Origin of the sequence: Paenarthrobacter sp. A20, from assembly GCF_024168825.1 — a bacterium.
GTDB lineage: Bacteria > Actinomycetota > Actinomycetes > Actinomycetales > Micrococcaceae > Arthrobacter.
The window spans coordinates 55580-170922 of sequence record NZ_JALJWH010000002.1; the positions used below are offsets into that span (position 1 = coordinate 55580).

A 115343-nucleotide genomic window follows, 5' to 3' on the forward strand; every position below is an offset into this window, starting at 1 on the left:
CGTCCCAGCCGCCGCGATCGTTGTTGGGGACTACGTACCGGTCGTTGTCGTTGCCTCTGGCCATATCGATTCGCTCCTTGCCGACGTGAACTGATTTTGAGCCCAGCCTAACGGCCAATGGTTGCACTGCCCCTTTATATGTGCCCGCTGAGTGGCAATCGTGACGGGAAAATTGAAAGATTTTTTTGGCGGTCGGGGTCCGTCACTCCGCGGGTTCAATCAGCTCGGGTCCGTTGTTCCGGACGCTGTTGGCGCGGGTGCTGACAATCCGCGGGGTCAGGGTCGGTTCCGGCAAGGAATCCAGCAGGTGTTGGACGTCGGCTTTGTCGGTCAGGTCCGGGTCGAGCCATTCCGCGAAGCGCTCCTGCGGAATGATGACCGGAGAGCGATCGTGCACGTGTCCCAACGCGTCCTGGGTGGTTGTGGTCAGGACTGTGCAGGTCAGCAGCCACCGTTCAGGATCGTCCTCGGGCAGCTCAGGATCGGGCCAGAACTCATACAGCCCGGCGAAGCCCAACAATGGTTCCTTCTCGGAGAACAGATAGTTCGGGATCTTCTTCCCGTCCTCGGTCTTCTGCCATTCGTAGTAGCCCTCGGCCGGAACGATAGCCCTGCGCTTGACCGCAGCAGAACGGAACGACGGCTTCTCCAGGATGCTCTCGCTGCGAGCATTTATCAGCTTGGAGCCAATCTTGGTGTCCTTTGCCCAGGACGGAACCAGACCCCACTTTGCTATCAGGAGGCGCCGGTCAAGGGTTCCCTCGTCCAGGCGCTCGGCCACGATCGGCACGTTCTGCGTCGGGGCGACGTTCCAGCTCGGCCCAGGAGGGCTGCCTTCAACTTCCTTGGCCTCGAAATGGCTCAGAAGATCGCTTGTTGCCTTGGACATCACGTATCTGCCGCACATGAGCCCATTCTCCACTTGATTGCCCATGTCGCCTCGTGCCGGGTCGCCTCAAGATCCTCAGGAGTCCTGGGAGCGGCATCGCCAGGGCTCGCAACCTACTGACGATGCCGAGCTCACTTGGCTAGGGAACTGCCAGCGCACGCTCGACATCTCCCATGCAATCCCACACTTCTTCCATGGCTGCATGCAGTTTCGCACCCATCACGTCCAATTCCTCTGGACTGTGGACTACGGCGTCCAGCAGGCCCTTAGCATTCAGCCGGCGGCTGTAGAACGCTGTTGTGCCTGGGGTCAGCGATCCTCCCACTGGCGCATGAAGGATCCTATTCCGCTGATCCAACGCCTGTTTTGCAGTCGACAGAACTTTCACGACCCGCTCCTGCAATTCCGGCGACAGGGGTGAGTAGACGGAGAGAGCGATCTTTTTTGATGTCTGGATCAGTTGCGATGCCGTCATGCCTTCCGTCAGAGTCGATCCCACACCTGCCCTGCCGTTGATAAGAGCCGAGCAAAAATGGGCCAAGGTCTGTTCCAGCCACGCAGCCCAAATCGCAATGCGGCCCACGGCAGCTTCACCCTCGATCGACATGGAGGTGTACGTCCGGTAATCAGGCAACACAGCATCTTCAATAGCTTCTTGGTCCATGGGCACCAATCGTACTTAGCTTGGGACAGGCGCTCCGTGCTGTCAGCCGACGTCCCGTTTCCTTGAAACTGGAACCCCGCGGGCGTGGGATATGGTCTCTTGAATGGTGTCTCGCGAAGTAATTGTGGTCGGAGCCGGCATTGTCGGATCGTCAATTGCCTATCAACTGGCCGCCGCCGGAGCCGGGGTCACCCTCATCGATGCTGCTTTGCCCGGTAGCGGTGCTACTAAACACTCGTTTGCCTGGATCGGCAGGTCACCTCAGGACAGTAGCCCCGAGGAGAAACTGCGTTCGCAAGGTCGCGACCACTGGCACCGGCTTGCACAAGAAGTACCAGAGCTTGAGGTGCATTGGACCGGCGCTTTGGTATGGGGTGAGTACTTTTCCCACGACGGCGCACCCCAGACCGACCGAGCAGAAGTTATCGAACCAAACCTGGTGATGCCACCGAACCGGAGTGAGCAGAGGGCCGACGACGGCTGGTTGGATCCGGTTCGAGCCACCGAAAGCTTGGTCCGCGCCGCTCAACGATATGGCGCCTCGACTCGCTTCGGGAGCCCGGTCTCCCGCTTAGCCCGCAGTGAGGAGGGGACAGTCATCGGAGTGGAACTCGGTACCGAAGTCCTACCCGCCTCAACGGTGGTCGTGGCAGCCGGGACCGGATCAACGGCCCTTTGCGCGACGGCCAACGTTGACCTGCCGATGGTGTCCAGCCCATCCGTGATGGTCCAACTCCATGCTCCGCCCGGAATCGTCCAAGGAATCATCGCCAATGATCATTTCGAAGCCCGCCAGAGCACTGACGGAACCACGCTCATGCCTGTGGAGTACAACGGGGAGACTTCAACAGAAGACCTGGGGCATACCGGCGAGGAAGCACTTCGCGTCTTCCAGAAATCCTTCCGTGGCTCTTCAGAGGCGAGTCTAAAAAGCGTCGAGATCGGGTGGCGCCCGATGCCGGCCAATGGTGAATCGACAGTTGGCTATTCCAGTGTCCCAGGTCTCTATATCGCGGTGGCCCATCCAGGAATCATGCTGGGCTCAGTGATCGGACACACCGCTGCCGAAGAGATTCTGCGCGCTTAGCCGTTCCACTTCCTTCGAACCGGAACACCTCTGGCGGGACACTCCCCCAGCGTTCGGAATCAGTCCTTTTCAGAAGCTGACTGCGCGGAATGTCAGAAGTCGTCTGCACGGTCCTCTGCAGGGGCCACCGGGAAGCACGAAAATGGGTTCGTTGCGCGGGTCTCCCAGCTCGGTGACAGCGAAGGGCAAGTCCAGATCATCGACGCGCATAATCCCTACCGTCCCATCCCTTCCACCGTCTTCTCCTGGCCGGCCTTACGTCCCACCGGGGTGTGTACGTCGTATGTTGCCCGCAGTAGTCCGTCGTCGTGGGTCGAATGGTGGCCGCGGAGGGTCAACAGCACATCATTGTCGAGGTCCCCGAAAAGGCGGCGCCCACGGCCCAGGAGCACCGGCGCGATTGAGACAGTGATTTCGTCGATGAGCCCTGCGGCCAGGAACGCTTGAATGGTGCGACCACCATCGACGTAGACCCGGGCCGCCCTTTCGGCTTCGAGCAGTTGATGTGCCTCGTGGACTGAGCGGACGACGGGTGTCTTGTCGTTACGGGGGGAGGGAGGTGCTGAGCACAATGACGCGTTTGCCTTCGAAAGGCCATGTATCGAAGCCAAGAACGGTCTGGTAGGTCGAACGGCCCATGATGAGCGTGTCAACGGTGGGATAGAACGCCTCCCACTCAAGGGCCGGATGTGCGGTGGAGCCGGTGACATGTGGACGAGGCGATGGGTTGGTGAGCCAGGCGAGGTCGCCATCCGGCCTTGCGATGTAACCGTCCAGGCTTGTGCCGATAAAAACGCATCCGCGCCAAGTGCGATCAGTAATCATGTCCAGCCTTTCAAAAGGGCATCAAGGGTCTGCGTAGGGGTAGTCGGATCCAGGCCAACGGCACGGCGGTAAAGGCTGCCATGAAGCGCGTCGAGCAGCGTCAAGGATGCTGACCGGGGGTCAATGTCGTCTCGGAGTGACAGGCATGCCAGGAGAGCACCGAAGTAGTGCGCCTGCTTGCGCCAGCCCTCTCGGAGCATCTCAGCGGAGGCAGGTGACCAGAGATCACGCATAAGCTCCCCGAGGCCGAAGACCGCTGACGCGGACGTGGGTGCGGCGAAATTCTCCTCAAGGTATCCGCGCAGCTCGGTCAGCGCATCTACCGTTCCCGATGGCGAATCCGGAATTCGGTCGACCCATCTTCGGCCAAGTGCGAGCAGTAAACCCTCTTTGGAACCGAATCGCTTAATCAGCCCAGCGGGACTAATGCCCGCAGCAGGAGCGACATCATGAAGACCCCAAGGGCCCATCGAAGAACGCTGGAAGATGACTGCATCGATACGGTCGAGCAACTCCACATCAGAGGCACGCTGAGGTCTACTCACACAATTAGTAAATCATAGTTAACTAACTTGTTGGTTTGCCGTGAGTACCACAACTACCTCCCTAGGTCCCCCACCGAAACTCCTACGGCTTCGCTTTGACGAGAGTGCTGCGCTTACCGTCCAGCTCCGCAGGTCGACGGCAATGGTGTCCCACTTCCTTAGAAGTGGAACACCACTGGAGGGATACTGCCCGGGATCTGATGGGATCAGCTAGTGCAGAGTAGCCTGGACCCGATATTCACGTCCTTTGACCAGTAAGGCATCAAGCACAACGGGCTATCAACAGACACCAATCAAGAGTGCTCTCATCCAATGCGTAGGCCGCGATCGGCACGTTCTGGGTCGAGAGGCATTCCATCTCGGCCCTGCGATCGCCCTTAATCTCCTTGGCCTCAAAGTTACTCAAAAGATCGCTTGCGTCTCTGAACATCACGTTCTGCCGCACATGGGCCCCTACTGCCCTGTGGTCTGACCTACCAACTTCCGTCATCTGCCGCCAGTGCCAGGGCCCTGGCGTGAGAAGATCTCGAACATGGCCGCCCGGACTCCAAGACTCGTCGTGGATAGATTCTCTACAGTCTTTCGACACTTCATCGAAACTACTTTGCTGTTGCCCCTGCTGGTGTTTGGGGTGACTTTAATCGCGGAAACCTTCAGCAGGCCTGACGGCGTTCAGGGTGCTGATTTGATCAACGCCTTCATAACGCCTTGGGTGGATGCACTATTTACGTGGTTCGTGTGGAAGGAGCCGGCCATAGTCCTGGCTGTGGTTGTTCCTCTAGCCATTGCTCTACAGGTCGCCGTGCACGGCCTCAGGGCAGAGATCTCTTTGCAGTCGCGCGCAGTACAACCGCCCCGCGTACGTGAGGAGGAAATGCGCAGAGTAAAGGTGTTTTCGCATATCTCAACTCTTGCGGCGTCTGTCATTACTGTGTTCACTGCAGTCACCCTGCTGGACGCGCTGGTCGCCAGGTCGGGAGTCGCTGATGCTTCCATGACGCTAACCGTCGCACTCTGTGGGTCAGTGACAGCCGCCCTGTGTTTAGATGCGTCGCGCGTGGCCACCACACAAGACTTAGAACAGAGACTAATAAAGGCCGGGGCATTACAGCAACACTGGAAGAAACGCCTGCGTCCACTGAGACGCGACATACAGTCCCGCAAATTCGTGTGGTGGACCTCAGGCGCCCTCTGCATACTCGTGCTCGTCCTGCCAGCAGCATTACTTGAGTACAACCGCGCTGACACGTCGCTACCGGAATTTGCTGCAAGAGTCGGACTCGTCCTCGGCATCGCTGTCTTCTTCGCGATGTGTCTAGGTCTTAACTTTATGGTGTTCTTGATCTTGACGATCCCTCCCAAACTTCGACGAGGCTGGAAAGTTCTAGCTCTAGTGCTTCTGGGAGTGCCGTCATGTCTTCTTGTGATCCCGGCTGTCTTGGGTGTGAATGGGCACGACCCGTTCTCCGCATACGCGGCTGGCTTCCTCCCGATGGTTGCCTTCTTGTCAATGCTCATCGCTTTCGTACAAGCCACGAGGAACACCACATCGTGGATCACAATTGCCAACTTTGGATTTCATGGTCTGCTCCGTTTCTGGGCAGTGGTTGTCCTCCTCCGGCTGTTCAGGTCATCAAACGATCAGGTGTCCTGGTTGAAGCATGCACTGCACGAGCCGCCCCCAGCTGAACCGTTGCATCTGACGGACACGGCCCGCCGGCCTAAAACCTTGGGCGTCTACAACCGCGTGTCTGGTTTCCTGGCTGGTCTGGTACGCCGATAGAACGCGACGGACATGTAAAGCCGGAGTTCTGGGCGGCAGAAATAATCAACCCAATTCCACCCCCTTTACGCCCTCAATCATCGGAGTGACTTCATGCATTGCACGGTAAGGCAGAGAGGGACCCGCTGGGTGCGATAGCCAAAGCAGCAGTGTTCCATTTCCTTGGAAGTGGGACCTCATTGACACGCACACTCCCCCAACGCGGATTTGATTGTCAGCCAGGGTGTCTCTGCTACCGCACACACCGGTGCCCGTAAGGGGATCCCCATACGGGAAGCGCCAGATGAACAGAACTCTTGCTACGGTAACGGCATCATGAGCGTTTCAGAACGACTCCAGCAAGCAGCCGATCGGTTCCTGGGCGGCGACGAGTCCGTGCGTGCTGCACAGGCGTTGGAAGGAGTTCTTATCGAGGAGTATCTCGGCGACGACCGGATGGAAGAGTTGCTCTACGTTCTTTCGCTGTATTCGCCTGGAGGCGGGGTGCCGCACTCCGAGGCATCAGACGTTCGTCCTCTGGTTCTTTCAACACTCGAAAGTCTGGCCTAAAAGGGTTGATCTCAGGCGACCGTGGGGGCACGATAAGGGATCCTTTGCCGGGCGTGTGTCTGCGGTTGTTGGCGGCTCGTGAAGTCCCGGTCTGAAGCGTCATTCACCGATTTCGATTCCGCTTATCCGCGTCCCCGGAGCGAGATTCGTTGTAGCGAGACGAAGCTGGGCCATCAGTGACCAATAGACTTCCATATCGCTGAGCTCGAGGTTATGGACGTAGTCCTCGCCGCCTAGAAAAAGGGGTACTTTGTAGCCGACACACTGATCGAAAGCCAGGTCTGCAGGGTTCTCGGACTTCCATTCATTGAAGAAGCTCACACAGAGACTTGGTTCCGGATCCCGAACCAGCTCGTCGTCGTGATAGGTCGAGAACTTCCTTGGGATCTCCAACGCTTCACCGGTACCCGGTTCCAGAAGAAGAATCTCGGGATCAACGTCACCGCTTCGCAGGTCAAGGACAAACTGACGGCCCAACCAATCGAACCCAAAAGGAATCAGTGGAAAGCCGAACTCTGGATAAGCCTCGGCGACCATTGCCGACGCCTTGCGGAATGATTCCTTTGAATGCACCCGGTATAGACCGCCATTGAAGGTACACCCGCCATAGCGTCCGAATAAGTAGGCGACGTTATTCCCCACGGTCTCTGGTGATCCAGGGATTCCATCCGTGACGTCGAACCTCGTACCAAAGATCTCAAGCATGGCCACCATCATGCCTCACAAATTCAGCTGGACGGTCAAACACCGATCCTTCTACGTAGCTCGCGACGGGTCTCACGCGGGCGCACTGGGCGACCTTGTAGACGTTCTTGTCACGGAATCGCTCGCTACTTCGATGGATCGCCTTTCAAGGATCCGAACGTCCTGGCTTGTGGCGCTGATCCAAGCTATTGAGTCGCTTCCTCTCCAATCGACCGATGCGCGCCGCGATGCAGTCGAGTCCGCCATTGACGTTGCACTTACGCCTCCGGCCGCACCCTTGGACCGGCGCCCGTTAGCCGGTCCCCCACCGGCCGCAGCTACCGTGTATGCACGTCCTCACCGTTCCAGCGCTACGGGATTCCCGTAAGACCCGCCCGCAAAATGCCCGGTGAAGGTGCCCTAAACGCTACACGTATACGTGTCCCACTTCCTTGGATGTGGCATAGCAAGGGTGGGATTGGCTGGTCTAACGCGTTTCTATGTTTAGGACGTTGTCGGGTATGGCTGTTGCGATAGCGTTCCAAGCAAGTTCACGCGTGGGTTCGTCCAAGTACCACGCGTAGGTTCCAACTGCCAGATCCATCAAATGTCTTTTCGCGGCTGAGTCGTTCCGTGAGATGAACGCGTTGAGGAACCTCAACTGTTCGGGCCTGATGCGTTGCGTTTCAGCCCACTCGACAAAGTTCTGCTTACGTCGTTCATCCACTGGCCCTCCCGTGGCCACGGCTTCGATGATCCAGAACTCGGCTGGCCGGTGACCCATGTCCACGATCAAGGCGTCAGGAAGCAGGTCCGAGACGTTAATGTTGATACCGACTGCGGACAGACGCCGGTCATCTACGTAGGCTTTTTTGTCTCCGGGTTCACTGATAGTTAACACAGCCGGTTCCTGGAGCCGTTGTTCAGCCCAAACCTCAATCACGCCTTTGAGAATGAGCGATGACTCCCCTGGCGACAACTGCCGTACTTCGCCGCTAGGGAGGACGACGGAAATACTTGACGCCGTGCTCTTTCGTTCGCGGGCTATTACCGCTCGGAGCCGTTGCTCGGGGTCCATTGCTGTGTTGGTCCACGCGTCGATGGCTTCCCTGAGAGCGTCTCCTTGCAGGGCGGGGTTGAAGAGCTCGGCGAAACTCCTGCGCATTATCCAACGTGGGGAGTTTGCGTTGGTCTTAGCCCCGACGCTCTCGCTCATCGCGCCGTACTGTGCGCCGATGATGAAGATGCCTTTCCTCACTGTCTCCCGGCTGTTCGTGGCGTACCACTGCTCTGTTTCAACGCCCCATTCTCGCTGTAGAGCTGTAACTGATGCCTGGCCTATCAAGTGAGCCTGGTACCAGGCTCGTCGTTTCTCTTCGTCCTCGATGGCGATCAGATCTGCGTTCATCCACAAGCTGGAGGTGGGTCGTGCATATGAGAGGCTTTCATCCAGCTCCGCGTCATCGCTAGGCATGACACAGCCTGCCCAAATCAGTCCCGCTACGGTCGCGGCTGAGATCGGGCTGGAAAGCGTGGTCTTAAATCCCGTTGGGAAGATGAGTGCCAGTCTCTCTTGGCACATCTCGCGGGTGACTACTGGCAGAAGGTCGGACAACGTTGGCTCCAAGGGTGTATGCCTCTGCGACGGCGCGTTCAAGTTCCTCGCCGGCAAGGTTCTCCCATGAGGCCAGGACAGAAGCCTCGGGAAGGGGAAGGGAATCGATCTCATATGAGCTGACAGCCACGGATCCGGAAATGCAACGCATCAATCGGTCCATAGTTTGTGTTTGAAGTACCCGGGCCAGCGTGGGTCGGGAAATCAGAGGTTTCGGGACGGTGGGCCGAAGGACGTTTAAGTGGTTCTCGATGACAACCCTGCCCCCGAAGTCGCGCAGGGCTCCAGCGTCCAGATCTGCAGCCACGAGCCGGCGGGTCTGTTCCGGGGCGGTAGTGCGCTGTACCAAGACGGCAGGCTCATCAAGCACCATGACTTCGGGATCGGATGTGCCCGTCAGAGCCAGAAAGCGCATGGAATCGCGCGATTTGTCTCTGTGAACTCGGCCGCCGTCCACGTCCGCGCCCCATAAAACGGGAATTCGATCCCTGGCTTGCCTCGGATACAGATCTGCTTTACGGCGGTTCCACACCAATGGGCCGGTGGAGGCATGCCAGCCCGCACTTTCCAGCGTCGTGGACATCCGCCCGGCCGCGGCTGCAATCGCGGCATCGCGGGCTTCTCGAGGCAGGAGCCAAGGGCCGTCGCCTCGGGGTGTCGGGATCTGAGCAACTTCTTCAACACGCCCATTTGAGCGGGTCACAGTCACTTTGCGTGTGCCCTTATGCCGAAAGGTAACAAGGCACGTTTCCTGGAGGACTCCAGCGAAGACGCCGTTGCGCCCCTCGACAAAGTTCATCAAGTGCATCGGCATGGTTGACGCCAGGTGTCCCCGCAGTTTGTGGAAGTATCTACCCGCAGTGAAGGAAGTGGGAACCAAACAGGCTAAAACCCCACCCTTGCGGGTGTTGTCCGCACCGGAGGCCATGAACATCCCGTAGATGTTGGCGTGTCCATAAAGTACGTGAGCGAAAGCAGTCCTCTGATCTGTGGCAAGCCGCAGTCTCCCGTACGGAGGATTCATGATCGTGACAAGGGCCTTTTCTCGCCCTACGGCTAAGCCATCGCCTGCTTCTGCCAGCACTGGGATTGGCCGGCGTCGCGCCTCAGGGACTTTCGCCAAAGTGTGCAGCGCCTCAGCTCCCAGAAGGACGTTAGTAAGCCAAGCCGACCAGGGATCCATGTCAATGCCCTGGATCAGGGCTGGCAGTCCGCGGATGGTGATAGCTGGGTCGTCCTTGGATGTTGCGCGGAGGTGTTCGCGCAACGGCGCCAAGAGGAGTGCGCCTGCTCCACAGGCTGGATCTCGAACAAGGCCACTTAAGCGACGATCCCGCCCCCGTGTGTAGCCCAAAGTCGCCCTGGTCATTTCCCATAGGCGGTCGCTCAGAACGGCAGGCGTGTAATGCTTTCCTTCTTTGGATCGCTCCGCGCTGGGAAGTGAGCCAACGTACATAGCGCCGAGCATCTCGGGCGTGGTCGTAGCGCCCACACTCGTGCTCTGCTCTACGCCGCTGACGGAAGCTGGCGGTTGGGCTACCAACGCGAAAGAGACATCCGCCCAGCGCCCCGACAGCCCGGCTTGATCGGCCCTAAGCGCCCACCAACTATCTACCGACGCAAGGAGGGCCTGAGTTTCCGACGACAGACTACTGAAAGCATCTGCTCTCAGATCGACTGCTGCGTGGGTGGACACGGATCTCCTGCTTCTCGGTTCTAGGCTTCGGACGCAAGCAGTGAATGGGCTCGCTTCCCTGCATAGACTATCGGCAGCACTAGGATTTCGCTGATTTTGCGGACCTCTTGGTGTGCGCCGATGCCGGGCTTAGAACGAGGCCATTGACTAGGTTCTAAGCATCGCTGGAGGCACCGACACTTTCCGCAGCGTTTGGCCTGCAGCGCCCGCGATGACAGCCAGCAAACCCCACTGCGGTGAATTATTTACATGGCGGCGTTGCTCAGGGTCGAGGGGACTACAGCTGCGGTGGGACCTCTTGTTCTTCTTCGTAATCTGTAATGCGGACCGCGTCGAGACCAGCTTGTCGAGCCCGGTAAATCATGCCGTAATCCGTGGTGACTATTTTTACGTGCTTCGCGTATGGGCGGATAGCGGCAGCCCTGTCAATAATCTCTAGGTCGGCGTCTTGGATGGATGGTTGGGACAAAGACTGTTCAAGAACAGTTAGGTAGATGTTTGAGGACGGTGATTGATTGGCAATAACCTGTTCTTTTAGCAGTTTCCGCTGACCAGGGGCGGTAGCCTGCGCCTCTAGATATTTGAGTGCCAGTGCGGCACGACGCCGGATAGGTAGGCCGCCCTTGGGAGGATTCGCACGGTTGCGCTTATGCCCGTCGAGCTCATCGACAACCTTCATAGGAACGGCAACCACCAGGGGAACACTGGCACGCTCATCCAGCACCTGGTTTAGGTCAACCTGGAGCGGGTCCTGATAGTACTTCAGCCACACGTTGGTATCGAGCACGACAGCTACGGCACTACCTTGTTCCCATTTCCGCTCCTCTGCGGAGATACGCTCTTCGGCAGCCTTCAAACGCTGGATACATTGTCCAAGTTCACCATCTACTAGCCGACCTAGCGTCAGAGTCGACACGCTGGAAGGATCGAGGGACAGCAGCATCGAGTAGAGCTTCGTCGCCACGAGTCGCTCAATCTCATCATTGCTGAGCGCACTAGAGAGCGCGTAGATCTGGTCACCAGCCCATTCCAAGTAGCGATGGTAACGGTCATTTGAGTACCCACCGGCACCCCTGGCGTTCTCGGCTTCATTCACTGCCCGGGAGAGACTGCCAAGCGCCGCCTTAGGAGACGCACCAACGGCCAACTTGATCAAAAGAGAGTCCTTACCTTCGCTATGGTCAATCGGTTCACGCAGCCAGAGTGGTTCTCCCCCGCACGTACGGTTTAAAACACCCTAGCTACCCCGGCGTACGCATCATCAATTGAACGACTAGCGATGACCGACAAGTCATCTTCTCGTAGGCGAGTGACGCGGCCCGAGCCTCCTCCCCCAGCTGGTGGCGGTTTCTTGCGAAGCTCTCCGTATGAGTACCAAGAAGAAGTCCCCTAAGCCGGCCAACCGAACCGGCATCACCGAGAAGGATCCTGGGTACGCGATTTATCGGAGCCTCACGCGCATGGTGAATCAAGCCCCTAAGCCTCAACCGCTATGGCTCGACAATGAGTCCGGACAGGAACAAAGGAGGGCAGCCGCGCCGGCTCTAGCCTGGGGCTGGCTCCAGCGGGCAGTTCGCAACGGCGAGGCAGCGATCAAACTTGAGAAGAGTGGTTACGGGTCAGAAACCGCCCCCCCTTCTTCGATCAGCTCTCGAACACGCGATGCGCCTTATCTGGGCAGACGCAGGCGAAGGAAAGTTCGTGGAGACAGCCATGCTGGCTAAGAAGGCGACGAGTAAGAGACTCCTCGACGCCCAACATGAGGGCTGGCGGTTTGAGGCAGTTATGGCAGACCAGCTACAGCAGTACGCCGACACCGCGACGGACGAGTTCAAGGAGATGGAGACTTTCGTCCATCTGAAGCACGCAATGGACGGCAGCACAGAGGAAATCAAGGATCGGCTCAAGAGCATGTATCTGGCGTGGCTCGTTTACACCCCGGCCAGCCATCCGTCGATCGACTCCGCCGAGCCGTACATAGATAGGAAACTTGGCAGCAACTACATAGCGCTGCTCTCTGTCCCTCTCCCCCGCCCCGCAACGGACTCCGCGGCGGTGGCCAGCTTAGCCCTCATCGGCGCCGCATACGGGTACTCGCGCGTGACCGGACTCGAGACCTACTTCGCGCCGGCCTTGCAAGAAATCTTAGAACAGCATGTCAGGTACTTCACTGACCTCCCTTAGAGGTCGTTCCTCGCTCAGGACGTTCATTCCCTTAGAACCGGTACGCTCCCCTGTGGAATTGATCGCCATGTAGTGACGATTTGCGTGCCCCCGGTGGCCGGCCTCCAAGTAACATTTCCGTCCCGGATGTTGTCCCAAATGCTCTGCCGTGGACAGCAGTCACAAAAACAACTTCCGGGACAGCTAGCTCTGTGGCCTCAAGAGCCCATCCATTAGCGAGACTTGTTTCGTCGAACTTAACCAAAGGGGTTCGATGCCCCGAGCCTGCTGCTGGCGGAGGAGGTACGCCGTGCACAATGTCAGGCCCCCATGCCTATACTCCGGAGATGACTAAAGAGGATGAAACCAAACCCCGAGTGGCAATGCTCGTCACTGATTTGGACAACACATTGTGGGACTGGTTCCATGCTTGGCATGCCTCGTTTGACGCCCTTCTCGAGGGCCTGGTTGCAGCGACGGGCATCGACCGCGCCACGCTGGAAGAAGAAGCTCAAGCGATCCACAGGCGGCGGGGAACAACGGAATACTCATGGTTGGTCGATGAGCTTCCATGCCTACGCAAAGTCGCCGGCAAAGTAGGTCCGAGACAGGCATTCGACGATGCACTTCACCGCCAGAACAGTGCCCGCATCAAGGAGACTGCTCTGTATCCGGGTGTTATCGAAACTCTCACAGCGCTCCGCAGAACAGGGGTACCTGTAGTGGGCTATACGGAATCGCCCAGGTTCTGGACGGAATGGCGGTTGCGGACTCTCAAGCTTGACGGGCTATTGGAGGCCGTTTGGTCTCCCCGAGACCACGACAGTCCAAAGGGTCTAGACCCAGTTAGTCTTCGCCGCTACTCCGCTGAGAATTACGGACTCGCTCAGACAAAGCATGAGAATGTAGGGGAAGGTGCAATAAAGCCAAATCCACACGTATTACGGGAGATCTTGGCTCCTTACGGCGTGCCCTACGCGGAAGTTGCCTACATCGGGGACAGCCTTCACAAGGACATCGCCATGGCTCAGGAAGTGGGAGTCATCGATGTACATGCGCAATACGGCGTATCCCACGAAAAGCCGGCATACGAGCAACTACGCCGCGTTTCACATTGGACGCAGGCTGACATCGAGCGTGAGAAACTTTCTTTGCCCGCAGTTACGCCGATCCCCTCGTTCTCCCTTTCGGAAGGCTTCAATGAACTTCTTGAAATTTTCGACTTCCACTCCGTCGGAGCCATCAGCTAGCCACATTGTCGATGGTTATGTTGACGCATGGAAGAAGACCATCGAGGTTCAGCAGCACTTCAATGACCTGAGTTGGAGAATCAGAGCTCTGTGGTTGACCGCTCTGACGTTCGCATTGGGCGCAACCTTTATCGCTTTCAAAGACGGAAGAAGCGTGGAATTGCTCGGGGTGGGACAGAAGTCGCCCGCGGTCGTGGTACCTATCCTAGGTCTCCTGTTATGGCTAGCCTTCTGGTTTGTTGATCGTCAGTGGTATCACCGGCTCTTGGTTGGAGCGGTAAAGGAAGGACTGAACCTCGAAAAGAAGCTCCGGGATTTAGGTGTGGACGTGGCCCTGACCAAGACAATCGGTGACGAAAGCCCTTGGAACACGTGGCTAGGCAAGATGCACTCGGCGCACAAACTGAACTTCTTCTACGTGCTCGGAGGCTTGCCATTGGTTGTCAGCCTTCTCATCCTTATGCTGCAGCCGTAGTACGAACTAACCGAGGTAAACGTAACGTGCACCTCCATCAGTTACCTCTGGTTCTTAGCGACTGCAAACAGCGACGGAGTGCTCTAGAGTCCTGGAGCCAACTGTCGCCATGGTTGCGAGGAACAGCCCGAAACCAACCGATAGCCCGGCATGAGCTCAAGAAATTACGAGGGGCGTGATTCGCCGAGGTCAGTTTCGTTGTTCGGCATGGTCGTATTGATTGCGTTCCAGGCTAAGTCGCGGGTTGGCTCCCCAGCAGTTTCAGCCCGTCAAACTGACCCACGATCAATGACTACATTGCAGGCAACGCAGCGAGACACTCCTCTGTGCGGCGACTTATCGAAACAAGGGGCCAGGACTCCGAGCACGCCACGCTCAGTGGCAGTGAGTGTTCCTCTCCTTCTGTCGGGGGGCGGCATTTATGGTTATTTCATGACTGATTACATCTATGCCACTACGGGCCAGGCCGTTGGGTTCGTTCGCGGTCGCTATGTTCATGCTTTGAACGGTGCAGCTATAGGACAACTCAACGGAACTCACGTACACCGCCTCACTGGCCAGTACATCGGAGAGCTCTATAAGAGCCAAGTCGTGGACAAACACCTGGGCAATCTTGGAAACATCGGCAATCCAGGAAACCCAGGAAATCCTGGCAACCCGGGGAATCCCGGAAACCGTGGCAACCACGGCTGCCCCTACCCGGATGCCTTTGACAAGCTCCTCTAGCTACCCGCCGGCCCTACTATGGGTGTGCTACGGAACTGAAAGAGGGACGCCGTGAAGTGCTCAGACACGATTTATGGACGCACGAGGGATGAGTGGGAAGAGATTCGCGACGCCGCAGAGCGTTTCCTGATTTCTCTTGCCGAGACCGGTGGCATGACGAACTACAGCAGCTTAAACAGTGCGATTTCAGAGCAGACGGGATATCGCCCATTCGACTATCGGCAGGAGTCCGAGCGTGCAGCCATCGGACGACTGCTCGGGGAAATTTCAATCAAGACCAACGAGCAGCACGGCGTCATGCTCTCGGCTCTTGTCACGCACCAAGGATCAAATGACGAAGGCGCGGGTTTCTACAAGCTGGCGGCGGAACTTGGGAAGATGCCCAACAAGCCAACAAAAGACGAAAAACTCGTGGCATTCGTGCGCCTGACCCAGGAAGTGCACCAACAATACGCTCGCTTACGCTAGCCACGAGCCTCCGGCGCCAAGGGTCGGGGCAGACATTGCTGGATGGGAATCTCCATTCCGATTCCTTCATGCCAGCTTCCTTCAACGGCACCGCCTCAATCCCCCCGGCTTTGCTGTCGCTCCAAACACCGGTCAACACCCCTTTAGGAATTTGACCTAAGACGTCGCCTCGGCTTGGGTCCCCAAACCTCCCTTACCTTTCAGTGGCCACTAGCGCTTTTTGGTGTCGGTACAAAGTCGCCCGGCTCCACCCCACCAGCCCGGCTGCCTCCGCAGCTGTCTTACCCTTGGCCCGGGCATCCCGGACGATGGCAAGCTTGTCGGCTATGACTGCAGGGTCGACAACGGGCCGGCCGAACCTGGTCCCCGATGCCTTAGCAGCGGCGATGCCTGCATTTACTCGTTCTGTGATGAGCTCACGTTCGTACTCAGCCAACGTGGCGAGCATGTTCAGCATCAGCCGGCCACTGGTAGTCGCCGGATCAATACCATCAGAAATTGAACGGAGCTCCACTCCCCTACCCCGCAGCAAATTTACGGTGTTCAGCACATCAATCAGTGACCGGCCCAACCGGTCCACCCGCCACACCACGACAGTGTCCCCCGCCTCGGCATACTCGAGCAGCTTCCTCATTCCAGGCCGTTCGACCGCGGCCCTGCTGCCGGAGGTAACGTCTGAGAATATGTCACGTCGCTGCACACCTGCGGAAATGAGTGAATCCAGCTGCAGCTGCGCGTCTTGGGCCTTGGTGCTGACTCTGGTGTAACCAAGTAATCTCATGCGTCTCATTCTGCCTTGGAAACTCCCTCATTCCGCGCATGTAAGACACTTTTTGATGAGGCGACTTTGCGAGACAAGTGGAACCCTGGATTCAAAGGTGCTTCCCGAGTATTTTCCGGACAGGGGCAGGCGTCTTGGAAACCTTTACCTTTTGTAGACAACGATCTGCGGGCCTACACCGACCTGAAATCCCTCCGAAGGGCGTGAGCCACTTCGCATGCAGAAAGTAACGCCCGGGACACAGATCGCGATGCGGTCCCCCTCTTTTCAAGATACTCAGGTTCAGGCGCCTGACTTCATGTGCAGCCGGACTTCAATTGTCGACATTCGACTCCCGGCCGTGCGGGACCGGCGGTGGCCTACCGGCAATCGAGCATCCTTTGGCCGGCAGTGAACGCTATCGAAGTGATACTAAACAGCTAGCGTTCTCTACTCATAGCTGTCTCGCACCTGCTCAAGTCCAATCCGCAGAGCTCTCAGCGCCATCGGGTGCTTCTTTCGCCCCTCCAGGGTTGCCACCATTGACAGGAGCTCCACAAGATCCAGGTCATTGTCGAATCGGAGCAGCATCGTTTTCGGGCGCTCCTTATCCCGTATATCACTGAGCTCAGGCGTGAAACTTGGTCGAATAGGCGTGATGCGTTGGTCTCTGGCGACCGGAGCTGTCAGAAAAGGTTCAGCTGCGTTGCCAAACGCTTCTATCGCTTCCTCCCGCGCTTTCTCCGAAGCGGAACGTTTTTTGAGCGCCATTAGCCGATCAACTCCTCTACTAAACCGCGGATCTCTCGCGCAGCTTTGGGATTCTTCCATTCCACGACACCTAACCCCTCACCTACTACGTCGCGATAGGCCTTACGCTCGTACAGAACAGTCTGGAGTGGCTCGATGCTTGGGTAATCAGCAAGATACTCTCTTGCGTCAGCGCTCTCTGACTCAAAGGCATTTGTTGATACACGCGTCAGGGCTCCCCGAACACGTAGGGATGGATTGAAGTCGCGTGCTGTTTCGATTAGTCGGTCAACCGTCACCAGTGTGTCTAAGTCAAACTGACTGGACTGAGTCAAAATCAACAGCTGGTGCGCAGCCGTCATGGCCGTACGCATTTCTTTGCTATCTTTACCTGCGACATCGACCAAAACGATGTCGTAACTCGTGTCGAGCTCTCGCAACGTCTCGTGGAGACTGCCCAGCTTTTCGACGACAAAGATGCGAGGTTCGTGACCGGCCTCCTCGCGGTCAACGGCCCAGCGGGCAGTAGACCGCTGGCGGTCTCCGTCCACTACTGCTACACGCATCCCGCGTTTCGCGAGCTCCACGGCCATGTTAGTGACGACTGTGGACTTACCCACCCCGCCCTTTTCGCTTCCAACGACAATGATCATGACTTCCACGCTAGCTGAGAGAAGCTATCAAACCAGTACTGACACGCTAGTGCTTTGATATTACTTCCAAAGTGATATCAAAGCACTAGCAAAACGTAGTAGTTCAGCGCTCCTCCGATGGGCCCCACACCAAGGAAACACGAGGAAGAGCGGTATCAAACCAATACCACCGCGATAGCATTTCGATATCACTTTCGAAGTAGTATCAAACCGCTATCAGATCGGGATCGCGGGACCTCCTCCCGTCGCCCCGAACTGGCCGACCCTGGTATAGAACAGCTAGCACTTTGAAAGTGCTAGCAAAGCACTATCGAAAAGCTAGCTGTTCAGTACTCCTCCGATGGGCCCCACACCAAGGAAACACGAGGAAGAGCGGTATCAAACCAATACCACCGCGATAGCATTTCGATATCACTTTCGAAGTAGTATCAAACCGCTATCAGATCGGGATCGCGGGACCTCCTCCCGTCGCCCCGAACTGGCCGACCCTGGTATAGAACAGCTAGCACTTTGAAAGTGCTATCAAAGCACTATCGAAAAGCTAGTAGTTCAGTACTCCTCCGATGGGCCCCACACCAAGGAAACACGAGGAAGAGCGGTATCAAACCAATACCACCGCGATAGCATTTCCATATCACTTTCGAACTACTGTCAGGTTGGGGCCAGTAGTCGACGTGGCCAGGACCTCGTTCTGCACAAGCAAAGGTAGCGATGGGGGAGAGGGGCATGTACCCGCACCGACCTGATATCACTTCACTATTGAATTAGTATCAAACTGCTACCCGGTGGTGCGCCTTCAGTCCACAACTCCCGTTGAAGGTCCAGAAGCGGGTCCAAGGCCGGCAAGTACCCGGCTACACCGACCGAATAATTGCCCAACCCAAGACAGCCCTAAGAGCTGCTGCAGTAATCTGACGTCAGGATTTCCTGACATCATCTGAGGCAGACTCAAGCCGAAACCACGCCGGAACATAGAGGGGCGCAGACGTATGAACTGGGATATGCAGGATGGAATTCACGAAGGATGGCCAGGCGCCGTTGCTCCAGACGGACGCATCACAGGAGACATCAGAACGGGCAGCCCTTCGGTTCAAGGTATCTCGGGCAGTTTCCCACGACATCCAGTTCACGCTGACCAGGAGGTTATCTCAGATGACCGAGTTGTAGGCTGGCGTTCACTATGTGCCTGCGGCTGGTTCGGTCCCTTCTGGAAACGAGTTCCGACATCCTCGGAAGCTAGCCTTTCAAAGCGCCGTGCTTTTGTACCCCTTCTTGGTGTGGCAGTGCCATCCGTCACTGTTGAGGACACCATGCGCCTTGAGTGGAGAGCCCATGCAATTCCCGCTTCTGCAATTTCCGAACTGCAGGCCGCATTCCGAGTGTTGAAGAACGCAGAGGCACGCGTGAGCAGGGGAGTACAGTCAGCGCGATCTGCGGGCGTCTCATGGGCCCGAATCGGACACGCGCTAGAAGTCAGCAGACAATCAGCTCATGAGCGGTGGAAATCCTAACACCAGGCTCTTGAGAGACGGACCACGGCTAGAGCCATAGCTGTGCAGCGTGCCGAAACACGACGTACCTACTTGATACTGCCCAGTGTTCCTCTCCCTGCACACAAAAAGTCTGCGTGATTGTCGAGGGCAGCCAGCGTTCTTCCACTTCAGAGTCGCAAACGCCGGCTTCATCGACCTGCACCTGCAAGAACCGGTCCAGGCAAGCGTGCCAGGCTCGGCCTTCGCGACGGTTACGGCAGATCTAGCAAAGGTAGTCATCAAGAACTCCTGGACAGTCGGCTAAAAACTAGAGGATGTCACTCGCGACCCTCCATGCGCAGACTTTCCAGCTCCACCCAAGCAATAGAGCACGCGCTGAGGCTACTGCCGGTGTACGAGCAGTACCGGCGGGGTGGGGGAGTGCTTGCCCCTTCGGTGGCGTCATAGGCAACGCCGACTCAGTCACCCGTGGCCGGGAAGTCGTACGGATGACGGGTACCTTACTTCTACGCCAGGTGAGATCGCAGGTCAGCTACTCGTATTCCCGGAAACCTGGACCGAGCGATTCATAGCAGCATTCCAATGTGGCTTATGGCGCTATCTATGGCATGAAACTTGACGACTACGATGCCTTAGGAAGCCCCGTCTTTCTCAGTTGCCAGGATCATCCGGCAGCTGCTTACACCCCTCTAGTGAAGGCCATATCAGCTAGGGTCCACTCATCAGGAGGCCCCTCGAAGGCCTCCCAAGGGTAATCATCTGTGGGGGAGAGGAGCTCCGCTACTGTGTTCACATTCTTTGAAAGCCACTCCCTCCACACTATTCGTTCAATGCGGTATCTCTGGAGTTGGGCAGCTACAGCTTCCACCACACCAAAGCATTCTGCGAGCTCCTGCAGGGAGGTCGTAGCTACGATCACCCAGGACCGGGCGCCATTCCTTGAAATCATGTTCCATGCTGCCAGGACCTCGAGGCTTTCGCCAACGGCGGTTCTGGACAACCTTGTCTGAGCGACCAATTCCGTCGTTGTGAGCCCTGGCGTGCTCTCCAAGGCTTCGTAAACGAACGCCGCCGGCAAACCCAGCTCCCTGAAAACCGGCCTGAGCGAGTGAATCTTTCCCTTTCGCCAGGTTAGATCCTCTGCTGCTGAGCGAAGTCCTTCGGGGATCGTCAGCATGTAGAGATCACCCTTAGTTCCCTGGCCACGTTCTACCAACGTCACCAGCGGGTCATTCTCAGCACGCAAAGCCCGCAAGTGAGCGCCCACAGTTGTGTGATCCAGTCCAGTCGCCACGGCGATTGATCGATCACCAAACTCAACAAATCGAGACGCTGTCATGTGGGCGGCCGCGCCCAACGCTCTTAACACCATCCGACGTGCCAGGCCGCTACGGGAGCTGGCGTATGCAGGCTCTCTCAGGGACAGGGCGTTTCTCCAGGAGCGCAGGTAACGATGCTCGCTACTCGAATCTAGGTTCGAGGGTGTTCCTAGTAGGGGCTGTGTATTTGGCTGGCTTGTGGGGGATTTACGGGCATTGTTACTCCCCGTTCTTGAGCCATGGTTTTTTCGTAGGTAGTCGATCGCGTTGTTCCAGTCCCGCTTCAGGGAGGGGAGCCGGTGATGGGAGGCGTAGCGGGCGTAGAACGATGCGAGTCCGGGCCAGACACCCTGGAGGAACCGTCGTTGAACCTCGACAAGTTTCATTCCAGCGGCGGCCGCTGCGGTCAGGACTGCCTGACGGGCTTCCGAGTCCGAGGCGTACCGGTTCGCGTCGTACAGTCCCGACAGCGCCATCTGCTGCATTGGCCTGGACATCCGTCCGATCGTCTGCGGTGCGTCCGGGTCTCCGTTTTCCCAGGAAAGCGGCTGTTCCAGCCTCAGGGCCCGTACACTGGCGATTTCATCGCTCAAGTCTTGGCGTATTGAGTCCCAGACCCGAACCGTGTTTGGGCGTTTTGCAATGTCGTACGCCATGCTGAGGCTCATGGCGAGTACCTGGTGGCCGCCGCGCTTGTGGGGAGATCCTGGTGTGCGCATGCAACCGTGTAGAAGGTTTTGGTGTGGAGATTTATCCAATGTCCGGTATCGAGTGCCGAGTGCCTCGACAACGTCGCGTGCCTCGGAAAAGGAAACCCTTGTCGCCAGTGGTATGTAAACGTGCCGACCACCATTGGGGGAGTGATCTTCAATCCACCGGGCGCCACAGCTGTGCAGCCACGATTGGAGGGACTTCACGTCCGCTTCCACCCAATCGATACCTGCAATAGAGGAGTCGAAGTCGAGGAAGATGGCCGAGCAGCTACCGTCTTTCCCGAAGATCCGGACTGCCGCAGGAAAAGTGGGTAGCGTCTCAGTCAGAGCGCGTTCGTGCTTTTGGGGATAGGTCTTACCGCCGTCTCGGGACAGGCGAACACGGGGTTGACCTGCGAGAAGAGGCGCTAGCGAGGCCCAAGCTTGCGCAGCATCAGCGGTCGGGGAATGGTCGCGAGACACGCCAGCGGGTATGACTGCTGGCAGCACGCGAGCGTGCTGTTGTACGATGAGAGCAATCCTTTCGAGGAGGTCCTGTCAGAGGGACAACAAAGGGCCGGCCCGCCAAGACCGGTTTTATAGCAAGACAAAGGTGAATCTGAAGAGATCAACCTTCACGACTTACAGTCTGAGCGCCGGGAAGCAATCCAGAATGTAAGTCACTAGCTTCGAAGGCCCGCCTAGTGCGGGCCTTCCTCGTTATGAGGCTAAGCGCCCAAGCGGGAACTCCTCCTGCTGGGGAACTGCGTGCAGCTTGGTATTGGCCAGGCGTTCTTCAACCAAATCTGACAGCCAGTCGCTTACGTACTGGTAGCCCTCTGCCTTTGCAATTTGGTCCATTGCATCCGCTTTAGGTGTTGCGATGCGGAATCCGACGAATTTGCGGTCGCCTTTGGAGCGTCTGCCTGTACGTGTAACTGGAGCCATCATCCCTGTCCTTTGAACTCGGCCGCGGAAGCCGCCGCTACTTCAATAGATTGGTCGAACCAAGTGCCACCTGGCCCTAAGTAGGCGGCTGCTATACAACCGACCTTCTCTGAAACTGAAACTACCATCGCGCGCCTTCCGGCAGTGGCATTGAAACAGAAACACCCTCCGGCGTGTTGAAACAGAAACAGTGTCGAATGGCGGAACCATCTGCATGGAGGTCTGCCATGACGCCACAGCGTCAGCGCGCCCGATTATGGACAACATGCGATATAGGCCCACATTGGGCGTGTCGCCGCGGAGCCCCTCGGACAGAAAAGGGGCTGAGCGTGGCATATCTAACTTCAAGCGTCCGCAAACGCATTGATAGGTCCATCTACGCATCACCCTAACCCGGCTTCAGACAAGTTGCAGACGTTCACATCCCGCTGCATGTGGCGACTTGATTCCCCCAAGAAATCAAGTATGCGACAGCCTACCTACGGGCTTCGCACATGTACAACCCAGTTCTAACTCATGGCCTATACGCTACGAATGTCATCAGGTAAAATCTGATGTCGGCTGTCCGCCTGCTCTGTAGCGGTCGCATCATAAGCAGCTGACCTTGGCTGAAGGAGCTTTGAGATGGCAAATGGGGGTCGTAGCGTGTTTCTTACGCAACAGCAGAAGAAAGAGCGCCTGGCGGATCGCATGGGCATCCTGGTGGATATCTGGGAGTCCGACAACAACGCGGTGCTTACGTACAATCACGTCGAGGAAGCACTCTCTTCCAACGGGATCCATCTGTCGCGGACACGATGGTCCTATTTAGTCAATGGCACGGGCAGCCTGGTGACCGATCAGGAACTGCTGAAGGGCATCGCAGAGTTCGTTTTTGGTGTGCCGGCCAGCTATCTCGTTGATCTCAACAGTGAAACTCCTCCCGAGGTAGAAGCGCGCATGGAGTTCCTTGTACAGATGCGCAAGCTCAAGGTGAAGAACTTCGCCGCGAGGAACCTAGGCGCGACGTCACCGGAAACACTGCGGATGATCACGAGGATTATCGACTCGTCGATGAACGGTGAGGATGAATGACCCTCCCACCTGTACAGGACAAGGTTCGGGAGTTGTGCGGTGACGGCACGACGTCGATGAAGGAAGTCGTCGAACGCCTGACCGTGATCTGCGAGAAACCGATCAATCTGATCGAGTACAACGAGTCCTGGGGTTCCCTGACGGCATTCAAGGCCGAATTCGAAGATCGCATCAACGTGTATTTCCCCCCGCAGAAGTCCCAGCAGTACAAGCTCCACTGCATCTACCACGAGCTCGGACACATCTACCTGGAGAGCCTTCAGGTAGCCCTTGCCCTGCCGGATCTCTCTGGAGAAATGCTGAGGGAAACCGCGGACGCGATTAGCATCACCTGCCGGTCGGTTCCGAATCACCCTGTCGAGCGATGGGTGGAGGACTTCGCGTTCGAGATGTCGAAAAAGACACGTTCACGCAGCTCCTCCGGTCTTGATCCTTTCCTCTGATAAACCATGAAACTGTTGCTCTTTGCGCTGCTGAGCGCCCTATGCCTCCTTCGGATCCCCTCGGTGGTCAAGGTCCCGGAATCCCGCGCCTCGTGGGTGGCATCGATCTTCGGGCTCGCGGCACTCTATGTTCTGGGAACGGTTACACCGTTGGAGGATATTGACCGCTACCTCGGTGGCATCAATGTGACGAACCTGCTCCAGGCCGTCTTCGCGCTCCTGGCAATCTTCTTCTTCAACGACAGTGTGCGGCGTCTGGCGAACGTACCCATAGTCAGATGGACCTACTACGCGCCGTTGCTAAGCATTCCCATCATGGTTGCCAGCTTCACCCTGATTCAGGACAAAGCTCCAACGGCCGCGGACTTCATCGATACCCGCATGGACCAGCTCGCTACCGCCGTGTACAGCGGCATATACATGCTCGCGCTGTTGTTCACCGTCCTCAGAATCATCCACATGCTTCGGCACAAAGCCAAGGGACTGTACGCCACATTCTCAGCGGGCCTGCTGGTGGTTGCGGTCGCCGTTTCGTGCCACATCACATACGTGGTGCTGTTCTACTTCTCGCCCTGGGACGCCCTAGCCCGAGATATCGGTGCCTGGTTTGACCGCCTTTTCTACGTAGGCCTTTCAGTGACCGCCGCGGGATGGCTGATTCTCTTCCTGTCGAAGCAGCTACCCAGATTGCGTCTCTGGATGATCGATGCTCTGTGGCTGACCGCTTTGAGGATGCAGGTCCGTGCCGATCGGTCACGAGTCAGTCCGGCCTGGGATCTCTTCAATGAAACGCTCGAAAACGGCGTCTACAAAAGCCTCATTGTTCTGCACAACTACGAGCGGGTGAACTTGATGGACTTCCCGGACTCTGTTCAAGGCAGGATCAGCCAAATAGAAGCCAAGCTGGACGAGCGGACCTAGCTATTCGGTCATGATCGTCTTGCTGACCCACCTCGTCAGTTCGTTGGTGAAGGTAGACGGCGAGGCGTTCCACTCCTGGGTGTGGTGGGCCTTGGGTAGTGCTATCAAGGTGACGGTGGCCGGATTCGCGCGTTGGAACGCGGCCGAGATCTCCCAAGGGACCTCTTGATCAGCGGTCGAGTGCAAGACCAGGGTAGGGACATCCACCCTGCTGGCTACGTCGACCCAGTCGAGCGCATCGAAATCAATTGGTTCTTCCAGCCCCAGCATTCTCGCGAACACGGGGGTACCCAACAGGCGCATAACAAGGTCTGCACCAACCGCCGGCACCCGGGCCCGCACTGCTCCTGCTGTAATGGCTCTCCGCCAGCTGGTGACGGGACCTACCAGGACGAGCCCGACGATCCTGTCCCGGTGGGCGCTGCGCTCTGCTGTGAGTAGGGCCATGGTCCCACCCATTGACCAGCCGGAGAGGATGATGCGATTGGCTCCGTGGGCAACGGCATAGGCCACGGCGCTTTCCACGTCACGCCATTCTGTTTGCCCCAGGTGACTCGAGTCTGCCTGTGGCGGGCTGACCTCGGCGTCGCTGCGAAATGTGGGAACCAGAGATGTGAATCCTAAGGAGCTGAACGCGTGGACATCTCGAAACATGATCGAGCGGTCCGTCCAGCTGCCATGGATATGGATCACCCACACGTCCGTATCTGCGCCTTCAAATAGCCATGCCGGCGCCGCACCGTACTCTGTGGGGACATCCACCTCTTGATAGAGTCCGCGGACAGCAGCGGGTTCGAAAAACACGTCCGGGGTCCAATCGACGATTGGGCCCAGACCGCCAGACGTAGAGCTTGACTGGTCGAGCAGCCTTTCGACGAATTTTTGTTCCTCGTCGATCAGGGTGACCTCACCGACTCGCGTGTATTTGGCCGTCATGGGGTCGAACACGCCGAAGTCACCTGGGGCTTTGGTGTAGTCGTCCAAGTCAAGGCGGACGCGACGTCCGCCGTCCACCATCTCTGCCCGGCGGTAGTCCTTTGGGCCTCGCTTGACGATTTTCCGAGCCATGACGACGGCGAACCCGGATAGCCCTGCAGCCGGCACAAGGAACGCCAAGCAGCTCAGGATGCTCCGTTTCGTCAGCATTGGGTCTTCGTCCTCCAAGGCGGATCAAGGGGAAATGGGACCCAGACATCGTAACGTCCTTACTGCCTGGCGACGGCGTAGGTCATGCTCACTACAGGCGTTGCACATGTTCACTACAGGCATGTAACGTGCTTAGTGAAGCAAGAAGGTATTGCTATTTGACAAAGCTTGTTATGACTGCGGCGTTCATCTACCGCGGAGGTAGTTGACATAGGCAGGAAGCATCTCGAACTCCACGGCATCAATATTGGCCTCGTATTTCACGCGCTTGCCATGCCGTTGACCTGCGGGAAAGTCCGCCGTGACGGCACCGGAAGCTTCGAGGGCTTCCAGGTGGTGTTGAAGACTGGGTCGGGTCAGCTTCCTGTTGTCGTCCAGGACAATCCCCTTGAGGATTTCGCCGGTGGTGCAGGGGCCGTTCTGATGCAGGTAACGCAGTATGGCCGCGTGGGCTCGATTTCCGAGAACTTCGATGGCTGCCTCAACCTCCTGCGGATGATTGGGCTGGATGAGGCGCGGCATGCGTCTATCTTGCCCGATTATTCGGATAGCTCTGAGCCGCAGATTCAAGTGTATCGCTAAATGATCAACTTTGAGCTACAGTCAAATTGTAGGCCTTATTCGAAAGAAGGAGGCGCAACGTCCTTCGGAAGGGGGATCCTGCCGAAGGACGAGATGCGTCTCATGCTGACGATGTGACAAGCATTTTGGTTGGAGCGAGAGAAGAATGGCACGCCAGCGTGGACTTGATTGTCAGTAGCTGGCAGTAGACAAGAAGCGATGCCCATGGGGGAGGGACAGGTTTTGAAGAACATGCTGCCGTTCGGTACACAGCGGCCGTTGAACGCGTCACTGCCTAACTGCCGCAGGTACGTTCGGTGGTGAAGCGATGACCGCCCGCAAAGTCATTACCGGCGCATCGATCGTTGCGCTGCTAACCGTTGGCCTTGTCACTGTCGTCCTGGATGACAGTGATCCGGCGCAGGCGGCATCATCGTGTGCTGCACCTGCGGGCGTGGCCGCTGGTCCTGCCCCTGCGGGGGGAGTGGCTGGCTTTGATGCTGAGCAGATGAAGAACGCCCAGGCGATCATGAACGCGGCCAAGTCCCTCAAGCTCCCGGTCGCGGCGCAGCTGATCGGGATCCAAACCGCAATCGGTGAATCCACACTCCGCGTCGTTGACTACGGGGACGGGGCAGGCCCGGATTCCCGTGGGTTGTTCCAGCAGCGTGCCAATGGCGCGTGGGGTTCTTATGCGGACCGGATGGACCCCACCATTTCGGCGACGAACTTCTTCAAAGCCCTCCAGCGAGTGGAGGGATGGGAAACCCTCGAACCTACCATCGCCATTCACAGGGCACAGCGGAACGCGGACCCGAACCACTACACGAAGTTCCGGGCACAGGCGACTGAAGTCTTCAAAGCCTTGGGTGGGGAATCCGGCGCAACGGTGGACCCGTCCGGCGTGTGCCCGGCTGAAGGCAACCAGGTTGTCGGGGATTTGGCCGGTAAGTGGGTCAAGCCCATGGAAGGGGCGATCAACAGCAGTGGCTACGGTCCCCGTGCGGCACCGCCCGGCACCGCCGGGGGCGTGCTGGCCAACTTCCACTACGGCATTGACTTCGTTCACCCCGGAGGGCCGGGAACGATAGTGGCCCTGACGGACATGAAGATCGTCAAGGTCCGCAACCTCGATGGCTTGTTCGGCACCGGGGTGACCGGTCAAACAGTGGATGGGAAGCTCACGATCGGCATGTACCACATGGAAGCCGGGTCGGTGAAGGTCAAAGAAGGTGACACCGTGGCCGCCGGAACACCGCTGGGCACCGAGGGCGCGACGGGCAACGTCACCGGCCGCCACCTCCACATGGAGTTCTTCGCCGGCGCCTTGCCCAACCCCATGGTTCCGATCAATCCCACCATCGACCCGACTCCGATCATGAAAGAGAAAGGCATTCTCTGATGCGCAAGCACCTCGCACTCACCGCCGCACTGGCCGCCGCGCTCTCGCTTAGTGCCTGCGCCGGAAACGCCGGCACCGAACCGGCAGCCGATTCGACCCCCACGGTGAACGCAGGACAGGCAGGCCAGGAGAGCCATCATGCCGACGACGGCCACGACCACGGCGCCGATGAGCACTATGGGGTCCCGGAGGTGACGTGGGACGCCGGCGCGGAGAAGTCGGTCAAGGACACTGCAGCCAAGGTCATGGGCCTGTTCGCCCGTCCCGATGTTCCGGAGACAACCTGGTTCGCTGAGCTGGCCCCTCATCTCGCACCGGAGTACGCCGAGGATGCGAAGTACATCGACCCGGCCCGGGTGCCCATCCGCAAAGTCACGGATGGACCTGCGATCAGCAGGGACGCCGACAATCCGCTGACGGTCACGGCAACGTTCTCCACCGATGCGGGCCGCTGGACGATGCTCCTGCACCGTTCCGGACAGCAGCAGCCCTGGCTGGTAACAGCCATCTCCCCGCACGACCCGACCTCATGAATCAACCCACCGAACCTGAAACGAGCGAGAGGAACCATCCGATGAGCACAAACTGGCAGGGAAGCGAACGGAAGAGCCGCGCACCCATCAGCCTGACCGACACCGAACCCGAAGCGACCACCACGGACCCGGCCACGATCATCCACGCAGTCCCGGATGCCGAACCGGCCGCAGTAGCAAAGGCTGAAACCCCTGTGGTGGAGGACCTGCACCGGGAGGCTCCGCTGGTCAGCGGGCGCCGCAGTGCCGCTGTCCTCCGCAAGGAGAATGTGAACGATCAGCTGCCGCCGGCCACCGGCTGGCAGGCATTCCTGCGGGCGGTCAGCTTCGGTCTGATCAGTCCCAAGGTAGGCGCGGCCGAGCTGGCACGCCGGGCGGACCTGTCCGCGATCCAGCGGGTGTACTCCCGTCCGATGCAGATCATGGTCGCTCAGCCCCTGGGCGGGGTCGGCAAGACGATGTGCAGCGTCGGGCTGGGCTCCACGTTCGGGGTCCACTCCGGCCAGCAGACGCTGGTGTGGGACAACAACGAGATGATGGGCACCGCCGGCGTTCGCACCAACGCGAACGACTCCACCCGCACCGTTTGGGATTTGTTGAACGTGTTGGAGTCCTTCGAGACCGTCACCGCCCGTAAGGGCGAGCTGTCCTACTACACCCGTCATCAGGGCAACAACCAGTTCTCCGTCCTGGTCGCGGACGAGGACGCGGACCGGATGAAGTCCATTGGTGCCGATGAGTTCAACCGGATCCACACGGTGGTCAGCCGCTTCTACGACACCATCATCGTGGACACCGGGAACAACACCCGCTCAGCGAACTGGCTTGCCTCGATCGAGGTAACCGATCAGCTGGTGATTCCCACCACGCTCAAGCGCAACGCTGTCGTGTCCGCCCTGCGGATGATCGAGCAGCTCGAGTCCATGTCCGAGCGCACCGGCAACCCGCACTACAAAGACATGGTGTCCAATGCTGTCGTTCTGGTCACTCAGGGCGGCGGGGCGAAGGTCTCCGCGGCCGAGCAGGCCGAGCTTCGCGAGAACCTTGCCTCCGCGGTGCGGGTCCTGATCGACATCCCCTATGACGGGGCTTTGGATACCGGCTCGATCATCGACTGGCAGCTCGTCGGTGACCCTGCCCGCCGGGCATTCGAACGTGCCTCAGCGGAAATCGCTGAAGGCCTCTTGGCCGTTGACCGCGCCACCTCCACCAAAACCACCAACCGATAAGGAACCCAGGAATCATGTTCAGGACCATTGGCAACGAAATTATTATCCGGACCGCCGTTCCCACGATCGACAACCCGCTGGACGGCGTAACACCCAGCATCGATGTGTTCGGCGTGAAGTTCACCGGCGCAATCCAAATGATCCTTGGCGGTCTTTGGGCTCTTGCTCTGATTCTTCTGGCCGGGGCGTTCATTTGGAACCTCATGAAGTGGGGCATCGCCCGCAACCGCGGCCACTCGGATGACATCGAAGACGGCGCGGCAGGGGCCAAGAAGACCGGTATCGCCTTCGGTGCCGCCGCCGGCGCCAGCGTCATCATCGGCGGCATCCTGGCTCTGGCCACGGCGGCAGGAGCCTAGCCCATGCGGAAGCACTGGAAACTCCTCACAGCCTTGGGGGCGGTGATCCTGGTCATCGCTGTGGCCGTCGTCCTGCTGAACCCGCCAGCACCGGCGGCCAAGCAGGATGACCCCAGCTCTCTGCAGGCATCCGGGAAGTTCGGTTTCCCCGTCTCCGGAGTCAAGATCGGCGAAGGCGGGACCAAAACCGCCAGCGACGGCAAGACCATCACCGGCTACAACGGCAGCTGCGACTCGGCCGCCCAAGCCGCCGCCAACTACGCCCACCTTCTCAGGGACGTCAATGTAAAGACGTGGGCCCAACAGAAGAAGGTTCTCAGCGAAGTGTCAAAGCCCGGTCCATGGACCGTCAACGCCACTATCGCTGGTGAAGTCGTGGCCGGCTCGAAGGATTTGCCACCAGGCGCCTTTGCCGACGGGTGGTTCATTCGCTCCGATGTCCCGGCTGGTGGGATGTACCGGATTGCCAGCTGTGATGAGAAGAAGAAGGCCGTCGTCCAAGTATTTGTGGGATCTCTGGATGCTCAAACCCAGACCGTACCTGTCGCCAACTTCGGGACGCTAACCATGGAGCTGGGTTGGGATGAGGACTGGAAAATCACGGACGCTATGCCCCGCGTTGATGACCCCGATTTTGGCGGCCGAGTCAAGGACAAGGGTCCTGTCGGATCGGTTGCGGGAGACCCCACTGGCTCTATCCCGACACTCACCAGCGAGTTGGTTGATTCCCTGTTCAAGGACACGAGTCATGAGGGGTGGGTTGAGTATGCAAACGCTAAGCGTTAGCAGGACGATCCGCCTGGTCGCAGTCTTTTTGGCGTTGTTCATCGGCTTCGGTGTCGTCCTAGCTGGACCCGCCGAGGCAGCGGACGAAGTGAACACGACTGAGAAGCTGAACGCGGACCAGCTCAAGCGCCTTGCTGGTCTTCCGGAGGATCAGCGCGTCAAGATCAAGGACCGGTTGAATCAGGAACAGGGCAAGAAAGCCTGCAGCAACCCGCTGTTCTTCACCGCAATGGGTGGAAACGACTGCGAGAACATCGCGACCCAAGCCTTTGGCACCTTCCTGACCACACCCGAGAAGTCCTTGGACTATGCAGGCACAACAGCACCGTTCTGCTCGGGGCTTTCCTCCGTGAAAGCTCCACAAGGAGCCATCACAATGTGCGTGGCCGGGGCGGTATGGGAGCAGTATTCGCCGATCGCCGGCATTGTGGCCCGCACAGCCATTTCGGCAATGCCGGGCGGGCAGGTGGTATTGGGCACCGTGGATACTGTGGCGTTCATTGCGAACGCGAAGGACGGGTTTGAGAAGTTCGCGAACACCGTCAAGGCAGAGGGAGTGAAGTCCACCAACGAGGTGCTGAACAACCTGTTGAAGGTCTCCGTGTTCGACATTGACGATGGCTTCCGTAATACGTGGGCTGCGTTCGCGGCGATCGGGATCCTGGTCATGGGCATGATGTATTTCAAGCTCTGGAAGGACGTTTCGAACGAAGAGATCGACATGGACTCCGCCCGGACGTCGCTGCTCTGGTACGGGCCGCTGTCCATGATCCTGGTACTGTTCGGGCCGGCTATCGGCTACGTGATCAACGGTTGGATGACAGGGCTGACTGAAGGGATCACGTTCTGGACTTCCAGCAGGGTCACGGACTTCGGGGTCGCCATTTCCCGGTTCGCGTCCTATGAATCCAGTGGCGCGTTCGGTCCCTTGGCGGCGGTCTTGCTGTTCGGGCTGCTGTTCATCGCAGCCTGGGCCATGCTCGGGCTGCTCGCGTTGCAGCCGTTGGCCCTGTACCTGCTGGGCTTGGGCATCGCTTTGATGGTCGGATTCATGATCCACCCCAAGTACCGCGAACGCGTAGGCAAGGTCGGCGCGCTGTGGCTCGGGATTTCCTTGTCGAAGCCGTTGCTGCTGCTGCTCATGGGTGCCGTGTTCAGCTACGTCGCCTCACGTCCGGCATTTGCCGGCGAGGGCGTGGACGATGGCATGGTGAATGCCACGTCGGTGTTCTTGGCCGCGGCCGCGATGTGTGTTCTGGCTTTCGCCCTGCCGCTGCTTTACAAGTACGTCCCGATCCTGCCGTCATCCTCGACCAGCCTGGGTGAGGGCCGTCAGTCCGTCGCCGGACCGGCGATGGTCGCCGGCGCGGGCGCTGCGATTTCCTCGGCGATCAGGCAGAAACGGACCGCACAGGTACAGTCCGGCGCTACGGGCGGACGGAGCGGGACTCTTTACGGGGGCGGGGTCGCCACGAAGGGCCCCTCGTCGGTGGCAACGCAATCAGAAGGTCAGGGCGGTTCAGGGCTGGGATCGAACGGTTCGGGAGTCTCAGGACGCCGCAGTGCGGCCTCCAGGGTTCCTACCGGGCAGGGTGCTGCACCCTCGGGTCAGGACCGTCAAGGCGGTCAGGCGCAAGGACAGGGACAGCCGGAAACCCGCACGATCGGGGAGCTGCAAAAGGCCGACCGGGCCGGAACCGGCGGAGCGAAGGCAGCGCAAGCTCTGAAGACCGGTGCCGGGGCAGTGGGCCGGGGATCCGCGAAGGTCGCAGCCGGTGGCGCGACGGCGTTCCTGCTGGCGGGCAGGGAAGCAGCGCGTCAGGCCTCCATGCGTGGCCAGCGCTCTGCCCGTTCGATGGCACCGGATACCGACCACATCAGTGGCCGGTAAGAGAAGTACGGCAAGGAGTAGGTAGTCATGGGAAGAATGGTTGTTGTTGGCGGTGAGGTCCAGAGCCGTGGTCTGTTCGGTGGGAACCGGACGGCACCGGAATGGATCGGCCTGTCGGTGGCCATCGGTACCGCGTTGTTGATCGTCCTGGCCGGCGGCAGCCAGATCGTCGCCCTGATCCTTGCCGCGGTGTTGGTTCTGACTGGGGTCATCCTGACCACGCCCAATAAGTTCTCCGGTCACCGCTCCCTGGGTGCTCTCTTTGTGGAAGTCCGGCACAAGAAGGTCCGCGCCAAGAACAAGTCCCTGGTCTACGTTCCGGTCAAGGACCGCCCGCAGACGCGGATGATCAAGGCCGGGAAAAAGGACCGTGACCGCGCCGACGAGAACGGCATGATCGAAGTCCCGGTCCGGCACAAGGACAACGCCCCGCTCATGGTGGGCACCGTCCGCCACTTCGCTATCGACACCCCGGAAGGGCCGCTGGTCATCTTCCGGCACCAGGGCAAGATCAAGAAGTCGTACTACACGGCCACGATGGAAGTCATGGGCTCGTCCTCGGGTATCCGGGAAGAGTACCGGAAGGAATCAGGGCACGTCGCCCGTGGCCAGTACCTCGCCCGGCTGGCACGCCGGCAATCCCTCGTCACCCATATCCAGACGCTGGCCCGGGCGGTGCCGATGGATTCGGCCGACCACCTGCTGTGGGTCAAACGGCGGGTCCCGCAGAATGTTCCGCGGATCCTGTTGGAGTCCTACGGTGAGTTGTGCGAGACGACCCGTTCCCGGTCCGAACAGCACCGCACGTACGAGACGTTCCGGATTCCCGGCTCCGCTGCCCTGTACCGGCGGGCGGAAGCCTACGGGGCAGGGGACGAAGGCATTGGTCAGGCGATTTATCAGGAAATCCGCTCCGCCATGGCCCAAGCGTCCATGATGGGCTCCATCACGAACTCCCGGCCTCTTGGCCCGCAGGCCATGGCCGCGCTCCTGCGTCACCTGCAGGACCCGGACTTCGACATTGACGACTACGACGGCGCCAACCTGATGGATTGCTGGCAGCACCTGGATGGCGCAGCCTCTCCCATCTCCCTGGTGGTCAATAATCACTGGCATATCCGTACCGGCTACGTGCCGGCCTCGGCATTCAGTCCCGCGCCTATCCCCGTCGAGGCGTTGGAAGCGATCATCAGCGGCATCCAACCGGCAGTGGTGCATTCGGTGTCCATGGTCATGGAACTGGAGGATGCACGCAGCGCCCGGTCCAAGGCCCGCTCCGATGCCGCCATGGACCGGGCCACAAGCAACAAGGTCAGCAAGTCCGGTGTCGTGACCGATGGCACCGAAGAAGTGCTGATGGGTGCCTCCCACCAGCGCCTCCTGGATCTGAAGCCCGGTTCCGGCCACCACGGCGCGGCCTACGGGCTGTACATCTCTTTCGCGGTGGAAGATGCGAACGAGATCCTGTCCACCACCGACATTGTTGAGGCAGCTGCCTCCGATGCCGGTATCGAGTTCATTGACTGGCTGGACCACCGCAACGATCTTGCCCTGATCACCACCATGCCGTTCACGAGGGGAATCCGATGAGCACCACGAACGATGTCAAGCGTTTGAGCCTGCCGTGGGCTGCCGCCAGCAAATCCAAGCGGACCCTTAGGGCACAGGCCCGCGCCGGGAAACTTGAGCTGGAAGCATCTGCAGCCGAAACGGCAGCCGAGGGCTTGCGCCGCAACAAGCCCTTGAGCAAGCGTGCGGTGAAGAGGGCTGAGAAGAAGGAAGGCAGGGAACGTGAGCTGGTCGAGGCCAAAGCGAACGCCCAGACACGGTGGCACCACGAACGTAAGTGGGCGTTCGCGTCGAAGCTGGGATTCTACGACCCGGCCGCACCAGGTGTGGCGTCCTCGACCCGGCAGATGGAGTTTTCGCATATGGCGATTGCGTCCCCGCCGACGTCGCACCGTGGCTTGGTGTTCGGCGTCGATGCCGGTTCTGGCTGGATGATCGTCCACGACCCGTTCACCGCCTACGGTGACACCCTCGAATCCCCGAACGTCTGCTACATCGGTGACCTCGGGCAGGGGAAGTCCTCGGCCATGAAAACTTGGGGCGTGCTCCGTCAGCTGATCCTCGGCCGCCGCGTCGTGGTGATCGATAAGAAGTACCAGAAGGACGTCGGCGGCGGCGAGTACACACCGCTTGGACGGAAGCTCGGCGTTGCTCCGGTGCGGTTCAGCATTGGTGGTGGAGGATCCCGGATCAACATCCTGGATCCCCGTATTGCTGCCCGACTGAATGAAGAGACCCACGACAGCGCCGAAGCGTTCCGCACCCCGGCCGGCCAGTCGATGCTGGTCCGCGCCGTGATGGAGGAGGCCCTCCGCCGGCCGATGACGCCCAAGGAAGGCAAAGCGGTCCGCATGGCGCACCGACAGGCTTTGACGGATGCGAAGAAGGCCGGGGAAGTCGCGCACATCGGCCACGTCCTCAAAGCCCTCTATGCCCCCAATGAAGACGCCGCGAAGGCCACGAACCTGACCGTGGAAGAGCTGCGCGAATGGGGCCAGGACCCGGCCTTCGAGCTGGAACGCATGATCGAGGATGACCTCGCCGGCCTGATCGACGGGGAAACCAGCGCTGACATTCAGCTCAACGCCGGCCTGACGGTCTTTGACGTCTCGCTCCTGCCGGAAGACGGCCCGGCGTTGCCGATCGTCATGACGATCATCAACACCTGGCTGGCGAACACACTCTACCGTCAGGAAGAAGCAGTCCCCACGATTCTGCTGATTGAAGAGGCCTGGCACACCGTCCAAGGCTCGGTGGCCACGGTGACCCGCCGCAACACCAAGCTCTCCCGCGCCCTTTCCCTCTCGTGCCAGTTCGCGTTCCACCACATCTCCGACATCCCGGCAGACAGTCCGGCGATCTCCATGCTCAAGGAATGCGGCACAGTGCTTTTGTACAAGCAGCAAAAGAGCGCGGACGCGCTGGCCTGCGAAGAGATGTTCACCCTTCCCGTCGGGACGGCCGAGGTCATCACGAAATTGGTCAAGGGCACGTGCCTGTTCAAAATCGACCAATACGATCCCTTCGAAGCCATCCACGTCCGCAGCCCCTTGGAAGTCGAACTGACCGACACGGACGGCGCCATGAAGTCCACCTCCACCATCGCGTTCACCGAAGAATCCATCACCGACGACGCCATGGAGGTCATCCCGGCATGAGCAAGCAAACCTCAACAGACACCCTGATGAAGCTCGGCCTCGCCGGCGTCGTCCTCGGCATGGTGGCTATCGCTTGGGTCTCGGCCTTCCTTGGTGAGTTCCTGACCCCCACGGGAATGCCGTGGACGAACTTCACGGAGTTGGTGGCGCGCTTCAAGGAAGGCACCTTCGCCTGGCCCGGAGCCGCGACATGGATTGCGATCGTCCTGGCGCTCATGGCTCTCTTCGGTGTAGCGCTCCTGTCCGCCGGCCGTGGCGGTACGGGCAGTGCAGCGCAACGTGAGCTGGGTAGCCGACTCGCAACCGGCGCCAAGCTCGCCCCTCTGATGGAGAAAGAGCGGAAGAAGGATGCCGCACAGCTGCACCCGAAAGCCGTGGATCTGCCTCCTGGACAAGTGTTGGGCCAGACTGCTGCCGGGAAAGCTGCCGTTCTCTATCAGGGCTGGCGGGATCTGGGTGTCTGCATCATGGGCCCTGGATCCGGTAAGACATCCTGCTTCGTGGTTCCTCGTCTGGCAGCAGCTCCCGGCGCTGCACTGATGACCTCGAACAAGGTTGACGGCGTTGCACAGGTCATCGCTGCCCGCCATCAGCTGGGAACGGTCTGGTTGTGGGATGCCGGCAAGATCTACCGGCAGTCCGACAAACCGGACTTCATCTTCAACCCTCTGTGGGAAGTGAAGGGCACCGAGGATGCCATGCGCCTGGCATCGTGGATCATCACAGCTTCTGTGAAGAACAACCCACGTACCGAGAGCGAAGCGGCCGAGGACGCCCAGTTCGGCCCCGCCGGTGAATCCTGCCTGGCGTGGACTCTGCTGGCAGCAGCCCTGACCGGGAAAGCCCTGGGAGATGTCCATGAATGGATCTCCAAAGGATCGTTCGAGAAAGTCAGCAACATCCTCGCCGACCAATACCCCCGCCCCGCTGCGGAGATGAGGGGCTTCGACAAGTGGCCCGACCGTACACGCGGATCCTTGGTGGCCACCACGCAACGCATGTGCCGCGACCTGGTGCACGACGCCATCCTGGCGTGGACCACTCCCACCCCGGGCATCAGGAACTTCGACGCCGCCCAGTTCATGGAGGGCCGCCAGACCATGATCCTGCTGTCCGAACGTGGCCCCGGCGGTGCCGGTGCCGTACTCACCGCGATGATCAAAGCCATCTGTAACGCCGCCGTCCGCGAAACCCCGGGCGAAGCACGGCTGACCATCCCCTTGGTCGGTGAGCTGGACGAAGTGGCCAACATCGTTCCCTGGCCTACTCTGCCGCAGGACTTCAGCCACTACGGTTCCCGGGGATTGTGCTTCACCCTTTACCTGCAGGGTTGGTCCCAAGGCTGCGGGGAATGGGGCACCAAAGGCATGCAGACGCTATGGCAAATGTCCGGTACCCGGTTTGTGGGCAGCAACGAGGAAACCGATTGGACTGAAGGCCTGTCCAAGGCGATCGGCACCTACCAACGCAAGGAACAAGGCTCCGACCGGAAGGAACGCCTGCCCAAGGTCAGTGTGCAGGATTTCGCCGAGCTACCAAAGTTCTCCGGGATCCTCAGCAGCAGCGCTGCCCCGGCCACGTTGCTCCGGCTCACTCCCTGGCACAAGAACAAGGAACTGAGCAAGACCATTGAGGCCGGCACGGCGGCCGCGACCGCCATAGCCAAGGGCGCACCCCAACCGGCCACGGATCCCGTTCCTGAAAAGCCGATCGCAGCATGAGCGACACAACTGCAGAAACCCCCGAACTGAGCGAGCAGGAACTGATCGATAACTTCGTGGACTGGGTTGAAGCCTTCATCCATGACATCGAAGCCGTCACGGACGATGAGAACACCCGGTACTGGTGCCCGCAGTGGTGGAACCACCCCGAAGCCGTCACCAGGCTCCGCGCACTGTACGAGGAGTACGTCCGGGCCGAGGACGAAAACACCCTTTCAGGCTGGTTCGTCTACCACTGGGACGCCCACTCCAAGACGCTGTTCTCAGCCACCGGCCCGTTCGAACTGTGCCGGGAAGAGCACCGCTTCTTCAACCGCCAGGACACGTACACGCCGCGTTTGGTCACGGAAGCTGTACCCAACGGCTGGGCACCATGACCCGGACGGCAGGCCGCCAGGGACAACGGCGAATACTTGGGCAGGAAAACTGAGTCGACAGACTACATGGCCGTCCGGGACCCCGAGACGAAAATCCCGATGTCCGAGATCTAGCGACCACTGACCCGATTTCTCCGACGCCGTTCAACTCGCTGTCGTACCCGACTTTAGCCCTCGCACTCGATGCAGTACGAGTGGCCGTTGGATTCACGGGCCAGCTGGGACCGGTGCCGGACCAAGAAGCAGGAATAACAGGTGAACTCGTCCTCTGCCTGGGGAATGACCTGAACGATGAGCTCTTCGGAGACAATTTCTCCTCCGGGCGTCAGACCCTGATCGAGGGCATCTGCCTCGTCCAATTCGGTGACCACGCTGCGGGCATCAGGCGCGTTGGCTGACTTCAGCGCCTCCAGCGAACTGTCCTGAGACTCCTTGACGTCGGAGCGGAGATCGTCGTAATCAGTTGCCAATTAAGTGATTCTCTTTTCTGGTGTTCGGTTCAGACGACACTGCAACGCGCACCACCGCATCATTGTTCCCACGGAGAAATGGCCTGTAGAAGAGACATAGTCGGCGAAATCAATTGTCCAGACGCTGTCTGGACAATTGAGTCTTGAGCGTCAGTGGCAACTATTAGGGTGGAGTGCATGACTGATGCACGCGCCCTGGCCCTGCCCGCGGGCTACACCGATCTTTTGGCCTCGCTCAAGGAACGTGTCCGGTCCGCGCGCGCAACGGCCCTTCGAACGGTCAATACTCAGCTGATCGAACTGTATTGGTCCATCGGCAGAACGGTGTTGGAGCGCCAGCAGGTCGAGCAATGGGGGAGCGGGGTCATGGGGCGTCTGGCTGAGGACCTCCGGGCAGAGTTCCCCGAGATGAAAGGCCTGTCACGGTCCAACCTCTTTTACATGCGGGGCTTCGCCGAAGCTTGGCCGGAGCCAATTGTCCAACAGGCTGTTGGACAATTGCCGTGGGGACACATCACGGTGCTGCTGGACAAACTGGACAGTCGACGTGACCGGGATTGGTACGCCGGCGCCGCAGTTGAGCACGGATGGTCCCGCAACGTCCTGCTGAACATGATCATGAACCGGACCCTGGAAAGGACCGGCGCGGCGCCGTCGAACTTTGTCCAACGGCTTGTTGGACAAGATTCCGAGCTAGCCCAGCAGGTCGCCAAGGACCCCTATAATTTCGAATTTCTGGGCCTGTCAGGTGAAGTTGCCGAACGAGACCTGGAACTGGCGCTGACCAGCCGGATCACTGAAACCCTGCGTGAGCTCGGACCCGGATTTTCATTCGTCGGCCGACAAGTCCACTTCGACGTTGACGGCGACGACTACTACGTCGACATGCTGTTCTTCCACATAGACCAGAACCGATACGTGGTTATCGAACTGAAAACCGGAAAATTCCAGCCCGAGTACGCCGGCAAACTGAACTTCTACGTCGCCCTCGTCGATGACGTGCTTCGCCGTGAGCACCACAACGAAACCATTGGCATCCTGATCTGCGGCACCAAGAACGACCGAAGCGTCAGGTACAGCCTTGGCCGCTCCACCTCTCCCATGGCCGTCGCGGCCTACACCTACGACAAACTCCCGGCAGCAGAGCAAAAGGCCCTGCCCAACGAAGGACATCTCGTCGCGGCCCTCGAGTGGGCAGAACCTGACGAAGGAGAGCCGCAGCCCGGCTAGGCACTACCCGAAAGACGAACCAGGTTCGGCAGAAGCTGATGGCCCAAGTGGCAAACCAGATTGTCCAAAGAACTTTGGACAATTGGCCTTAGCCACCATCGTCACCGGTGCTGCACCCCGATAACGCCGATAAGAACCCATATGTCGAGCTACCTTCAGGGTGTACCCGCGCCCCAGGTGACCCCAAATAGCGGACAGATTTCGAATCGCGCGTCCTTGCGGATGAGACCGAGGGCGCCAGCAGTGGTCACAGCTGCGATTGTGCTTTGGATGGAGCGTGACGCTGGCGGATCAACCTAGGGAACGGCTAGGTCCGCACGCACGTCGTAATCGCCGGCACCAGTTCTCGTGATGAGAATGTCTGACCGGCGTTCGGTCACTGCAGGCTGCACGTACGCGAAGGCAGTAGCAAGGGCTTCGTCAACTTCAGATGCTCGTGCGACGGTCACTTTCAGCATGCCAGAGGAGGCAAGGTGGGCATTGTTGATACTCAAGGTTTTTTTGAAGCTCATGGAATCGATTTGAATAACCGCGGCAGATCGAAACGGAAAGGAAGTTGGGCTAAGGGAGACTCGGGCGAAGTGAGTCGCGCGATAGTCCTGCTTTCAGCCCCGGGATGTAATTAGACCGCAGTTGTGCCAGGGACGTTCGTTGATGGTGATCGCATTGGCCTTGGGAGGCGTCGATGACGAATTTTCCAGACAAGTTGGTGAAGTCGCTGAGAAGATGACGTGGGCGACGCCGGCAGGGATGCCGACGTCGCCCTTATTCAGTTGTGGTCCAGTTAGAGTTCGCTGGCCGCGCCCGGTTCGCCAGCGGCGGCGTCGATGCCGTACTTCTCAAGAATCTTCTTGATGGTGCCGTCTGCGCGAAGCTTCTCGATGTCCTCGTCAAGCGCCTTTCCAAATGCCTCGTTGTCGAGGCTGGAGGGCAGCATCACCTGGCCCACTGAGGCGAATTCGGGGACGTTCGGGTTTGGCTTGACGTTGACGACCTGGGCACCCTCAATCGGGTTCTGTTGGAGCTTGTACTTCGCGGAAATGGCACTTTGCATAGCCGCATCAATGCGGCCAGCCTTAAGGTCGTTGAACAGGGACTCATCATCCTGATAGATCTTGAACTTGTCGCCGAGCCACTTCGTCATGCTGTCGTTCCAAAGGTTGCCTGACGTAGAGCCAACCATATGACCTTCGAGGTTTTCGCTGGTCACTCCCTTCGTGGAGACAACTGCCTGCGCGTCGCTCCACAACGGTGTGCTCAGGTGGACAATCTTCTGCCGGGCCTTGGTGCGGAGCCAACCCCCGGAACCGATGTCGACGCGATTCGTCTGGACGGATGAAATCACAGCTCCGGCGCCACCGGAGGAGTTCACAGTGACCTTGAGGCATTCCAGCTTCGCGATCTCGTTGATCAGGTCACCTTCCATGCCCGAAAGGGTGTCGCCGTTCAGGATTGTTGCCGGGGCAAAGTCGTAGCTCGCCACCGTGAGTTCGCCCTCGGTGACTGTCTTGAGGTCCTTGTGGGCAGGAGTGCAGCTGGACTCACTGCTGGCGGCTACGTTGCCGCCGCAGGCGCTGAGTGAAATGGCGAGCAGGCCGGCTAAGCTGCCGGCGGCGAGCATGCGTGTGAACGAAAAACGGGTTCGTGACATGGTTTCTCTTTCTTAGCTGGGGATGGTGGGTACTCCTGGCGGATGAGTCGCGTGCCAGTGCGTGTTCATCTGCGGAAGTTGGGCGCCCCGAGTCGTTGTTCCAGTAGCCGGGCCGAGGTTACCGGGGCGAGCACCCACCTAACATGTGGTATGGATCACATTATCTTTTCACTCATAACTTGTCTACCTTTTAAAATAAGCCTAGACAAGTTTCGTTAGGCTCGGCGCATAGGTTGGAGACATGCATCCGGCGACTGTCCGCAGCGGCCATCGCACCTGAGAAGCTAGAACGGGCATTTTTTGCGGCAGTAAGGTCTACACGTGCCCTTGCAGCCACGAGGAGGTCCCAACCACCTCCTGTAGGACAAAGCTAAAAATGTTATACAACTATCACATTTGGATAGCGGATTGACCTGAGTCGGATGTCTGACAATCGCTGTCAGAGCTCGGAATCGTGTTGGTGCATGGCAGCGAGGTCTCACGCGTGGAATGCCGGGCAAGCTTTCGTTCAGATGCCCACGTCAAGACGATCGGTCACGCGTGATTGCCTTTGCGGCCCCACGCTACAGTCCCACCCTTTAACACCCGGGAATCCGGTTGGCGGCAGCCAAAAAATGACATGGACAGCTAGGGCCCTTCATGCGCTGCAGGGCTGCGTCCTTGGTTCGTCCGGCGGGTACGCCTATCAGCTGAGCTCGACACGGCGCCGGCGGATACTCCGCCTGCGCCGAGTGTCAGCGCTAAGAGCCCGCCGGCAAGTTGCAGATTAGTCTGTGCAGCAATGGTCAGAACCACCCCAATGGCTGTAAGCCCGACCATAAACGCCAAGTAGATGAGAATCATTCGATGTTTCCGCCATCCCGGACTACTTGGGGGGACCTCTGGGTGGGTGTATTTTGGCCGGCTGTGGATTGATGCTGCTCTCTTGCTGCGCTGGGTTGGCTTCAACCCCAAAGCACCACGGTTTGGTCACTGCCGTCTACAAATATCCGGGGTTCGGCATCGTGGGGTTCAATCCAGAGCCCGGATCCGTCTGCCAGGACGGTTTCTACGATGCCTCGTTGGATGCGGACGTGCGGTCTTCGAACCTCGATCAAGTTTCCAGGCTTCACGGATGTCCAGGGGCTGGGCAATGGCTCGAAGTGCTCTTCCAGAGGAATCAGTGTCATTTCGGTTCCTTGTTGCATTTCTTAGCGATTTGGCTTTTGTTGTTCAGCGTAAAGAGGCTGACAGACCAATTCGCTGCCAGTCAGTGGGTGTAGCCGGCGGCAGCTTCGGTAAGAGAGATGCCTTTGGTTTCCGGTGCCAGCCACTGGCTGAGGGCGGCGCCGGCAAATGCCACGAGTGCAGCAATGACCATGGTTACACCGGCGCCGAGCGCCTCAATCGAGACGGGCATAAGAAACGTTCCGATGAAGGCGCCTACGCGACTGACGGAGGTTGCGAAACCTGTTCCGATGCCACGAATTTCCGTTGGCAGGACTTCTGCGGGGTATACGCCTGTGATTGTGGTGTACATGGCGTTGAAGAAGGAAAAGACAAGGAAGAGGATCAGAACGATCGGAGCTGGTGCGCCTGCCCAAAGGCCGATAACGGCCAGCATGATGCCGCACAGCCATTGTGTTGGAACTGTTAAGACTCGGCGTCCGACCTTGTCGATCAGGAAAAACGTCAATACGACCCCTGCAAGGGCGAGGGCTGAGAGCCCCACGCCCCCAGCCAAGCCGCCGGCCAGACCATATGTGTCGAGCACGCTGTCGGCAAAGATCGCTATGGCAAAGTATGGAGTAACGGCGCAGAACCAGAACCCCGAGATGAACAAGGTCGAACGCCAATACTGTGCCGAGAACAGCATCCGGAAGCTCCCCTTGCGGACATCCTCATGTTCGATGTCGCTTAGCGCATCGTCAGGCAGGTAGGACCGGGCGAGGTCGCGAGCTTCGTTTTGGCGTCCCTTACTCCAGAGCCATCGCGGCGATTCGGGCATGCCCAGGCGTCCGACGAACAACGCCACCGCGAAGAAAGTGCTGGTTCCGAGGATGAAGTGCCAGCTGAGGTCTGTGTATTCGTGGAGGAGATAGCCGATCAGATACGCCATCATGAAGCCTCCGTACCAGGCGATGCCCATAGCCCCGAGTAGCCGTCCGCGCAGCTTCGCCGGCGCGAACTCGCTCATGAGCGGCCATCCGACAGAATATTCGATGCCAATAGCGATACCCATGAGGAGGCGGGCTATGAGGAGTAGAGCCGGGGAGTCGATGAAGAACTGCAACATTGAGGCGACGGTGAACAGTGCAATATCAAAAGTAAACAGAGGTTTCCGACCCCATTTGTCAGCTGCCCAGCCGCCGATCGGTGAACCCACCAAAATACCGAGCAGCACGGCCCCGGCTATGAGGCCTTCGTGTAGGGGTGAGAGCTGGAGGTCTGTGGCCATCTGGCCAGAGATTGGGCCCAGAATGCCGATGACATACCCGTCGAGGAACATTCCCCCGATGAGGACGGTAACCATCCTGATGAGAAATCGTTTCTTGTTCACCGCCCGCTTGGGTCGGTTGGCGGCAAGGCTCTTGGTTGACGACATTGCTAACTCCGGGTTTCCTTATTCACGACATCGGGAAATAGGCGTTGAGCCTGGTACTACAGTCACCGACCGGAAGCAGACCTGCTGAACTTGTTCAGTTCGCTGGGGATGATTTCCGCAGTTGGCTCATGCTGAAAGCCGCCACAGGTGCTACCAGTCAGCACGATTGGTTCTATACCTTGAAAGTTGTCCTACAACTTGCCTCAAGTTTAGAGTGATCTCCTTCACTATGTCAATGCGGCGCGGTCCATGCCGGGTGGCACCCGGCGGCGGTCTTGCATGGCCTGCCGCGCGGCCCCGGTTTCAGAACCACTCAAGAGACTGGGTTCTTGTGACTTGTCTCACGCCCGCTAGGATGTACTACATGCAAGAGAATTTAGTGCTTGATCAGGTCGATGGTGATGGGGGCGCACCGGGCGTCGGGAGGCACGTCAGTGCTGCTGAGCGGGCCATTCTTGGCTTGAGGCGGCGCCTAGCTGATGGTTCCTTGTCTGCGGGTGACAGGTTGCCGTCCGAGCCCAGGCTGGCCGAAGAGCTCGGCGTTAGCCGGGTCAGCACACGGACCGCGCTCGCCCAGCTCGAGAGCGAGGGACTCATAAGTCGTCGACGCGGATCGGGGACGTACGTCAATTCCGTGAGACCTCTGGTCAGAAGTCTGCATCAGAACATAGGTGCCGACCAGTTGATTTCTTCCACGGGCCACGTTCCAGGAGTTTCTGAGATGTCCTGGCGCCAAAGCGGGGCCGACGCGGAAGTGGCGGAGCGTCTCGGTCTTCAACTCGGAGAACCAGTCATTCACCTTTACCGCGTGCGGACCTCTGATGGAACGCCTGTCACCGTGGAACACGACTATTTCCCAGCCTCCTTGCTCCCCGAACAACCCTTCAACCTGGGAGCATCGCTTTATTCGTTCCTCTCGACCGTCTGCGGGATTGAGATCTCGTTCGGGATCGCCGATCTCGAACCTGCGTTCGTGGGCGAGGAAAGAGGTGCCGTACTGGGGGTGGACAGCTCCGAACTGTGCATGGTGATCAAGCAGGTGGACTACGACGCTGCTGAAACCCCGGTGTCTTACTCCGTGGAGTACCACCTCGCCAGTGCCTTCGATTTCAGGCTCCTGCGGCAAGGACCGGCTCCCAAAACTCGTTCCAAAGATCGGGCATGAATCTGGGAACTCCTGCGGCAGATTCAGTCGCCGGGCGGGGCTGGAATGCTGCGCGAACGAACAGCGCCGGTCACTCGCCGGCAGGGACTCTGGGCAGGCCTTTGCGAAGGGCCGTGCTCCGGCCCGCGTAGCTGTCAATGACTTTGACGCTACCGCTGCAGAGGCTGATACGGCCCGGACGGATGCGGGGCTCTGCGCAGGTTTCCAATGTCAACGGCAGAATGACAGCCTGGGCCCGGACGCCACAGGTCGAGGGCTTTCCCGTGGCGGGTCCCGGTGCTCCTGCGATGACTGAATAGGAACGCAGGAGCACCGGAAGCCGCTAAGCTTCGACGGTTTTGGTGTCGGGAGTGCTGGGGCCGCCGGCCCAGACCATAAGCACCGGCTCAGTGCCCCTGTTGTGGATCCGGTGCGGCACGTTGGGCGGGAAAGCAAGGGTGTCACCCGCCGAGAGTGGATACTCTTTTTCGCCGTCGTCCATGACCCCTTCGCCTGAGACGACGTAGAAGACCTCCCACGCGCCGTCATGGCCTGGATCGACGGCGCCGGTCTCGCCTGGGTTGACGAGTGAACTGCCGAACCAAAGCTTGTCGTTGCGGAAGTACTCGCGGCAGAGTTCCGGACCCTCATAGAAGACCTTGGCTTCGTCGGGACGAACGATGAAGGGAACAGTTTCGGTGGTCATTTCCTACTCCTTTGTTGCTATTGGTTGTTGAGTTTCTCTTGGGCGGTCGTTCGTCAGCGGGTAGCTGGCTCTTCCACTTTCGGCGCCACGTGATTGGTTTCCCAGAAATCGGCACCCCGGATGTTGAGCGTCTGTGGGTCAAACACCGGGTCGAGTCCGAGTTTCTTTTGCCGGTCGTAGTCCTTGCAGATCCTGAAGACCATAGGGGCCATGAAGACCAGGCACAACATGTTGATCCAGCCGATGATGCCGAAGCCGATGTCGCCGATTGCCCACATGGAGGTTGCGTTTACCACTGCTCCGAAGAAAGAGATGGCCAGTGCACCGATTTTCAAGACGGCGTCTGCAACTTTGCTTGTACGGTTGCCCATCAGGAATACGAGGTTGGTTGTGGCCACGTAGAAGTAGAAGAGCTGGCAGGTGAAACCGAACAGCAGAACGGCCACGGCTACGAAGCCGCTGCCCCATCCGGGAACCATGGTGTCAATTGCTGCCTGGACAAAGTTCGGTCCCGGGGTGACTCCGGGGAGTCCGTTCATCAGGAATCCAGTGTGGCCGTCGGAGACGTTATAGGTTCCAGAGAGCACGATCATGATGCCGGTGGCCATGCAGATCAACAGAACATCGATGTAGATGCTGAAGGACTGCACGAGGCCCTGCTTCCCGGGGTGGGAAACCTGGGCCGCGGCTGCTGCGAAGGTTGCTTCGCCGTTGCCGTTGGCCGAGGCGAAGATTGCACGGCGGACGCCCCAGGAGACGGCGGCGCCGACAATGCCAGCAAAGATCTGGTTCGCGCCGAAAGCGGACGTCACAATGAGGGTGATGGCCTCCGGGACTTTCGTGATGTTGAAGGCGATCACGGTCAGGGCGGTCAGGAGGTAACCGACGGCTAGTACGGGGACCAGGATCTGGGCTGTTCGAACGATTCGTTTTGTTCCGCCGATGATGACAACTGCCAGAACAACCGACACGATGATGCCAGTGATCCACGGTTCTACCCCGAAGGCTTTTTCAGCACTGGTGGCGATGGTGTTGACTTGAAGGCCGGGAAAGACGAATGCGTAGCCGATCAGCCCGATGCCGCCGACGAAGGCGGCGACACGCGGGGCTTTGAGGCCGTACTTGATGTAGTAAGGCATTCCGCCCCGGTCTTCGCCGTTGACGCGTTCTTTGAACGTTTGAGCCAATACAGCCTCTGCGTAACCGACAGACGAGCCGACGAGGCCCGTGATGGCCATCCACATCAGCGCGCCGGGGCCCCCGAAGCCGATGGCCGTTGCCACACCGGCGATGCTCCCCACGCCGACACGGCTGGACAGCGCAAGCATGAGGGCCTGAAAAGGTGTAAGTCCGGAGGTGCTGTTTTCTCCCTCGCGGACCTGGCGGAGCATGTCGGGGAATTTCCGGAACTGTACTGCTTTGGTGCCGATGGTGAAGACGACACCGAGTCCCAGGACGAAGTACGCCATTGGATCCCAGATCCAGCCGCTGATCGTCGAGAGGATTTCTTCCATTGATGTTTCCGTTTCTGGCTTTAGCCGGAGGCGGCTGCTTAGGTGTTGAGAAGTTTCAGGGCGTGCTCGAGTCGCGTGAGGCGATCCGGGGAGAGGTCGAGGAAGGGTTCCCTGGGGGAACCAACCGGTACACCCTGCATTCGCAGTCCGGCTTTGACGGCCTGGGAGAACGGCAGTTCCAGCATCGCGTCAATCACGGGGTAGACGCGGGCCCACTTCTGACGTGCACCGTCCACATCGCCGCTTCGCAACGTCCTGACAACATCAGCAATCTCATTTGGGACTACGTTCGCTGCGCCGGCCATGATGCCGGCGGCGCCCTCCACCAGTGCGCTGAGCAGGAAGCTGTCCCAGCCGACAATCAAGGAGATGTCGTTGCTGTAGTAGTGGATGAGCCGCAATGCCTGTTCCCAATCACCGCTGGAATCCTTGACGTATTGAACGTTGGGAATTTCGCGGCCGAAGCGGGCGAGCGTTTCAGCGTCGAGGTTCACTCCGGTCACGCCGGGGTTGTTGTAGAGCATGATGGGGATCGTGATGGAGGCGGCCACTGCCTTGAAGTACTGGGTGATTTCTTCGATGGTCAGTGCTTCGTAGTACGGGGCGGCGAGCATGACGACGTCGGCGCCGGCCTGCTCAGCTGCCTGGGCAAGATTGATGGCTCGTTGAGCGGTGAGGGACCCTACGTTGGCTACTACGGGTACGCGCCCGGCGGTGTGTTTGACGACGACGCCGAACACGTGGATGCGCTCTTCATCGCTCATGGCGGAGACCTCTCCGGTGCCGCCGCCGGCGACGAGGGCGTCGATTCCTGCGTCGACGGAGCGGTCGACCAGCAACCTCAGCAGGTCATCGTTGATGGCGTCATTGTCGTCAAACGGGGTCGAAAGGGCGGTGAGGACGCCGCGGATTTCCTTGGACATGATTGTCGTTCCTTTTCTGGTCCGGAAGTTTCTGTGCAGGGCAGGGCTAGATCAAGCCGCGCTGGTGTTCAGTTGACAGCAGGCTGGCGGCCTCTTGGGCTGCGGTGAAGCCTGAGCTGACGGCGGTTTCGGTGTAGAGGGTCCCGAGGTAGTCGCCGGCGAGGAAGATGCGCTCTGAGGGCTTGGTCAGGATCGGCTGGAGCTTACTGCGGCCGGGGAAGCAGTACGGTGAACCGAACTCGAACTTCTCGACGCGGGCTTCTTGGACAATGTTTTCGAAGCCCGGGAAGATGTCATCGAGATCCCGGATGTAGGTCTTGGCGATGGTGTCTTCGTCGATGTCCCACAGCTTCCGGCCGAGGCTGGCGGGGGAGAAGGTCATCATGCTCCCGCCGGGCTGGCGTTCCTTTTCGCGTCCTCGAACGTGGCTTCCCTGATTGAGTGCCACTGTGAAGGACTTGTTGGCCGTTGCGATGCCGTAGGTTCCGTCGTACGGCATCGGGTGGGTCTCATTGGTCAGGAATGCCCCGGCGACGTGGGGGCCGTATTCGATCTGAGAGAGCGCCTCGCGCAGGTCATCGCGGAGGTTGACAGCGACCCGGTGGGTGATCGGCGCGGGGGTGGCCAGGACTGCGGTGCGTGCCTTGATCTCGTGAGCTACCCCGTCCTTGGTGTAGCGAACAACGACGTGGTCCTTGTTCTGGATCACTTCGTCCACGGCTGCGCCGAGTTCAATCCGGTCCCGGATGGTCTGTGCGATACCTTCGGTGAGAGTGGACGCGCCCCCTGAGATGGCCCGGCCCAGACCCTGACCGATGTTCCAGATCAGGCTGAAGTAACCGATGCCTGCCCCGGCGGACAGCTGGTCCGGATCCGCGGCAGAGCGCATCACGACCGGGATGAAGAACTTCTTCCCGTCCTCGGAGAGGTTGCCGATGTAGTCAGCAAATGTGCGGTCGTTCTCGAAGTCGTAGATGCGTTGCTGGCGCACTTCTGGGGTTTCGCCGGGGCGGGCGGCGACCGCACGGGTGTATCGGAGCACGTCGAGGGCAAGTTTGGCTCCGGGCTTCATGATGGACAGGCGGCCCTTGTTCGACATGGGGAACCGGAAGGGATAGGTCATGACCGGGCCGGTGGTCAGGAATTTTCCATTTAGTGCCATGCCCTGCAGTGACCCGGGGATTCGCGCGGAGCGGGTGCCGGTTTCTGCCAGGAGTTCGGAGGTCGAGCTTCCTCCGCCGGCGTACATGTGGCCACCCCAGTTCATGACGTAAGAGCCGCGTTTTTCGGACATGACTCGTCCGCCCACCCGCTTGGGGTCAGACTCGAGGACCTGAATGTCCCAGTGGCGGAGCCGCCAAGCGGCGGACAACCCCGCCAAGCCGCCTCCGATGATTATTACGTCCTTCATGGGGTTTTCCCTTTCACCTTTGAAACTTTGTAGCTGGATGACCGTCAAACGGCTGGTGGGGTTCTCCCCACCGCCAGTGCCGGGCGGTGGGGAGAAATTTATGGTGGCCTAGTGGGGATCCTGAGCCGGCTGGAGCAAGGGTTTGAGCGATTCCTGAAGTGTCAGGTAACGGTCAAACAGTTGGTCGTAGACGGCCGCGTTTTCCGGTTGAGGCTTGAACGTTCGGTCGACCTCGACGGCGGACATCGCAATCGGTGCGGCGGTTTCCCAGAGGCCGATTCCTACTCCGGCGATGAGGGCCGCGCCGCGGCACGCTGCGCTTCCGGCCCCGTGGAGGGTCCGGACGGGGATTTGCGTGGCATCTGCCTTGATCTGGCACCATGCATCGCTCTTGGAGCCGCCGCTGAGCGAGATAATTTCTTCGACGTTGACACCCAGTTGGGTTGTCGAGTCGATCATTCGCCGCAGAACCATGGTGACGCCTTCCATGATGCCTCGCGACAGATGCTGCTTTTTGTGGGCAAGCGTCAGCCCGAAGATCACACCGCGGGCATAGGGGTCCAGGTCGGGTGGGCCGGATCCCTGCAGGTGGGGGAGCACTATGAGCCCTTCGCTGCCGGGATCGACCTGTTTCACTTCCTGGTCGATGAGGTAATAGGCGTTGATCCCGCAGAGTTCTTCGATTTGGGTTTCAGCAGCGCAGAACTCGTCCCGGTACCAGCGCATCACCATTCCGCCGGTGGAGAAGTTGTGCAGCATGTACTGGCCCGCAACGGCTGCAGGGAAACATGGGACCCGGCCCGCGGAGTCCAGTGCAAGCTCTTCCACGATGGTCACACTGGTCAGTGCAGAACCGGTGCTTTCCGAGAAGATGCCCGGGACGGCGTTGCCTACGCCAAGGGCGCCGCATGCTTGGTCCAGAGCGCCGACTGACACGGGAAGTCCTGCCGGAAGACCCAGTTCCGCGGCAGAGTTCTCGTTGAGTGCTCCCACGATTTCGCCTTGAGCGGCCATTTCGGGCAGCTGGTCGGTGGTGAGGCCGAGGTATTCCAGCATTTCCGGCCAGTACTTGCGGGTGTTGATATCCCAAAGGATCGTAGAGCACAGCAAGGAGTCTTCGCTCACCAAGCGGCCGGTCATCCGGAAAACAAGATAATCCTTGAGCAACACGAACTTAGCGGTGCGTTCGAAGACTTCCGGCTGGTGCCGCTTGAGCCAAAGAATCTTGGCTGCCGGCCAGATGGCGTCCATGGCAACCTGGCCGGTCGTCTTATGAATGGCGGGACGACCGAAGTGCGCCTCGAGTTCTTCTGATTCGGCGGTCGCCCGGTTGTCCATCCACACGATCGCCCGACCGATGGGGTTGTTGTCGGAGTCCAGGCACAACATCGTTTCACCCTGTGCCGACAAACCAAGAACACTGAGATCTTTGGATGTGATGGAAAGGTCCCGCAGGACACCCCGTACGGCAGAGGCGAAGGTGGAGGTGTAGGTATCGGGGTCGAGCTCGACGTAACCGGCCTTGGGTGTGAGGAGAGAGTATTCCTCGGAATGGCTTCCGACCTCGGCACCTTCTGCATCAAAGACCGCAGCCTTGATCGCCGTGGTACCGACGTCAACGCCCAATAGGTAAGAACTCATCGATCTGCTCCAATGCTTGCATCAATGTTGACGAGCTCCTGGAGGTTATCGCGGAATGAACCCCCGGGCTTGAAGGCACCTTCGAACAATGCGCCACCCATGGTGTAACCGAAAGGCCCGATTTCCTGCATGCGACGAATCTTCTCTGCTGAGTTGATGCTGCCTGCGATGATCAAATTCTCGCCGCCGAGGTGGTGCTCCACAAGCTTTGCCAGCTGGATCGGGTCACCTTCCAAGTAGCGGTAGGCCACGAGGTCGATACCGTCAACGCCGAGCTCGCGCAGCCGGTTGGCATCGGCAACAATGTCTTCGGTTGTGCCCTTCAACTCAATGGGTGAACCGCCGACGTTGCCGCAGAACGGGAAGTACTTCAGCCCGGCGGCGTGGACCCTCTCCAGGACGGCTTCGGAGAAGACGCCCCCGGTGAAGTACTCAACACCGCAGTCGATGGCCAAGGATGCGGCGTCCAGCAATCCCTTTTCGTCGAAGTTCACAACCTCCAGGACCGAGGTTTTCCCAGCTTCCTTGAAGTCGTTGACCAATTGCTCCATTTCCGATGCCGGCAGGCCGACGTCCTTGAAGCCCCAATATTGGACGGGAAGGTCTGCTGACTCCCGGAAACATTCACGAGCATTGGAAACAGTCACGTCGTTGTGAGTGAGCATGACGATGATTTGGGGTTTCATATGGCGGAATTCTCCAAGGTCGAGTGGCTGACTGTGAGTTAGTGCGTCGGGACGCGACAGTTATCTGCGGAGCGCTTCTTCAAGGCCAACGTCGTTGATCATCCTCTTCGAAGCGCCTTCGGCACGGCACTCTCCCCTGACCGGATCAAGGGCGTTAGGCCGTTAGAAGTATTGGGAGTAGTCCCAACTATTTGCTAGTTGTCCTACAACTCTTCATCGACTATAGGTGAGCATCATCACGGTGTCAACGCAATTATGAACCTCAAGTTGTCCTACTTTGTGTACGATGTTGTACATGCAAATACAGGTTGACTTCAAGGGAGAAGGACCGGTTGCGGGAGCGATTGATTCGGGCCAGCGCCAGAGTGTGACTGCCAGAGCTCTTGAGTCTTTGCGGCAGCGATTGTCCGAGGAAACCTGGGCGGCCGGAGATCGGCTCCCATCGGAGCCGGCGCTGGCGAAGGAGATGGGTGTAAGCCGGGTGAGTGTGCGGGGTGCCCTCGCGCAATTGGAAGCAGAGGGACTTCTTACTCGACGTCATGGGTCCGGAACGTATGTAAACTCGGTGCGTCCCCTCGTGCGGAGCCTGCACCTTAACATCGGATCCGATGAGCTCATTAGGACACGGGGACACATCCCCGGAATCGCCGAAATGTCCTGGCGGCACGAAATGGCGGATGGTGAAACCGCTGGCCGCTTGGCTATTGACGTGGGTGACCCGGTACTCCATCTCTACCGAGTCCGCACCTCGGACGGCGCCCCGGTTACCGTCTCGCATGACTATCTCTCCGCCGCGTTGATTCCGGACCAGCCTTTGAGTCTCGGGCCATCGCTTTATGCTTTTCTGTCGACGGTGTGCGGTATCGAGGTCAATTTCGGCATCGCATCGCTTGAACCCACCGTGGTCACGGAAACGCTGGCCTCGATTTTTGGTGCTAGGCCCGGGGAATTATGTTTGGTCGTGAAGCAAGTGGATTACGACCAGGCCGAGCGGCCGGTTTCATATTCAGTCGAATACCATCTTTCGTCCGCCTTTGACTTCCAGTTGGTCAGGCAGGGCCCTTCTTCCCCCGGTGCGCGCACGGCCTGATCCAGGCAGGATTTGCCTCACCACTACATGCCTAAAGCGCCGGACGGAATACTCCGTAACCCCGTGACCACGGCCGGATTGGCGGTGGCCACGGGTACTCGCTCCGCATTCGTGCCCAGTGGTCGATCATGGTGGCCTGATGAGGCCTTCTATATCTCCGCACCCAGTGGCACGCGGGGTGCCGCGAGTGTACGAATGACGTCCTCGGCCACCCGGTCCGCCTCAACAAATGCTCCGTGCGATCCCGCCGTCGTAGAACTCCAGTCACCTGCGAAATGGAGTCCGCTAACCGGCCGGCGGATATCATCGAGGGCTTCCGCCCGGCCCAGGCCAAGGAGGGCGAAGCAGTGCTCCCACGTTTGAATGTGGTAACCCTTGATCCTTCCACGCAGCGCAGGAGCAACTGCGAGGAAATCCTCAAGCCATTCCAATTCGGCGGCCGCGTTGCCCGGCAAATCCGGCTGATAACCCGACTGGTTTGCGTAGCACATGTAATGCACTATCCCCGGGCTTTCGCTGCTGCGCCAGCGCCCGGGGGTTGAGTTGAGGATGCAGTCGAAACGGTGACCAACAGTCGTCACCATGCCCCAGTCCCGGTACTTAGGGAGATCTGTGACGTCGGCGGCGATAACCATCGTTGTGTTGCCCGGAGTCTCGGCAGCTTCGAGTGCGGTTTTTTTCCATGAGGGCAGGTCGGGTGCGATCTGATCAATCAAAGGCGCAGGAATAGCCAAGAGCACCTGCCTGGCTTCCAGCACAGTTTCCCCTTCTGGGGTCTCTGCTGTGACTTTGTAGACCCCGTGTCCGGGATCGAGTGCCACACTCGTCACGGTAGTAGAAACGCTCACGGCGCCGGGGTCCAAACGTGCTGCCATGGCCAGCACAATGGATTGCATCCCGTCAATGAGAAGCCGACGGTTTTCGCTCTCGTGCGCGGGATAACTCGCGAAGTACCGCAGAGCGTACTGCGCGATGATCTCTGTTGGATCACCGACAGCTCCAGCCCGGATGGCAGTTGCCACAATATTACGAACCTTGGGTGACAGTTGCCCGAGGCGCTCGGCCACGCTTAACGAGGACAGCTCTTCAGCCCGCTCTGTGAAGACTCCACCGCTGGTCATTGCCTTGTACTCGTCAACGGATTCATCGAGGATCCGGAGCAATTCATCACGTTCGCGGGCGTCGAGGGGCAAACCCGCCACGACTTTTTCATTCGTGTCTCCGACCGACGTGACGCCGCCGTAGCGAATGCCATAAGTGCGCGGTTCGAAGGGGATCGTGACGAGACCAAGTTCGCCCACCAGCTCATGCGTCCTGGTCCCGACGTATACAAACTGCGCACCGGTGTTGGCAGTGCCGCCAGGGAGCTGGACGCTTTTCGTTCTGCCGCCGAGTTGGTCTGAGGTTTCAAGAACTTTTACTGCAAGGCCGGATTCCCGCAACTGGTACGCAGTCCCGATGCCCGCGGGACCCCCGCCGACAATAACCAGATCAAAAACGGTCATTCTTTTCCCTTCCGATCCGGCACACCAAATCCGTGCCCCTGTGGTTCGGCACAGATGCGAGCTCCTTTGATCAGAGGCTCACCGCTGAGGCGGGGTACCGGTCATGTGCATCGTCCTCGGCGGTCGCCGAGAGATTCATTTCGCTGTTGTCCCACCGTCGAGACGGAAGCAACTGATCGAGATTTCCACGAGTTGTCACACAACTTGCAAGCCATGGAAATGCTAGGTGGAGTCGGTGCTGTAGTCAATGAATCCCGGCCAAATAAAGGGAAATCGGGTTTCCTCGGAGGCTCAGTCCGCCGACATGAGATTTTAAAGTGATCTCATGTTTTCCCAAAGATGTAGACAAGTCTGCGAACCCTGTCTAAAGTGTCATTAGGCGGAAGTTGTGAGACACACCACAGTCCGCCCTAACCGAGCAAGTCACGCGGCCCCTGCGGAAACGGCACCTTCAGTGGACCGATCTCAGGGTTATGCGTCCGCTAACTGAAGGAAATGAAATGGGCTTAAGCTTTGGCACAAAAGCTCCCAAGCTGGCACTGTCCGGAGACGTCGTGGTCTCTGGCCTCGGCAAGAGCTATGGGACGAGCCGCGTATTGTCAGACGTTAATCTGACGATGAACGAGGGCGAAGTAGTCTCCATCATTGGGCCGTCCGGGGCGGGCAAGAGCACCTTCCTACGCTGCCTGAACTACCTGGAAATCCCAACTGAGGGTGAAATCTCCATTGGGGGTGCGCACGTGGTCGCGGGCGGGAAGCTGCCGGAGAAAGCGAGCCTCGATCACCTGCGTCGCGTGACAGGAATGGTGTTTCAAAGCTTTAACCTCTTTCCGCACCTGACCGTCATGGAGAACATCACTTTGCCCCAGCGCAAGGTACTTGGATCATCGAAGGAGCAGGCCGAAGAGGTCGCCAATAAACTGCTCAAGCGCGTCGGCCTGCCAGAGAAGGCCAAGGCTTACCCGGCACGCCTCTCGGGTGGCCAACAGCAACGCATTGCGATCGCCCGGGCGCTGGCGCTTTCGCCCAAAGTCATGCTCTTCGACGAACCCACCTCAGCGCTGGACCCTGAGATTGGCCTCGAAGTCCTCGCCGTTATGCGGGACCTGGCAGAGGAGGGCATGACCATGATGGTAGTTACGCATGAAATGCACTTCGCCCGCGACGTCTCCAGCCGCATTATGGTCATGGGGAACGGAGGGGTGCTCGAAATCGGGGCCAGCGAACAAGTCATGACCCAGCCGGCGAACGAGCGTACCCGGCAGTTCCTCAAGGCCGTTCTGGACCGGTGAGAAATTCATGAACCCCCAACTGCTGTCCTCAATCGCCCAAGGCATCGGACTCACCCTTTACGTGACAGGGGCTTCGCTCCTGATCGGTGGCCTCATTGGTCTTGTCCTGGTCGGAGCTGCCCGTTCCCCGATCGGGATTATCCGTACCATCGCCAACGTCTACATCAACGTCGTCCGGGTCATTCCGCCAATTACCTGGCTCTTCCTGATCTACTTCGGGCTCCCGCAGTTCGCCTTGCGGTTGACCACAATCCAGGCAGCGATCATAGGATTTTCCATCATCGCCTCAGCGTTCATGGCCGAGATCTACCGCTCAGGTTTGCTGAGCATTCCTGTCGGTCAACGCGAAGCAGCCCACGCTCTGGGTCTCAGTAGTATCACCACTGTCGGACACATCATCACCCCCCAGGCATTCCGTGTCGCACTCCCCGCGATCGCCACTTATGGCATCGGGTTGCTTAAGGATTCGGCTCTGGCTTCCACCATTGGTGTCCGCGAAATCACCTATTACGCCCAGCAAAGTGCAAAACAGACTAATGAAGGTCTTCAGGCGTTCGTCGTAGCCGGCGTGCTTTACATCCTGATCAGCCTTGTCGTCGCTCTCATCTCGCGCAGGGTCGACCTCACATTGCGTCGGAAGATCGGAGTGGCATGATGGATGTGTTCTCCCAGTGGCTTGAATGGTTCCCAAACCTTCTCCCAGGGCTGATAGTCAGCCTCCAGCTGACAGGGCTTTCCCTTCTCTTCGGGTTCCCGTTCGGACTTCTCCTCGCTGTCATGGCCACAGCGAAGTTCGCTCCGTTTCAGTGGATTTCCTTCTTCTTCGTAGAGATTGGACGAGGGCTGCCGGCCTTGGTGCTTCTTTACCTGATGTACTTCAGCCTTCCGGATGCCGGCATTATCCTGAATTCGTTCACGACAGCTGTGATCGCTTTGAGCTGGAACACCGGAGCCTACGCCTCCGAGTACTTCCGTGCAGGGCTGGCAGCGGTTCCGCTGGGCCAGAAGGAAGCGGCACTAACCTCTGGGCTCCGAGGCTGGACTGGATTCCGCCACATCATCCTTCCCCAGGCACTCCGGATCTCCACGCCACCCCTGGCCGGCCTCGCCGTCCTTATTTTCCAGGGAAGTGCTCTGGCATTCGTTATAGCCGTGCCAGAACTGATGTCAAAGGCCTCCGAGATCGGCTCCATCACTTTCGAGTACCTCAACGTCTATGTACTGACGGCAGTGATCTATGGGTCACTTACGCTCGTCTTCCTTGCTCTGGTCAGGGTGCTTGAATGGCGCCTCGGCCGTCACCTACAACGCAACTGATCCGCTTCGTTGCATCAACCGGGGTGTTACCCCACCACCCCAGCAAAGAAAGAGAAACCATGTCACGAATCCCTCGTACTCTCGTGCGCGCGCTTTCCGCCGGTACCGCCGCCGGTCTGCTCGCCATATCGCTCGCCGCTTGCGGTGGCAGTGACTCCGCAGGCGTATCGGCGGACTGCACCCCAGCGCACAAGGACCTCAAAACGGTCACGCCGGGCGAACTTACAGTCGCAAGCTATGATTTTGCCCCCGCAACAGTCCTGAATGGCGACAGCCTTTCGGGCATGGAAGGTGACCTGATCAACGAGATCGCCAAATTGGAGTGCCTCAAGGTTACGGTCAATTCTTCAGGTGGCGCGGGTGCGGTGATCTCGTCAGTTCAGACCAAGCGGGTCGACATCGGATCGGGAAACTGGCTCCGTACCAAGGCACGCACAAAGATCGTCTACCTGAGCACTCCGCTGTGGAGCGATCCCCAGGCCGTCGTCTCCACCCAGGGTCTCACCAGTGACGACCTCGCCGGTCACGTGGTCGGCTCGACATCCGGAAACCTCTGGAACGACAGCATGCAAAAGTGGCTTGGAGACAAGTTCAAGGTCTACCAAGACGATGAATCGCTCTTCGCTGACCTGAAAGCGGGCCGCATTGAAGCCGCCCTGCAAGGCGCTGCTTCAGCCCAGTACAAGCTCAAGCAAAACCCGATTGACGGTGCCCAGGTGATCAACGTCAAGCCAAACCCGAACGTCCCGGAATTTGGCGCCGTAGGACAGGTCATGTTGCCCTCGAGCCTGGAAAACGAGGCTTTCGGCAAGGCGTTGGATGAAGACATCGAAAAGCTCCGCAAAGACGGCACCATCAAGACCATCCTCGAAAAGTACGGAATCGACCCCGCCGCCGGCGAACCAGGCGCCCCGAGCGAACTCTAACCCGGGTTCTGTATCCACAAAGGCGGCGCTGGACCTCGTCCAGCGCCGCCTTAGGTATCCCCTCGTCTCGTCAAGGGGCATCAACAGTAAGAAGATCGGGCCTATGTAGAGCGCCCGGTCTGGCGAACCGATCCTAAGGAGTAGACCAGTGAGTGGAATCATTGTTGTCGGAGTCGACGGAAGTCCCACAGCCAGAAAGGCGGCCGAAACCGCACTGGAGCTTGCCACAGCGCTGGATGCGACTCTTCATGTGGTGTCAGCCTTTGATAGCGATCGCTCCGAGGTGTTTGGTAGCGGTAGCAGCAAATGGCTGCTGTCCGATGAGGACAAGGCCGACCACGTTGCCCGCAGCGTGGCTGACACCCTGGGTGGGAATATCGAGATCACACATGCCTCAGCCAGTGGCAGGCCAGCAGATGCCCTGATCCGGGAAGCGATACGCAAGGAAGCCACTATCATCGTTGTCGGCAACCGCCGTATGCATGGCATAGGCAGAGTACTCGGCAGTGTCGCGAACAGTGTCGCCCACAATGCGCCCTGCGACGTCTACATCGCCAACACCTACGACTCGGAATAGACAGGCCACCGGGGCAGAACCATCTTGGAAACTGTCGCTTACGGCGACATATACCCTCGTTTCGGCCGGCGCCGGTGGCCGGTTCTTGTCCAGCAGTGCATGTTTCAGGACTTCACTGCAAATACCCCAGCGCTCCAGCCAGAATGGAACCAGGAATGACCTCCAGGAAAACGATAGCCGCAATCGATGTCCACACCGGCGGCGAGGCCGGCAGAGTCTTGCTCGATGGCCATTTATGGGTGAAGGGCGCCGACATGGCCGCCCGATTGCAGTACTGCCGTGAACACCTTAATGACCTCCGGCGGCTGGTCCTCACCGAGCCTCGAGGGTACCCGAGCCTTCTCGGTGTCCTGGTCCTTCCGCCGGTCAATCCGGAGAGCGACTTCGGCATCATTGTGCTCGAGCAGGGGTCCTACACCCCAATGTCGGGGGCAAACCTGATATGTGCCGTAACTGCGCTGGTCGAAACCCAAAAAGTACCCGTCACGGAACCAATAACCTATCTTCAAGTCGATACAGCCGCGGGCACGGTAGCAGTCCGCGCGGAAGTGTCAGGCGGACGTGTCATCAACGTCGAAATCGACAACGTTCCGGCCTTCGTCGTTGCACTCGATCACGTCCTGACACTTCCCGGATACGGTGAAGTTGCCGTCGACATCGTCTTTGGCGGTCAGTACTACGTGCAGGCACCAGCCGAAACCTTCGGTATCAAATTGAACCCGAACTCCGCTGAAGACATCATTCGCGCAGCCAACGTCCTGCTCGCCGTTGCCCGGCGGGACGTGCCTGTGAAGCATCCCCTTCAACCCGGTATCGACCACGTCGCGGTTCCTCTTCTCTACGGTCCGGCCGAAGGCCCGGGTGCCCACGGAAGGAGCACCGTCGTCATCCCCAATGGAAGTCCAGACCTGGATGACCCCCGCACATGGCGCGGCGGAACCCTGGACAGGTCGCCCAGCGGAACCGGAACAAGCGCCCGGATGGCGGCTCGGTTCGCCCGCGGAGAGCTTCAGCTGAACGAACCGTTTGTCCACGAAAGCATCCTGGGCACCACGTACACCGGCCTTCTCCGCGGAGAAACCCGGGTCGGCGATCACCCCGCGGTACTACCCACGATCAGCGGACGCGGCTGGATCAGCGGCTTCCACCAGTTTGTGATCGACTCCGATGATCCCTTTCCTGCCGGTTACACCCTCGGCGACATTTGGGGTCCCAGCCAGGACTGAAAGCAAAGTCGCCCGCACTGCCCGGCACCTCCGTGGTTCATGCATCGGAGGCACCTATACTCGATGCATGACTACTGAGCGGGCCGAAAAGGCTGAAACTGCCGCGCCCGATTCACGTACTGTCGATGCCGCTGCACCCGGTCCGTTGGAAGATGTCATTGCGTTGCAGGTAAGGCGGCGCCGACTGGAAACTGGAATGTCCGCTGCCAAGTTGGCAGCGGAAACGGGATTGTCCAAGGCGATGATCTCCAAGATTGAGTCGGCAAGCACTTCGTGTTCCCTGACGACGCTACAACGGCTGGCGGAGGGCCTGAACGTGCCCGTCACAGCTCTCTTTCAAGGCGCTGACACCGAGCGTGAAGCCACACTGACCAAATCGGGCGAAGGCAGTGTAACGGTTCGGACAGGTACCCGCCATGGTCACGAATATCGTTCCCTGGGGGCGTTAAGGAGGCGGGAACACGCCATTGAGCCCAGCTTGGTCACGCTGACCGATGCCTCTGCTGTTTTTCCGCAGTTCCAGCACAGCGGCACCGAGTTTATCTACATGCTCGAAGGGCGCATGATCTATAGCCATGGATCCTACGAGTATGAGCTGGCCCCGGGGGACTCGTTGGTCTTTGAGGGCGAAGGTCCGCATGGCCCTCTGCAGTTGTTGGAGCTGCCCATCCGGTTCCTGGCAGTGACAGCGCCCTGATCTCCGGGCTGAACTGATGGCGTTGACGTCAACGACTGGCGGTCCGATACAGCCCGATCAGCGCCAAAGTTCCCTGGCCTTGGATGAGGTCAGGTTCGCCCTTTGCACCGAATACTGTATCCAAAATGTTCAGTTCCCTTCCGCGGACGTGAGCTTGACCCTCCAACAGGACAGCAGCCTGGTAGGACCGCAGGAGGTGCTCCTTCATCGGGATGATTGACACGCTGCCTCCGGCATGGCCCGTGCGGCACATAAGGTTCAGGTTTTTTACGGGCCCTTTGGGCAGAGTTGCTCTCGTGGGTATCCCGCCGTCGAACGCCAGCGGCTGATAGTGGGAAGCCAGCCGGGATTTGCCATTAAGCGACAGGTGTAGTGGTCCGCCGTCGACAACCGTTAGGATGCGCCCGACGCCGGGAAGCGCAGAGAAGTCTCCGGGCTGCCCGACGTCGGCTACGGAAAGCCGCCAATCCCAGCGGTCGCCTGCTGCGAAGCTGACGGTGCCGTCTTTGCTGATGGCCCCCGATGCGATGACTTTTACGGTACCGCTCCCATTGATCCAGTGGGATTCGGCTATATCGCTGTAACTGACGATTTTCATCAGGAGCGGGAGGGAGAGCCGAGCATCTCCGGTTCTTCATCGACGAGGTAGGCCTCTTCGGCGTGGGCTGCGAGGTCTATTCCGCGAAGTTCGTCCTCGGGCCGGATCCGCAGGCCGACTGTTACCTGGACGAGCTTGGCGACGAGCCAGGTAGCTACAAAGGAGTAGAGAAGTACAGCACCGGTGGCAAGCGCTTGGGTTCCGAGAAGCCCGAGACCGCCTCCGTAGAGCAGTCCCGCGGTCTTGTTGGGTGCTGCTTCAGTGGCGAAGATGCCGATGAGTAGGGTGCCGATGATGCCGCCGACCAAGTGAACTCCGACGACATCGAGGGAGTCGTCGTAGCCTAGCCGGTATTTCCATTCGACGGCCAAGGAGCACACGGCTCCGGCGATGGCTCCGATGGCGATGGCGCCCAGTGGGCTGACAGCGGCGCAAGCTGGGGTGATGGCAACGAGCCCGGCAACGAGTCCGGAGGCGGCGCCGATGCTGCTGGCCCGGCCGCGGCGGAAGCGTTCGACGGCGATCCAGCCCAGAAGCGCGGCGGCGGCTGCTACTGACGTGGTAAGAAAAACGACCGCGGCAGTGTTCCCTGCTGCGAGGGCGGATCCTGCGTTGAATCCGTACCAGCCGACCCAGAGGAGTCCGGCGCCGACGAGGACGAGTGGGCGGCTGTGTGGCTTGACGTGTTCGCTTTTGGGCCATCCGGCGCTGCGGCCAAGGACCAGGGAGAGGGCGAGGGCAGCCACTCCGGCGTTGATGTGGACTGCTGTACCGCCGGCGAAGTCGATGGCTTTGAGGTTGTTGAGGATCCACCCGCCGGTGACGCTGCCGTCGGCGGAGTTCAGGGCGAAGACCCAGTGGGCGACGGGGAGGTAGACAACAGTGGCCCAGAGTGCGGCGAACAGCATCCAGGCGCCGAACTTCATGCGTCCTGCCGCTGCACCGGCGATGATGGCTGTAGTGATGCCTGCGAAGAAGAGCTGGAATGCGGCGAACAAGGCTGGGGGGACGGGGGCGTTGGGGTCGTCGGCCAGCAATTGTTCCAGCCCAAGGTACTGGGTGGGGTCGCCGAGCAACCCGGCACCACCGAGGGAGTTGCCGAACACGGCGGAGTAGCCGAAGGCTGCCCAGAGGACGGCGACGATGCTGACGCCGCCGAAGCACATCATCATCATGTTCAGGATGCGGCGTGAGCCGACCATTCCCCCGTAGAAGAGGGCCAGTGCGGGGATCATGAGACAAACCAGGGCCGAGCTGACCAGCAGCCAGGCGACATTTCCCGTATCCATGGGAAACCCCTTTCGAACGGATTTTGTTGGGTGCGGTGGTACGCGTGGGAGCGGGTGACCTCCGCCCCCACGCGGGTCTAGGGTGCTATGCGAGGGCGGGGGTGTCCCAGAGATTCAGTACGGTGCCGATGTTTTTCTCCTCCGCTGTGCGGTAGAGGTCTGTTGCCCAGGCGACGTCTTCGATGGGCATGCCGCCGACGGAGTACAGGATAATTTCTTCGTCGTCGCGGCGGGCCGGGAGCTTGCCGGTTGCAATGTCGGCGATTTCTTCGATCTTTGACGCGGGAAGCTTGCCTTCTCCCAAGAGGCCGAACCAGTGAGAGCCGGGAATGCCGAGGATTTGGTAGGCGGTGGGGCCGTATTCTTCGAGCCAGGCCTGATAGAGGCCTTCGGCGTCGATGACCAGCCGGGCGTCGCCCTGGAGGAAGTCGTCGTCAAAGCGGGCTGCTGCCGGCAGGAGCAGGAGTGCGCCGGGCTTGATGGCGTGCTTGGGGAAGTAGGGGAAGGCGTCGCTTCCGGCTGCGTCGGTGGAGGTTGTTGCCATGACGACGTCGGCCTCGGTGATGGCCTCTTCGATGGTCGCGGCAGCGGCTACTTTGGTGAGCTGGGGGAAGGTGGCCTGTGCCCAGTCAACGAAGGCCTGGGTGCTGCCGGTGCTGCGGCCCTTGACGTAGAGGGTGTCGATCGAGGGGCGAAGGGCCAAGGTGGTGGACAGGACGGAGCGGGCGATGACGCCGGGTCCTACGACGGCGGCGACTTTTGCATCCGCTTTGGCCAGGTGCTTGACGCCGACGCCCGGGACGGCGCCGGTACGGTATGCGCTGAGGAGGTTGGCGCTCATGATGGCCAAGGGGGCGCCGGTGTCGCTGTCGTTCAGAACGAAGACGTGGATGGAGCGCGGCAAGCCCTTGGCGCGGTTTTCGGTGTTGGAGCCGTACCACTTCACGCCCGAGGTGCCGAAGCGGCCACCCAGGTAGGCCGGCATGGCCATGAAGCGCCGGTCGGGTCCGTCCTTGGGCATGCCCTCGAACTCAGGGGCTGCCGGGAAGGTGATCATGGCTCCGTGGGAGTTTCCGTTTTCGCCGGCCATTCGGTAATCGCCCTGCCGGAGCAGGACAAGCGCTTCCTCCATGACATCGGTGCAACGCACCAAATCGCCTACGCCGGCTTTGATCATGTCGGGTTCGCTGAAGTAGCGGAAGTTGATTGCGGTGGACACAGGTACTCCTTTGTGGATCATGTCATGAAACGTTGATAACTACTAGTAAACGCTGTTCGGGTTTCCGGTCTGTCATCCGGATGTTTCCGACATGTAACTTCCGCCGAAAGCAAGGCCCCCGCGCGTAGAGCACCCGCGCCGACGGATCGGCGCGGGTGCTCTATTGTTTGTTCAGCTCAGAAGGCTGGCGAGGGCGTCGGCCAGGACTCGGGCCCCGGTTTCGGCGTCTTCGTCCAGGACGTGTTCCTCGGGCGAGTGGGAGATGCCGCTCGGGTTCCGAACGAACACCATCGCGGTTGGGACGTAGGGGGAGAGGACTCCGGCGTCGTGTCCGGCACCGGTGTCCAGGATGGGGGCCTCCGGGAGGGCCAGTTGAAGTGCACCTTGGAGGCCGGGGTCGAAATGAACGGTTGTACTGAGCGACTCTTCGCTAAGAGTGACTGTGCAGCCTTCCTCGGCGGCGATCAGTTGGGCCTGTTGGTGGATGCTTTCCACCACGGATGCTGTGACCGCGTCATCGGGGTGGCGAACGTCGAGCCAGAAGTCCACGCGCGAGGCGATGACATTGGTTCCGCCGGGAACCGGCTGCAACCTACCCACAGTGGCCCGGGCATGAGGCTGGTTCCGGGCGGTGTCGCGGATCGCGACGACGGTGCGGGATGCTGCGATCATAGGGTCGTGGCGGTCTGCCATCAGCGTTGTTCCTGCGTGGTTGCCTTGGCCGGTGACGCTTAGGCGCCAGCGGCCGTGGCCCAGGATGGACGAGGCGATGGCGATGGGCTGGTTGAGGTCGATCAGGCCGCGTCCTTGTTCGACGTGCAGTTCCACGAACGCACCGATGAGGCCCAGCAATTCTTCGTCCTTGCCGATGTGGCGCGGATCCAGACCGTTGGCCTTGGCGACGTCGGCGAAGGTGTTGCCATCGGGGTCACGAAGGTTCCGGGCCTTGTCGGGGTCGATGGCGCCGGTCATGAGCCGGGAGCCGAGGCAAGCGACCCCGAAGCGGGAGCCTTCTTCTTCGGGGAAAACCACGACAGCAAGTGGCCGGGTCGGGACGGTGCCGCGGGTTTTGAGGATGTCAACGGCCACGAGGGCTGAGGCGACTCCGAGGGGGCCGTCGAAGGGGCCGCCGCCTGGGACGGAGTCGAGGTGGCTGCCGGTGACCAGGGCGTTGGCACGGTCCCCGCCTGGGGTTTCCCACCAGGCCCAGGTGGCGCCGTTCCGGTCGGTTTCCACGGCCAGGCCCCGCTGGATGGCTTGGTGGATGAACCATTCGCGAAGGTCCAGTTCTGCGGTGGAGTACACGGGGCGGGTGTACCCGCCGCGCACCGGATCGGTACCCAGGTTGGCGATGTCGGAGAGCAGTCCGGTGACCGTTGCCGCCCTCGTGCCTTTCTGCTGTGTGAGGTTGCCGGTGGTGTTGGCCATTAGTGGGCTCCTGCTGCAGTTGCCTGGGCGGCGAGGCGGAACTGTTCGGGGACGGTCCCGGTGCCGGTGGCGAGGTCGGCGGCGAATTGGCCGATCAGTGGCGCGAACTTGGCGCCGTGACCTGAGCAGGGGGAGAGGATGGTGATGCCTTCAGCGCGGTCGATGATGAAGTCTTCGGTGGGGGTGTTGGTGAACAGGCAGGTGGTCTCCGCGTACGGTTCGGGCACTAGGCCAGGCAGGTACTTCTCGACGTAGTCGATGACCCGCCGGCGGTTAACCGGGTCGATGACCCCGTCCTGGCTTGCGGCGGATGGCAGAATCTTCCCGCCGTTGTATTCGGCGACCTTTTGACCCCGGAAGCCTGCATCGCGGCCTCCCGGCAGGCCGTAAGACTGCCAACCCTCACGCTTGTGGATGAAGGTTGGCCACGAAGCAGGGGCGGTGCCGTCAACGTAGGGGAAGTGATAGGCCTGCTCCTGCCGAACCTCGAAGTCCGGGAAATGCTCAAGGAAGGAAGTCGGCAGAGACAGGGACCCTAGTAGCTTGGGAAGCCACCCACCCGCTGCAACGACAATGTTTGCTGCCTTGATCGATCGCCCATCAAGGGACGTCAGAGTGTAGGCACCCGCGGTCTCGGTGATGCAGGCCAGTTCCCAATTGGTGTGCAGAGCAGCGCCGTGGTCCACCGCTTGGTCGACCATCGCCTCAACGGATTCGTGGGCGTCGATGACACCGGCGCCGGGGTGCCAGAGAACGTCGGTGTCGAAAGCGATCTGGCCCCATCGGTCCTGGGCTTCTTTGGCGCTGAGGAGTTCGTGCTCAATTCCGTGGGTGGCAAGCGCTGCAGCAAGGCGTTCGGGCTTCCGGACGGCGCCGTAGTCCACCGCGCCGGTGGGGGTGATGAGCTGCTTTCCGGACAAGCGGGTCAGTTCGTCCCAGCCGGCCTTCGCTTCCACGACCAGGCCCGTGTAGAAGGTGTCCGGGTAGGCGTAGCGGAAGATGCGCGCCGAGCCGTGGGAGCTTCCAGCGTCGTTGGCAGGGGTGGTGCGTTCCAGCAGGGCAATGTCGTGGCCGCGGGCGGCGAGCTGCCAGGCCGTGGCAGCACCGGACAACCCGGCTCCGACAACGACGTATTCGAACGATTCCATGAGTGGCTCCTGTTGTTGGTTGCGTTTTCTGCGCTGAATCCAGTTACCCACCCATCAGGTGCCTGCGTCCAATATCATTTTTGAAGGAATTATTGTTGTCAATCGAAAGAATGGTCTATGGAACTGAGGCAGCTTCGATACTTTCTCGTCGTCGCGGACGAGCTGCATTTCGGCCGGGCGGCTGAGCGCCTGCACCTGACCCAGCCGCCACTGACAGTGGCGATTCGGCGGTTGGAGAGTGAGCTGGGCGTCCAGTTGTTTGATCGGACCACCCGTCGCGTTAGCCTGACCCCCGCCGGCGAGGCCTTCGAGAACCGGATCCAACGCGCCGTGAAAGAACTCGACGACGCTGCCGGTGACGTTGCCAGCGTTGCTGCCGGACAAAGCGGCCGCATCAGGGTCGGCTTTGTTAGTTCCGCAAGCTACACCACCATTCCCGAAGCGATCAGGACCTTCCGCGAACGCCGGCCACGCGTGGAGTTGATCCTCAGCCCACTCACCAGCGGGGAACAAATTGAGCAACTGCTCGACGGCGAACTGGACCTTGGGTTGGTCCGTGACCCTGGCGAAGTTCCCGGCCTAAGACTGGAAGCCCTAACCTCCGAGGAGTTGGTCGCTGTCCTGCCGGAAGCTCACCCGCTGGCGGCGCGTGACGAAATTCGGCCTGAAGACCTAGAAGGTGAGCCGATGATCCTCTTCCCGTATCGCCTCATGCCGGGTTTCATCGCCCGGGTGCTGAGCCTCTTTGATGAGTTGGAAACACCCCCACAAGTGGTTCAGCAGGCCATTCACCAAGAGACAGTGCTCGGTCTTGTGGCCGCAGGGCTGGGAGCGTCGATTCTTCCCGAGTCCGTAGGGCGCTTCCAGATGCCCGGCGTCGTAAGCAGGCCCATCTCGGGGAGCCCCCAGACGACCCTCTATGCGGCTCGAGGAAGAAGGAGCCACTCGCCCGCCATCGACCAGTTTGTGGAGTGTCTGCGCGCTCCATCTGGCGTTACATAGTTGAAACCCGTGAGAGACTCGCCGGAAAACCAATTTGTTTACTCTTGTTATTCATAGTTTACTGCTGCTACACAGAGCATGAAGGAAGATATGAAGAAGAGAAGCCTTTTGGCTGCCAAGCGATCTTTAGCGGTTTCCCTGAACTCAGGCCTCAGGACAGGTGACCATTGCCCCCACAGTGGTTGGTGGGCTGTGGAAGGCGACCCTGAATCAGCGAGATTTGTCAGCGAGGGAGCCGTGATGCCCGCACATCGAGGCTTGGCAGTTGGTTGGTCACGAATTGCCGCGGGAGCGACGGCACCCACTCAATAGACCAAGCCGCCTTTGGGTAAACTCGCCTGTCCCGTTGTGGTGACATCGGCCGCGGTTCCGCGGAAACGCTTCCGCGGATGAGCGCTCGGGTATCGGATGTCCACGCTCAACGCCGCACAAGGTGGTGCTTTCGAGAACCTTTGACGGAAAGCCCCGTTAGTACGCCTCTTGACCACAGTCGATCTTACGGCCCTGGGTGGGCGTTGCGTTTCGAGCGCCTAAGGCTGTTGTCTCTGCCCAATGCTTAAAGGGGTAAGGGTGGGAATCTATGACGATTCCCACCCTTACCCCTTCTGGATAGAAGCAGTCGTGCCCGCCGCCGCTGTCAATCGCTCAGCAATTTTCGCCTCCGCGAAGAGTCTTCAGTTGTCTGGCTAAGCGACGGTCGTTTCTTTTTCGGAGTCCTGAAGGTGTGGGTAAACAGCGACGAAGCGGCTGTACTTGTACTCTCCGCAGGTGTAGGGCTGCTTTACAGCGGGGTGCTCATTGTCCACACAGGTCGGTACCGTTTCGACGGGCGCCTGGAAGTCCAGATCGATGAAGAACGGGATGGAGTACCTGGCTTCTCCGCTGGTGTTGATAACGCGGTGCAGGGTCGAAGAGTAGCGGCCGTTGGTCATGAATTGCACGAGGTCGCCGATGTTGATCACGAAAGCTCCCTCGACGGGCGGGGCCGTGATCCACTCTCCCTCGCTGTTTCGAACCTGAAGGCCTCCCACGGCGTCCTGGGAAAGAATTGTCAGGAACCCGTAGTCGGTGTGGGCGCCGATGCCCATCTCCGCCTCGGTGATCTGCCCCTTCATAGCGGGGTAGTGCAGGAGCCGCTGGATGGTGATGGGGTTTTGCTGCAGCTTCTCAAAGTAGTCAGCAGGAAGGTCGAGGCTGATCGCGAAAGCACTGACGAGCTTGCGGGCCAGCGCCATCATGGCGTCGTGGTATTCATCGCACACCGCAGCGAATCCGGGGAGTTCAACCTCCGTCGGCATCAGGTTCGGGCCGAAGAAGGGAGAGACCTCTTCACCGTCTACGCCGTAGTCAAAAACTTCCTTGAGGTCCCGAGTCTTCTTCGGATCTGCATTCTCGCCATAGGGGGGGATGTAGCCGCGGAGGGTCGGACCGGACTCTGCGACGTGCAAGCGGTCTTTAACCTCTTGGGGGAGTTCAAAGAACTCCTTAGTGGCCTTGTACACCCGGTCGATCAGGTCCTGCGGGACTCCGTGGTTCTTGACGTAAAAGAAGCCGACCTGTTCACAGGCCTTACCAATCTGGCTGGCCACGCTCTCCTTGTCGCTTCCGTCGATCAGCTTGGCAACGTCAATCACCGGAATCTCGCTGAACGCGATCTGCTTGCCGGCGAGGTTGCTGTCCAGTGTGAGGGTCATGGGGCACTCCTTTATGGTGGTTTGAGGCTTGTTGGGCGGCGTTTCCGAACAGAGTTCGCTGAGCCGTTACTAAGAGTGTGGTTTGTGTCACCCCCAAGGACAAGCAAATGATTTCGGGCCTGATTCATCAAAAAATTTTGTGAAAAGGAGTTCTTGTTCTACTTCGACAAGGGCTGCTCTTTTCCCTCGAAGGCGCGACGCAGCATCAAAGGAAACGGTCGCGGCTCCCGATGGAGCCGGACATCAGTTCCACGAAGGATGCGGCCTGCCCGGTGCTCAAGTCGACGTTGGGATTCAATAGTCCTCGCGGGCCCAAGGGGCCGAGTTGCGACCTTGTTTACGCGATGTTCAGCGGATCGCCCTCGGCTCGAACTATTCGATCAGACAGGCTGAGCCGCCACGTCCGCGGTTATGGCCGAGCACCACGGTCCTCCAGCAGACGGCGCGTCAGAACGGCTACTCGATGGTGGGGAAAATCAGACTCGTTGGCTTCGGGCCGCTGGTGAACAGACTTGAGGATGAAGCATGAATAAGGCCGAGCGCCTCGGCGACCAGCGGATGGCCGGCGGCGCCTTTGCGTGTTACAGCCATGATGCGGCGGGCCGGAGCGGGTTCGCCGGAGAGCTGGATTCGTTCGACGGGCCACCGTTGGTCGATGCTCCCCAGTCGAGGCATCAGCATTACGCATAGCCCCTGAGCGACGAGTGCTGCGCCGGTTTCCCATTCGTCAGCTTGATACGCCATGTTTGGCGTAAAGCCAGCCGCGACGCAAGCAGCAACAGTCAGCTGGTGATACGCGCTGCCGGGAGTGCCAATCGACCAAGATTCCAATGCCGCGTCTGCCAGTGTGACGGTCTGACGGCCGGCCAGGTGGTGTCCGGCAGGCACAACCAGGTCTAGGGGGTCGTCCAGCAAGAGCTGTTGATCGAATCTTCCATCGCTAAGGGGTGGCGAATCTGCCGTCACCATGACCAGAGCAAGGTCCGCCTCTTCCCCTTCGACTAGGCGGAAGCAGTTCGAAGGCTCGGCTTCAATCAACCTGACCCGGAGCCTGGGATGCCGATCCCTCAAGGTGAGTGTTGCGTGCGGCAATAAGTGCGTTGCTGCGGTGGAAAATCCGCACATTGTAAATTGGCCCGAAAATTCCTCACTTGTAGCCGCCAGTTCGCTGCGCAGCAGTTCGTACTGCGTCTGCATCACTTCAGCATGCCTCAGCACGATGCGTGCAGCAGCAGTGAGCTTGATTCCGCGCCCTGCAGGTTCAATGAGTTTCACTTCCAGCTGTTCAGAAAGTTGGCGCAGCTGGTACGAGACGGCTGACGGCGTGTAGCTGGTCACAGCAGCTACGGCCGCGACACTGCCATAGCGCTCAAGCAGCTGCAGAACCTTCACCTTTGGATCAAGCATCAGAACCGCTGCGGCCGGATGCGCCACTATCGTCCGGGCGATGAGTCGAATTTCGAACCCCTCGCGATAGGGGCGTCCATGCTTCGATCACAGCTTCCTTCACTTCTACACCTGTTCGGCTAGTCGGAGGGTCCGCGATGGATGCTCTGGGCTACGGCGCATCTTCTCCCAGGGCCTCTTATGTGCAAACGCAAAGCAGGCGCGGATACCCTGAGGCAACCTCGTTCCATTGCCGGGTTCCGACAAATGGGGCTGTAATCGGTCCCGCTTAGCCTAAATTTGTCCTACAACTTCTGAGCCAAATTTAATGAAGCTCAAACCTGAAGTCAACAAGCAGTCGCTGACCTTCCATGTCACGCGAAGCGGCAACGCCAGATGGAGTCGATCAGCCTCCGCCACAAACGGGGATAGCCGGGCCATACCCTACCCAGAGCAGCCCGAGCATGTGTGAGCTGCGCGATCATTATGCAAATTTTTTATTCAAAGACCGCAGTAATCATTTGCTTGTCCTTCGGGGTGACGGCCGACACACTTTTGTCTATCAGCACGGCGAATTGCCGCTGAATTCGCCCCACATTTAGGAGGATCCATGGCCCCCGTATCGCAAAGCACCGCCTCCAACCGGCAGACAACCTTTGTCGAGATTCCGCTGGTTTCCCGCCCGCCCCGCGCCGATACCCAAGCCAGTTCTGAAATCGGATCAGCTCGGGGTTGCGCAGGATGCGTGGAGCGGAAGTGCCTCTCCAAAAGCACGGCGTGACAGTACCGAAAACGGCTCTGCTGCCCGTCTTTCTGGGAGGGCGCGTGAAGCCGACGAGGCGCGGAAAACAATGTCGCGGCGGGCGATCTCGCCCATGACAAGCGAAACCCAACAACTACACACGTGGATCCCTCGCCAGAATTCACGCCCGGTCATCAGGAGAAACACATTGGAAGAGATGCGAGGGCTTGCCTGGAGCCGTGGTCCCTTTGTCGGATCAGCGGTGGTGGCCGGAGCCTCCTATGGTGAGCAAAGCACAACCCTGGAACTCAAGACCTTTGCTGGCGAGAACTTCGACTTTACCGTCCCCGCCATCCCTGATCACGCGGGCGCGGCCGCTTTCTATCAAAGCAGCTTGCGTCCGATATCGGTCAAGATCCGGCAAGGCGGTGAACATTGCACCGCGATCGCGCTGTCCATTGAAGGGCCGCGGAGCTCAAGTGTCTCCCTTAGTACCGCTCTTGCATTGCTTCACAGGGGAGTTCATACAGTCGTCGAGGGCGGCCTGCACTCGGATGTAGTCTGTTCTGCCAACATGCACGAGCACGAGGTTCCTTGCTGACATGATTTGGACGACCGGAACGTGCGGCCAGCGAGGGCGCTGCCCTGCTCGCAAGAATCGCAAGCAGAAACGTTCAACGGAATATAGGGGAGGGAACGAGCAACCGTCGCCGAGGCGGCCACCGACAAGAAAGAGCCGCGATCGTCGCGCTCGGCTCGATTTGTTTGCCCACGTCGGGGCGGTGGCGCTTCGGATCCTTCTGTGCAGGCTTCCCAATCCCGAACCGCAGGCCTGGAAAGATGCCCAGGCGGATCACGCGCAAGGCGTTGCCGACGAGCGTGACACACATGGCGGTTCGGGGCACTGTTCAGCCGCGAACACCAACGGTCAGTTCCACACTTTCGTTGCCCTGAACTATGGGGGTTCAGGTGATGCCATGAGCATCTCGCCAGCTTCTCCAACACAAGTGACAAGACCGACCAGATCTGGGGCAGGACCTGGGCGGCCGTGGGCTTCGCCCGTAGAAGTGGACCCATTCCACAAGGCGTCAGCGACTAATCCGCGGCACCCTTTTGACAGCCGAAACACGGATCGCAGGCCGAATTGCACCTTTTGAAAGGAAACTATGTCGTTTAAAAGAACTGTCCAGGCGGTCGATGTTCACTCCGGGATCCCCATGCGTGTCATCACCGGCGGCGTCCCGAACGTGCCAGGAAACTCCGTCTACGAGAAGATGAAGTGGCTGGAAGGCGAGGGTGACCAGTTGCGCAAGTTGATGCTTCGTGAGCCGCGCGGTTACCCGCCGTACTGCTGCAACCTGATCGTGCCGCCGAGTCACCCTGAAGCTGACGCCGGCTTCGTCATCATGGAACAGGTCGAATATCCCGTTATGTCCGGCGGCAACACCATCGCGGTTGCGACGGTGTTGCTGGAGATGGGGATGCTGCCTATGCAGGAACCAGTTACGGAAGTGGTCCTGGAAGCCCCTGCAGGCTTGATCCGCGTGCGGGTAGAATGCCATGAGGGGAAGGCCAAAAACGTGACTTTCGAGAACGTCCCGGCATTCGCGGCTCACCTTGATGCGGTCCTTGATGTGCCGCACCTGGGTAAGGTCACTGTCGATGTCGGGTGGGGCGGAATGTTCTACGTCATTACTGACATCAGGCAGTTCGAACACTTGAAGTTGGTCCCCGAACAAGCGCAGGAAATTGCGAGGGTGGCTTCGATGATTCGACAAGCGGCGGCCGAACAGCTTCCAGTACACCACCCCGACTACCCAGGCATTGGAATAACCGTCTCGCAGATGTCCGGGCCGAGCGGTGATCCAAACGCTGACTGGAAGAATGCGGTGGTCATGTCTTCCGGTGCTTTCTCCTGGGATGATCCAAGCACCTGGACTGGAGTGCTCGACCGATGCCCCAGCGGGACTGGAACGTCAGCAAAAATGGCCGTAATGCACGCAAAAGGGGAGTTGCCCCTCAACCAAAAGTTCCGGCACCAAGGCATCCTTGGCACTGTTTACACGGGCGAACTGATAGCGGAATCAACTGCCGCGGGCAACGCCGCCGTAGTACCAAGGATCACAGGATCCAGTTGGATCTTCGGGCTAAACACACTTGTGTTGGACAAGGATGATCCGTTCCCGGAGGGCTTCACGGTAGGTGACCTCTGGGCCTGACACTAGAGCTTCTCAGTACAAAGCGGGTACGCCCCTCGTGTAGCTGATACGAGGTTCAGGCAAGGGCGTCCAAGAATGCAGCCCTCGCCACTCTGGCAGCGTCAATGTCCTGCGTGGTACGGCGGCTCCATGTCTTTGGACTTTCCAGCGGGCGGAGTGCTGACTGTCCCTTCCGCTGCGTATTTCTCTCGAGTGAGGCCAAAAGGAACGTCTGGCGTCAGTGCGACGGTAAACACCCCCGCTGAATGCCGGGTGATCAAAATACCGTGCCGGCAGTCGGCTGGAGATTGTTTACGGACCTTGTCCACCGCGGTTGTGAGGGTGTATTCCATTTCATCTTTGGATTGAACTGTAACGGTGAGGACCATTCATACCTGCTTCCGGTGTGACTTCGGTGCGAAGCCGTCAGACTGAATCCTTGACTACCTGCGGTTTATCAAGTGGCCTATAGGCCATGGGGCTGCAACGGCACAGCAAGGAACGGTCTTGATAAACCGTTCCTTGCTGTTGGGACTTCACTTCGGAACTTAGACACCATCAGTCTCAGAGAGACGCATGTCTACGGCGTCAGTGTTACGGCGGCGGTTGCGCGAATATCACGGGAGGACAGCCCGACTGAGATCACGTATTCGCCGGGGTGCAGGATGGCTTTGCGTGTCGCTGCATCGTAGGCAGTCAACTCGTTATATGGGACGGTGAACGAGAACTTGCGGGCATCGCCTGCATTGACTGTGGCTGCACCAAACGCCCGAAGCATCCGGGGAGGGTGGCCAGCTTCGGAAGGGGCCGAGACGTAGAGCTGCGGGACAACTTTGCCTGCTCGTGGGCCGGCATTCGTGAATTCGATGTCGCAGAGGATTCCGTCGTCCGTGGTCGTCGCCGTGAGGGATCCGGTATCGAAATGTGTGTATCCCAGACCGTGACCAAACTCGAAGGCGGGTTCGGTGTTGGTCGCGTCGTACCAGGCGTAGCCGACGAGAAGGTCGTCGTCATAGTCCACCCTTCCGTCGATTCCCGGATAGAGCTCCGGTGAGCTGACGGGTGTCAATTGCTCCGAGGACGGAAAGGTGAGGGGAAGCCGACCTCCGGGCTCGGCGTGACCGAGCAGGAGTCTGGCCAGGGCGGGGGCGAACCGTTCTCCTGGGTTCCACATGTGCAGAACCGCAGCGACGTCCTCAATCCAAGGCATGACTATAGGCCCTGCACCGCAGGTCACAACGATGGTTCTTGGATTCTTTTGAGCGACTGCCCGGATCAGGGTTTCCTGGTCTCCTGGTAGGTGCAGCGACTCAATGTCCATGGCTTCACCGCTGACCCGGCCCACGATGACTATGGCCAGATCGGCTTTACTCGCCGCATCTGCTGCCTGCTGAATGGAGTCGTTTGGAAGAGCCATGCCCAGAGTCACTCGCGGGCTCACGATGCCGGGGATAACGAAGGAGGGGCCGCTGCTAAACGCAGCCTGCAGCGTTACCGGGACGCCGGCTTGTAAGGTCACAGTCGCTTGTACAGGGTAATGCGGTCCCTGCACCATCGGTGAGGCTTCCCGGAAACCGCTAGCGACCGGATTGCCGTCAATCGACAGGGTAGCTTCGCCGCAGAAATCAAGGGAGAACCGATAAAGGCCATCGATTGGAGGGAAAAACTCAGTCCTGAGGGTTGCGGACCAGTCCGGACCAATGCCTTCGGGCGGATTCAGCAAGGAAAATTCATCCAGGATCAGCTCTCTTTCCTCACCTGTGACGTCGTCACTTACATGAGCCGCGACGTCAGTACGTAGGGTTGGGAGTGGGATATCGCCTAGGGTACCGGCCACAGTGGAGACATTGGCGTCCGGCAGGACACTCCGAAGGGTCTCAACCAGCGACGGAATTCGGGCGGGGCTGAGGGTCACGGCCGCCGAGCCGCCCATGACCAGCAAGTGGCTAAGGTCGGCGATACCGGGAAGGGCAATGGAGTTGATGGTTTCGGGGCGAAGGGGCAGCAACCCCTCGTTCTTCAGTAGGACGGCCCCGTCTTCCAGAATCCTCTGGGCTAAATCCTGGGAAAGCAGGTCATCGAGCGGTTCAGTGGTCGGCGTCGCGGGGACGGCATTGGCGGTTTTCATTGCCCAATGCACACGCTCGGCGATCTTGGTCAGTGCTTCTTCGGGTAGCGCCTCGACCATCTCCCGGGTTCTGCCTGCTGTGCCTCCCAATGCAGGGAAGTCCAGTCCTGCCTTCAATGCCTTTTCGTCGTCCCGGACCGCATGCAGGAAGTCAGGAACCACAAATCCTTGCCATCCCCACTCTTCACGCAGTATGGCTAGGATTTCTTTGCTTTCGGAGACGTACTCGCCGTTGACCTGATTGTAGGAGCTCAGCAGTGATGCTGCCCCGTATTTAAGGAGGACGCGGCGAAATGGTTCGGCGTAGACCTCCCTAAGCGCGCGGGCGGAAATCCGCACGTCAACGGCCGCTGAACGGCGCGCAAAACTGCCACTGCCGGTCCGAAGGTATTCGAAGTTATTAGCCACAAAGTGCTTTGGTGCCGCGACGACTCCAGAGTCCTGCAGGCCCGCCACAATGGGCCCGCCGATCTCACCGACCAGGCAAGGGTCCTCTCCCAGGGCTTCGGCGATTCTACCTGCCCAAGGCACACGTGCAATGTCCAAGCCCGGGGCGAGGATGGAGTTCCTTCCCGACGCGAGACTTTCGCGGGCCAGGGCTTGTCCAAATTTGTAGGCCAGCGCCTGATCGAAGGACGCGGCGACTGCCAGCCCGGCGGGAAAGGCCGTGGCTCCTTCAGCGCCGCGGACTCCATTGGGCCCGTCGGTCCAGACCATCTCGGGGAACCCGGCTGCTGGGAAGTCCATAAGGGCCAAAGCCACCTTCTGCTCATGGCTCAGGTGGGCAACATCGGACCGGGCAGTGTCGGCATCGGTGGTGTTCTGCGTCATCGGGTTCCTAGGTGCTCGTGGTTCGCCTGGCCCGAGATATTTTCGCGAGCCTGTCGATGGGTGTGTGGAGTAGTTGGTTCCTGGTCCCCGAGCACTGGTCCTCTGGACCATGGCCGGAATACAGGATTTGCGGGGAATGACGTTGGGCCGCGGCACGGCCACGACCCAACTCATTCCTGCACGATTGTTGGGCGGCTTCTGCCCGCCGGCGTCGGCTGTTAGCCCTTGACCGAGCCGGAGGTCATGCCTTCGACAATCTGGCGGTTGAAGAAGATATACATGACCAGTGGTGGTACGGTGACCAGCAGAATGAAGGCGAACAGCAGGCCCCACTGAGTGAGGTTCTGGCCCTGGAAGTTATATAGGAGCAGCTGCACGGTTGCGTTTGAATCACCCGGGAGGAAGTACAGGGCATAGGTGAAGTCGTTGAAGATCGCGACTGACTGCACCACGATGACTGTGATCATGACGGGCCGGATGAGCGGCAGAATGATGCTCATGAAGAGCCGGATCGGTCCGGCTCCGTCGATAATCGCTGCTTCGTCGAGTTCCCGTGGGACGCTTCCCATGAAGGCCCTGAAGAGCATGACTGCGAATGGCAGTCCGAACGCTACGTGGACAAAGATCAGGCCCGGGAGTGTTTTGAACAGCCCGGTTCCTTGCAGGACCCAGATGGTGGGCACGACGGCGGGAGGCACGATAAGACCTACCAGTACGAGTCCGTTGATGAGGCTGTTCCACTTTTGTTGGCGTCGCTGCAGGATGAAGCCGACCATGGCACCCAAAACGACGATCAGTGATACTGACGCAACGGTGAGTACTGCGCTGTTGATGAATGCGCGGAGGGGCAGGCCATTCCGAGTCTGGATCACCTGAGCGAGGTTGTCGAAGAGATGCCATTCGGTGGGCCAGCTGAACTGCAGGAGCGAGGCCTCTTGCTGGGATTTCGAAGCCGTAAACAGGATGAAGAGGAAGGGGAGGATGAAGATCAGGAGGGCTAGGATCACCGCGATGGTTCCACCGCCCCAGCGCCAGGCTAGTGTTTTGTTCCTCATGATTCCTTCTCTCCTTTGTTCAGCCAGGCCGAAAGCGGGAAGATGAGTGCTGCGACAACGAGGAAGAGCACCACATTTCCGGCCGTTGACAGTCCGAAGAACCCGGCTTGATATTGCTTGTAGATAACTGACCCGAGCACGTCGCTGGTGAACCCCGGCCCGCCTTTGGTCATGGCCCAGATGAGTTCAAATGAGCGGAGCCCACCGATAAGCGACAAGAGAATCACTGTTGCAGTTGCAGGGCGAAGCAGCGGCAGTGTGATGTGCCAGAAATTGTTCCAGGCACCGGCTCCGTCAACACGGGCGGCCTCGTAGTAGTCCTGGGGGATTGCGACCATGCCCGCTATGTAAATGAGCGTGGCGAGGCCGACACCTTTCCAGATGTCCACGAGAGCAATGGAAATCAGCGCCAACGAAGGATCGGTTAGCCACCCTGGCCCGCCGATTCCCAGCACCGCGAGGGCTTGGTTTACCGGACCGTCGAAAGGATCGAGAAGTACCTTAAATGTGATGCCAATGCCGATCGTACTGACAAGCGCCGGGAAGAAGATCACGCTCCGGAGAAAGCCACGGGCAATGATTTGGGAGGTGAGGAAGACTCCCAGCAACAGTCCCAAAACGACCTTCGCTCCCGAGGTGAGGAACGCGTAGATGAAGGTGTTGATGAAGCCCTGAATCAGGGCTTGTTCCTTGAAGAAGGTGACAAAGTTTTCGAACCCGATGAACTCGATGTCGAACAGGTTCCAGCGAGTTAGAGCGAAGTAGAAGGACAGCCCGGTGGGAACGAGGAACAGGATCGTGTAGAACAGACCGGCTGGCAAATAGAACCAGTTTGGGTAGGGGCTTTGCTTCTTGCGCCGTTTATTCGCGGCAGGGGCTGGGCCGGGGCTTCGCCGCGTGCCGGTTGCTCCGGAGGACGCGATCTCTGTGGTCATGATATCTCCATTGATTCTGGTGGTTCGGGGGTCGGCCGCCCGCGGGCGGCCGACCCCAGAGATAGGAGGTTACTCCCTTACCAGCCCTCGAGTCCGAGCTGCTGGGCTTGCTTCTTGACGTCTTCGTCGTACTGGCCAGCACCCTGCTTAGCAGGAGTGATTCCGGAACCGACAGCAACAGTGATCTGTTCGAGGGCAGGGCCCTTGACGGGGGAGACAAATTCCAAAGCGAGGCCTGTCTTTCCCTCATCGAAGTAGGGCTGCATGTCCGAAACGATCGCTGGCACGCTGTCAGGAAGGGTGCAACCGTCGATCACGAACGGTCCGGTGGGGGCAATCTTTTCGCTGACGATCTTGCAGGCGTCCGGGGTTGCGAGGAAGTCGAGGAACTTCTTGGAAGCATCCAGTTCAGCTCCCTCGGTGGACTTCGGAATGTAGGCTGCGCTCGGCATCCAGACGGTCAGGCCGTTCTTGTCTGCCGACTTACCGGGAATCGGGAAGGTGCCAACAGTTTTGACGGCCTCAGGGTAGTTGACCGAAAGGGCCGAAGCGGCAAAAGTCAGGATCGGGTAGTGGGCGGCCTCGCCCTTGGCGATCATGCGGACACCGTCGTCGTAGGTGGCAGTGGCGTAATCCTTGTTGAAGTAGCCGGCTTTGAGTGCTTCCTCGAGGTGCTCGAATCCCGACAGACCTGGCTCGTCGGCGAACTTTGCCTTGTTCTCGGTGTACTTTTTGGCCCAGTCGGCATCCTGGCTCTGGACGTTGTAGAAGTCTCCGAGCACAAAGAGCTGTGAGGACCAAGTATCGCCGTAGGTCTGGGCGATCGGCGCGGCCGTCCCGGAGTCCAGGATCTTCTTGTTGTTGGCCATGAACTCGTCCCACGTCTTGGGGATCTGCAACCCGAGCTTGGCGTAAACGTCCTTGTTGTAGATGATGGCACCCGCGGACGATTGTCCGGTCGGAACGCCATAAGTGCCATTTTCGGTGGAGGCTACAGTCTTGAAGTTATCGTCCAGCCGGCTCACCCATGGCTGATCCGCGACGTTGACGAGTGACTTATCAGGCTCCAGTGCCTTCAGAAGCGAACCGGTGTTGTACTGGAACACGCTGTTCATGTCGCCCGTAGCGAGCTTGGTCTTAATGAGGTTGTCGCCCTCGGCACCTGGCGGGCGTGTTTCCAGTTCGACTTTGATATTCGGATTCTTGGCCTGGAAATCCGCGATGAGCGCGTTTCCAGCCTCGACAGTCGCCGCTCCGTTGTCGACCAAGTAGGAAATGGTGACGGAGCCACTATCCGAACTGCCGGATGAGGAGCACCCAGTCAGAACCAGTGAAAGCGCCGCCGCGCTGACGCCGACAGCAACCGCTGTGCGACGAATGGATGGGAATGACATTCTCTCTACCTCCATGTAAAGGGAAAATGATGGGATCTACGCGAACTAGTGGATCGTAAGGCCACCGGATTGAAACGTCTCAACTGTGATGCGTTTCACTGGATTTCCTTGCCGCTATAGTCATTTGTAACACAGCCAACGCCCAAAGTGTAGAGCGCTCTACGTTTTTTCTGTTGATATTTCTCGTTTGATGCGAGACTTGGTCTACCCCTTGGTCACAGCGGACCGAAGCAACGCCCTGGCGTTGCGTGGGGACGGGATGGCGAGAGCGGAGGCGTTGTGGCGAAGGAATCGAAGGCTCGCAGGGCAACGATCGAGGATGTTGCAGAAGCGGCAGGCGTTTCACGCGCGGCTGTATCAAAGGTTCTGCGAAACGCCTATGGCGTCAGCCCAAAGATGAAAGCTAAGGTTCTCGCCACAATTGAGCAACTCGACTACCGCCCACTGGTTGCTGCCCGTGCCATGTCCGGCGCCAGTTACACGGTTGGCATTGAGATTCCTGACTTTCGCAACCAGTTCTTCACGAAGGTACTTTCGGGAGCCAAAGATGCACTGAAGGGCACGGGTTACCAGCTCATCATCGCGCCAGCCGACGAGGGCCCCAAGGAGGGTCACCGTGCGCTTGAGGCCCTGCTTGACCGACAGGTAGACGGAGTAATCGCTGTTTCGCCGCTTGTCGGTCAGAGCTGGCTTGAGCGTGCAGCGGAACGGACGCCGATGGTGATGTTTGCCCGACATGATCGCTCACTTCACTATGACACTGTGGCTGGCGACGACGTCGCGGGCGCGGACGCGGTAATGCAGCATCTGCTGGAGCTGGGACATCAGCGAATCGCACATCTCACGCGCGACGAAATGGTTACGGAGCCGGGTACACCTCACGGGCTTCGCCTCGGTGCATACCTTAAAGTCATGGTGGAGGCAGGCTTAGCGGACAGCATTAGTGTTACCCGATGCGGTGAGGGGCAAGACCTCGCCTATGCAGCGACACAGTCAATGCTGGCCGCCCCAGAGCCTCCCACCGCTATTTTTGCTGGTCATGACGAATTAGCTCTTGGTGCACTGCGTGCCGTGGTCGAATCAGGCCTCGACATATCAGTCGCGGGTTACGACGACGTTCCCCTGGCCAGCCACCCATTGATCTCCCTGACCTCCGTCGATCAGCCCGGAGCAGCTATGGGAGCCCGCGCCGTCAGGATGCTCCTGGAGCGGTTAGCCGGCCGGACGGACGCCTTCCATGAAACGTTTGTGCCGATGTTGCGTACTCGCAAAAGCACAAGGCCCCCCGCAAATGAGGCCCTTGGCAACGAACATTCTCCTGACGTGGCGCCTAGCCTCGCGGAATAACCAGCGAATCCCCACGGGTGTTCCGCACGGCCAGAATCACCGCTGCTTCCTAGTCAGGTAAAAGGGCAGGAGCCAGTGCCGGACTGACTCCATAAGCTCCGGGTTGGAGGATGCGGGTCATTCGGGCCGGACCGAACGTCTTGCTGTCGGCCTGAATGAGAGTGGTACCGCTCGGGAGCTCTACAGTCAGCTGTCCCTTGTCTGCCTGGACGACGATGTCCCCGTGGGGAGTGGGAACGACGGCCGCCGCCCAGTCCAGGTGACCTAGGTCAGTCTCAACCGTAAACTCGTCCCAGCCGTCCGAAAGAGGCCGAATACCTAACACGATCTCGGGTAGCAAAGCGGCCGGTCCTGAACTCCAGGCGTGGCAAAGGCTCTTGCCGAACGGTCGGCCATACATCTCATAGGGGTCTTCGCCCGTTGCGCCGAACTCCTCCCAGAACGTGAGGGCACCGGCATCTACCATCGTCCCCCACAGAGAGCGGATTCGCTCGACTGCCTCGGCCCGGTGACCAGTCTGGGCGAGGGCCCGAAGGGCGAAGGAGGTCATGAAGGGCGTTCCGACCCGTTCGGCGGCCAGAAGAGCGTCACGGATTCCGGGCGCAGCTTCGGACGTCAAACCGCTAAGTACGGCCAGCATGTTGGCGTACGGGGATGAAGTCGACGAGCTATCGAAGTACTCCCTCCATGCCTTCTGCCTGGGGTCCCAGGCTTCTGATCGCAGGGTAAGGGCGATGAGTTCGGATTTTTCCCGCCAGAGATGGGCGCCTGGGTGACCGGCAGCAGCGAGGACATCGGCGGCGCTCTTCATAGCCCAGTACCAGAGAATCTGCAGGGCAGTAAAGACCCTCGTGGGGTCGACGGTGACCCCCCAATCTATGAAGATGCCTCCTTCGGCCGCATCTTCGAACGTGTCCGGCTCATGGGAGGGCCTGAAGATGCCGCGTTCATCGGCATATCCAGACAGGGCCTGAGCGAATGCATGGATTCGCTCCTTTTCCCGCGCTAGATGCTCAACGTCACCAAAGTGGCGATGGTACGAGAACGTGTTAATTAGCCACCATAGGGAGTAATCGGAGATGCCGTTGATGTAGCCGTGCCGGGGTTGTCCCAAGGCGACGAGACCATCCCTGACTATGGCGCCATCCCCAAACGAATACACATTGGAGAGAGTATTGAGAGCTTGGTCGCCCATCCAAGGCATCCGGTCACGCTTTATGCCGTCCAACATCAGCTCGTGCATGCAAAGCCTCAGAGTATAGGCGCTTATTGACCAGATCCTGTTGAGCTGGACATCTGAGGAGACGAACGCCCCCCGGCGAGGGGCCGGGTGGGCCGACGCCTCCACCGCAACCTGGTTCACAACGGCGTCATGGACTACTAAGTACCGAAACCCGAGCTCGCTCTCTGTCGTCCAGCGTCCGTCCGGGAGCTGGCGAAGCCCTAGCTTCACTTCGCTGGTTTCAAGGGGCGCCAAGGCCTCCGCCCGGGATTCACCCGCGGAGACACTGGGTATCCCCTCGCAGGCGATGATTGGACGCCCCAGCACCGGAACGGGCAGAACGTAGACACCGTCGTCGAGGGCAGGGCTCAACGTGACAGTTGGTTCGCGGAGCTGGTGCGGGGGAGTCGATGCGCTACCGCGGCGAGCCAGGACCGGCGACCATGGCGACTTGTCGAGTGCTGCGACCGAATCTGATACCCTCGCCTGCCAGAACGATCCGGGGCTGAAGAGCTCGTCATCGTCAACGAAGAAGGCGGCCGGAGCTTGGTTTCTGGTGGAGATGCGGATCTGAAGTTGGCGACCACCCGCTGGAACTCGGATTTGGAAGCCTCTTGGGCCGGGGCTCCCAGGCATCGTGTTGTCGTCGATGCTGAACATAGCCTCGCCGGCGCACTGGACGACCAAGTTGCCCTCATGTCCGCTGAGCTGACGGCGGAATTCGGTGAACCCCTCTACATGCCCGTAGTTCTTGGCATAGTGCACGTACTTATTGGCTGCGAACCCCTCTCGCACGAGACGGTCCAGAACGGCAAGTTCGTACTGCCCGGACGCGTAAACCCAGTCGATTGCGCTTAAGGACCCCTCGGTCTCAACGGGGACATCCGGGAGCACGTCTACAGAAAAGGCAGCGGCGGCCTTCCGTATGTCAGAGGCGGTGGCGGCCGCTGGCAAGGGCCCAGTGGCTTGTCGAATGGAGGTCATTTCGTCTCCTGCTGTCGCTGCTGTCCCTTGCGGCATGTGGAGGTCCGGCGTTGGACCACCAAAGGCGGCGGGACAAAGAGTAGTGGATGTCGGGTGTAGACAAAGACAATCTCCACGGAACATAATGTGTAGAGCGCTCTACACAGACACTATAGCAACGACGCTCGCCTTCGCGGCAATAGCCCAGGGGCATTTGGGTCGGAAACTCCGGGCTCTCCACCCAGCGCAAGCCAACAGAAAAGATGGCTGCATTGAAACGATACAAGAGGAATGGTTGAACATGGACACAGCAAAGTCGCTTGGCCGTCTAGGGGAACTGGCCATTGAAGTGCCGTCCTGGGCCTACGGAAATTCCGGGACCCGGTTCAAGGTCTTCGGCACTCCGGGTACTCCGCGCACCGTTCAGGAAAAGATCGCCGACGCCGCCAAGGTCCACGAGCTGACGGGCCTGGCCCCCACCGTGGCGCTGCACATTCCGTGGGACAAGGTGGATGACTACGCAGCACTGCGCGAGTACGCCGCAGGGCTCGGCGTGGGGCTGGGCACCATCAACTCCAACACCTTCCAGGATGACGAGTACAAGTTCGGCTCCCTCACTTCGTCCACCGAGTCTGTGCGTCGCCGCGCGATCGACCACCACCTTGAATGCATTGAGATCATGCACGCCACCGGTTCCAAGGACTTGAAGATCTGGCTGGCCGACGGCACCAACTACCCGGGCCAGGACGATATCCGCGGCCGCCAGGACCGCTTGGCAGAGTCCCTCCAGGAGATCTACGCGGGCCTCGGCGACGAGCAGCGCCTGGTCCTGGAGTACAAGTTCTTCGAGCCGGCTTTCTATCACACCGATGTTCCGGACTGGGGTACGTCCTACGCGCAGACCCTTGCCCTGGGCGAGAAGGCGTTCGTCTGCCTGGACACCGGCCACCACGCACCGGGTACCAACATCGAGTTCATCGTCATGCAGCTCCTGCGCCTGGGCAAGCTCGGCTCGTTCGACTTCAACTCCCGCTTCTACGCGGATGATGACCTGATTGTTGGCGCGGCTGATCCTTTCCAGTTGTTCCGCATCATGCACGAGGTCATCCGTGGTGGCGGTTTCGGAAAGGATTCCGGCGTCGCGCTGATGCTGGACCAGTGCCACAACCTTGAAGAGAAGATCCCGGGCCAGATCCGCTCGGTCCTCAACGTCCAGGAAATGACCGCCCGCGCCCTGCTCGTGGACACTGCCGCGTTGTCCGAAGCCCAGCGTGCCGGGGATGTCCTGGCCGCCAACGGCATCTTCAACGATGCCTTCTACACCGACGTCCGCCCGGTCCTGGCCGAGTGGCGCGAATCCCGCGGCCTGCCCGCCGACCCGATGGCCGCCTACAAGGCCAGCGGGTACCAGAAGAAGATCAATGAGGACCGCGCAGGCGGCCAGCAAGCCGGATGGGGCGCATAAGAGCATGACCCTCAGTACCCCTGGCGTCGACACGCTTGCCAGCCGGAGCGCGGGGCCTGGAGCGAACTGGGCCGGAACTTACTCGTACCGGGCCCCGTTGTTGGTTTCCGCGAAGTCTGTTTCGGAAGTCATCGAGGCAGTCAGCCGGCCCGGACGGGTACGGGCTTTGGGGACCCGGCATTCATTCAATGACATCGCAGACACGACAGGAACTCTGGTCAGCGTCCTGGATCTCGACCCCGGGATGACCATCGACCCCGTGGGCCGTACCGTTTCTGTTGGAGCGGGCACCAGCTATGGTGTCCTGGTCACCTTTCTCCAACAGCATGGCTGGGCACTGCACAACACCGGTTCGCTTCCGCACATCTCCATTGGCGGGGCCACGGCGCAGGGAACTCATGGGTCAGGAAATGCTAACGGAAACCTCTCCACAGCTGTTCGGGCGTTGGAAATCGTCGATGCCCGCGGCACGGTCAGGTCCGTGCAGTCCGGAGACCTTGACTTTGAAGGGCACGTGGTCGCCCTCGGAGCCCTGGGTATCGTCGTACGCATCACACTGGCCATCGAACCCAGCTATGACGTTCGACAAGATGTCTTCAAGGACCTGTCATGGGACGCAGTGTTGGACGACGTCACAGACGTGATGGCCTCCGCCTACAGCGTCAGTCTCTTCACGAACTGGAGCGGAGACACCTTGAGCGAGGCTTGGCTCAAGACCCGCCTCGACCAAGCGGATGCACCACCTCCAATGGTCGCTGGAGGCACTATCCAGAACGTTGCCGATGTCCAGATCCATGAAGGAGAGGCCGCGAACCTCACCATCCAAGGCGGGCTGCCAGGTCCTTGGTCCGAACGTCTTCCTCACTTCAGGGCGGACGCTAAACCAAGCAATGGTGACGAGATTCAAAGTGAATATTTCGTGGAGCTCTCCCGTGCGGCGGATGCCCTCCAGGCTGTGCGCGCGTTGCACGAAAGCATCACGCCATTGCTTCTCGTATCGGAGCTCCGCTCCGTAGCGGCCGACGAGCTATGGCTCAGCCCGGCGTTTGAGCAGGACGTCCTCGGCATCCACTTCACTTGGCGCAACGACCCCAAAGCTGTCGCGCCTGTGCTGAAAAGGATCGAGACGGCTCTCGCACCATTCAACCCTCGGCCTCATTGGGGAAAGACGCAAGCCCTTTCCCCGGAGCTGGTAGCCGGCCTGTATCCCAGGCTGCCCGACTTCCGTCGTCTCCTTGACCGATGGGACCCGGAACGTCGATTCAGCAATGCCCGCCTCCAACAGCTCTTTGGCTGAACGTAATCACTACTGACCTACCCCTCGAGAGCCGTAAGGACTCACCATGACAAACAAGACTGTTGAAGACCTGATTTCCCGTTCCAACCGCCTCGGCGCGGACAAGCGGAACACCAACTTCGCCGGCGGTAACACCTCCGCCAAGGGTACTGAGAAGGACCCCGTCACCGGCCAGGATGTTGAAGTCCTGTGGGTCAAGGGCTCCGGCGGGGACCTCGGCACACTGAAAGCTGGGAACTTGGCTGTGCTCCGGCTGGACCGGCTGCAGGCACTCAAGTCCGTTTACCCCGGCGTCGAGCGTGAAGACGAAATGGTGGCCGCGTTCGATTACTGCCTGCACGGCAAGGGCGGCGCGGCGCCGTCGATCGATACCGCCATGCATGGCCTGGTGGACGCCGCGCATGTTGACCACCTGCACCCGGACTCGGGTATCGCGATTGCTACCGCCGTGGACGGCGAGGCACTGACCTCCAAGGTCTTCGGCGACAAGGTTGTTTGGGTGCCTTGGCGCCGCCCTGGCTTCCAGCTGGGCTTGGACATCGCCGCGATCAAGGAAGCCAACCCCCAGGCCATCGGCACCATCCTGGGCGGCCACGGCATCACCGCGTGGGGCGCCACCAGCGAAGAGGCCGAGGCCAACTCGCTCTGGATCATTGACCAGGCCGAGAACTACATCAAGGAAAACGGCAAGTCCGAGCCCTTCGGCGCCACCCTCCCCGGCTACAGCGCACTCCCGGAGGCAGAGCGCAAGGCCAAGGCTGCTGCCCTCGCACCGGTGATCCGCGGCCTGGCCTCCACGGACAAGCCGCAGCTGGGGCACTTCAGTGATGACGCCGTCGTTCTTGAATTCCTTGCCGCGGAAGAGCACCCGCGCCTCGGCGCGCTGGGCACCTCCTGCCCGGACCACTTCCTGCGCACCAAGGTCAAGCCGCTGGTCCTGGACTTGCCGGCCGACGCCTCGATCGAAGACTCCGTGGCCCGCCTCAAGGAACTCCACGCCGCGTACCGTGAGGATTACCAGGCGTACTACGACCGCCATGCTGACGAGAACAGCCCTGCACTCCGCGGCGCGGACCCGGCCATCGTGCTGGTTCCCGGCGTTGGCATGTTCTCCTTCGGCAAGGACAAGCAGACCGCACGCGTGGCCGGCGAGTTCTACATCAACGCCATCAACGTGATGCGCGGCGCCGAGGCCATCTCCACCTACGCCCCGATCGAGGAATCCGAGAAGTTCCGCATCGAGTACTGGGCGCTGGAAGAAGCCAAGCTTGCCCGCATGCCTAAGCCGAAGTCGCACGCCACGCGCATCGCGTTGGTGACCGGTGCTGCGTCGGGCATCGGCAAGGCGATCGCCACCCGTTTGGCGTCCGACGGCGCGTGCGTAGTGATTGCCGACCTGAACCTTGAGAACGCGCAAAAGGTGGCCGAGGAACTGGGTGGTTCCGACGTCGCCATCGGCGTCCAGGCCGACGTGACCGACGAAGCCCAGATCGCCGCCGCCATCCAGGAAGCCGTACTCGCCTTCGGTGGCCTGGACCTGGTGGTCAACAACGCCGGACTGTCCATCTCCAAGCCGCTGCTCGAAACCACGGAGAAGGACTGGGACCTGCAGCACAACGTCATGGCCAAGGGTTCGTTCCTGGTCTCCAAGGCCGCAGCGAAGGTCATGATCGACCAGGGCTTGGGCGGAGACATCATCTACATCTCCTCCAAGAACTCCGTGTTCGCGGGCCCGAACAACATCGCCTACTCGGCCACCAAGGCGGACCAGGCGCATCAGGTCCGCCTGCTCGCCGCCGAACTGGGCGAGTACGGCGTCCGCGTCAACGGCATCAACCCCGACGGCGTGGTCCGCGGCTCCGGCATCTTCGCCGGCGGCTGGGGCGCCAAGCGCGCCGCGGTGTACGGTGTGGACGAGCAGGAACTGGGCAAGTACTACGCCCAGCGCACGCTCCTGAAGCGCGAAGTCCTCCCGGAACATGTGGCCAACGCCGCGTCCGTGCTCACCAGCAACGAGCTGTCCCACACCACCGGCCTCCACATCCCCGTGGACGCCGGCGTTGCGGCAGCGTTCCTGCGCTAGGACTGACAGTGAACAACGGAACCACCACGAGCACCGTCCCGGCACACGCCGGGGCGGTGTCCGCTCCCGCAGACCCCAACGCAGTGTTCGCCGCCATCGACATCGGGGCCTCCTCCGGCCGCGTCATGTTGGGCCGCGTTTCGCCTGCATCCGGCGTCTCCCTGGAGACCATTCATCGCTTTCCCAACGGGGTTGTAGAGCTCGACGGCGGCCTCCGCTGGGACTTCGACGCCCTGTTCGCCGAGGTACTCAAGGGCCTGACGGCAGCCGCTTCCGTGGCGGCCAAGAACGACGAACGCATCGCCAGCATCGGCATCGACACCTGGGCAGTGGACTACGGACTGGTGAACGACGCCGGTGAACTCACCTCGGTTCCGTTCAGCTACCGGGACGAGCGCAGCCGGGCAACCGTCGACCAAGTTCACGCCAAACTCGATGAATCCCGGCTTTACGCGACCACAGGGCTGCAGTTCTTGCCCTTCAACACGATCTACCAATTGGCCGCCGAACCTGCCTTGCACGGATTGCAGGCCCTCCTGATCCCGGACCTCATCGCTTTCCGCCTGACCGGGGAACGCCGGACGGAAGTAACCAATGCCTCCACCACCGGCCTGTTCGACGCCGTAGCAGGGGAGTGGGCCACAGAGTTTTTCGAACCGCTTGGATTACCTCGGAGCCTCTTTCCATCTTTGGTGCAGCCAGGAGAAGCGGTCGGATCACTGCTTCCGTCCATAGCGAACAAGGTAGGACTTCCCGAAGCCACACTTGTGGTGGCAGTTGGCTCACATGACACCGCGTCGGCCGTCGCCGCCGTCCCTGCCCTGCAGCAGGACTTCGCCTACATCTCCTCCGGGACCTGGTCCTTAGTGGGCGTGGAGTCGAAACACCCGGTACTGACAGAGGCCAGCCGCACGGCCAACTTCACCAATGAACGCGGCGTGGACGGCACCATCCGGTACCTCCGCAACGTCGGGGGATTATGGCTGCTGAGCGAATGCCAACGCGCTTGGGCCGCTGAAGGGTATTCCCCTTCGTTGGAAGGCCTCTTGGAAGACGCTGGTGCCCTGCCGCCCGGAGGGCCGCAGATCAATGCCGACGATTCCGCTTTCACCGCCCCCGGCAATATGCCCCATCGCATCCGTGCGGCCGCACGGGCCACCGGTGGGCAGTTACCCGAGCGGGCGGCCAACATCGTGCGATGCATCATGGACAGCCTCGCCGCTGGCTACGCCCGAACGCTGGCCGACGCCGAACGCCTAACGGGCCGTAGCGCCGCCGTCGTTCACATTGTGGGAGGCGGTTCCCAAAACCGGCTCCTGTGCCAGCTCACCGCCGATGCCACGGGCAAGCCCGTGATCGCAGGACCTGTCGAAGCAACAGCACTGGGTAACGTCCTTATACAAGCACGGGCCGCCGGTGTCGTCCAAGGCGGTCTAGCTGAGATCCGTCAACTCGTCGCCGCAAATTCGGGCCCTGTGACCTACGTGCCCATTGACCACCACGGAACGATCACCAGCACCCATATTTTTGCCACAGACAACGCCTAAATACGCTCAGAGGGGTAGCCTCGGCTATCAAGCGACCTCTGGTAACAGTGGTCCACACGGCCGTGGACCTGAATGGAGAATGATGCCAGTACTTGAAGGAATGATGATCGCACCCGACCACGATTTTGGGGGAGCGCCGTTGCTTCGCCGCGAGTTCACCCTGGACAGTGGATATGGAGAGGTCACCTCGGCCACCCTACGGCTATCCGCATTAGGTGTCTGCGAAGCCGTTATCAACGCCGAACAGGTCTCCGAAGACGTACTGACACCCGGCTGGAGCAGCTACGAGTGGAGGCTGCGTTACATTGAGCACGACGTCCTGGATCTGTTGGCCGAGACCAACGTCATTGGAATTGCCTTGGGCAACGGCTGGTATCGAGGCCGTCTCGGATGGACCGGTGCCGGGGCGCTTTACGGAGACGAACTGGGAACCTTCGCCGAATTGCGCATCACGTTCGAGGACGGGCACATCCAGCTGATCAGCACGGATGACAAGTGGACCGCCGGTCCCTCAGCCACCACGTCCAACGACCTTTACGACGGCCAGAGCATCGATGCCAGGCTCCGCAACGATGCATGGATGGTGCCAGGATTTAGCCATCCCTCCTGGGTCGGCGTTCACGCGCTCGACTTCGACACGGGAAAGCTCGCTCCCTACATCGGACCGACGGTTGTGCGTCAAGAGGAACTTGCCCCGACCGCTGTCTGGGCTTCCCCCGCCGGCGCGACTCTCATGGACTTTGGTCAGAATCTTGTGGGCTGGCTCAAGATCACAGTTCAAGGCCGCGCCGGGGATGTCATCACGGTCCGGCATGCCGAGGTACTCGAGCACGAGGAACTGGGAATCCGCCCCCTCCGCACTGCCCAAGCCAGCGACCGCTTTGTCCTCAGCGGAGGTTTGGACCAGTTCGAACCCACCTTCACCCTGCACGGCTTCCGCTATGCACAAATCGAAGGATGGCGGGATGAATTAGGCGAGCTGGCTGATTCTGTCAGGGCCGTCGTCGTCAGTTCAGAACTGCACCGCACCGGATATTTGAAGACCTCGGACGAGCTGCTGAACCGCTTCCACGAAAACGTGCTCTGGGGCATGAAAGGCAACTTTGTCGACGTTCCCACCGATTGCCCGCAAAGAGACGAACGACTTGGATGGACCGGCGACATCGCGGTCTTTGCGCCTACAGCCTCCTTTCTTTACGACACCAAAGGTTTCCTAAGCGATTGGCTGGCCGATCTTGCCCTGGAGCAACAGCATCATGCCGGCGTCGTTCCTTTCGTCGTCCCGGACGCGATCAAACTCTTTGCCGGCGGAACGGTCGTAGGGGATTGGGCAGCCTCCGGCGCCCCGACCGCAGCCTGGAGTGACGCGGCGGTTTGGGTTCCGTGGGCACTCTGGGAAGCCTATGGTGACGAGAAGACTCTTTCCGACCACTTCGAATCCATGGCTTCACATGTCCGCTGCGTCATGGCGGCACGTTCCTCAGATGGTGTCTGGGACACCGGCTTCCAGTTCGGGGACTGGTTGGATCCCGATGCGCCCCCGGAAGATGCCTTTGCTGCCAAAGCTGACCCTGGTGTTGTGGCCACCGCCTGTGCCTTCCGTTCCGCGGATCTGACTGCGAAAGCGGCCGCTCAACTGGGAAGGACCAAGGAACAGAAAGAATTCGAAGATGCCGCTGCTGGGCTTCGCCTGGCGTTCAACAATAAGTACGTGGAAAACGGCAAGGTCCACAGTGACTGCACTACCGCATATTCCGTTGCGATCGTCTTTGGCCTGCTTGACGAAGCCGATATGAAGGCTGCCGGGGGCCGTTTGGCTGAACTCGTTGAGGCAAGCCAGTTCCGGATCTCCACAGGTTTCGTAGGAACCCCGTTCATCACCGATGCACTTACTTTGACAGGGAATGTTGACCTTGCGTACCGGCTGTTGCTTGAGCGAGGCTGCCCGTCCTGGCTCTATCCCGTGACGATGGGAGCGACCACCGTCTGGGAACGATGGGATTCCATGCTGCCGGACGGAACCGTCAACCCCGGCGAGATGACCTCGTTCAACCACTACGCCCTCGGGTCGGTGGCCGACTGGATGCACCGCACCATCGGGGGTATCGCCCCAGCATCGCCCGGATACAAAAGTGCCATCATCGCTCCCCGGCCCGGTGGGGGAATCACGTGGGCGGAGGCGAGCCTCGAAACACCCCAAGGCGTAATCTCAGTGCACTGGGAACTCTCCGGGCGCGACCTCACTGTGTCGGTGAGCGTACCCGAAGGTACCGAAGCCGTTCTCCGCCTCCCGGGGCGGAAAGACCAAACCTTGGCAACAGGAAAGAGCGTCTGGCACGTCACCGATCAGGACGTTGACGCCATCACGGCAATGAACGTTTTCTGACTCCTGAGGACAGCGAGCTGACAGCCCAGAAAGTGCAGGCGGGACCGATGGTCCCGCCTGCACTTGTCTTAACCGATGGCCCTACCTGGGAAGATCAACCAACGCGAAGAAGCAGTGCCGGCCCGGACCCACTTCAACGGGCTCATGCGTGGGCAAGTGCACAACGGCAGTGGTTCCCGTTGGAACCAGAGCATTGATGGACAGTTCGTTTCCGTTCAGTTCCCATGCAACCTCGGCGAGACCATACGGCGTAAGGTGCCGGGTTGACGCCGAGGTGAGCGCGCCGCCGGGGCAAGGACGAATGAGAATCTTGCGGTAGCCGGGTTCAGCCGGAGCCAAACCTCCAATAGTGCGGTGCATCCAGTCAGCAACCGATCCGAGGGCGTAGTGGTTGAAGGAGGTCATCTCACCGGGATTGATGTTCCCGTCCGGCAGCATGGAATCCCAACGCTCCCAGATGGTCGTCCCACCCTGCAGCACGGCGTACAGCCACGATGGGCATTCCTTCTCCAACAGGAGGTCGTAGGCGAAGTCGACGTGTCCGGTGAGTGTCAGCGCGTCGGTCACTACCGGCGTTCCGGCGAAGCCAGTGGCAATGCGGTTGCCTGCATCTGCGACAAGTTCCGCCAACCGGTCACCTCCGCGCTGCCTCTGGCGGTTCGTCGGGTACAGGTCAAATACGATGGCCAACGCATAGGCCGTCTGGGCGTCGCTCGTCATCGTGCCGTCACTGAGGATATAACGTGCTGCGAATGCGGACTTTACCCGATCGGCCATAGTTTCGTAGTACCTTTCGTCTTCACTCCTGCCAAGCCGCTTGGCGGTCATCGCCATGTGGCGAGCAGACCAAGCGAAGTAGGCGGAAGAAACGAGATACTTGTCCGTGCGGGCAGCGGCCGGATCGTGCGGCGGAGCAGCAGGATCCAGCCAGTCACCTAGTTGGAATCCTTCGTCCCACAGGTAGGTCTCGCCTGCCCGCTCAGCCACGAGATCAACCCATGCCTTGGCGCTCTCGTACTGGGTGGCGAGAATTCCGGGATCGTTGAACCTCTCGTACAGAGTCCACGGTGTCAGCACAGCGACATCGCCCCAGACGGCGCCCGGAAGGCTTGCATCCCAGGATCCGGCCTGTACCCAAGGCACATACCAAGGGACGGTTCCGTCGGGCAGTTGTTCGCCTTCGACATCCTGAAGCCACCCGGCCAGCATTCCGGCGCAGTCATACAGATAGGACGCTGTGGGGCCGAAAACCTGCAGATCACCGGTCCACCCAAGGCGCTCGTCACGTTGGGGACAATCGGTCGGGATACTGACGAAGTTGCCGCGCATGCTCCACAGGACGTTGTCGTGAAGCCTGTTCAGCAGCGGATCGGAGCACTCGAACCAGCCGGTTCGTTCCATGTCGTTGTGATAGATACGTGCGCGGACCGATTCGAGGTCCACAGCATCTACGTCGCCGCTGATTTCGGCGTAGCGGAAGCCATGCAGAGTGAATCGTGGTTCCCACGTGACATCGGCGGTTTCAGCAAGTGTGAGCACATCGGTCGAAGCCGCCAACCGGAGCGGTCGCCGGTACAGTTCCGCGTCTTGGAGGACTTCGGCGTGCCTCAGCGTAACCGTTGTGCCATTTTCGCCGCGGACCGTGATGCGCAGCCGCCCGACCAGGTTCTGGCCGAAATCCAAGAGCGTGGTGCCTGACGGGGACACCCAGACATTCTGTGGGGCGATTTCTCCGGTGCAGCGTACCGGTGGGCCTTTAGGAGCCTGAACGGTGGCCGGATCCCGCTCTACGGCCCGGACGCCGGACCACGATTGGTCGTCATAACCTGGCAGTGACCACCCTGGGAGCTCCAGGCGGGCGTCGTAATGTTCACCGTCGTAGAAACTGGCCAACACTATGGGGCTAGGTGAGGCCTTCCACGTCTCATCCGTTCCTACGGTTTCAAGTGTTCCGTCGTTGTAGGTCAGTTCCAGCTGCGCCAAAAGTGCACGTTCCTGGCCATACACATTGCGGGTACCGCCTTTGAAGCCGATCCGTCCTCGGTACCAGCCGTCCGCAAGCCAAGCTCCAAGAACGTTTTCTCCAGCAACGATATGGTCGGTGACGTCGAAGGTGGAGTATCGGAGCCTTTGGTCGTACTTGGTCCATCCCGGGGCCAGCACTTCCTCGCCCACCTTCTGGCCGTTGATCTCAACCTCATAAGTTCCGTGTGCCGTCACATACAGGCGGGCCGATTCGACCCCAGCAGGGACCTCGAAGGAGCGGCGAAGCAAAGCAACCGGCTGGTCACTATCGAGGTCCTCGCTCCATTCGGGAGAAACAGCTTTGGCGGTCCAGTCCGTTGGAATGAGGAGCCCAGCTTCGCAGGCAAGTTCTTCGCTCCACGCCGAGGGGGATTCCTCGCCATGACCCCACACACGCACTTGAAGGCCGATCCGCTCTCTGGACGTCAGTGGCTGACGCGGCCATGGAACAAGCACGGACTCCTCCGACGATATGCGACCGGATGTATCGCCGCCCGCGCTCCCTGCCCACCGGACTTCATAACCGGCCTGAACCCAGCCCTCGGGAGCCAGAGTTTGCCACGATAGCCTCGGTCGCTCCTCGCCTATTCCCAAAGCATCACGATGGTGCTCGACTTTGAGCGCATGAACGCGTGGTTGGTCTGCAGAGGACAACGAACTCGGAACAGCCGTCGTTTGAACAGACATAATTAATCCTTCACGTGAAACGTTTCATTGAAATGTTGAGGGTGTACACAAGAATAAGGATGAGGCCCAGGCTCGGCGGGACGCGGGCTTGGGCCTCATGGTTAGGTCTGGCGTCAGGTAACTTCGTTGGCGCTGCGGGTCAAGAGTGCCCGCATGACAGTGAAGGCCTCGTCCGGGTCGCGCCGCTGGACTGCGGCCGCCGCGCCAGCATGGAGTTCGAGGGCGACCGGATGCGGGTGCCCGGCGCCAAGCCCTTGGGCGTGCCAGCCTTCAAGGAACTCACCGATGAGGCTCTGCAGTTGGACAAACATCGGATTCCCTGAGGACTCAAGCATGAGCGCATGGAACTGAAGGTCGAGGCTGTGGAAGGCCTCCATGTCGTTCTCCTCGCCGGCCGCCCACATCCGACCTGCTACGGCGACGAGTTCAGCGGCTTGGCCCGCGGAAGCGCGCATAGCGGCGAGGCGCGCAGCTTCTGGTTCGATGGCCAGCCTTAGCCCGACCAGAGCCTCCATCTGCGCCGGGCGATCCGGGGAACCCATTCGCCAGCGGATGATTCGGGGTTCGAACTGATTCCACTGGGTGGGGTCCAGGACCATGATGCCTACACGGCGGCGGGAGGCGACCATGTGCATCGACTCCAAGACCCGGACCGTCTCCCGTGCCACGGTCCGCGAGACGCCATGCGTGCGTTCGAGTCCTTCCAAGGTGAGGATGCTGCCGGGGGGCACTTCGCCCGAGCAGATGTCCCGGCCCAGACGCTCCAAGACCTGGTCATGCAGACCGGCCGGCTGCAGGTTCTCTGTCATGCGGCGCCGGCTGAGGAGAGGTGGGCCGTTGATGGGCTGCCTGCTTCGTTAGACGCATTCTTCATGGCCATACCCTCATATGCCTTGGCGGGGATCTGGGTGGCGAGCTTTCCACCGCTGACGTCGATCAACGTTCCGGTGATATATCGCGAGGCATCACTGGCCAGAAATAGGAGAAGATCGGCAACTTCGTCGGGCTCTCCCCATTTTCGGAGCGTCAAGGTGTTCAGGAGGCGGTCCTGAGCTTCCTGGGGCATGTCAGCAAAACCGTTCATTCCCGTCGGAATCATCCCTGGGGCGTAGGCATTGACCGTTACGTTCCATGGCCCGAGTTCCCCCGCAAGCACCTTCGTCAACTGCACAACTGCAGCCTTGGAAGCGGCGTAGGCCGCACTACCGATGCTCGGAACAATGGCTGCGAATGAAGCCGCGTTGATGACCCTTCCGTAGTCACTCGCCTTTAAGTAGGGGATGGCCGCCTGGCAGACGCGGGCCACGCCGGTGACGTTGACATCGAAGCACCGCTGCCAAGCCGAGCTGGAGAGTTCTTCGATTGTGCCTTCAACATTGATTCCGGCGTTGTTCACAACGATGTCGATGCCGCCGAAGTGTTCCGCTGCCGCCATTACAGCGGTTCGCACCGATTCGTCGTCAGTGACATCGCAGGCAAAACCGGCAATATCCGCGCCGCCGGCGGCCAGGCGAGCAGCCAAGCCCTCAACCCCTTCCAGCGAGACATCCAGCGCGGCGACCTTGGCGCCGTTGCGTGCGAAGGCCTCGGCGACAACTTCCCCGATACCCCGGGCCGCGCCCGTCACTAGCACCACACGCCCGTGAAGGCCCCAACGCACAGTCTTTTCAATAGTCATACGATTAGCTTACAGTTCTTTGAAACGTACTATCAATAGAAGGAGACTAGTTTTCATGGGCACTCAGGGGACACTGTGGGTTGTAGGCGGCGGCAGCGGGATGGGTAGGGCTGCAGCTGTAGTGGCGGCACAAAAGGGATGGAACGTCGCTGTGACTGGGCGGCGGGCGGATGCCGTGTCCGAAACTGCCAGCCTCATCAGAACTGCCGGGGGAGACGCGCTCGAGGTGCCCGCGGACGCCCGCGACGAGGCGTCCCTAAGTGAGGCTCACAAACGAATCGTCGGACACTGGGGTCCAGTGACCGCCGTCGTTCTGGCCGCAGGCCTCAACGCACCTGCCAGGACCTGGGGTGACCAGAATATTGGGGAATTCGCCGCCATTATCGACACCAACCTGACCAGTGTGGCGCGGGTGATTGACCTCGTTCTTCCCGGAATGCGGGCTCAGGGGCAGGGAAACATTGTTGTGGTTTCTTCCCGCGCCGCATGGCGGTTCTCTCCGGGTTCCGGCGTTGCCTATATGACTAGCAAAACAGGCTTGTCTGCTTTGGTTGCATCCCTGAACGATCAGGAAGGCGCCAATGGAATCAAAGCGTGCCACCTTTGCCCTGGGGACGTGGACACAGACTTCCTGTCCATGCGCCCGGAAGTTCCGGACGCGGGCCAGCGTTCCAAAATGCTCAGCGCCGAAGACATCGCACGATCCGTGCAATTCATACTCGACAGCCCCCAGCATGTTCGTATCGACGAATTGGCACTTAGCCCGATAGGACAGCGATAGGCGGGGGTGCGAGTGGGAGCAGGCACCAGGGGCCCAGTTTTACTTACCCTGGGACGGGACATGAACCGGGGTCTGCCCGGCGAGGCAACCCGACCCTCGGTGCGTGTTGCGATTCCGCGTACCGCGCCGGGTGGCTTAATTAGGCGGCCGGTCCAGCGGCGCAAGTTTCGTCGCAACGCCGAAGGGCGCAGAGTCGACGGTTAGGGCATCTGCGCTGTCCTCGGATTCATCGTTGTCGTGTACACGTCCGCGTGGTGGAAGAGTTTCCGGTCGCTTCCATGGTCCTGAAGAAGCCAAAGAAAAAACCATCCTCGGAGACGGCGCAGACCGTACCCAATATCCGCTCCTTGGACTTGTGCTGGCTTAGGGCCACGATGTCACCGGGCATCAACTCTCTCCAGTCTGTGACGACGGTTCGACGGTAACCGCAATGGGTTGGCGGCAGTATCTGCTCCGGAGAGGCCCTCGGTTGAAGTTCTTCCAGCTGCGTTGATCTGCTCATCTTCGTGTTCCCTGTGTCCTCCTTTATTTGGAGGACACAGGGGTTGTGACGGGGAGCCAGGGTGGGCGGCGTTTTTCGAAGGCTGCTATGAGAGCATCATCCTGAAGTGTCAGATCTATGTCGTCGAGCCCGTTCATGAGGCGCCGGCGCGTATCGTCGTCGAGCTGAAAGGTGGTGCTCACACCGCCTGCTTCGACGGTTCTGGCTCCGAGATCCAGGGTGACCGCAGTCTGTGGATTTCGTTCCAGTTCGTCCCACAGCAGCAGTAAGGACTCCTCGCTTACTTGGGCGGCAAGGAGGCCGGCTTTTCCCGCGTTGCCACGGAAGATGTCCGCAAATCTTGGAGAGAGGACTGCCTTGAATCCGTAGTCCATCAACGCCCATACAGCATGTTCGCGTGATGATCCTGTGCCGAAGTCCGGGCCTGCAACCAAGATGATGCCACCTTCATATTCGGGCCGGTTCAGCACAAAATTGGGGTCCTTTCGCCAGCCGGCGAAGAGGCCGTCCTCGTAGCCAGTCCGGGTAATCCTTTTCATGTATACGGCCGGAATGATCTGATCGGTATCGACATTGGTGCGCCGAAGCGGCACCGCTGTTCCCTGGACGGCAGTAACGGCCTGAAACGGCATCTGTTCTCCCTAGAGCGCGACTGACGGGTAGTCCTTGCCCAACCAGTGGTCCAGTTTCCTGGCGAATTCCCTTTGGAACGAGAGGGGTCCGTGTTCCTTGGTGTATTCCTCCTCGAAAACGGCGACGAAGAGGGTCAGGGACAGGAAAAAATGGGCGCCGTTCTCAAACAGCCAGACATAGTCGTAGTTGACCAGTGCGTTGCGCTCTTCATCCGTGAAGGATACCCACGAGGTCTTCTCGACATCGTTGAGCCGGATACCGACTTCCTTTTCCCAATCCTCCAGAGCCCGAGCTGCGTCTTCCTTGTAGCGCGCAACCCAGCGTGGGTCCCTATCCACCGTGTACAGGAATTTGTTGACGTAGTACCTGCTCATGCTGAGACACCTTCCTTTGCGGTGACTGGGCCGGCGGTTCCACCAGAAACAGCAGCCGCCTTTTCAGCGGCGGCCGCCAGCTTTTGGCCCTTGTTCGGGTACCAGGTCATGAACATTTCCCGTGTGTGATAGAGGTCGAGCTGGTCGACATAGTCGGCGTTTTCGGGGCCGGCAATACCCATCATCAGGATGAGGTCCATGAAGCCATGAGTAGCGTTGCCGGCTCCGGACATGGACTCGTGGGTGACGTTATCCAGGATGGCTTCGATGTTTCCGGTTGAGAGCCATTCGATGGCTTGGCGGTCGAATTCCGGATCCGGTCCGTGCTCACCGAACTGGCGAGGGCCCCCAAGCTCCAGGGACAGGTGTCCGGTGCCGATGGCGGCGATCTTCTTCTCCGTAGGATATTCATCGATGATCTGACGAATGGCGCGGCCGAGCTCCCAGAAGCGCTTAGGCGAGGGCAGGGGAGGGGCAAAGATGTTGGTGTAGATCGGAACGACAGGGAGGTCGGCATCCGGGCGAACCGTGATGATGGGGCAGATGATGGAGTGGTCAATCTTCAGTTCATGGCTGAAGGAGAAATCAAAACCGCGCTCCATCAAGCCCCGGTGCATGAAGTCCGAGAAGGCGACGTCGCCATCGAGGACGTACCTGGGGATGCCGAATTCGCGTTCTTCGTTGTAAAACGTTGCGTCATACTTTTCCTGCTTGCCGATCAGGAACGTTGGGTAGTTGTCCAGGAAGAACTGGTGGAAGTGGTCGGCGCCGACCATCACCAGGATGTCGGGTTCGGCGGCCGTAAGAGTTTCGCGGTATGCCTCGACCTTGCGTTTCCATTCATCAGCCTGGGGCATTCGTTCTTCGGGCGGGGCGGTCGTTGCCTTGAGGTAGAAAGGGTGGTGGGTGCTGGCTAGCACTGCCGTCAGATTTGCCATGTGGATCTCTCCTTCGATTTGTCTGCTCCGCTGCGCTGCGGGTCTTGGGGAAGGCCGTCGGGGCCGGGGCCGCGGACGTCCCTTACTGGGTGCGGTCTGCGTCTACATAAACGGCATTGCGGTCCACGGTCATGTACACGTCCATGCCGATGGGGTTCCTATGCTCTTCAGCGATCTGTCCCAGCAGTCCTGCAGCACGGGCCAGAAGGGCGAAGCCGCGCAGCAGGTCCGTCGGTAGTCCCAGATCAGCGAGGGCCGCTCCGCATACGCCGGCGCCGTTCAGAGGTAGCTTCCGGCCCAGGGCTTTGTCGCTCATCCGGCCAATGGCTTCAAAGAGCCGGAGGTGGGATCCGCGCAGACCTTCTTCTTCGGCGATGCGCAGCAGTGCCGGAGTCCGGGGATCGCCATGCTTGTGGTTTGGGTGGCCCAGACCGGGAACGAATTTTCCGGCTGCCCGTTGGCTAGTGATGGCCGCGAAGGCCATTTCATCCCACTCCTGGTCGGACTCCGGCAACTGGCCCTCATGTGCGGCAAGTGTTGCGGCAAGGAACTGTCCGCAGTCCTCTGTTACCCCCAAGAAGCGTGAACCGCCGCCAAGGAGCCCCGCGGCCATGGCTCCCTGGAGGGAGTCGGGGGCGCTGAGGTACGTCAGCCTTGCAGCAATGGCGGTGGGAGTGAAGCCGTGATCAGCCAGCGCTACAAGGACGGACTCGAAGACGCGTAGTTCCCCTGAAGTTGGTCGGCGCATTGCGACGAGCCAGAATGCCAGCTCACCAAAGCTGACCTTGCCCATCAGATCCCCTGCCAGATCGTGCCCAAGCAGCCGTATCTCTGTCGTGGTGGACGTCCCCAGAGAGGTGGGAAAGTTCAACGCGTCAGTTCCTGTTGTGGTTGTCATCATGCTCCATTGGTTGCTGTGGAAGGAACCGCCGAGGCCGCCAACCAGAGGCGGACCTCTTCGGTGTGTTCTCCCAGGTCCGGCGGTGCCATGTCATATCGGGCCGGGGTGGCTGAGAACGTGATGGGATTTCTGACCCCTGGAACCACCTTTGGCCCGCGACCAACCTGAACAACCGGTTCCAAGCCGAGCTTCTGGGCATATTCCACACCCTGTTTGATGGTGTTGATAGGTCCGTTGGCGACCCCGGCCTCGTTGAGCTTCTCGAACCAGTGTTCTGCTGTTTGTGTCTTCAGCCGCTCGACCAGCAGCGGACGCAGTTCCTCGCGACGAGCGGTCCTGTTTGCGTTCTCCGCGAACCGAGGATCCTCCGCAAGTTCCGGAACGCCCAGGACCCGACAGAGTTTCTGGAACTGTACGTTATTGCCCGCCGTGACAATGAGGTCGTCATCGGCTGTGGGCAGGGCTTCATATGGGAAAAGGCTTGGATGTGCATTTCCCATTCGGAAGGGAGTGACACCTCCGGCGACATAGGCTGACGTTTGATTCACCAGGCCGCTCATCGCCGACGCCATGAGGCTCGTTTCGATGTTCTGACCCTCGCCGGTGCGGTCACGGTGGTGCAGGGCGGCAAGAATACCAATTGCTGAATGCAGTCCTGCCATGACGTCGAAGACACTGATACCAGCACGGTACGGCTCGCCATGTGGGTCTCCGGTCAAGCTCATAAGCCCGGACATGGCCTGAACGATGAGATCGTAGCCCGGAAGCGAAGCGCCCTCTGCGGTGCCGAAGCCACTGATTGAGCAGTAGATGACCGCTTCATTGCGTTCACGAACGGAGCCATAGTCCAACCCAAATCTCTTGAGTCCGCCGGGCTTAAAGTTCTCAATCACGACATCTGCACGAGCTGCAAGTTCCTTGGCGGCTGAAAGATCGTCGCCCTTCTTGAGATCCAAGACAACGGACTTCTTATTCCTGTTGATTGCTGAATAGTACGTAGAAACTCCGTCTGGGCGGACTGGCGGGACCCAAGACCGGGTGTCGTCACCGGTCGGACTTTCCACCTTGATGACCTCGGCTCCCATGTCGGCCAGCAGCATGGTGGCATATGGGCCCGCGAGCACGCGGGAAAAATCGGCGATGACAATCCCGTCAAGGGGGCGTGCGGGTGCGTGAGCGGGCCCGTCTCCGGTGTGGCTGGTCACGAATGGTCCTTTCGACCTCGAAGCAGTTTGTCCGCTAGGCGGACAAGCGTCCGAATTTGTGGAATATTTATACAATGAAGGCTCTGGCGCAGAAGTGTCAAGGGTCACGGCCAACTATGGGAGATGGAAATGGCGCAGCGAGGCATTGGACCCGACTTCATTGAGGCGCTGGCCAGAGGACTCGACGTTCTCAAGTGCTTTTCGCCCGATCAGCCCCGGATGAGTCTTAGTCAGGTGGCCCAGGCCGCCGATCTGACCCGGCCCACCGCGCGCAGGATTCTCCTGACTCTCGAAGAGCTCGGCTATGTACGCGCGGACAATGGCGTCTTTGGATTGATGCCGAAAGTCTTGGAGCTGGGGATGGCCTACATCGGGGCCCAAGGGCTTTGGGAGATGGCCCGACCGCATCTTGAGGACCTCGTGCGGCGAACAGGAGAGTCGTCCTCGATGGCGCAGCTGGACGGCTCGGACATTATCTACGTGGCGCGGGTAGCTGTCCCGAAGCTCATCGCTCTTCGCGTCGACATCGGCACGCGCTTCCCGGCCCTGCGGACCTCCCAGGGGAAGATTCTCCTGGCCTCGCTTCCGGAGGCGGAGGCTCTGGAAGCCCTCGCTCAACCGTCCCGATCCGGACTTCCAGGGGATGGTGCTTTGGATCGGGATGCAGTTTTGGGACTTTTGAGTGAAGTTCGGACCAGGGGGTGGGCGCTGGCCGATGAGGAACTGGCGCCGGGTGTGCGCTCGATATCGGTCGGCGTCCGGGACGGGTCAAACGTGGTGCGGGCTTCCATGAACGTCACAGTCCACGCCCAGGAGACAAGTGTTGAAAAGCTCACGGGCGAATACCTTCCCATGCTTCAGGATGCTGCCGCAGCGGCCGGACTGGACTGGGCGCGGTGGCAGGCTCGTCCCGTCAAGTCTTTGGGCAGGTAAAGATGCCCGTCTCTTCCATCCCCATTCCTGTGACGCTTGACACCCTGCTGTGGCTCCTGTCACCATCATCCCAGTAGAACGTACAGGTGTCCGCTAGGCGGACAATTCAGGAGATGAGAACCAATGAGTCACCTTACGGGCAACGAGGCCCCTACGGTCGCAACGACCAGTACTGCGGATGAGGACTTCGACGTCATCGTGGTGGGATACGGTCCCGTCGGCAGGTTGCTGGCGCTAAAGCTAGGGCGGAGGGGCCACCGCGTAGCCGTGGTGGAGCGCCAGGAACAGGTGTATCCGCTGCCGCGAGCTGTGCATTTCGACGATGAAATCGGGCGGATCTTCCAGTCCGTGGGCGCCGGCCCGGACAAGATGTCCGAAGTGGTCGAACCCTACGACGACTTCTACGAGTGGCGGAACGCTACCCATGAAACAATCCTGCGATTGGATTGGCGTAACGCCGGTCCGTCGGGATGGAACGTCAGCAACTTCTTCTACCAGCCAGGCATGGAGAATTTCCTAAACTCCAAGGTGATGGAACTCGATACCGTCAGCTTGCTGCGCGGGTGGGAAGCAATCACGCACACAGAAACCGCCGACCGCGTAAATCTCCAGCTGCGCAACACGTCCAGCGATGAGCGCAAGGTCTTCAGCGCCCGCTACATCATCGGCGCCGACGGAGCGAACAGCAAGGTGCGGGACTGGATCGGCACGGCCATGACCGATCTGGGATACTTCCACGACTGGCTTGTTGTGGATCTGCTCCCGACCAATCCCCTCCAGATCGACCCTCCTGCTTCCCAGTTCTGCGACCCGGCCAGGCCCACCACCGTCGTCCCCGGTGGTCCCGGTCGCCGTCGTTTCGAGTTCATGCGTCTTGAACACGAAACCAAAGAAGAGCTGAACACCGAAGCCCGCGCATGGGAGCTTCTGAAAGACTGGGGTGTCACACCAGATACCGCCACAATGGAGCGTCACACCGTCTACACCTTCCAGGCGCGCTGGTGTGACCAGTGGCGCCGCGGTCGTCTGCTCCTTGCAGGGGACTCAGCGCACCTGATGCCACCCTTCGCAGGTCAGGGTATGTGCTCCGGTCTGCGCGATGCTGCAAACCTTGAGTGGAAGCTGGACCTTGTGCTCCGAGGTTTAGCGCCCGACAGTATCTTGGACACTTACGGATCCGAACGGTCCGAACACGTGCGCCATTTTATCGAGCGCTCGATGCAGCTTGGCGAAGTCATCTGCCTCACCGACGAGGCCGAAGCCCGAGCCCGCGATGCCGCAATGGCCAAAGACATCGCCGACGGAACTTCTATGCCTCCACGCCCGCTTCCGCGGCTGGGTGATGGTCTTCACCGAGACGATGCCGGGGGCGGTACGCTCGCGATACAGGCACCTGTGCGGAACGGAACCCAGCCATCACTCTTCGACGACGCGCTCGGGTCAGCGGGCACGCTCTTGCTGCGAACCGCGGCTGACCGGAGCCGGCTGTCCGCAGAAAGCGCTGATGATCTCGCAAACCTGGGATTCAAGGTCATCTCCTTCGCCTCCTCTCAAACGGAGTCAACGGCGGTGGACAGCACTGGTGCCTACGCGCAATGGTTCGATGCCTTGGATGCAGATGCGGTCCTTGTTCGCCCGGATTTCTACATTTATGGAGTTGCCAAATCTGATGATCTCTCCACCCTCGTCGAGGAATTCCTGACAACTGTCGGCATGGCAACCACGCCGGTACCAACCCGCGGTTTGAGCACTGCAGCGCTCTGATGCAACTGCTTGACCCTTTCACTCCGCCCGAAGTACGTTGCCTGATCGAGAATTTCCTGGCGGCGTACACCGATGCCGTGGACGCCCAAGACGCACAGGCAGCTGCGACGCTGCTATCAGCGGCAGCGCTCCACTTCAAAGGCGATCCGCCTTTGCACGGCGAGGAGGACATCGGCGCGTTCTACGCATCAGCCTTCCTCGACCCATCCCGTACTCACCACCTGATCACCAACCTGAGGACTTCCCTCGTCGGCGTCGACGCCGAGTACACCGCCATCTACCAACGATGGTCCGTGGCCGATCCCACGAACCCCGTCTGCGAAGCCATCGGCCGCTACGCCGGCCGATTCACATTGACAGCAGCTGGCCCCACCTGGGTCGAGCACCGAGTCATCACCACCTAAACGTGCGTGCGGTGTCCCACCTAATGGAACTTAGTGCTGGTTTATCTATCTCCATACCGTGTCAGACGGTCACCAGCAGCCAGAGGCAGACCCTAGACGGCCTCCTGAATGCACCTTCTCGAACTCAATCTCTTTGGGTAGTTGCACACCCACTCTTGCCATCCAGAAAGGCCCGACCATGTCACACCCATCCCCAGCCGGGGTAGTAGTCCCGACCAGCAGAGGCGGCCTCGTCATAGGAATCTGCGCCGCCATGATCCTCTTTGATGGATATGACCTCATCGTCTTCGGCAACGTCATCCCGTCGCTGATCGCTGAGCCTGGGTGGCAAGTCACGCCAGCCATTGCAGGACGTATAGCATCTCTAACCCTCGTTGGCATGCTCATCGGCGCTCTCGTGGCCGGTACCTTGTCCGACCGGTTGGGCCGCCGAAGCGTCGTCATCATCAGCCTGGCTTGGTTCTCCTTGACGATGGCCGCCTGCGCTGTGGCCCCGGATCCACGGGTATTTGAGATCGCCCGGATCATCGGTGGCTTGGGTCTCGGTGCCCTTTTCCCCACCGTTACGGCACTCGTCATCGAAGTGGCACCGGAACGACGCAAAGCTCTGGCGTACTCTTTCACCCTTTTCGGCTACCTGGCCGGAGGTATCGTGGCCGGCATTCTTGCGTTGGCGCTCATTCCGACTCTAGGCTGGCGGTCGCTGTTCTGGGCGGGAGCGCTTCCAATCCTGTTGGTCCCTGTAGCGATGAAGTTCCTCCCGGAATCCCCTGCGTGGCTCGCAGCCAAGTCAGCACCAGCGTCACTCAAGGCCTCCCGCAAGAGCGCAATGTCTTCGATCTCGGCTCTATTCAAAGACGGCTTCGCGCGCAACACCATCCTGGCGTGGGGCGTGCAATTCTGCAGTCTGTTGCTTGTATTTGGAATGGTCAACTGGCTCCCCACCATCATGATCAGCATGGGGTACAACCTGCAGTCGGCGCTGTTCTTCGCCGTAACGTTGAACGTGGGCGCGGCGGTAGGCTCCCTCATCGGGGCCCGGCTTGCAGATAAGGGTCTCACCAAGAAGGTGACGGCCGTTCTGTTCATTGTTGGCTGCCTCTCGGTCGCCGCGCTCAGCTTCGGGCCGCCCACCGCAGTCATGTTTGCCCTGGTTGCATTGGCCGGTGCGGGAACCCTTGGAACTCAGATCCTGGTCAACGTGTTTGTTAGTTCCATCTACCCTGCCCATATGCGGGGCACCGGGCTGGGCTGGGCGTTGGGGATCGGTCGGTTGGGCGCCATCGTCGGACCCCTGATTGGCGGTGCCATCCTTGGTGCCGGCATGCCGGCCCAATGGAATTTTTACATATTTGCCCTCGTCGCAGCCCTGGGAATGCTTCTCGTGCTCCCCATTGCTGTGCAGGTCCGAGCCAATAATGCGACAAATAACGTCGACGCTGTAAGGAGCTAACTATGCTGAATGGATTGCGGGTCATCACCCTTGAAGAACACTTTGCTACCCCCGACTACAGCAAAGGCGAAGGCGGAAACTTCGTTCCGTCCTTTGCTGAATCAGTGGCACGGCGCATCAGCGATGTAGAAAACATTCGAATTCCGGAGATGGACCGGACCGGTATCGACATTCAGGTTCTCTCTTTGACGACGCCAGGCGTTCAAGGCGAAAGTGGGAGCGAAGACGCGGTCGTCAAAGCGAGACGCAGCAATGACGTTTTGGCCAAGGTCGTGAAGGAACACCCTGACCGGTTTGCTGCGTTCGGTGCCATCCCGACCCAGGACCCTCAAGAGGCCGTCAACGAACTCAAAAGGGTCGTCCTGGACCTTGGATTCAAGGGCGTATTGGTCAACGGCCATACGAACGGCGTCTACTTGGACGATCCACGTTTCGACATTCTTTGGACGGAAATATCGAACCTGGGGGTTCCTCTTTACATCCACCCAGCTTTCTCACCATCGCCGCTGGCACCGCTGAGCGGCTATCCCGAACTGGCGGGCCCGGTCTGGGGGTGGGGCTTTGAAACTGCCTCACATGCCTTGCGGCTAATAGCCGGCGGTGTCTTTGACCGGCACCCCGACGCGCAAATCCTGCTCGGCCACATGGGGGAGGGGCTACCGTTCACCCTCGACCGGCTCGATGACCGATGGGCAGTACTCCAGCACTCCGTCCCATTGGAACGAAGGCCTTCCGACTACATCCGCGAAAATGTTTACGTCACGACCGCGGGAGTCGAAAGCGCAGCTCCGTTGCACTGTGCACTTGAGGCCTTGGGCAATGACCGTGTGCTGTTCTCCGTAGACTATCCATACCAATCAGCGGACACAGCAACTGCATTCCTGGCAGCAATCGACCTTGACCAATCCGCCAAAGCTGCTCTTGCGGGAGGAAATGCAGCCAAACTCCTCAGCTTGTGAGGTCAGAGTCACACGTCTGCAGCCCGAGTAGCGTTAGTGCGGCCAGCGACGAAGGCCGAAAGCTTTTGTCGCTGGCCAACCACGGGCCGATTCCGTTCCTGTCTCTACCCGGTCACGATGGGCGGGACTACTGTCTGCGAGAGATGGGATTCGATGCTGGGACCCTCGACTCCGGCGAGATGAGCTCCAATAACTACTCTCGGATCGGTCGCGGTCTGGATGAATCGGTTCATCTGCGGGCTTTCACCGATGTCCTCCGGTTACCAAAGCGGACGGATCGGGATTTTGGGTCGTGCTTGACCGGTACGGCAGACGGTTCGTGCTGAGTTCAGACAACGATTTAACGCGTTGGGCTTCCCAGGAGATGGAATCCATCACGTCGGTGAGGTCCAAGAACCTGCCGGTCTCATCACTGATACGGCTGGTGTTATTTTTTGGGCAGCCCTGGAACACCTGCAATCGGCCAGCGGCCGATGTTCCTCGGCGGTGAACCTGTATCCTTGCAGCTCATGGGTCCTGATTGTCTTGACTGTTGTCAGATGCCGTGGGCGCGTACTCGTTCTGGCGGGCCGCCGACCACTACGAGGTCCAGGTCCTGCGCGGACTGTAAGCCAGCCATGACGATGGACGGATTAATGAGTCCTTCGGTGTAAACCTTGTCACCGGTTGCGATGCTGGTTGCCTCGAAGAATGGCTCAAATATGTCGCCGGTCAGAAGTCCAAGCATTTGCGTGTTGTGTGCTGCGATGGAGAAGCTGTGGATGGTTCCGGCGGGGGCGTGGAGGAAGTCACCTTGGGTGAGCAGAACCTCTTCGCCGTTCACCCACAGCCAGATCCTGCCGGAGAGGCACAGGAAGTTTTCGGTGTGTTGCTGGTGGAAGTGGCGAACAATGTAGGGCTGGGGAGCAGACAGGGTATTGACGGCGAAGTACCTTCCCGCAGTGTTGCGGCCACGTGCGGTGTAGGAGTTGATGGCGTCAGGCCAGGCGCGATGTTCTCCGCCTCCTGAGCGCATGAAGTACGCCTCCGCACCTGCGGGGAGGTCTTCGTCCCACACGTCTTGCGCGCTGACCCGGGCCAGGTCATGCCGCTGGGCGGACCCCGGCAGGATCAGCCCGCCTGAAGCCTGATCTGTCGCCGGGTAGATGTGCTTTTCGGTCGATTCGCCCGATCCGAGCAGGATGTCCAAAGCCCCGCTTTGTGCGGAGAACAGCAACAGCTTCGTCATGTGACTGTGCATCCGGTATGCGACGGGCGTTCCTTCCGGGACGTGGACTGAATCCCCGGCAGAGAGAAGGCGGCTCTGTCCGGGTAGCCAAAACTGCGCGCTGCCTTCCATCACGTAGTAGGAGCGCTGCTGTCTGGGCAGACTGTGAAAGGCGACTTCGGTCCCTCGTGGGCCGAGGATGAAGGCAGCTTCGAATAGGCCGCCTGTGTCTGCTCCGCGGGCGATGATCGTCCATAGCTGCCCGTCGATTTCACGGCGGATACCTTCGCCCGAGGCAAGGTAGTAGGGCACCGGTTCCCCGGGCAATTCGTTGAGTACAGGGGAGAGGCGGTGCATAGCCTCAAGGTCGTTGACAGTCACAGTGTTTCTCCCTTTTTGACAAGTTCACGTTTGTTGTTGAGGCAGCGTCGGAAGAAGGTCTCTATGTCCAGGAAGCCAAAAGTGGTCTCTTCCATGGGTCCACTTCTGGTGGTTTTTCGACGGGCAGCTGCCCGCACCTCTGTGGCTAAGCGCCCGTCGTCCATGACGCTCTGCATGTCGACATCCAGCCGCCCGCTGGGATTGAGGAATCCGTGTTTGTAGTCCTGAAGTAGGTACAACTCGCTTTGACCTCCGGCGGTCAGCAGTGCTTCATGCAGTAACTCACTTTGTCCATGGGGAACCAAGACGTCGCCAGTGCCGTGGGATAGCTGGAAGGGAGGAGGGGCGGTTCCTATCCAATTCAAGGGATTGGCTTGACGTGCGATCCCCGGAACGTCTCCGGGATGCGCGCCGAGCAAACGGCCCTCGGGAGTCGCTGCGCCGTCGAGATGAGGGTTCGCCTCTTGGTGAGCCGCGACAATCCGTGCAAGGTCAACAGGAGCGTAGGACGCGGCGACGGCCTGCACCGACACGTCCCCGGCAGGTCCTTCTTCGGCCGGCAGCAGGTCAATATGACCTGTCAGTCCTGCCAAGGCAGCGAGGTGACCTCCTGCTGATGCGCCCCACAGGCCGATAGCTGCAGCATCGATCTCGTAGGAATCGGCGTGCTGCCGGAGGAAGCGGACAGCGCTTCGGACATCATGCAGTTGGGTGGGAAAGAGTGCCTGTCCTGAGAGCCGGTACTCGATGCTGGCTACAGCGTGGCCCGTTGCCAGCACATGTGCAACGAGATCCGGCGCGAGCGTGCGGTCCCCGGCGAACCACCCACCGCCATGCAGCCAGATCACGACCGGGACTGCGTGTCCGGTGCTCAATGGGCGGTAGAGGTCGAGTACAAGATCCCCGGTGGTCCGGCGGGCATAAACTACGCCAGGCTCAAGGCGGACGTTTGGAGCTGCGAAGGACGTTTGGGGCATGCAAGAAAACCTAATCGGTAGGTCGCACCGAGACCAGCAGGAAAATCCGCAGTATCGTTGAGGAAAACCGAACAATCGTCTGTTTTGTGCGTCTGGATATGCATGAAGATTTCAGGACAACCCATAGATACAGGGGGTGTGCGTGAAAATCACGGAGCTGCAGTTGCGGTACTTCGTAGCTGTTGCCGAAGAGGTGCACTTCGGACGGGCGGCAGCCCAACTCCGTGTGAGCCCCTCATCAGTAAGCGAACAGATCACTGCATTGGAGCGGCGGTTGGGACGTACGCTTTTTGATCGCACGTCCCGTAGCGTGGCCCTCACCACACACGCCCGGGAATTGCTCCCCCTCGCCCGCAAAGTAGTCTCCTCGATGGAGGAAGTACAGGGGTGGGCTCAGGAAATAGAGGGCGAGGAAACCCTCCGAATTGGGCTCATGGTATCAAGTCCGCAGTTCCAGGAAATCATGACGACAGCCACCGAGAAACTGCCCCACGTGCAGTGGCAGATCCGGCAACTTGGATTCTTGGGGTGGTACGAATCATTGGTCAAGGGCGAAGTCGACTGCGTGTTTCTCATTCAAATCGGGGAGCCAACAGGCTCCGAATTTGAAGCTTTGGCGCTATGGGACGAAAAATGCGTACTCGTAGCCTCAGCCGCGCATTCCTTGGCCGACCGGGAGCGTCTGCGAATGTCCGAAATCGTCGATGAGGTCTTCGTTGCGGTAACCGGCAACGCGCCCTCGGCCGCATGGTTTCCTATCATTACTGCCCCCGCCGCGGGTCGGCGCCGGGCACCCACCGCGAGAAACTTTGAAGAAGTCCTGGAACTTTGTAGCGCGGGTCTGGGAGTAAACATTTCAGGAGAATCCGCCGCCACAAGTTACGCCAGGCCGGGCATACGGTTCATCCCCCTGGAGGACGCTCCTTCGGCAACCGCGTACCTGTGTCTTCGTCGTGAACGCCACGACGGCATTCTCGAACAGTTTGCGCGCTTGGCAATCAAAGTCATGCACACACGGTCGTAGGCGTTGGGCATATTGTGGGTGGTAGCTGACCAGGCAGCATAGTGTCCGCCGATATCAATAGACCTCACTACGCCCCGAATGAGCCGCTCACATTTCAAAGCATTTGGCTGAGTGGCATCTGCTTACGGATGGGACTCCGCTGTCGATGGTTATTCATCGATCTCCCGGTCAATAACCAAAGATACGCGGTCGGCACGATACGTGTCTTCTGCATACTCGAAGCACTTGCCGTCCTTGTCGAAGGTTCGACGGATCAGACGAAGGCCGGCCGCGGCTTGGCGAGTCTGGAGGAGATGGCTGGCTTCTTGATCCAGAACAACGACTTCAAGGTTCGCCACAGTACGAGCCGGGATAATAGCGTATTTGTTCCGCAAGACATCCCAGAGTGATCCGGACAGGTCTTCCTTAAGGAATCCGGGCAAAATGTGGGCCGGGTAGAAGGTCGTTTCGAGGGCCAGAGGCTCGTTGTCTGACCGGCGGAGGCGCTGAAGCGCGACCACGGAGGCTCCGGTATCGATGCCCAGCGCAGCCGCTTGAGCGTGGCTCGCCGGCTTCTTCTCAGCCCAGAGAAGCTCGGCGCCAGGATGTCTGCCGGCTTTGCTGATTTCGCGGGAAAAGCTGCCTAACCTCAGCTCAATCCTTGGCTCTGAAACAAACGTCCCTCTCTTTCCATCGCGGTAGTCACGGTAAACGAGACCTTCGCTCTCCAAAATATTCAGAGCGCGCCGGGCAGTCATCCGGCTAACCCCGTGGTCGAGGCAGAGCTCCCGTTCCGGAGGAAGAGGTGCGTGAGGTTTAAGATCCCCACCTCTGATGCGTGACCTGAGATCGTCACTGATCCGGACGTAGGCGGGTTGCAGAATGTGCTCACCCGACGAAGTTTTTTCCATGCTCACCCTTGACACGGTAGCGCCTCAAACCTAAGGTCGTTCTTGGTATATACCAAGCTTACCAAAATCTTCACTCCTCTTGAAGGACGTCAAATGGAAACCTCGCACAGCTCAAAGCAGAGCAGCAGCGGCATGAAGCGCGAACTTGGCTGGTACGCCTCGTTCTCAGTGGCTTTCGGGTTTGTCTCGATCGCCACAGGAATTTTCACAACATACGGCGCGGTACTGAACACCTCAGGCGGTCGAGGTATCTGGGCCTGGCCGATAACAGTGGTCGGCCAGTTGATGGTCGCCCTGATCTTCGGTGCCTTAGCGGCCAGGATGCCCATCAGTGGGTACGCCTACCAATGGGTCTCCCGCATCGCCCACCCCATCTGGGGCTGGCTGATGGGCTGGGTGTCCTTTGCTTTCCTGATAGTCGTGGTTGTTGCCGTGGACTACACAATCTCCGCCACGATCCTGCCGGCATTGTTCGGGTACGTCGCCACCCCTGCGAACAACTGGGCCATCACGGCCGTTGTGATGCTCCTGCAGGCCATTCTCGTTGCGATCTCAACCCGCATCACGAACAAAGTCAACGAAACAGCCGTCACCATCCAGATCATCGGCATGATCGGACTGACAATCCTTCTGTTCGTCGTCGGCTCCATCGCCGGACAGCTCGATCTCAACCAACTCTTCTCAAGTGCGCCCGTCGGCGATGCCGACTACTGGACGTTCGGTGGTGTTACCGACGCAGGTCCCTTCCCACTGGCCTTCCTTTTGGGCGCCTTCACCATCGTCGGATTCGAGTCCGCAGCGAACCTGGCCGAGGAGACCAAAAACCCCGCCCGCGTCATCCCCAAAGCGATGGCCCAGGCAGTCCTTTCCCTTGGCATCCTCGGCATGCTGTTCCTTGTCGCCATTACCGCACTCGCTGGTGACCTGACCGAGCTCGCCGGATCCAGCACCCCCGTGGCTACAGTCATTACCTCAGTCCTCGGACCCGTCGTGGGGAACATCCTGCTCGTCCTTGTCGTGATCTCGATCTTCTCCTGCGGCCTGGTCATCACACTCAGCGGCACACGTCTCGTCTGGGCCATGGCCCGCGACCAACGTTTTCCCGGATGGCAATTCCTCCGTAAGGTCAGCCCAACCCGCCACACACCGCTGGCCGCCTCCTTGTTCTTCTTCGTCATCACCCAGGCAGTCCTTGCTATCTTCGCCGGAACCACCGATGCCCTGTTCTCACTGTTCTCGGCAGCAACACTGCTGCCAGCAATGATTTACGCGGGAACCGTTCTCATGTACGCCATCAAACGCAAGTCCCTCCCGCCCAGCCAAGGCTTTACGTTGGGCCGCTGGGAGATTCCGGTAATCATCCTGGCCTCGGTATGGCTGATCTACGAACTGCTGATCTTCCGAGACGACTCGTTCGCCCAGCCACGTCTTTACGTTGCCATCATGATCGGCATCGGCGTCCTCTACCTTGCGTACCTCTTGATCCGCAGAGGCATCCACGGACTAACCATGCCTGACATGACCGATGTCGATAAGACCTTCGACGCAGACGAACCAGTACATTCCGACTCCCCAGGCACTGTGCAGAAGTAAGCTAAGCAGTCCTCTGCCAGTCAACCCAGCAATATTCCTGACACCGCTCCAGAAAGAGGAAACCATGACCACCCGCAATATCACCGCAACGGTCGCCGTCATCGGCGGCGGCGTTGTCGGCGCCGCCGTGCTGCACACACTCGCCCACAGAGGCGTAAATGCCGTGCTCCTCGAAGCCGACACCGACCTTGCCTACGCTGCCAGCGGCACAAACTCCGGCGTCCTGCATACCGGCTTTGATTCAACTCCCGGTGAACTCGAAACAGAGCTCATCCTCCGATCCGCGGAGCTTCGCCCCGAAGTCCTGAAAGCCCTTCAAGTCCCCGTTATCCACTGCGGCGCCGAACTCGTCCCGCACAACGACGAAGACCGCAAAACTGTCAATGCCCTGTTGGAAAACGCCCGCACCAATGGGGTGGACGTTCAGATCCGCGAGACTGACGGCGCACTCCTGGTCCCGGGCGAGTCCGTAACCGACCCCGTCGCATACACCATTGCGTTGGCCCGCTCGGCGGAAGCAACCGGGGCCAGGATCGAGGTGGACGCACGCGTCAGCGCCATCGATACCCATGCCGACGGCCTGCTCATCCACCTGGCCGATGGAGGTCAGGTCCATGCTCAAGCAGCCATCAACTGCGCCGGCCTCCACGCAGACGATATTGCCCGGATGGTTGGTGACGAAACGTTCGAGATCTACCCGCGCAAGGGAGAGTTCTTCGTCTTCGAACTTCCCGCCGGTAAAGAACTCGACCGGATCGTTCTGCCCGTGCCCACAAAGCGCACCAAGGGCGTGCTGGTTTTCCCCACCCTGGATGGGCGGGTAGTGGCCGGCCCCACAGCCGTAGACCTGGAAGACAAGAAGGACTGGAGCGTCCGCCCGTCAGCCCACGAAGAAGTCCTCGAGAAGGCCTTCGTTCAGTACCCTGCCCTGCGAGGTCAAACCCCTGTGGCCACCTATGCCGGTCTTCGCCCCGCCGGACGGAATGCCAACTACGTCATCGGCCAGTCCTCTGCGTACGACAAGCTCATCAACGTCGCTGCTATCCGCTCCACAGGCCTGTCGGCATCATTGGGCATTGCCGCGTATGTCGCCGACCTGGTGCCCGACCTTGGCATCAGGACGGAGGAACAGCGCCCCACCACACCCGTCGAGCAGACGCCGTCCCACGGTTTCTGGTGGGAGCGCACCGCACAGCGTCACAGCGTCGCCCACTGAGCAGGGCCAGCCAAGAAACTCTTTAATTGAAATGAGAAAACCATGACCACAGTGTTGGCCATCGACCAAGGAACGTCCGGCACAAAAGCAGTTGTTGTCGACGAAACCGGCAAGGTCCTCGCCCTCAGCGAGGTAAAGGTGCGCCCGACATACCTGCCCGGTGGCGGCGTTGAACAGGACCCCCAGGCACTGCTCGACTCCGTTATTCAAGCCGGCCGTTACGCCGTGAGCCGTGCCAAGGTTGACGTGGACATTGTGACCTTGGCCAATCAGGGTGAAACGGTGCTGGCCTGGGACCCCGACAATGGGGCCCCGCTGTCCAATATGATCGTCTGGCAGGATCGTCGCGCCGAGGGAGTGTGCGCCGAGCTACGTGATCACGCTACCGAAATCGGTCAGCGGACCGGGCTGGTGCTCGACCCATACTTCTCCGCCCCCAAACAGACGTGGCTGCGGCGGAACGTCACGACTGAAGGCGTCGTCACCACCTCGGACACGTGGCTTCTTCACCAGCTCACGGGCGAGTTCGTCACTGATGCTTCAACTGCCAGTCGCTCATTGGTCATGGACGTCGACAGCGGCGAATGGGACCCTCACCTCCTGGACTTGTTCCAACTCGGGAACGAGAAAATGCCAACCATTCTGCCGAACGACGTTGTAGCTGGAATGACTACGGCGTTCGGAAAAGCCGCGGCGGTTGGTGGGCTGATCGTGGATCAGCAGGCTGCACTGGTTGCCCAGCGTTGCCTGGATGTAGGCGAAGCCAAATGCACCTTCGGTACAGGAGTGTTCCTGCTGGCCAACACCGGGAGCACTGCCGTGCGGTCCAGTGCGGGGCTATCCTCCTCCATCGCTTGGCAACAACGCAAAGAGACTACCTACTGCCTGGACGGGCAAATCTACACGGCGGCATCGGCCGTGCACTGGCTCGAACAACTCACGTTCATCGACAGCGCAGCCGACCTCGACAGGGTGGCCGCGGCGGACTCCGAAGGTGTTCTCTGCGTCCCAGCTCTGGCAGGTCTCGCAGCTCCTTGGTGGCGCCCAGAGGCCAAAGCCACGATTACCGGCATGACCCTGAGCACCGGCAGCGAACACTTGGTCCGGGCAGTTTTGGAAGGCATTGCCGCCCAGGTAGCCGAACTTGCTCGCTGCATGTCCACTGAC

General features: G+C 59.8%; 102 protein-coding genes and 1 pseudogene (2 of these 103 running past the window's edge). 51 read left to right on the forward strand and 52 right to left on the reverse strand.

Annotated elements, in window-relative coordinates:
- The 3 genes from J3D46_RS23595 to J3D46_RS23605 all read right to left on the reverse strand — a co-directional run.
- Nucleotides 1-64: the 5' portion of a DUF2188 domain-containing protein gene (locus J3D46_RS23595; RefSeq protein WP_253469429.1), read on the reverse strand. It extends 194 nt beyond the left edge of the window; the window shows 64 of its 258 coding nt (coding positions 1-64); the start codon lies at nt 62-64; the stop codon falls past the left edge of the window.
- Nucleotides 65-202: 138 nt separating this feature from the next.
- The gene (locus J3D46_RS23600; RefSeq protein ID WP_256492851.1) at nt 203-907 is read right to left on the reverse strand and encodes an SOS response-associated peptidase; all 705 of its coding nucleotides are present in this window, start codon (nt 905-907) and stop codon (nt 203-205) included.
- A gap of 121 nt (nt 908-1028) precedes the next feature.
- Nucleotides 1029-1553 carry a hypothetical protein gene (locus J3D46_RS23605; protein WP_253469431.1) on the reverse strand — a complete coding sequence of 175 codons (525 nt, stop codon included), beginning with the start codon at nt 1551-1553 and terminating at the stop codon, nt 1029-1031.
- Between the two features lie 103 nt (nt 1554-1656).
- On the opposite strand from J3D46_RS23605, the gene J3D46_RS23610 reads away from it, so the two are divergent.
- Nucleotides 1657-2640 (forward strand): FAD-binding oxidoreductase, encoded by a 984-nt coding sequence (locus tag J3D46_RS23610; protein ID WP_253469433.1) that lies wholly within the window; start codon nt 1657-1659, stop codon nt 2638-2640.
- A gap of 215 nt (nt 2641-2855) precedes the next feature.
- On the opposite strand, the gene J3D46_RS23615 is transcribed toward J3D46_RS23610, so the two are convergent.
- Genes J3D46_RS23615 through J3D46_RS23625 form a run of 3 tightly spaced genes read right to left on the reverse strand, consistent with a single transcriptional unit; the run spans nt 2856 to nt 4010 of the window.
- Entirely contained in the window at nt 2856-3212 is a 357-nt protein-coding gene (locus tag J3D46_RS23615; protein ID WP_253469435.1) for a dihydrofolate reductase family protein, read from the reverse strand.
- Nucleotides 3184-3465 carry a dihydrofolate reductase family protein gene (locus J3D46_RS23620; RefSeq protein WP_253469437.1) on the reverse strand — a complete coding sequence of 94 codons (282 nt, stop codon included), beginning with the start codon at nt 3463-3465 and terminating at the stop codon, nt 3184-3186. Before J3D46_RS23620 ends, J3D46_RS23615 begins: the two co-directional genes overlap by 29 nt.
- Nucleotides 3462-4010: a TetR/AcrR family transcriptional regulator gene (locus tag J3D46_RS23625; protein WP_253469440.1), complete on the reverse strand. Its 549-nt coding sequence runs from the start codon at nt 4008-4010 to the stop codon at nt 3462-3464. The genes J3D46_RS23620 and J3D46_RS23625 overlap by 4 nt, the downstream gene beginning before the upstream one ends.
- Nucleotides 4011-4542: 532 nt before the next feature.
- Between J3D46_RS23625 and J3D46_RS23630 the strand changes: the two genes are divergently transcribed.
- A complete protein-coding gene (locus tag J3D46_RS23630; RefSeq protein WP_253469443.1) occupies nt 4543-5793 on the forward strand; it encodes a hypothetical protein in 1251 nt (416 codons plus the stop codon).
- A 315-nt stretch (nt 5794-6108) separates the two neighbouring features.
- A complete protein-coding gene (locus J3D46_RS23635; RefSeq protein WP_253469446.1) occupies nt 6109-6342 on the forward strand; it encodes a hypothetical protein in 234 nt (77 codons plus the stop codon).
- Nucleotides 6343-6441: 99 nt separating this feature from the next.
- Here the strand turns inward: J3D46_RS23635 and J3D46_RS23640 are convergent, their stop codons facing one another.
- On the reverse strand, nt 6442-7047 hold the full coding sequence (locus J3D46_RS23640) for a T6SS immunity protein Tdi1 domain-containing protein (protein ID WP_253469449.1): 606 nt from the start codon (nt 7045-7047) through the stop codon (nt 6442-6444).
- Nucleotides 7048-7513: 466 nt separating this feature from the next.
- Nucleotides 7514-8500 (reverse strand): BsuBI/PstI family type II restriction endonuclease, encoded by a 987-nt coding sequence (locus tag J3D46_RS23645; RefSeq protein WP_253469452.1) that lies wholly within the window; start codon nt 8498-8500, stop codon nt 7514-7516.
- A gap of 382 nt (nt 8501-8882) precedes the next feature.
- Here J3D46_RS23645 and J3D46_RS23650 point away from each other — a divergent pair, with 382 nt between their 5' ends.
- The gene (locus tag J3D46_RS23650) at nt 8883-9113 is read left to right on the forward strand and encodes a hypothetical protein (RefSeq protein WP_253469455.1); all 231 of its coding nucleotides are present in this window, start codon (nt 8883-8885) and stop codon (nt 9111-9113) included.
- Between the two features lie 330 nt (nt 9114-9443).
- Here the strand turns inward: J3D46_RS23650 and J3D46_RS25180 are convergent.
- Nucleotides 9444-10109, reverse strand: a pseudogene (locus J3D46_RS25180) (Eco57I restriction-modification methylase domain-containing protein); the annotation flags it as partial.
- Between the two features lie 505 nt (nt 10110-10614).
- On the reverse strand, nt 10615-11493 hold the full coding sequence (locus tag J3D46_RS23655; protein WP_253469457.1) for a PIN domain-containing protein: 879 nt from the start codon (nt 11491-11493) through the stop codon (nt 10615-10617).
- Nucleotides 11494-12038: 545 nt separating this feature from the next.
- On the opposite strand from J3D46_RS23655, the gene J3D46_RS23660 reads away from it, so the two are divergent.
- The 5 genes from J3D46_RS23660 (at nt 12039) to J3D46_RS23680 (ending at nt 15419) form a co-directional block, all read left to right on the forward strand.
- The gene (locus tag J3D46_RS23660; protein WP_253469460.1) at nt 12039-12521 is read left to right on the forward strand and encodes a hypothetical protein; all 483 of its coding nucleotides are present in this window, start codon (nt 12039-12041) and stop codon (nt 12519-12521) included.
- A gap of 326 nt (nt 12522-12847) precedes the next feature.
- Nucleotides 12848-13750, forward strand: coding sequence for an HAD family hydrolase (locus J3D46_RS23665; protein WP_253469462.1), 903 nt, complete (start codon nt 12848-12850; stop codon nt 13748-13750).
- The gene (locus J3D46_RS23670) at nt 13701-14225 is read left to right on the forward strand and encodes a hypothetical protein (protein ID WP_253469465.1); all 525 of its coding nucleotides are present in this window, start codon (nt 13701-13703) and stop codon (nt 14223-14225) included. Before J3D46_RS23665 ends, J3D46_RS23670 begins: the two co-directional genes overlap by 50 nt.
- A gap of 432 nt (nt 14226-14657) precedes the next feature.
- A complete protein-coding gene (locus J3D46_RS23675) occupies nt 14658-14951 on the forward strand; it encodes a 4-fold beta flower protein (protein ID WP_253469468.1) in 294 nt (97 codons plus the stop codon).
- A 51-nt stretch (nt 14952-15002) separates the two neighbouring features.
- Entirely contained in the window at nt 15003-15419 is a 417-nt protein-coding gene (locus J3D46_RS23680) for a hypothetical protein (RefSeq protein ID WP_253469471.1), read from the forward strand.
- 193 nt (nt 15420-15612) lie between these two features.
- Here the strand turns inward: J3D46_RS23680 and J3D46_RS23685 are convergent, their stop codons facing one another.
- The 5 genes from J3D46_RS23685 to J3D46_RS23705 all read right to left on the reverse strand — a co-directional run bounded on the left by J3D46_RS23685 (nt 15613) and on the right by J3D46_RS23705 (nt 22037).
- Nucleotides 15613-16200 carry a recombinase family protein gene (locus J3D46_RS23685; RefSeq protein WP_253469474.1) on the reverse strand — a complete coding sequence of 196 codons (588 nt, stop codon included), beginning with the start codon at nt 16198-16200 and terminating at the stop codon, nt 15613-15615.
- 429 nt (nt 16201-16629) lie between these two features.
- A complete protein-coding gene (locus J3D46_RS23690; RefSeq protein ID WP_253469477.1) occupies nt 16630-16950 on the reverse strand; it encodes a hypothetical protein in 321 nt (106 codons plus the stop codon).
- Nucleotides 16950-17582: an AAA family ATPase gene (locus J3D46_RS23695; RefSeq protein WP_159736797.1), complete on the reverse strand. Its 633-nt coding sequence runs from the start codon at nt 17580-17582 to the stop codon at nt 16950-16952. Before J3D46_RS23695 ends, J3D46_RS23690 begins: the two co-directional genes overlap by 1 nt.
- Before the next feature lie 2172 nt (nt 17583-19754).
- Nucleotides 19755-21596 (reverse strand): MarR family transcriptional regulator, encoded by a 1842-nt coding sequence (locus J3D46_RS23700; RefSeq protein ID WP_374110852.1) that lies wholly within the window; start codon nt 21594-21596, stop codon nt 19755-19757.
- A gap of 210 nt (nt 21597-21806) precedes the next feature.
- The gene (locus J3D46_RS23705) at nt 21807-22037 is read right to left on the reverse strand and encodes a hypothetical protein (protein ID WP_243753352.1); all 231 of its coding nucleotides are present in this window, start codon (nt 22035-22037) and stop codon (nt 21807-21809) included.
- A gap of 621 nt (nt 22038-22658) precedes the next feature.
- On the opposite strand from J3D46_RS23705, the gene J3D46_RS23710 reads away from it, so the two are divergent.
- The 3 genes from J3D46_RS23710 to J3D46_RS23720 are packed head-to-tail and all read left to right on the forward strand — an operon-like array spanning nt 22659 to nt 24472.
- A complete protein-coding gene (locus tag J3D46_RS23710) occupies nt 22659-23108 on the forward strand; it encodes a hypothetical protein (protein ID WP_253469480.1) in 450 nt (149 codons plus the stop codon).
- A complete protein-coding gene (locus tag J3D46_RS23715; protein WP_253469483.1) occupies nt 23105-23551 on the forward strand; it encodes a hypothetical protein in 447 nt (148 codons plus the stop codon). Before J3D46_RS23710 ends, J3D46_RS23715 begins: the two co-directional genes overlap by 4 nt.
- A gap of 6 nt (nt 23552-23557) precedes the next feature.
- Nucleotides 23558-24472 (forward strand): hypothetical protein, encoded by a 915-nt coding sequence (locus J3D46_RS23720; protein WP_253469486.1) that lies wholly within the window; start codon nt 23558-23560, stop codon nt 24470-24472.
- On the opposite strand, the gene J3D46_RS23725 is transcribed toward J3D46_RS23720, so the two are convergent.
- Entirely contained in the window at nt 24473-25618 is a 1146-nt protein-coding gene (locus J3D46_RS23725; protein WP_253469489.1) for a S9 family peptidase, read from the reverse strand.
- 186 nt (nt 25619-25804) lie between these two features.
- Entirely contained in the window at nt 25805-26140 is a 336-nt protein-coding gene (locus J3D46_RS23730; protein WP_144651045.1) for a helix-turn-helix domain-containing protein, read from the reverse strand.
- Nucleotides 26141-26507: 367 nt separating this feature from the next.
- On the opposite strand from J3D46_RS23730, the gene J3D46_RS23735 reads away from it, so the two are divergent.
- The 10 genes from J3D46_RS23735 to J3D46_RS23780 are packed head-to-tail and all read left to right on the forward strand — an operon-like array spanning nt 26508 to nt 37704.
- On the forward strand, nt 26508-27581 hold the full coding sequence (locus J3D46_RS23735) for a M23 family metallopeptidase (RefSeq protein WP_253469492.1): 1074 nt from the start codon (nt 26508-26510) through the stop codon (nt 27579-27581).
- Nucleotides 27581-28114 carry a hypothetical protein gene (locus J3D46_RS23740; RefSeq protein ID WP_253469495.1) on the forward strand — a complete coding sequence of 178 codons (534 nt, stop codon included), beginning with the start codon at nt 27581-27583 and terminating at the stop codon, nt 28112-28114. Before J3D46_RS23735 ends, J3D46_RS23740 begins: the two co-directional genes overlap by 1 nt.
- A 41-nt stretch (nt 28115-28155) precedes the next feature.
- On the forward strand, nt 28156-29343 hold the full coding sequence (locus J3D46_RS23745; RefSeq protein ID WP_253469498.1) for an AAA family ATPase: 1188 nt from the start codon (nt 28156-28158) through the stop codon (nt 29341-29343).
- Between the two features lie 14 nt (nt 29344-29357).
- A complete protein-coding gene (locus J3D46_RS23750; RefSeq protein WP_253469502.1) occupies nt 29358-29702 on the forward strand; it encodes a hypothetical protein in 345 nt (114 codons plus the stop codon).
- Nucleotides 29703-29705: 3 nt separating this feature from the next.
- A complete protein-coding gene (locus tag J3D46_RS23755) occupies nt 29706-30488 on the forward strand; it encodes a hypothetical protein (protein WP_253469505.1) in 783 nt (260 codons plus the stop codon).
- Nucleotides 30469-32379 carry a hypothetical protein gene (locus J3D46_RS23760; RefSeq protein ID WP_253469508.1) on the forward strand — a complete coding sequence of 637 codons (1911 nt, stop codon included), beginning with the start codon at nt 30469-30471 and terminating at the stop codon, nt 32377-32379. The genes J3D46_RS23755 and J3D46_RS23760 overlap by 20 nt, the downstream gene beginning before the upstream one ends.
- 27 nt (nt 32380-32406) lie before the next feature.
- Nucleotides 32407-33969, forward strand: a complete 1563-nt coding sequence (locus J3D46_RS23765; protein ID WP_253469510.1) for a hypothetical protein — start codon at nt 32407-32409, stop codon at nt 33967-33969.
- Nucleotides 33966-35606, forward strand: coding sequence for an ATP-binding protein (locus tag J3D46_RS23770; RefSeq protein ID WP_253469513.1), 1641 nt, complete (start codon nt 33966-33968; stop codon nt 35604-35606). Before J3D46_RS23765 ends, J3D46_RS23770 begins: the two co-directional genes overlap by 4 nt.
- Nucleotides 35603-37327, forward strand: coding sequence for a type IV secretory system conjugative DNA transfer family protein (locus tag J3D46_RS23775; protein ID WP_253469516.1), 1725 nt, complete (start codon nt 35603-35605; stop codon nt 37325-37327). The genes J3D46_RS23770 and J3D46_RS23775 overlap by 4 nt, the downstream gene beginning before the upstream one ends.
- Nucleotides 37324-37704: a DUF4913 domain-containing protein gene (locus J3D46_RS23780; protein WP_253469519.1), complete on the forward strand. Its 381-nt coding sequence runs from the start codon at nt 37324-37326 to the stop codon at nt 37702-37704. Before J3D46_RS23775 ends, J3D46_RS23780 begins: the two co-directional genes overlap by 4 nt.
- A 167-nt stretch (nt 37705-37871) precedes the next feature.
- On the opposite strand, the gene J3D46_RS23785 is transcribed toward J3D46_RS23780, so the two are convergent.
- A complete protein-coding gene (locus J3D46_RS23785; protein ID WP_253469522.1) occupies nt 37872-38174 on the reverse strand; it encodes a DUF4193 domain-containing protein in 303 nt (100 codons plus the stop codon).
- Between the two features lie 177 nt (nt 38175-38351).
- On the opposite strand from J3D46_RS23785, the gene J3D46_RS23790 reads away from it, so the two are divergent.
- Complete coding sequence (locus J3D46_RS23790) at nt 38352-39404, forward strand: YhcG family protein (RefSeq protein WP_253469525.1); 1053 nt, start codon at nt 38352-38354, stop codon at nt 39402-39404.
- A 296-nt stretch (nt 39405-39700) separates the two neighbouring features.
- On the opposite strand, the gene J3D46_RS23795 is transcribed toward J3D46_RS23790, so the two are convergent.
- From J3D46_RS23795 to J3D46_RS23810, 4 genes are all read right to left on the reverse strand, one after another.
- Nucleotides 39701-39916: a hypothetical protein gene (locus tag J3D46_RS23795; RefSeq protein WP_253469528.1), complete on the reverse strand. Its 216-nt coding sequence runs from the start codon at nt 39914-39916 to the stop codon at nt 39701-39703.
- 272 nt (nt 39917-40188) lie between these two features.
- Nucleotides 40189-41055, reverse strand: a complete 867-nt coding sequence (locus J3D46_RS23800; protein WP_253469531.1) for an ABC transporter substrate-binding protein — start codon at nt 41053-41055, stop codon at nt 40189-40191.
- A 944-nt stretch (nt 41056-41999) separates the two neighbouring features.
- Entirely contained in the window at nt 42000-42224 is a 225-nt protein-coding gene (locus J3D46_RS23805; protein WP_253469534.1) for a hypothetical protein, read from the reverse strand.
- A gap of 80 nt (nt 42225-42304) precedes the next feature.
- Nucleotides 42305-43639: an MFS transporter gene (locus tag J3D46_RS23810; RefSeq protein WP_253469539.1), complete on the reverse strand. Its 1335-nt coding sequence runs from the start codon at nt 43637-43639 to the stop codon at nt 42305-42307.
- A gap of 364 nt (nt 43640-44003) precedes the next feature.
- Between J3D46_RS23810 and J3D46_RS25010 the strand changes: the two genes are divergently transcribed.
- Nucleotides 44004-44804: a GntR family transcriptional regulator gene (locus tag J3D46_RS25010; RefSeq protein ID WP_256492869.1), complete on the forward strand. Its 801-nt coding sequence runs from the start codon at nt 44004-44006 to the stop codon at nt 44802-44804.
- Between the two features lie 322 nt (nt 44805-45126).
- On the opposite strand, the gene J3D46_RS23820 is transcribed toward J3D46_RS25010, so the two are convergent.
- From J3D46_RS23820 to J3D46_RS23845, 6 genes are all read right to left on the reverse strand, one after another.
- On the reverse strand, nt 45127-45489 hold the full coding sequence (locus J3D46_RS23820) for a cupin domain-containing protein (RefSeq protein ID WP_253469545.1): 363 nt from the start codon (nt 45487-45489) through the stop codon (nt 45127-45129).
- 53 nt (nt 45490-45542) lie between these two features.
- Nucleotides 45543-47003: a sodium:alanine symporter family protein gene (locus J3D46_RS23825; protein WP_253469548.1), complete on the reverse strand. Its 1461-nt coding sequence runs from the start codon at nt 47001-47003 to the stop codon at nt 45543-45545.
- 38 nt (nt 47004-47041) lie between these two features.
- Nucleotides 47042-47926: a dihydrodipicolinate synthase family protein gene (locus tag J3D46_RS23830; protein WP_253469551.1), complete on the reverse strand. Its 885-nt coding sequence runs from the start codon at nt 47924-47926 to the stop codon at nt 47042-47044.
- A 46-nt stretch (nt 47927-47972) separates the two neighbouring features.
- Complete coding sequence (locus tag J3D46_RS23835) at nt 47973-49337, reverse strand: NAD(P)/FAD-dependent oxidoreductase (RefSeq protein WP_253469554.1); 1365 nt, start codon at nt 49335-49337, stop codon at nt 47973-47975.
- Between the two features lie 108 nt (nt 49338-49445).
- Entirely contained in the window at nt 49446-50978 is a 1533-nt protein-coding gene (locus tag J3D46_RS23840) for an FGGY-family carbohydrate kinase (protein WP_253469557.1), read from the reverse strand.
- Nucleotides 50975-51664, reverse strand: coding sequence for a hypothetical protein (locus J3D46_RS23845; RefSeq protein WP_253469561.1), 690 nt, complete (start codon nt 51662-51664; stop codon nt 50975-50977). Before J3D46_RS23845 ends, J3D46_RS23840 begins: the two co-directional genes overlap by 4 nt.
- Before the next feature lie 295 nt (nt 51665-51959).
- On the opposite strand from J3D46_RS23845, the gene J3D46_RS23850 reads away from it, so the two are divergent.
- A complete protein-coding gene (locus J3D46_RS23850) occupies nt 51960-52754 on the forward strand; it encodes a GntR family transcriptional regulator (RefSeq protein ID WP_374110857.1) in 795 nt (264 codons plus the stop codon).
- A gap of 149 nt (nt 52755-52903) precedes the next feature.
- On the opposite strand, the gene J3D46_RS23855 is transcribed toward J3D46_RS23850, so the two are convergent.
- Nucleotides 52904-54259 carry an FAD-dependent oxidoreductase gene (locus tag J3D46_RS23855; RefSeq protein ID WP_253469566.1) on the reverse strand — a complete coding sequence of 452 codons (1356 nt, stop codon included), beginning with the start codon at nt 54257-54259 and terminating at the stop codon, nt 52904-52906.
- Nucleotides 54260-54759: 500 nt separating this feature from the next.
- On the opposite strand from J3D46_RS23855, the gene J3D46_RS23860 reads away from it, so the two are divergent.
- From J3D46_RS23860 to J3D46_RS23890, 7 genes are all read left to right on the forward strand, one after another.
- Nucleotides 54760-55551, forward strand: a complete 792-nt coding sequence (locus tag J3D46_RS23860; RefSeq protein ID WP_253469569.1) for an amino acid ABC transporter ATP-binding protein — start codon at nt 54760-54762, stop codon at nt 55549-55551.
- Nucleotides 55552-55558: 7 nt separating this feature from the next.
- On the forward strand, nt 55559-56206 hold the full coding sequence (locus J3D46_RS23865; RefSeq protein WP_253469573.1) for an amino acid ABC transporter permease: 648 nt from the start codon (nt 55559-55561) through the stop codon (nt 56204-56206).
- The gene (locus J3D46_RS23870; RefSeq protein ID WP_253469576.1) at nt 56203-56868 is read left to right on the forward strand and encodes an amino acid ABC transporter permease; all 666 of its coding nucleotides are present in this window, start codon (nt 56203-56205) and stop codon (nt 56866-56868) included. Before J3D46_RS23865 ends, J3D46_RS23870 begins: the two co-directional genes overlap by 4 nt.
- Nucleotides 56869-56927: 59 nt before the next feature.
- Nucleotides 56928-57794: an ABC transporter substrate-binding protein gene (locus J3D46_RS23875; RefSeq protein ID WP_253469579.1), complete on the forward strand. Its 867-nt coding sequence runs from the start codon at nt 56928-56930 to the stop codon at nt 57792-57794.
- Nucleotides 57795-57942: 148 nt separating this feature from the next.
- Nucleotides 57943-58371 carry a universal stress protein gene (locus tag J3D46_RS23880; protein WP_253469583.1) on the forward strand — a complete coding sequence of 143 codons (429 nt, stop codon included), beginning with the start codon at nt 57943-57945 and terminating at the stop codon, nt 58369-58371.
- Nucleotides 58372-58526: 155 nt separating this feature from the next.
- Nucleotides 58527-59597, forward strand: a complete 1071-nt coding sequence (locus tag J3D46_RS23885; RefSeq protein WP_253469586.1) for a proline racemase family protein — start codon at nt 58527-58529, stop codon at nt 59595-59597.
- A 67-nt stretch (nt 59598-59664) separates the two neighbouring features.
- A complete protein-coding gene (locus J3D46_RS23890) occupies nt 59665-60294 on the forward strand; it encodes an XRE family transcriptional regulator (RefSeq protein WP_253469589.1) in 630 nt (209 codons plus the stop codon).
- Nucleotides 60295-60322: 28 nt separating this feature from the next.
- Here the strand turns inward: J3D46_RS23890 and J3D46_RS23895 are convergent, their stop codons facing one another.
- From J3D46_RS23895 to J3D46_RS23915, 5 genes are all read right to left on the reverse strand, one after another.
- The gene (locus J3D46_RS23895; protein ID WP_253469592.1) at nt 60323-60892 is read right to left on the reverse strand and encodes a HutD family protein; all 570 of its coding nucleotides are present in this window, start codon (nt 60890-60892) and stop codon (nt 60323-60325) included.
- Nucleotides 60892-62181, reverse strand: coding sequence for an ammonium transporter (locus J3D46_RS23900; protein ID WP_253469595.1), 1290 nt, complete (start codon nt 62179-62181; stop codon nt 60892-60894). Before J3D46_RS23900 ends, J3D46_RS23895 begins: the two co-directional genes overlap by 1 nt.
- Before the next feature lie 85 nt (nt 62182-62266).
- Nucleotides 62267-63400: a tyramine oxidase subunit B gene (locus tag J3D46_RS23905; RefSeq protein WP_253469598.1), complete on the reverse strand. Its 1134-nt coding sequence runs from the start codon at nt 63398-63400 to the stop codon at nt 62267-62269.
- A 171-nt stretch (nt 63401-63571) separates the two neighbouring features.
- Entirely contained in the window at nt 63572-64828 is a 1257-nt protein-coding gene (locus J3D46_RS23910) for an allantoate amidohydrolase (RefSeq protein WP_253469601.1), read from the reverse strand.
- On the reverse strand, nt 64828-65976 hold the full coding sequence (locus tag J3D46_RS23915) for an FAD-dependent oxidoreductase (RefSeq protein ID WP_253469603.1): 1149 nt from the start codon (nt 65974-65976) through the stop codon (nt 64828-64830). The genes J3D46_RS23910 and J3D46_RS23915 overlap by 1 nt, the downstream gene beginning before the upstream one ends.
- A gap of 117 nt (nt 65977-66093) precedes the next feature.
- Between J3D46_RS23915 and J3D46_RS23920 the strand changes: the two genes are divergently transcribed.
- Nucleotides 66094-66978: a LysR substrate-binding domain-containing protein gene (locus J3D46_RS23920; RefSeq protein ID WP_253469606.1), complete on the forward strand. Its 885-nt coding sequence runs from the start codon at nt 66094-66096 to the stop codon at nt 66976-66978.
- 686 nt (nt 66979-67664) lie between these two features.
- Here J3D46_RS23920 and J3D46_RS23925 read toward each other — a convergent pair.
- Both J3D46_RS23925 and J3D46_RS23930 read right to left on the reverse strand, forming a co-directional pair.
- Complete coding sequence (locus tag J3D46_RS23925) at nt 67665-68672, reverse strand: isopenicillin N synthase family oxygenase (protein ID WP_253469609.1); 1008 nt, start codon at nt 68670-68672, stop codon at nt 67665-67667.
- A gap of 456 nt (nt 68673-69128) precedes the next feature.
- On the reverse strand, nt 69129-70079 hold the full coding sequence (locus J3D46_RS23930) for a LysR substrate-binding domain-containing protein (protein WP_253469612.1): 951 nt from the start codon (nt 70077-70079) through the stop codon (nt 69129-69131).
- 854 nt (nt 70080-70933) lie between these two features.
- On the opposite strand from J3D46_RS23930, the gene J3D46_RS23935 reads away from it, so the two are divergent.
- Nucleotides 70934-71401, forward strand: coding sequence for a hypothetical protein (locus J3D46_RS23935; protein WP_253469615.1), 468 nt, complete (start codon nt 70934-70936; stop codon nt 71399-71401).
- 565 nt (nt 71402-71966) lie between these two features.
- Nucleotides 71967-73019, forward strand: coding sequence for a proline racemase family protein (locus J3D46_RS23940; protein ID WP_253469618.1), 1053 nt, complete (start codon nt 71967-71969; stop codon nt 73017-73019).
- A gap of 559 nt (nt 73020-73578) precedes the next feature.
- On the opposite strand, the gene J3D46_RS23945 is transcribed toward J3D46_RS23940, so the two are convergent.
- The 4 genes from J3D46_RS23945 to J3D46_RS23960 form a co-directional block, all read right to left on the reverse strand.
- Entirely contained in the window at nt 73579-75957 is a 2379-nt protein-coding gene (locus tag J3D46_RS23945) for a glycoside hydrolase family 3 protein (RefSeq protein ID WP_253469621.1), read from the reverse strand.
- 218 nt (nt 75958-76175) lie between these two features.
- Nucleotides 76176-77012 (reverse strand): carbohydrate ABC transporter permease, encoded by an 837-nt coding sequence (locus J3D46_RS23950; protein WP_253469626.1) that lies wholly within the window; start codon nt 77010-77012, stop codon nt 76176-76178.
- Nucleotides 77009-77947, reverse strand: coding sequence for a carbohydrate ABC transporter permease (locus J3D46_RS23955; protein ID WP_253469629.1), 939 nt, complete (start codon nt 77945-77947; stop codon nt 77009-77011). The genes J3D46_RS23950 and J3D46_RS23955 overlap by 4 nt, the downstream gene beginning before the upstream one ends.
- Nucleotides 77948-78024: 77 nt before the next feature.
- Nucleotides 78025-79341 carry an ABC transporter substrate-binding protein gene (locus J3D46_RS23960; RefSeq protein ID WP_253469632.1) on the reverse strand — a complete coding sequence of 439 codons (1317 nt, stop codon included), beginning with the start codon at nt 79339-79341 and terminating at the stop codon, nt 78025-78027.
- Nucleotides 79342-79620: 279 nt separating this feature from the next.
- Here J3D46_RS23960 and J3D46_RS23965 point away from each other — a divergent pair, with 279 nt between their 5' ends.
- Nucleotides 79621-80688, forward strand: coding sequence for a LacI family DNA-binding transcriptional regulator (locus tag J3D46_RS23965; RefSeq protein ID WP_253469635.1), 1068 nt, complete (start codon nt 79621-79623; stop codon nt 80686-80688).
- Nucleotides 80689-80737: 49 nt separating this feature from the next.
- Here the strand turns inward: J3D46_RS23965 and J3D46_RS23970 are convergent, their stop codons facing one another.
- A complete protein-coding gene (locus J3D46_RS23970) occupies nt 80738-82894 on the reverse strand; it encodes an alpha-L-rhamnosidase C-terminal domain-containing protein (protein WP_253469638.1) in 2157 nt (718 codons plus the stop codon).
- 280 nt (nt 82895-83174) lie between these two features.
- Here J3D46_RS23970 and rhaI point away from each other — a divergent pair, with 280 nt between their 5' ends.
- The 5 genes from rhaI (at nt 83175) to J3D46_RS23995 (ending at nt 91651) form a co-directional block, all read left to right on the forward strand.
- Nucleotides 83175-84338, forward strand: coding sequence for an L-rhamnose isomerase (gene rhaI, locus J3D46_RS23975; RefSeq protein WP_253469641.1), 1164 nt, complete (start codon nt 83175-83177; stop codon nt 84336-84338).
- A complete protein-coding gene (locus J3D46_RS23980; protein WP_253469644.1) occupies nt 84295-85635 on the forward strand; it encodes an FAD-binding protein in 1341 nt (446 codons plus the stop codon). The genes rhaI and J3D46_RS23980 overlap by 44 nt, the downstream gene beginning before the upstream one ends.
- A gap of 46 nt (nt 85636-85681) precedes the next feature.
- Complete coding sequence (locus tag J3D46_RS23985) at nt 85682-87718, forward strand: bifunctional aldolase/short-chain dehydrogenase (RefSeq protein WP_253469646.1); 2037 nt, start codon at nt 85682-85684, stop codon at nt 87716-87718.
- 8 nt (nt 87719-87726) lie between these two features.
- A complete protein-coding gene (locus J3D46_RS23990) occupies nt 87727-89265 on the forward strand; it encodes a rhamnulokinase family protein (protein WP_253469648.1) in 1539 nt (512 codons plus the stop codon).
- A 103-nt stretch (nt 89266-89368) separates the two neighbouring features.
- Nucleotides 89369-91651 carry an alpha-L-rhamnosidase gene (locus tag J3D46_RS23995; RefSeq protein WP_253469650.1) on the forward strand — a complete coding sequence of 761 codons (2283 nt, stop codon included), beginning with the start codon at nt 89369-89371 and terminating at the stop codon, nt 91649-91651.
- A gap of 81 nt (nt 91652-91732) precedes the next feature.
- Here J3D46_RS23995 and J3D46_RS24000 read toward each other — a convergent pair whose 3' ends face one another.
- The 3 genes from J3D46_RS24000 to J3D46_RS24010 all read right to left on the reverse strand — a co-directional run bounded on the left by J3D46_RS24000 (nt 91733) and on the right by J3D46_RS24010 (nt 96041).
- Nucleotides 91733-94132: a glycoside hydrolase family 78 protein gene (locus tag J3D46_RS24000; protein WP_253469652.1), complete on the reverse strand. Its 2400-nt coding sequence runs from the start codon at nt 94130-94132 to the stop codon at nt 91733-91735.
- 344 nt (nt 94133-94476) lie between these two features.
- Nucleotides 94477-95172, reverse strand: a complete 696-nt coding sequence (locus J3D46_RS24005) for a FadR/GntR family transcriptional regulator (protein ID WP_253469654.1) — start codon at nt 95170-95172, stop codon at nt 94477-94479.
- Entirely contained in the window at nt 95169-96041 is an 873-nt protein-coding gene (locus tag J3D46_RS24010; protein WP_253469657.1) for an SDR family NAD(P)-dependent oxidoreductase, read from the reverse strand. The genes J3D46_RS24005 and J3D46_RS24010 overlap by 4 nt, the downstream gene beginning before the upstream one ends.
- Before the next feature lie 55 nt (nt 96042-96096).
- On the opposite strand from J3D46_RS24010, the gene J3D46_RS24015 reads away from it, so the two are divergent.
- Nucleotides 96097-96822, forward strand: coding sequence for an SDR family oxidoreductase (locus J3D46_RS24015; RefSeq protein WP_253469661.1), 726 nt, complete (start codon nt 96097-96099; stop codon nt 96820-96822).
- A gap of 525 nt (nt 96823-97347) precedes the next feature.
- On the opposite strand, the gene leuD is transcribed toward J3D46_RS24015, so the two are convergent.
- From leuD to J3D46_RS24040, 5 genes are all read right to left on the reverse strand, one after another.
- The gene (gene leuD / locus J3D46_RS24020) at nt 97348-97956 is read right to left on the reverse strand and encodes a 3-isopropylmalate dehydratase small subunit (protein ID WP_253469664.1); all 609 of its coding nucleotides are present in this window, start codon (nt 97954-97956) and stop codon (nt 97348-97350) included.
- A 9-nt stretch (nt 97957-97965) separates the two neighbouring features.
- A complete protein-coding gene (locus J3D46_RS24025) occupies nt 97966-98331 on the reverse strand; it encodes a hypothetical protein (protein ID WP_253469667.1) in 366 nt (121 codons plus the stop codon).
- The gene (locus J3D46_RS24030) at nt 98328-99269 is read right to left on the reverse strand and encodes a hypothetical protein (protein WP_253469670.1); all 942 of its coding nucleotides are present in this window, start codon (nt 99267-99269) and stop codon (nt 98328-98330) included. The genes J3D46_RS24025 and J3D46_RS24030 overlap by 4 nt, the downstream gene beginning before the upstream one ends.
- An 82-nt stretch (nt 99270-99351) precedes the next feature.
- On the reverse strand, nt 99352-100170 hold the full coding sequence (locus J3D46_RS24035; protein ID WP_253469673.1) for a citryl-CoA lyase: 819 nt from the start codon (nt 100168-100170) through the stop codon (nt 99352-99354).
- Entirely contained in the window at nt 100167-101375 is a 1209-nt protein-coding gene (locus J3D46_RS24040) for a CaiB/BaiF CoA-transferase family protein (RefSeq protein WP_253469676.1), read from the reverse strand. The genes J3D46_RS24035 and J3D46_RS24040 overlap by 4 nt, the downstream gene beginning before the upstream one ends.
- A 129-nt stretch (nt 101376-101504) precedes the next feature.
- Between J3D46_RS24040 and J3D46_RS24045 the strand changes: the two genes are divergently transcribed.
- The 5 genes from J3D46_RS24045 (at nt 101505) to J3D46_RS24065 (ending at nt 106888) form a co-directional block, all read left to right on the forward strand.
- Entirely contained in the window at nt 101505-102308 is an 804-nt protein-coding gene (locus tag J3D46_RS24045) for an IclR family transcriptional regulator C-terminal domain-containing protein (RefSeq protein WP_253469679.1), read from the forward strand.
- Between the two features lie 123 nt (nt 102309-102431).
- Complete coding sequence (locus tag J3D46_RS24050) at nt 102432-104072, forward strand: bifunctional 3-(3-hydroxy-phenyl)propionate/3-hydroxycinnamic acid hydroxylase (RefSeq protein WP_253469682.1); 1641 nt, start codon at nt 102432-102434, stop codon at nt 104070-104072.
- Nucleotides 104072-104476 carry a nuclear transport factor 2 family protein gene (locus J3D46_RS24055; RefSeq protein ID WP_253469685.1) on the forward strand — a complete coding sequence of 135 codons (405 nt, stop codon included), beginning with the start codon at nt 104072-104074 and terminating at the stop codon, nt 104474-104476. The genes J3D46_RS24050 and J3D46_RS24055 overlap by 1 nt, the downstream gene beginning before the upstream one ends.
- 178 nt (nt 104477-104654) lie before the next feature.
- A complete protein-coding gene (locus J3D46_RS24060) occupies nt 104655-105929 on the forward strand; it encodes an aromatic acid/H+ symport family MFS transporter (protein ID WP_253469688.1) in 1275 nt (424 codons plus the stop codon).
- Nucleotides 105930-105931: 2 nt separating this feature from the next.
- The gene (locus J3D46_RS24065) at nt 105932-106888 is read left to right on the forward strand and encodes an amidohydrolase family protein (RefSeq protein ID WP_253469691.1); all 957 of its coding nucleotides are present in this window, start codon (nt 105932-105934) and stop codon (nt 106886-106888) included.
- Between the two features lie 535 nt (nt 106889-107423).
- Here J3D46_RS24065 and J3D46_RS24070 read toward each other — a convergent pair.
- Together J3D46_RS24070 and J3D46_RS24075 are read right to left on the reverse strand one after the other, a co-directional pair.
- A complete protein-coding gene (locus tag J3D46_RS24070; RefSeq protein WP_253469694.1) occupies nt 107424-108476 on the reverse strand; it encodes a quercetin 2,3-dioxygenase in 1053 nt (350 codons plus the stop codon).
- Nucleotides 108473-109453, reverse strand: a complete 981-nt coding sequence (locus J3D46_RS24075; RefSeq protein WP_253469697.1) for an alpha/beta hydrolase — start codon at nt 109451-109453, stop codon at nt 108473-108475. Before J3D46_RS24075 ends, J3D46_RS24070 begins: the two co-directional genes overlap by 4 nt.
- A gap of 142 nt (nt 109454-109595) precedes the next feature.
- Here J3D46_RS24075 and J3D46_RS24080 point away from each other — a divergent pair, with 142 nt between their 5' ends.
- Entirely contained in the window at nt 109596-110477 is an 882-nt protein-coding gene (locus J3D46_RS24080) for a LysR family transcriptional regulator (protein WP_253469700.1), read from the forward strand.
- Between the two features lie 149 nt (nt 110478-110626).
- On the opposite strand, the gene J3D46_RS24085 is transcribed toward J3D46_RS24080, so the two are convergent.
- Nucleotides 110627-111367, reverse strand: coding sequence for a GntR family transcriptional regulator (locus J3D46_RS24085; RefSeq protein WP_253469703.1), 741 nt, complete (start codon nt 111365-111367; stop codon nt 110627-110629).
- A gap of 93 nt (nt 111368-111460) precedes the next feature.
- On the opposite strand from J3D46_RS24085, the gene J3D46_RS24090 reads away from it, so the two are divergent.
- The 3 genes from J3D46_RS24090 to J3D46_RS24100 form a co-directional block, all read left to right on the forward strand.
- The gene (locus J3D46_RS24090) at nt 111461-112960 is read left to right on the forward strand and encodes an APC family permease (protein ID WP_253469706.1); all 1500 of its coding nucleotides are present in this window, start codon (nt 111461-111463) and stop codon (nt 112958-112960) included.
- Between the two features lie 64 nt (nt 112961-113024).
- Entirely contained in the window at nt 113025-114176 is a 1152-nt protein-coding gene (locus J3D46_RS24095) for an NAD(P)/FAD-dependent oxidoreductase (protein WP_253469709.1), read from the forward strand.
- A 42-nt stretch (nt 114177-114218) separates the two neighbouring features.
- Nucleotides 114219-115343, forward strand: the 5' portion of a protein-coding gene (locus J3D46_RS24100) for an FGGY family carbohydrate kinase (RefSeq protein ID WP_253469712.1). 291 nt of this gene lie beyond the right edge of the window; the window shows 1125 of its 1416 coding nt (coding positions 1-1125); its start codon is at nt 114219-114221; its stop codon lies off the right edge, out of view.

What these genes read in the sequence shown, in the direction of transcription:
- J3D46_RS23600 (WP_256492851.1), bottom strand. Translation starts at nt 907, where the DNA reads ATGTGCGGCAGATACGTGATGTCCAAGGCAACAAGCGATCTTCTGAGC.
- J3D46_RS23605 (WP_253469431.1), bottom strand. Translation starts at nt 1,553, where the DNA reads ATGGACCAAGAAGCTATTGAAGATGCTGTGTTGCCTGATTACCGGACG.
- J3D46_RS23610 (WP_253469433.1), top strand. Translation starts at nt 1,657, where the DNA reads ATGGTGTCTCGCGAAGTAATTGTGGTCGGAGCCGGCATTGTCGGATCG.
- J3D46_RS23620 (WP_253469437.1), bottom strand. Translation starts at nt 3,465, where the DNA reads ATGATTACTGATCGCACTTGGCGCGGATGCGTTTTTATCGGCACAAGC.
- J3D46_RS23630 (WP_253469443.1), top strand. Translation starts at nt 4,543, where the DNA reads ATGGCCGCCCGGACTCCAAGACTCGTCGTGGATAGATTCTCTACAGTC.
- J3D46_RS23635 (WP_253469446.1), top strand. Translation starts at nt 6,109, where the DNA reads ATGAGCGTTTCAGAACGACTCCAGCAAGCAGCCGATCGGTTCCTGGGC.
- J3D46_RS23640 (WP_253469449.1), bottom strand. Translation starts at nt 7,047, where the DNA reads ATGCTTGAGATCTTTGGTACGAGGTTCGACGTCACGGATGGAATCCCT.
- J3D46_RS23645 (WP_253469452.1), bottom strand. Translation starts at nt 8,500, where the DNA reads ATGCCTAGCGATGACGCGGAGCTGGATGAAAGCCTCTCATATGCACGA.
- J3D46_RS23665 (WP_253469462.1), top strand. Translation starts at nt 12,848, where the DNA reads ATGACTAAAGAGGATGAAACCAAACCCCGAGTGGCAATGCTCGTCACT.
- J3D46_RS23670 (WP_253469465.1), top strand. Translation starts at nt 13,701, where the DNA reads ATGAACTTCTTGAAATTTTCGACTTCCACTCCGTCGGAGCCATCAGCT.
- J3D46_RS23675 (WP_253469468.1), top strand. Translation starts at nt 14,658, where the DNA reads ATGACTGATTACATCTATGCCACTACGGGCCAGGCCGTTGGGTTCGTT.
- J3D46_RS23685 (WP_253469474.1), bottom strand. Translation starts at nt 16,200, where the DNA reads ATGAGATTACTTGGTTACACCAGAGTCAGCACCAAGGCCCAAGACGCG.
- J3D46_RS23690 (WP_253469477.1), bottom strand. Translation starts at nt 16,950, where the DNA reads ATGGCGCTCAAAAAACGTTCCGCTTCGGAGAAAGCGCGGGAGGAAGCG.
- J3D46_RS23695 (WP_159736797.1), bottom strand. Translation starts at nt 17,582, where the DNA reads ATGATCATTGTCGTTGGAAGCGAAAAGGGCGGGGTGGGTAAGTCCACA.
- J3D46_RS23705 (WP_243753352.1), bottom strand. Translation starts at nt 22,037, where the DNA reads ATGATGGCTCCAGTTACACGTACAGGCAGACGCTCCAAAGGCGACCGC.
- J3D46_RS23710 (WP_253469480.1), top strand. Translation starts at nt 22,659, where the DNA reads ATGGCAAATGGGGGTCGTAGCGTGTTTCTTACGCAACAGCAGAAGAAA.
- J3D46_RS23715 (WP_253469483.1), top strand. Translation starts at nt 23,105, where the DNA reads ATGACCCTCCCACCTGTACAGGACAAGGTTCGGGAGTTGTGCGGTGAC.
- J3D46_RS23720 (WP_253469486.1), top strand. Translation starts at nt 23,558, where the DNA reads ATGAAACTGTTGCTCTTTGCGCTGCTGAGCGCCCTATGCCTCCTTCGG.
- J3D46_RS23725 (WP_253469489.1), bottom strand. Translation starts at nt 25,618, where the DNA reads ATGCTGACGAAACGGAGCATCCTGAGCTGCTTGGCGTTCCTTGTGCCG.
- J3D46_RS23730 (WP_144651045.1), bottom strand. Translation starts at nt 26,140, where the DNA reads ATGCCGCGCCTCATCCAGCCCAATCATCCGCAGGAGGTTGAGGCAGCC.
- J3D46_RS23735 (WP_253469492.1), top strand. Translation starts at nt 26,508, where the DNA reads ATGACCGCCCGCAAAGTCATTACCGGCGCATCGATCGTTGCGCTGCTA.
- J3D46_RS23740 (WP_253469495.1), top strand. Translation starts at nt 27,581, where the DNA reads ATGCGCAAGCACCTCGCACTCACCGCCGCACTGGCCGCCGCGCTCTCG.
- J3D46_RS23745 (WP_253469498.1), top strand. Translation starts at nt 28,156, where the DNA reads ATGAGCACAAACTGGCAGGGAAGCGAACGGAAGAGCCGCGCACCCATC.
- J3D46_RS23750 (WP_253469502.1), top strand. Translation starts at nt 29,358, where the DNA reads ATGTTCAGGACCATTGGCAACGAAATTATTATCCGGACCGCCGTTCCC.
- J3D46_RS23755 (WP_253469505.1), top strand. Translation starts at nt 29,706, where the DNA reads ATGCGGAAGCACTGGAAACTCCTCACAGCCTTGGGGGCGGTGATCCTG.
- J3D46_RS23760 (WP_253469508.1), top strand. Translation starts at nt 30,469, where the DNA reads ATGCAAACGCTAAGCGTTAGCAGGACGATCCGCCTGGTCGCAGTCTTT.
- J3D46_RS23765 (WP_253469510.1), top strand. Translation starts at nt 32,407, where the DNA reads ATGGGAAGAATGGTTGTTGTTGGCGGTGAGGTCCAGAGCCGTGGTCTG.
- J3D46_RS23770 (WP_253469513.1), top strand. Translation starts at nt 33,966, where the DNA reads ATGAGCACCACGAACGATGTCAAGCGTTTGAGCCTGCCGTGGGCTGCC.
- J3D46_RS23775 (WP_253469516.1), top strand. Translation starts at nt 35,603, where the DNA reads ATGAGCAAGCAAACCTCAACAGACACCCTGATGAAGCTCGGCCTCGCC.
- J3D46_RS23780 (WP_253469519.1), top strand. Translation starts at nt 37,324, where the DNA reads ATGAGCGACACAACTGCAGAAACCCCCGAACTGAGCGAGCAGGAACTG.
- J3D46_RS23790 (WP_253469525.1), top strand. Translation starts at nt 38,352, where the DNA reads ATGACTGATGCACGCGCCCTGGCCCTGCCCGCGGGCTACACCGATCTT.
- J3D46_RS23795 (WP_253469528.1), bottom strand. Translation starts at nt 39,916, where the DNA reads ATGAGCTTCAAAAAAACCTTGAGTATCAACAATGCCCACCTTGCCTCC.
- J3D46_RS23800 (WP_253469531.1), bottom strand. Translation starts at nt 41,055, where the DNA reads ATGTCACGAACCCGTTTTTCGTTCACACGCATGCTCGCCGCCGGCAGC.
- J3D46_RS23805 (WP_253469534.1), bottom strand. Translation starts at nt 42,224, where the DNA reads ATGACACTGATTCCTCTGGAAGAGCACTTCGAGCCATTGCCCAGCCCC.
- J3D46_RS23810 (WP_253469539.1), bottom strand. Translation starts at nt 43,639, where the DNA reads ATGTCGTCAACCAAGAGCCTTGCCGCCAACCGACCCAAGCGGGCGGTG.
- J3D46_RS25010 (WP_256492869.1), top strand. Translation starts at nt 44,004, where the DNA reads ATGCAAGAGAATTTAGTGCTTGATCAGGTCGATGGTGATGGGGGCGCA.
- J3D46_RS23820 (WP_253469545.1), bottom strand. Translation starts at nt 45,489, where the DNA reads ATGACCACCGAAACTGTTCCCTTCATCGTTCGTCCCGACGAAGCCAAG.
- J3D46_RS23825 (WP_253469548.1), bottom strand. Translation starts at nt 47,003, where the DNA reads ATGGAAGAAATCCTCTCGACGATCAGCGGCTGGATCTGGGATCCAATG.
- J3D46_RS23830 (WP_253469551.1), bottom strand. Translation starts at nt 47,926, where the DNA reads ATGTCCAAGGAAATCCGCGGCGTCCTCACCGCCCTTTCGACCCCGTTT.
- J3D46_RS23835 (WP_253469554.1), bottom strand. Translation starts at nt 49,337, where the DNA reads ATGAAGGACGTAATAATCATCGGAGGCGGCTTGGCGGGGTTGTCCGCC.
- J3D46_RS23840 (WP_253469557.1), bottom strand. Translation starts at nt 50,978, where the DNA reads ATGAGTTCTTACCTATTGGGCGTTGACGTCGGTACCACGGCGATCAAG.
- J3D46_RS23845 (WP_253469561.1), bottom strand. Translation starts at nt 51,664, where the DNA reads ATGAAACCCCAAATCATCGTCATGCTCACTCACAACGACGTGACTGTT.
- J3D46_RS23850 (WP_374110857.1), top strand. Translation starts at nt 51,960, where the DNA reads ATGCAAATACAGGTTGACTTCAAGGGAGAAGGACCGGTTGCGGGAGCG.
- J3D46_RS23855 (WP_253469566.1), bottom strand. Translation starts at nt 54,259, where the DNA reads ATGACCGTTTTTGATCTGGTTATTGTCGGCGGGGGTCCCGCGGGCATC.
- J3D46_RS23860 (WP_253469569.1), top strand. Translation starts at nt 54,760, where the DNA reads ATGGGCTTAAGCTTTGGCACAAAAGCTCCCAAGCTGGCACTGTCCGGA.
- J3D46_RS23865 (WP_253469573.1), top strand. Translation starts at nt 55,559, where the DNA reads ATGAACCCCCAACTGCTGTCCTCAATCGCCCAAGGCATCGGACTCACC.
- J3D46_RS23870 (WP_253469576.1), top strand. Translation starts at nt 56,203, where the DNA reads ATGATGGATGTGTTCTCCCAGTGGCTTGAATGGTTCCCAAACCTTCTC.
- J3D46_RS23875 (WP_253469579.1), top strand. Translation starts at nt 56,928, where the DNA reads ATGTCACGAATCCCTCGTACTCTCGTGCGCGCGCTTTCCGCCGGTACC.
- J3D46_RS23885 (WP_253469586.1), top strand. Translation starts at nt 58,527, where the DNA reads ATGACCTCCAGGAAAACGATAGCCGCAATCGATGTCCACACCGGCGGC.
- J3D46_RS23890 (WP_253469589.1), top strand. Translation starts at nt 59,665, where the DNA reads ATGACTACTGAGCGGGCCGAAAAGGCTGAAACTGCCGCGCCCGATTCA.
- J3D46_RS23895 (WP_253469592.1), bottom strand. Translation starts at nt 60,892, where the DNA reads ATGAAAATCGTCAGTTACAGCGATATAGCCGAATCCCACTGGATCAAT.
- J3D46_RS23900 (WP_253469595.1), bottom strand. Translation starts at nt 62,181, where the DNA reads ATGGATACGGGAAATGTCGCCTGGCTGCTGGTCAGCTCGGCCCTGGTT.
- J3D46_RS23910 (WP_253469601.1), bottom strand. Translation starts at nt 64,828, where the DNA reads ATGGCCAACACCACCGGCAACCTCACACAGCAGAAAGGCACGAGGGCG.
- J3D46_RS23915 (WP_253469603.1), bottom strand. Translation starts at nt 65,976, where the DNA reads ATGGAATCGTTCGAATACGTCGTTGTCGGAGCCGGGTTGTCCGGTGCT.
- J3D46_RS23920 (WP_253469606.1), top strand. Translation starts at nt 66,094, where the DNA reads ATGGAACTGAGGCAGCTTCGATACTTTCTCGTCGTCGCGGACGAGCTG.
- J3D46_RS23925 (WP_253469609.1), bottom strand. Translation starts at nt 68,672, where the DNA reads ATGACCCTCACACTGGACAGCAACCTCGCCGGCAAGCAGATCGCGTTC.
- J3D46_RS23930 (WP_253469612.1), bottom strand. Translation starts at nt 70,079, where the DNA reads ATGCTTGATCCAAAGGTGAAGGTTCTGCAGCTGCTTGAGCGCTATGGC.
- J3D46_RS23935 (WP_253469615.1), top strand. Translation starts at nt 70,934, where the DNA reads ATGACAAGCGAAACCCAACAACTACACACGTGGATCCCTCGCCAGAAT.
- J3D46_RS23940 (WP_253469618.1), top strand. Translation starts at nt 71,967, where the DNA reads ATGTCGTTTAAAAGAACTGTCCAGGCGGTCGATGTTCACTCCGGGATC.
- J3D46_RS23945 (WP_253469621.1), bottom strand. Translation starts at nt 75,957, where the DNA reads ATGACGCAGAACACCACCGATGCCGACACTGCCCGGTCCGATGTTGCC.
- J3D46_RS23950 (WP_253469626.1), bottom strand. Translation starts at nt 77,012, where the DNA reads ATGAGGAACAAAACACTAGCCTGGCGCTGGGGCGGTGGAACCATCGCG.
- J3D46_RS23955 (WP_253469629.1), bottom strand. Translation starts at nt 77,947, where the DNA reads ATGACCACAGAGATCGCGTCCTCCGGAGCAACCGGCACGCGGCGAAGC.
- J3D46_RS23960 (WP_253469632.1), bottom strand. Translation starts at nt 79,341, where the DNA reads ATGTCATTCCCATCCATTCGTCGCACAGCGGTTGCTGTCGGCGTCAGC.
- J3D46_RS23970 (WP_253469638.1), bottom strand. Translation starts at nt 82,894, where the DNA reads ATGACCTCCATTCGACAAGCCACTGGGCCCTTGCCAGCGGCCGCCACC.
- rhaI (WP_253469641.1), top strand. Translation starts at nt 83,175, where the DNA reads ATGGACACAGCAAAGTCGCTTGGCCGTCTAGGGGAACTGGCCATTGAA.
- J3D46_RS23980 (WP_253469644.1), top strand. Translation starts at nt 84,295, where the DNA reads ATGAGGACCGCGCAGGCGGCCAGCAAGCCGGATGGGGCGCATAAGAGC.
- J3D46_RS23985 (WP_253469646.1), top strand. Translation starts at nt 85,682, where the DNA reads ATGACAAACAAGACTGTTGAAGACCTGATTTCCCGTTCCAACCGCCTC.
- J3D46_RS23995 (WP_253469650.1), top strand. Translation starts at nt 89,369, where the DNA reads ATGATCGCACCCGACCACGATTTTGGGGGAGCGCCGTTGCTTCGCCGC.
- J3D46_RS24005 (WP_253469654.1), bottom strand. Translation starts at nt 95,172, where the DNA reads ATGACAGAGAACCTGCAGCCGGCCGGTCTGCATGACCAGGTCTTGGAG.
- J3D46_RS24010 (WP_253469657.1), bottom strand. Translation starts at nt 96,041, where the DNA reads ATGACTATTGAAAAGACTGTGCGTTGGGGCCTTCACGGGCGTGTGGTG.
- J3D46_RS24015 (WP_253469661.1), top strand. Translation starts at nt 96,097, where the DNA reads ATGGGCACTCAGGGGACACTGTGGGTTGTAGGCGGCGGCAGCGGGATG.
- leuD (WP_253469664.1), bottom strand. Translation starts at nt 97,956, where the DNA reads ATGCCGTTTCAGGCCGTTACTGCCGTCCAGGGAACAGCGGTGCCGCTT.
- J3D46_RS24025 (WP_253469667.1), bottom strand. Translation starts at nt 98,331, where the DNA reads ATGAGCAGGTACTACGTCAACAAATTCCTGTACACGGTGGATAGGGAC.
- J3D46_RS24030 (WP_253469670.1), bottom strand. Translation starts at nt 99,269, where the DNA reads ATGGCAAATCTGACGGCAGTGCTAGCCAGCACCCACCACCCTTTCTAC.
- J3D46_RS24035 (WP_253469673.1), bottom strand. Translation starts at nt 100,170, where the DNA reads ATGATGACAACCACAACAGGAACTGACGCGTTGAACTTTCCCACCTCT.
- J3D46_RS24045 (WP_253469679.1), top strand. Translation starts at nt 101,505, where the DNA reads ATGGCGCAGCGAGGCATTGGACCCGACTTCATTGAGGCGCTGGCCAGA.
- J3D46_RS24050 (WP_253469682.1), top strand. Translation starts at nt 102,432, where the DNA reads ATGAGTCACCTTACGGGCAACGAGGCCCCTACGGTCGCAACGACCAGT.
- J3D46_RS24055 (WP_253469685.1), top strand. Translation starts at nt 104,072, where the DNA reads ATGCAACTGCTTGACCCTTTCACTCCGCCCGAAGTACGTTGCCTGATC.
- J3D46_RS24060 (WP_253469688.1), top strand. Translation starts at nt 104,655, where the DNA reads ATGTCACACCCATCCCCAGCCGGGGTAGTAGTCCCGACCAGCAGAGGC.
- J3D46_RS24065 (WP_253469691.1), top strand. Translation starts at nt 105,932, where the DNA reads ATGCTGAATGGATTGCGGGTCATCACCCTTGAAGAACACTTTGCTACC.
- J3D46_RS24075 (WP_253469697.1), bottom strand. Translation starts at nt 109,453, where the DNA reads ATGCCCCAAACGTCCTTCGCAGCTCCAAACGTCCGCCTTGAGCCTGGC.
- J3D46_RS24085 (WP_253469703.1), bottom strand. Translation starts at nt 111,367, where the DNA reads ATGGAAAAAACTTCGTCGGGTGAGCACATTCTGCAACCCGCCTACGTC.
- J3D46_RS24090 (WP_253469706.1), top strand. Translation starts at nt 111,461, where the DNA reads ATGGAAACCTCGCACAGCTCAAAGCAGAGCAGCAGCGGCATGAAGCGC.
- J3D46_RS24095 (WP_253469709.1), top strand. Translation starts at nt 113,025, where the DNA reads ATGACCACCCGCAATATCACCGCAACGGTCGCCGTCATCGGCGGCGGC.